This is a genomic window from Pseudomyxococcus flavus, assembly GCF_050038885.1.
Classification (GTDB): domain Bacteria; phylum Myxococcota; class Myxococcia; order Myxococcales; family Myxococcaceae; genus Myxococcus; species Myxococcus flavus.
Genome location: NZ_CP143624.1, coordinates 5,073,395 through 5,186,543 on the forward strand (window position 1 = coordinate 5,073,395; position 113,149 = coordinate 5,186,543).

Here is a 113,149-nt window from a genome sequence, read left to right on the forward strand (position 1 = left end):
GGCATCATCGCTCCCGTCCGCCAGGACGTCGTCACCTACGCGTACTGAGCCCCTCATCCCCGAAGCGACATGACTCCGACCGGTACCGTCTCCGCTCCCGCGTCCTCCGCGCGCCGTGCCCTGTGGGCCATCCCCCTCATCCCGCTGGTGCTGGGGGCCGTGGGGTGGTGGTGGATGGAGTCGGGGGCCGGCTCGGAGTCGGATGACGTGGTTGTCACGGCGTCCACGCCCACCGTCGCGGCGGGCGCGGCGCCCCGGAAGTCCGGAGGCGGCACGGGCGGGCCGTCTCGCGGACCGGTGCCGGGCGTCGCGGTGGCTGCGCCGGCGCTCAGCCCGGAGGCGGCCGAGCGCGAGGCCCAGCGCCAGCTGTGGGAGAAGCGGCTGGCGCGGGCGAAGCAGACGCTGGAGTCGTACATGAAGGCGACGCGCTATCCGCCCGAGTCGCGTCCCGCCAGCGAGCACCCGGACCAGATGGAGATGGCGGAGCCGGAGCGCACGCGCCCGTTGAACATGGACGGCTCGGACGTGCAGCTCCGGTTGAAGCAGGACCGCGTGTTCGTCGTCAGCGACGAGGTGGTGCACTTCTTCGTCGGCTGCGAGGACGCGCGCCGCATGCCCAGGTCCTGCGAGGTGGTCTCGGCCTCCGCGCAGGAGGCCGACCACATGCCCGGCGCGGGCGGCGTGGCGGCGGTGCCCCTCGCCTTCACGGATGACGGCGTGGGCGGTGACGCGCTCTCCGGCGATGGCACGTACACCGGCCGCTTCCAGCCGTCGAAGCAGCGCTTCCCCCTCTACTCGGGCACGCTGCGGGTGAACGTGAAGGTGCGCTCCGGCAGCTCGGAGGGGTCCGCCTTCTTCGACATCATGTACACGCCGTCGCCGCCGGCGGCGTTCACCGGCCGCGTGCGTGAGGTGCTGGACCACGAGCGCGGCTCGCTCCAGCTCTACCTCGGGATTCGGGTCCAGAAGGCGGGACGCTACGTGGTGGCGGGCCGCGTGGATGACGAGAGCGGCATGCCCTTCGCGCACGTGTCCTTCAATGAGGAGCTGCAGCAGGGCGACCAGGAGGTGAAGCTCACCATCGCCGGCAACCTCGTGCGGGACGAGGTGCCCACCTTCCCGCTGAAGCTGCGCGATGTGGAGGGCTTCCTCCTCAAGGAGATGGGAGACCCGGACCGCGAGCTGATGACCAGCCTGCGCGGCTACGTGCACACCACGAATGACTACCCGACGTCCGTCTTCTCCTCCGCCGAGTGGCAGAGTGAAGAGCGGCAGCGCTACCTGGACGAGCTGACCCGGGACGTCAACGAAGCCCTGATGGAGCTCGAGCGCTTCAACGACCAGGACGCGCCGGTTCCTCCGTGAGGCGCTCAGCGCTCGGGCGTGGGCTCGGAGGACGCGGTGCTCGCGCTCGCGTCGCCGGGCATGCCTTCGGGCCGAAGCTCGGGCTCGAGGGCCTCCGCGACCACCTCGACCCCCTGTGACGCGAGGGCCGCGGTCACCGGGGCGCTGGCCGCCGCGGGGTTGGCGGCCATGGAGCTCAGCACGCCCGCGACGGCGGCATCCTCGAGCGCGGGCTCATCCGGCACCATCGTGCCCAGGTCGAGCGGGTCCGCGAGGAAGGCATCCGGTCCCGCCGGGCTGACGGCCGGGTCCAGCGCCTGCCGCGCGGCGAACTGCTGTCCGTAGGTGGCCGCGTAGGCGCTGCCCAGCGCGAAGCCCGCGGGCGCGTCGTCGATACGGGCATCCCCGGCCGCGGCGGTCGCGAGGTCCGCCGGGACGGCGTCGATGCCCTCGGCGTGGGGCGTGCCGTTCACCGGGGCGCCGAGCACCGGGCCGTCGATTTCGTCCGCGAGGAAGCCATCCTCCGGGGTGGAGGGGAAGGCGCCAGGGGCTCGCGAGGGGAGGCTGCTGGCGGCTCCGGCGAGGCCCGCTTCGACCTCGGCGTTGCGGTGTCCGCCGGCCGCGGAGGTCGTGTGCGGCACCTCCTCGAAGATGTCTTCGAGCCCCAGCTCCAGGGCGGGCTCATGCGCCGCTGACGCTCCGGGAGCGTCCAGCATGAAGAGCACGTCCTCGGCTTCCATGGGCGTGGGCGCGGTGGAGGTGTCCAGGTGCTGCAGCTCCCAGGCAGCGGCCTCTGGCGAGAGCAGGTCGCTCCCCATGTCCTGGGCGCTGGGGCCGCGCGGCGTCGGCCGATGCGCCGCGCCAGCGACGGGCTCCCGCGGCGCGCCGAGCGTGGACGGGAGCTGCGCGCCCAACATCTGCGAGTAGCGTGGCGGAGCCGCTTCGAAGGAGCTCTCTCCGGCGAACACGCGCAGCTGCTCGGGCGCCTCGGCGTCCACCGCGTCCAGGCCCGCCAGCTTCGGCGCATGCGCCGCGAGCGACGTGTCCAGGTCGTCCACCTCCGCCTGGAACTCGCTCTCGTCGGCGTAGCCCCGCCGCACCGCGGGCACCGGCTGCAGCGGCTCGCGCGGGGCGAGCGGTGACACGGACTCCACGTCCGTGTCGAGCCGGGCCCGGGAGATGGCGCTGGAGATGCTCGCGGTGATGCGGCGGATGGACGTCATCAAGGGCTCCCTGCGGCGCACACGCCGGGCCGCATCGGCATTGTCGTCCCGCCCACGGAGAAGTTGCCAGGGACCCGCTCGAGGCCCGGCGAGTTCGCCGTTTCGTTGCAACGGAACCGTCCTGGTGGACAGGCGCCCCTGTCATGGCGCGGAGGGGTGGCGTTGGCACGAGGTGTGGGGTCGCGCCCCCACGTTGTGGGGGCTGTTGACGAATGGAGGGCACTTGCAGCGTCCGCAACTGGACGGGTGAGGAGCGGATGTCGAAGCGCCAGGGCACTCCCTCCCCAGAAAACGCTCGAACCGGGATATCCGTAGCTGGCGCCCGTTGGGGGAAGGGCGCTGGCCTCCCGCTTGCTGGTGGGAGGCCCGAGGAGGCAGTCATGAGAATGGACAGCGCGGGACAGACCCACATCGGCCGGCGGCCGCACAACGAGGATGCGTTCTGCGTCGCGCCGGAGCTGGGGCTGTTCGTCGTGGCGGATGGGCTGGGCGGACAAGAGGGGGGAGAAGTCGCCAGCCGGTGTGTCGTGGACACCTTCGTGGGCTTTGGCCTGCGGCTGGGGCAGGACCGGGACTCGACGTGGCCCACGGTGCCGGACCCCCGTCGCAGCCGTGAGGAGAATCTGCTGGCCGCGTGCTCGGCGCTGGCGCAGCGCAACCTCCAGGCGCAGCGCGTGGGCCGGCTGCGGGAGATGGCGTCCACCGTGGTGGCCCTGGCGGTGAGCGAGCACGGCGCGGCGGTGGCCCACGTGGGCGACAGCCGCCTGTACCGGCTGCGCGCCGGGAAGCTGGAGTCGCTGACGCGAGACCACTCGCTCATCGAGGAGCTGCGGGACGCTGGCATGGAGCCGCCGGGCGGCTCGGGCAACCTGCGGCACCTCATCACCCGCGCGCTCGGCACCGAAAACGCCGAGCCCACCGTGCAGCGGCTCCAGCCGGAGCCCGGGGATGTGTTCCTGCTGTGCTCGGACGGACTCTACGAGCCGCTGGGCCCCGAGGGACTGATGAAGCGCCTCACGCTGTCCACCGCGCGCGAGGCCTGCGACGCGCTCGTCTCGGACGCCTACGAGGCGGGTGGCAAGGACAACATCACCGCGGTGGTGCTGCGCGTCGCGGACGCGTGAGGCGTCTCAGAAGCCCACGCCGAAGGACAGGCTGGCGGAGGGCAGCCAGGTGTCTCCGGGCTGGATGAGCTGCGGCGCATACGGCAGCCATGCCAGGCTGAGGTTGAAGTCGCCCACCAGCTCGAAGCCCGAGGCCAGCGGGCGGAGGAAGCGCAGCCCGAGTCCCCCCTCGGGCCCTGTCGTCGCCACGCGGCGCCGGTCGGTGCCCCTGAACTGGAACCCCGCGTCGTCGCGACCCACCTGGGACTCCGCGAAGCCGGCGGCGAGGAAGGGCTGGAAGGTGCCCCAGCGCTCCACGTCGAAGGTCGCCAGCCGCAGCTTCGCGCGGAAGTGCGCCACCTCCGGCTCGGGGTCTCCGTGCAGGAAGCCGCTGCCGGTGCCACAGCCCTCCACCGCGAGGAAGGCCACGGGCGACAGCTCCAGGCAGAGCTCGGGCCGGCCATTGGCGTTCGCCGTGGAGCCGCCCACCCGCAGGTTGCCGAAGTTGCGAGGGGTGAAGCCGCGCTCGGCCCTGGCGCGTGCTTCGCCTGTCACTTCTTCCGCATGCAGCGCGGCAGGCGAGAATGCGAGCAGGGCCACGGCTGCTGGAATGAAGTGCGGGTGCATGGGGCGCACGCAAGCGCGCCGCTTCCACGCCGGTCAATGCAACGCCAGGGCAAGAGGTGTGGGTGACTGCGCGCGTGCACTGGGCGTGGACGTAGGTGCGAGGCCTCTGTGTAGGTCTCGCGATGTGTCAGGTAGCGCACAGCGCCGGGTCATTCCTGATACCTGTTGATCCTCGCTCATCGCGAAGCGTACTCGGATAGGCTGGAACTCTCCCCACTGGGTCCCCCCGCCCATCCCCTGGCTCAGCAGCGAATGACGCACAGCCTTGCCGCGCGCCTGTCCACCGCCCTCTCTCTCGTCATCCTCGGCCTCACCGTCGCGAGTGTCGCGCTGACGACCCTCTCGCTGCGCTCGTGGTCCCACGAGGTGCTCACCTCGCGGCTGGTCCAGGACGAAGCCGCATGGAGCCGCGCCGTGGCCCAGGAAGCGAGCGCGCTGACGTCCCTGGCGCGTGTCGCCGCGGCGGCGCCCACGTTGCAGGCCCTGCTGTCGAGCGACGCCGTGGACCTGGCGCCGCTGAAGGCCGAGCTGCGCTCACAACAATCGCTGCTGGGCGTGGAGCTGCTGCTCGCGCTGGACGCGACGGCGGGCGTGCGCGCGGGCAACGCTTCCGGAAGCGTGGTGGGACTGGAGGCCCTGGTGGAGCAGGGCGCGCCGGGCATCGTCCAGGTGGGCGAGGTGCCCTACCAGGCGGTGGCGCAGCCCGTGGCGGTGGGTGGCCGCACCGTGGGGCATCTGGTGCTGGGACGTCTGCTGGGCGCGCAGTCGCTCCAGGCGCTGCGTGACGAGCGCGGCGTGGAGGCGCTGCTGACGGTGGAGGCGAAGCCGGTGGCGCACGCGCTGGACGCCGCGTCACCCGAGGCGCTGCTCGCGGCGCTGGAGGGCAAGGGCCGGCCGGACGCGGTGGAGGTGGGCGACGTGTCGCTCCACCTGCGCCGGGTGGAGGTGGGGCCGGGCGTGGAGCTGCTGCTCGCGCGCGACAGCTGGAAGGAGGCGGCGCAGTACCGGCTGTCGCTGCTGATGGTGGTGCTGCTGGGCGTGGCCGTCACGGCGGCCGCGGGCACGGCCATCTTCCTGTTGGTGCGGCGGATGACGGAGCCGCTGCGCGAGCTGACCGCGGCCACCGCGCGCATGGTGTCGGAAGGGGACTTCCGGGCGCGGCTGGAGGTGCGCTCGAAGGATGAGATTGGCCAGCTGGCCGGCTCGTTCACGGAGCTGATGTCGCAGCTGCGCGAGCTGTTGATGGCGCTGCGGCATTCCGCCGAGCAGCTGGAGACGGCGTCCACCCAGCTCACGGAGTCCGCGGCCGTGCAGAACGAGGCCGTGTCGCAGCAGGCGGTGGCGCTCCACGAGACGCAGATGGCCGCGCAGCAGCTCCAGGAGGCCTCGCGCGCGGCGGCGCGGCGCGTGGAGGCTATCCTGCGCGAGGCGGACAAGGCCAGCAGCTTTGGCGAGGCGGGCGAGGCCGCGGTGACGGGCAGCGTGGGCGGGCTCACGCACATCCGCTCGCACGTGGAGCAGATTGGCCGCACCGTCGCGGAGCTGCACCAGCGCACGCGGCAGGTGGGTGACATCACCCGCACGGTGAAGGACCTGGCGGACCAGTCCAATGTGCTGGCGCTCAATGCCTCCATCGAGGCGGCGCGCAGCGGTGACGCGGGCCGCTCCTTCGCGGTGGTGGCGCGGCAGATGCGCTCGCTGGCGGACCAGTCCGCGGGCGCCACCACGCGTGTGCAGGCCATCCTGAGCGACATCGGCCGCGCCATCTCCCAGACGGTGAGCACCAGCGAGGGCGGCGCCCGCGAGGTGGAGGGCGGGCTGGAGCAGGTGCGCGCCGCGGGCGAGAGCCTCCGCTCGCTGGCGGGCATCATCCAGAACAACGGCAAGACGGTGCGCAGCATCGCCGAGGCCGTGAGCCAGCAGGACGCGGGCATCGCGGAGCTGTTCGCCGCGCTCAGCTCCATGGCGGACCTGGCAGACCAGATTGTGGACCGGATGGCCGCCAGCGAGCAGTCCGCCATCCAGCTGTCGGCGGCGTCCGCCGAGCTGAGCGCCATCGTCGGACGCTACCGGCTCTGACGCAGCGCCTGGGCGGGGGCGGCCTCGGGCTTCGCGCGGCCCGAGCGCGCGTTGTCGCCCCCCGCGCTCACCCAGCCGCGCGTCGCGGGCTCGGTGGCCGCCGCCAGGTCGAAGGCGCGGATGCTCATGCGCTGCGTCCAGTCGTTGCTCGCGTCCCAGTTCGTCCAGGCCCCCAGCACCACGCGGCCGCGGTGCAGCGCGGGCGGGGTGATGTACGGCGCCTGTCCTGGCAGCGCGCACGCGGACCGCTCGCGGCCGTCCAGGTCCAGCTCCCGCAGGAACGAGCCGAAGGCGGCGTCGTCTCCCGTGCAGGCGTACTCGCCGCAGCGCGCGTCCACCGGGCGGTCCACCAGCAGCAGGGAGTCGCGCTGGGTGAGCAGCGGCGCCATGGGCCAGCTTCCCACCGCCCGGTGCCAGCGCACCGTGCCGCTTTCGGGGTCCAGCCCGTAGAGGAAGGTGCCACCCGGGTGGGAGGTGGTCGGGCACCCCTCCGTGGCGCAGCCCAGCTCCGGCAGCACCAGCAGGCGCCCGGCCTGCAGCGTCGCGCGGCCGAAGGGAGAGCTGGAGCGCCCGAGCGAATAGGCGAAGGACTCGGCGGACGCGGTGGCCAGCGTGGCGCGCGGCGTGCCCGTGGCCGCGTCCACCAGCTCCGCGCGGCCCAGCATCAGCAGGCCGCTGTCCACCGCGGTGGGCTCCCGCACGCCCGGGCGCTGCGTCCGCCAGCGCAGCTGTCCGTCCGCCGCGTACGAGAAGAGCTCCGTGCGCTGCTCCAGGACGTTGGAGGCGCCGCCGTACACGTTGCCCTCCGCGTCCACGACGAGCGGAGCGTGGATGGGGGGCGTGCGCACCTGCCACGCCACGGTGCCCGTGTCCGCGTGCACCGCGACGAGCAGGTCCTCCGCGTCGGCGTCGCCGAAGGTGTCGTGCACCACCGCGACCAGGTAGGGCGGGCTGAGCACCAGGGATTCGATGCGGAGCCCGCGGTGCGCCTCCGGGGCGTCGTCCTTCACGGCGCCCAGCGAGAGGTTCCAGCGGACCTGGCCCGTTTGGCGGTCCACCGCGGAGAGCAGCGCGAGCCGGCCCGTGACGAAGAGTTGCTCGCCGTCCACGGTGTGCACGCTCCAGGCGCCGGGCGGCGGGAGCGCTCGCCGGTAGCGCACGTGTCCCTCCCACGTCACGGAGACGAGCTGGCACGCGAGCTGGCTCGGGTCCTTGTCCACCCAATAGCTGCTCTCGCACTCCGTCCAGTAGGTGTTCCCGTCCGCGTCCATGGTGCCGCGGAAGTCCACCGTGTGGTTCCACGCGGCGTCATGGCTCCACGCGAGGCGCGCCGTTCCGTCCGGGCCGGAGCATGCCGAGGACGCGTCAGGCAGCGGCATCTCGGGCCCAGGCGCGGGCGGCGTCTCGCCTTCCCCTTCGGCCGCGGGGGGCTGCGTCTCTCCGGAGGGGGGCTCGACGGGCTCCCGTCCGCTGTCCACCGGAGCGGAACAGCCCGCCCACAGCCACGCGCCCAGCACCACGCCTCGCAGTCCACTCACGCCCGCCTCCTGATGGCTGGCCACCCCGCCGCTTGCCGCCGGGGTGGTCGCGCACAGTGGGGATGGGATTCCCCGGGCGCAACACACCCCGCCATGGGCGGCGGCCGGGCAGGCAGTCAGGCGCAGTGGGCGTGAAGGCTCAGCCCAGCTCGCCGCCGTCGATGGCGTAGGCCGAGCCGGTGATGCCGCCCGCCGCGTCCGATGCGAGGAAGAGGCACAGGGCGGCGACCTCCTCCGGGGTGATGATGCGGCCCATGGCGTTCATGGACGCCAGCGCCTCGCGCGCCTGCTCCTCGCTGCGACCCGTCGACGCGCTGATGGCGGACGTGGCCCCGGCGAACATGTCCGTCTCCACCCAGCCCGGGTTGATGATGTTCACCGTCACCTGCTTCTTGGCGTACTCCGTCGCGAGCGCGCGCGTCAGCCCCAGCAGCGCGTGCTTGGACGCGCAGTACGCGGACGTGTACTTCACGCCTCGCACCGCGGCCATGGAGCCGATGTTGATGACGCGGCCGCCCCCGGCCTTGGCCATGGCGGGCATCAGCTCACGGCAGAGCAGGAAGGGGGCCGTCACGTTGACGGCCATGACCCGGGCCAGGTCCTCGGTGCGCGTCTTCGTCAGCGGCGCGGAGACGGTGATGCCCGCGTTGTTCACGAGCACCCGCGGGGGGCCCTCCGCGAGGATTCGCTGGCTCGCGGCGAGCAGCGCGGCCTCGTCGGCCACGTCCACCGCGTGCGTCCGGATGCGCTCGCCGCCTTCCTTCCGGAGCGACTCCAGCGCGTCCGCCGAGCGCGCCAGCGCCCAGACGTCGTGGCCCTCCTTCGCGAAGGCCAGCGCCACCGCACGGCCAATGCCCCGGCTCGCGCCCGTTACCACCACCGTCTTGTGGGTCGTCGTCATGAGGCCAGCCTAACGCCCGGGCCTCGGGCTGGCATCAAGGCGCGCCCACGCCGCTGACAGGGACGGTGGGCGTCAGGGTGGGGGTGCTCGCCTCCGGACGGATGCGCTCACCCATGCGCTCCAGGCCGTTCCCCGCACGGGCGCGGGCGTGCACCTGCGGGTAGTCGTCGAACGCCGTGCCCAGCCACCGGTCCAGCATCGGCGTGAAGAGGCCGTAGTGCCCCTGGTGGCGGGCGTGGTGCATGGCATGGAAGGTGGTGGTGAAGAAGAGCCGCCCTGCCCACGACTGCACGAAGCGCTCTGGGAACCACTCCGTGTTGCCGTGGGCCAGCACGTTCAGCGTGTAGTTGGTGAGGATGTAGAGAAGGACGCCCACCTGGGTGATGGGCATGAACGTCCCGGCCGCGGCGAGGAACAGGAAGGCGCCTCCCAGCAGGACGAAGCGCTCCACGAGGGAGAAGGACAGCGAGGTGAGCGGGTTCGTCACCTGGGCCACGTGGTGCTGGGCATGCATCCAGTACAGCGCCCGCGTGTGCATCAGCCGGTGGGTGACGTAGAACCACACCTCGAAGGTGACGAACATCCACGCGAACGTGAGCAGCGTCGCCGTCCAGGTGAAAGGCGCGAAGAGCTCGCGTTGGTACGCCCGGAAGACACTGATGAGCAGCGCATCCCCCACGATGACGACCAGGGCGGCGCGGGCTTCGCTGCGAAGCTGTCCGGGTGCCAGCGCGCGCCGATAGACGCGGAGCCGCTCGGCGGACTTCAGGTGAGACACCCCCCAGCCCAGCCCGAGCACCGACACCTTGATGGCGCCGGAGACCGCGAGGACGACGGGCAGCAGCTTCAGGAATCCCTGCACCATGGGCACCTCTCGCCACGGGATGGTCAGGGATGACAGCACATCCACCGGCCCTTGGGGTGCGCGCGGGCGGCGCCGCGACATCCCCCTCCCCGGCGTCATGACGGACGGGGAGGGGGCACGTCATCACTCAGGTCAGCCGTTCTGGGCTTCGTCGCTGCTCGCGGCCGGCTCGGCGGACTCGCCCTCGGCCTGCGCCTCGGGCGTTTCGGTGGCGTCGCCTTCGGGCTCGTCGGGCGTCTCCGTCGCGGTGCCCGCCGCCTCGGCGGCCTGCTGCGCCTTGAGCTCCTCGTCGTTCATGAAGCCGACGGGGTTCTCCTTGCGGTTGAGGAAGCGCACGGCCTTCTTCGACAGCGCGAACATCTGCTCGGCCGTCGCCGCGGGCACCAGCGAGTGCTCGATCTGCGCGGGCTCGGGCCGCTCCACCACGCCGAGCTCGCCCTCCTCGAGCTGCTTCGCCTGCGCCGGGCTGAGCTCCAGCCGCCGCAGCTTGCCCTTGCGGGTCATGAAGTAGAACGCCGTCTCACCCGGCTCGATGGGCACCTGCGCGCCGAGCACCAGCTCGCGCAGGGCGCGGTCCAGCTCCACCTGCCGCTTGGACTCCGCGCGCTGGTAGGCCTTGGAACCCGGCATGGGGGGCAGCTTGGGAATGGCCCGCTCCGGCGCCGCCGGGCGACCGTGCTGGGGGGCCCCTCCATGACGGGGCGCGCCAAAGCCGCCGCCCGGACGACCGCCGCCCTCGCGCCGGCCTCCGTCGCGGCCGCCAGCGGGACGGCCTCCGCCCTCGCCTCGGGGCGGGCCACCCTGTGTCCGGTTGTCGTCACGGCGGGGGGGAGGACGGTTCGCGCCTGAACGGCCGCCCTCCTGGGGACCGGGCCGCCGGGCTTCCGCCTGGCCGGCCTTCGTCTCCACCTTCTTGGCCTGTTCCTCGGTGACGAGGCCCGCCTTCAATAGCTTGTCGCGCAGGTTCTGCATGAGTTGGGCGTTCTATCCCTTGCACGGCCGCACGCAAGCGACTGCTTGCCGCTCGTGTATGCCCCACGTAACTTGCCGGCCCGGTCGTACCCTCCCGGAGGAGTCGTGAGCCGTCTGAAGAAGTCCGCCTTCACCCTCGCCGTGGCGCTGGCCGCCGCGGGCTGCTCGGACCCAGTCGACAAGGCGGCCAAGGCGCGCATCTTCTCGCCGGAGGATCCCCCCAAGGTGGTGGCATCCGCAAAGGAGAAGCTGCCCCCCGAGGACGTCGCGGACAACCCCCAGGTGGCGCGCCGCATCCTGGGCATGGACGCCGCCGAGGTGACCGAGCGTCTGGGCCCCCACCGCTACCAGGCGACGGTGGGGTACGAGTGGACCTCCGAGGCCTCCATCCCCGTGAAGCTCACCGAGACGCGCACCTTCCGCGCGGGCCCCGGCGGGGTGAGCGGGGACTTCCATGGCGTGCTGGAGAACTCCCGGGACCAGGGCCTGGAGGTGATGCGGGTGGGGGGGCAGGTGTTCGCCCGCAACCGCTACGGCCCCTACCGCCAGCGTCTGCGCGACCGCGGCATGGCCGAGCGCACCCGCGCGGAGCTGACGGGCGCCATCCGTGACTTCGACAGCCTCTTCCAGGGCCGCCTCAAGCTGACGCCCGAGGGCACCGTCACCCACGAGGGGCGCACCGCCTGGCGCTACATCGTGACGCTCGGGCCCGCCTCCCAGGCGAGTGCTTCCCGGCCCCTGCCGCCCATGCCCCAGCCCAAGAAGGGCGCGGACGAGTCGACCCTCCGCCGGGCCAACTTCTTCGCCCACCGCCTGCCGCGCTCGCTGGACGGCGAGGTGCTGGTGGACGCCGCCACCTCCGTGGTCCTCAAGGCCCGCTTGGACGGGCGCATTGGCGTGCCCGGGGACAAGACGCCCGAGGCCGCCGAGCTGCGCATGACGCTGGAGGCGGTCCTCACCGAGGTCGGTCAGGACCCCAAGCTCCAGCCGCCCGAGGACTTCCTCCCGGACGCGGACAAGCCCCAGGGCATCGCCGACGCGCTCGATACCTTCGGCATCCAGCGCAAGAAGGCCTCGGACGAGGCCAGCCCCGAGGCGCCCGCCGAGCCCGAGGACGAAGAGGGCTGAGGCCGCTCCGGGGGCCGCCCCCTGGCGGGACCCGTTCCCCGGTGAACGGCTGGCTGGGACTCTGGGGTCGCCCGGACCGGGTCGGAGGACACCGGCGCTACATCCTGGCAGCGGCCTGTTGGAAGAAAATTTGCGCTGACTCTTGCGTCCTCTACAATCCTCGACGGTTGCGGCCCGGACGCGTCCGACATGCTCGGATGTTCAGCGGGGCTTCACAGCAAGGGAGCGGTGATGGAGCGCAAGGTCGGAAGTAGCACGGTGACGGCCAAGGAGGTCAAAGCGGCGCTGGAGAAGACGCGTACGCTGTCGGCCGAAGAGGAGAAGGTTCTGCGCATGCGCCATGGTGCTGGCGCCTCCAGCACCCGTGCGCCTCTGCCCCGTGCCGCGGGCGACAACGCGGAGCTCGCGGACGAGCTGCTCGTCATCGAGATGCAGTTGATGAAGGCGATGCGCGCTCGCGCGGGTGGCAAGCCCGTGGCCAGCGCCAGCAGCACGCCCGTCGCCACGCGCGCACGGGATGCCGCCGCCAACCCCACCAAGGACAAGATTGTCCGGGCGCTCCGCAAGAAGAAGTAGTCGTCTGGCGGAGTCCTACTAGCGGTTGAGGATGGCCACGAGGCGCTCCCCGGCCTCGGGCAACGCCAGCGGCGTGCCTGACGTCTCCGTGGCCAGTCCTTCCGCATCGTCTGTCCCCCCACGCGCGTACAGTCCCTTCAGCCAGGCGGCTGCCGCGGGGTTCCTCCAATAGTCCTCGTTGAACCGCTCCGTGAGGCGCGCGGTGAGCTGGGTCTCCAGGGCCCAGGACCGCAGGTAGTGCGCCACGTACAGCTGCGGGTCCACGTCGTGGAGGAAGAAGCCGGGGTGGGGCTCGACGAAGAGCGCGTGCCGCTGGCCGTCCGCGTATTCGTCCGCGCGCTCCGCCGAGGCGCCTTTCCGCGTCAGGGACAGCTCGTAGGACAGCTTCGCGGCGTGACGCCGCAGCAGCGTGAGGGCCTGGAACGCGGCCAGCCGCACGGTGTCGCGCGCGGCCATGGTGGGCAGCCCCAGGTAGCGCTTGAGCCACTCGGGGGACAGGAGCAGCCGCTCGAAGACGGCGGCATGGGCCTCCGTCACGGACGCATCGCCCAGCCGGCGCAGCTCCATGGGCAGCGTGTCCGAGACATGGGCGCGGTGCTGCGCGTGGCCCATCTCGTGGAGGAGGCTGGCGAGCCCGTCCAGGCCGCCGCGCGGCTGGAGCACCAGGCGGATGTCGTCCGGCACGCGCACCACGGCGACGAAGGGGCGCGGCGACTTGCCGGGCCGGTCCTCGTCGTCGATACGGATGCGGCCCCCGGCGTTGGGCGTCAGGCCCCACTCGCCCAGCCAGCGCACCACGGCGGGGAAGGCGTCCTCGCGCCGGAAGAAGCCATCCATCCACGGCGCCTGGAGCGCGGCCTGGAGGTCATGCCGGCGCGCCTCGCCCGCGGGCAGCGGGCGCAGCAGCGGGTCCACCTTCTTGAGGACGTAGGCGAGCACGTCGCGGTAGGCGTCTTCCGTGCGCGCCAGCACCTGCTTCGCGGCCTCGGCCAGTTTGTCGTAGTCGATGCCGGTGACGTCCTGGCGAAGGGTGGGGTAGTCCTTGGCGCCCAGCTGCTCCGCCGCGTGCAGGGCGGCCTCGCGGCGGTCGCCGTAGCGGGTGCGGTGCTGCCAGAGGAACTCGCCGGTGGCGCGCTCCAGCAAGGCGCGGCGGCCCCGGCCGGGCTCGTGGGGAATCCGGGCCAGCGCCTCTCCGAAGGAGTAGGTCTGGTCGTCCACCGTCAGCCGGGCCTGGGCCTCCAGCGCGGCGATGGCGTCCACGTGCGGGGCGGCGAGCGCGTCCTCGACGTGCGAGGCCACCAGCTCGCGCACCAGCATGATGCGGCGGACGGTGAGGGGCTCGTCCTTCGAGCGCGCCCTGGCCAGCGCCTCGTTGGCGGCGGAGAAGGTGTCCGGCGAGGACAGCTCGGGGAAGGAGGCGAGGAGCTGCGCGGGGGACGACTCCCGCGGGAGCCCGGCGCCGTGCCGGTAGTTCAGCGTGGCGAGCTCGGCGAGGAAGTCGTCCAGCCGCGTGCGCACGGAAAGCAGGGGACGGTCCATGGGGGCGCGGAAGGTAACAGGAAGCGGGCGGCGCGGAAGGGCGATGCGCGCGTAGAGTGCCGCCGCATGACATCTGTGCCTGACACGGGGATGGGCGCTCGCACGGGCGCGCCGGGCGGGGAGCGGAGTGTCCGGGCAATGGCGGCTCGCCGGGCAGGCGGGGCGCCGAGCGGGGTGGAGGCATGAAGCGGCGGACGTTGCGGGTGGAAGGGGCGCTGGTGGGCAAGACGGTGGTGGCCGCGGTGGCCTCCGAGCTGGGGCTTCCGGAGCCGAGGGCGCGGGAGCTGGTGGACGTGGGGGCCGTCTACGTGGCGGGCAAGCGGAGCCGCGATGCGAAGGCGCGGCTCACCGCGGGGCAGGTGGTGACGGTGGTGCTGGAGGAGGGCGGCCAGAGCCCCCTGGCCGAGGCGCCCCCCGCGCCCGAGCTGCGCGTGCTGTACGAGGACGCGGACGTCATCGCCGTGGACAAGCCGGCGGGTGTGCCCGCCCAGCCCACCGAGGGCCGCGTGGGCGGCAGCCTGGTGGACCTGGTGGGCGCGAAGCTGGGGCGCGCGGCCGGGCTGGTGCATCGCCTGGACCGGGAGACGTCCGGGGTGACGGTGTTCGGGAAGACGGCGGACGCCACGTCGGCGCTGGCGGCCGAGTTCCGGGAGGGGCGGGCACGGAAGCGGTATGTCGCGGCCACTGGCCCGGGACTGCCGCCGTCGGGGACGGTGGACCTGCCCTTGTCGAAGGACCCCTCGCGCCCGGGGCGCTGGCGGGCGACCCGGGCGGCCAACGGGGTGCCCGCGCTCACGGACTTCCACACGCTGTTCGCCGGTCCGGCGTTCTGTGTCGTGGAGCTGCTGCCGCACACGGGGCGCACGCATCAGCTCCGCGCGCACCTGACGGCGCTGGGCGCGCCGATTCTCGGGGACTCGCGTTACGGCGGGTTGCCCCGGGCAGGGGGCGTGGACGCGGCGCGGTGCCTGCTGCACGCGCAGGCGCTGGAGCTGGGACACCCACGAACGGGCAAGGTGCTCCGCCTGGAGGCCCCGGTGCCGGAGGACCTGATGCGGTTCTTCGCCGCGGCGGGGATTGAAGCGCCGGCGGGGCCCATCCGGGCGGGAGGCTCGGGCGCGGGCTGACGCGCCTCAGGCCGCGCAGGTGAAGTCGCGCCCCTCCACCCAGCCCCAGCGCAGGAGGTCCTCGCGAATCTCCGCGCGCGCCCAACGGACGCCCACGCAGACCAGCAGGTGGCCCCGTCCGGGCGCACCGAGCGCCTGCGGCGCGACCACCGGGATGCCGTGGATGTGCGTGCCCACCTTGCGCGGGTGCACCTCCACGTAGCGCTCCACCCGCGCGCCGGCCTCGTGGAGGAAGTGCGTCAGCGTCTTGCCGCTGGGGCCCGCCCCCCACACCGTGCAGGGCCGGCCATCCGCGAGCGGCCCCCGGCCCCGGGTCAGGTAGCGCGCCTTCGTCCACATGAAGCGCTTGAGCGCGTAGCGCGGGTCCGTGCGCGTCATGCGCTCGTTGCTGTCACGCCAGCGCAGCAGCACCTCGGGCAGGTTCAGCAAGGCGTAGCCCCGGTCGAGCAGCTCGAGCCAGAGCGCGTAGTCCTCCGGGAAGTCGCCATCCTTCCAGCCTCCTGCCTCGACCAGGGCGTCCCGTCGCAGACACACGGAGGGGTGGCAGAGTGGACTCTCGATGAAGCGCTCGCGCTCCAACTGGTCCGCGGAGTTCAGCCCGTTGAGCCAGCTGGCGTAGGCCTGGAGCGAGGGGCTCACGGGCTGGTCATCGCGGAAGAGCTCCACGGCCGTGCCCACGCCCCCCAGGGTGGGGTCGGCTTCCAACGCGGAGAGGCTGGCCTCCAGCCGCCGGGGCAGGGACTCGTCGTCCGCGTCCATCCGGGCGACGTAGGGTGACGTGGCCTGGGCCAGCGCCAGGTTCAGCGCCGCCACCAGACCTCGGCCGCCGCCGTCAAGGACTTCCACGCGGGCATCTTCCACCGCGAGGTCCGTCAGTACCTCGCGTGTCCCGTCCGTGGAGCCATCGTCCACTGCGAGGACACGGATGTCGCGCAGCGTGCCGGTCAAGAGGCTCCGGACGGCGCGGGCCACGGTGGCTTCGGCGTTTCGAGCGGGGAGGAGGACAGTCACAGCCGGAACGGGCATCGTTGTGTAGACTGCCGCACCCATGGGTGGCGTGAGAAACGGCAAGAGCGCCGGCACGCCGGAGCCCGCAGCGGTCCGACAGGAGGCGCTGCAGCCCGGCGCATCTGGCGGCAAGGCCGCGGCGGAGACGCGCGATGTGGTGGACGGGCACTTCCGGGCCGCGGCCCGGTTGCTGAGCGAGGGCTCCGCTGCCCGTGCGTTCGGTGAGCTGGTGCGTGCCAGCCGCACCCTGCCGATGACGCCGCGCCTGGCCGCGGGGATTGTGCGGATGGCGCTGCGAGCCGGCACCGAGCCGGCCGCCATCATCTTGTTCGAAGCGGGGGCCACGACGGCTTCTGGCCGGCGCGCGGTCCTGCGCCAGCTCGCGAGAGTCCTGCGGCGCGTGGACCAGCTCCCCCGCGCCATCGCCGCCCTCGAGGCGCTCCTCGTGGAGTGGCCTGACGATCGGCGTGCTCAGCGGGTGCTCCAGGTGCTGCGCGCGCGAATGTCGAGCGACGGCGCGAAGGACGCGGAGGCGGGAGCACAGGGGGTGTTGGCGAAGCCCCCGGCTCGGAAGGACGGCGCGCCGGATGTGGCGTCGTGGGAGTACGACGACCGCGTCTATCTCATTGAGACGGTGGTGGGGCCCCCGCTGGCCGCGGGGACTCCGCCTGGGGCCGCCGGGGGGACGCCGGGGGCACAGCCGGTGGTGGAGACGCCGGTCCAGGGCGATGTGCGGCCGCTCACGACGGGCGGAGGCGACGATGGAAAGCCCTCCGCCGCGCCGGGACCCGGGCCACGCAAGAGCGCGCGCGAGCTGCCCGCCGTACAGATTGCGACCGCTTCTCCGGAGGCGCCTTCTGCCATGTCGGTGGGGGCTCCTCCGCCAGGGGATGCGCCTCAGGCGACACAGGGAGGCGGCGCGCCGCCGGCCATGTCGGTGACCACGCCGTCGGGGCGGACAGGCGAATCGCTGAGAGCAGTGACATCCGCGGCTGGGAGCCTCGTTGCGTCATCTCGAAAGAGCGCGACGGAAATGCCAGCGGTTGGCGCTTCCGCTGCTGACGTGGTCGCAGGGCCATCGCCCGCTTCGGATGCGCCCCGTTCCGCGCCATCTGCGGACTCTCACAAGACGGTTCTGGAGCTGCCGGCGGTCGTCGTGTCATCCGCGCCCGCTGATGACGACGCCGTGGTGTCCCAGGCGCAGGCTGGGGGCGCATCCAGCGGGACGGCGAACAGGGCCGGGGCTGAGCCATCCAGGGCCGACGCGAGTAGCCCCGGTGCTGGAGCTTTCCCCTGGGCTCCGGTCGATGCGCCGTCGGCGAAGGCGGCCGTGAGCGAACCTGCGGTGGGCGCACGGCCTGCGCCAGTCGTGGACGCCATGCTGAGCCCTGTCGTGCGTGAACCTGGCGCGGAAGCGCCGCTCGCCCCTGGAGCTGCCGAGTCGCCCAGGACGATGCTGGAACTGCCTGCGGTCACGATTCCACCTGCTGCGCCTGCTTCAGAGGCGCCCAGGACGATGCTGGAACTGCCAGCGGTTGCGATTCCACCTGCTGCGCCTGCTTCCGAGGCGCCCAGGACACAGGTGGAGATGCCTGCGGTTCCCGTGCCGTCCCGTGCCCCGGAGTTCGAGGCGCGCAGGACGGAGGTGGAGATGCCCGCGGTGGACATGGGCGTGCCGCCTCCACGTTCTGGCGCGGTTCGCGAATTCGCTCCCCAGAGGGAGTCGTTGTCCGTGCCCTGGGCGGAGAGCCCGGAACAGGCCGCACACGTCTCGTCATCCTCTGTCCGGCAGGCGGCGCATCGGCGCGGCGCGCCACTCCGCGACGATGCCGACGCGGATGAGGTCACCTCGGAGGCCCAGCCCTTCCTCGTTGGTGAGTTCGCATCGCCAGCATCGCCGCGAGCACCAGCCCCCGCGACGGTGGAGCGGCGGAAGACGCCTGTGCCCGCTGCGGCAGTGCCGCCTGCGAGTGCGCCCAAGGGGGGGCTTGTCCCCGATGCGCGCTCGGGAACCATGGAGGTGTCCCTGGCGGAGCTGGAGGCCGCGCTTTCCGCCAGCGCGTCGCCAGCCGAGGGCCGCCCTGGCGAGGCGCGCCCAGGTGCGCACGAAGAGGACGCCGAGGAGCTGACCCGCTCGCAGAAGCTGGAGGCCCAGCTCATTGCGCGGCGGGCGTGGGCCGAGCTGGCCCAGCTGTACCTCAAGCGCGCGGACCAGGCGAAGGATGCGACCCTTCGCGCCGATGCGTTGGCCCGGCTCGCGGAGGTGATGGAGAACGAGCTCCATGACCCCGCGGGCGCCGCACGCATGTACCGGGAAATCGTCGCGCTGACGGGCGACCGTGCCGCGCTTCGCGACCAGGTGCGGTTGCTCGCCGCGCGAGGTGATGCCTCGCTCGTGCGGCGCGCGCTCGATGAGGCCATTCGCCGTGCGCCCTCCAGCCGGGCTCGTGCGGGGGCGCTGCTCACCCGTGGCGAGCGTTGGCTCCACATGGGCGAGCTCAAGAAGGCGCGCGCCGACTTCGAGGCGGCGGAGGTGCTTGCGCCGGGGCTGCCTGCCGTGCTCGCGGGGCTCCTCCGCTGCGTCGAGGACGCGGAGCGGCCGGACATCGCGGAACGGCTCCGAGCGCTGCTGGCGGCGATGCCTCGCCGTGCGCTCGACCGGGTCGACGCGCTGCGCGTGCTGGCCCAGGTCGCGGAGGAATCGCTGGGCAACCCACGGCTCGCGCAGTGGGCCTGGAGCGAGGTGCTCGCGGAGAGTCCCGACAGTGACCCGGCTCGCATGCGGCTCACCGTGCTCGCGCGCCGGCTCGGGGACACGACGGTGCTCGGGCAGTTGCTGCGGGCGCAGCTCGCTCGGGAGTCTCGAGGACCGGCCGCGCGTGAGGCTCGGTTGGAGCTGGTGGCCACGCTGGAGGCGCAAGGCAACGCGGAGGCCGCGCTCGACGAGCTGCGACAGGCGGTGCGGTATGAGCCGGGCCACAAGGAGGCCTGGTTGATGCTCGTGGAGCGGCTGCTTCAGCGCGAGCAACTGGGCGAAGCGGCCTGGGCACTGGAGCACGCGGCCACCGCCACGGAGGACGAGGAGGAGCGGGAGCGGACGTGGGAGCGACTCGCGCGCCTGTGGCGTGAGGTGATGGGCAATCCCGAGCGCGCGCAAATCTATGCGCGCAGGGCGGAAGGAATCCGTCAGGCGCGAGCGGAGCGTGAGGTCTTGCCTCCTCCCGAGCCGCCACGTTCCGCGTCCCCGCGCCGGGAGCCGAGCGGCCCCCGGGCACCGCTCGTCCCGGCGCCCCCGGTGCTGTCCCACTCCCCGGCGAACATCGAGCAGTTGGCCAACGAGGTGACGTCGACCACGGATCCGGGGGCCGTGCTTGCCGCGGCGCGCTTGCCGCCACCCGCGAGCCCCCAGGGAGGTTCGGACAGGGAGGCTTCTGGGAACGCGTCCCCGGCAGGAGCTGAGCCTGCTCCATCGGCACGAAAGGGAAGGCGAGCGCGAGGCTCCGGCCGCGCGAGGTCTTCCAGCGTGGATGCGGAAGAGGGCGCGCCACGGCGAGGACGTTCCAGGGCATCGCGAGGCGATGAATCCAGCCCGGCCTCCGCGCCGGGGAACGCCGCTGCGCCCGTGCCACGCGAGCCGGCACCGGAGGCCGCGGCTACTCCACGGAACCCCGCTTCCGTGCCGGGAACGGCCACTGCGCCCGTTTCTCGAAACCCTGCCTTCGTGGAGGGGACTGCGGCTGCATCTCGAAGCCCCGCCTCCGTGCCCGGGACTGCGGCTGCATCTCGAAGCCCCGCCTCCGTGCCCGGGACTGCGGCTGCATCTCGAAACCCTGCCTCCGTGGCGGGGACTGCGGCTGCACCCGCACCTCGCAACCTCGCCTCGGTGCCGGGGACTGCGGCTGCACCCGCACCTCGTAACCCCGCCTCCGTGCCGGGAACGGCCGCGGCGCCCGCACCTCGTAACCCCGCCTCCGTGCCGGGAACGGCCGCGGTGCCCGCATCTCGTAACCCCGCCCCCGTGCAGGGAACGGCCGCGGCGCCTGCGCCTCGAGCCCCCGCGCCGAGCGGCGACGCCGCGGACGCAGCCGGATTCCCCAAGGTGCCGCAATCCCCCGCCCCCGGTCGGAAGGGCAGGGGCGTGGAGCGCGCGGCACCTGCAGCCCGGGACGCCGAGCCAGCTCCGGCCTCACAGGACGCGGCGGCTCGGGAGCGGCGTTCAGGGGCCACGGACCTCATCACGGGCGAGCTCATGGACCTCGGCGCCGCGCCGGTGCCCGAGACGCGTGTCATCTCCTGGGAGGCGCCGCCGGGCCGCATGGACCCGGTGCGCCGTGTCGTGCGCGCGCGCCCCGAAGGGACGGTGTCCGCCCCCGCCCCCGGGCGCACGTTCATCGCGAAGCCGCCCGCCACGCCCGAGCCGCCCCGGCCTGCCCCCGGTGCCTCGGAGACACGCGAGTCGCCCGCGCCCGCGTACCTGCCCTCCCAGGACACCGAGCCCGACGGCTTCCGGCACATCCGCGAGCGTCCGCTCGACGCGAAGCCGTACCGCTCGCTCGCGGAGTACTTCGACCAGCGGGGAGACCCCGCGCGCGCCTCGCTCATGCGGGAAATCGCCGACGCGCTGGAGGGGCTCGAAACCCCCGCGCCGCGCGGCCAGCGTCCACCGCTGACCTCCGATGAACGCGCCGGCCTGCGTCATCCCGGCCTGCGCACGCCCTCAGGCGAGCTGCTGGCCTGCACCGGAATCGCGCTCTGCCGCCTGTTCCCGGCGGAGGGCCGCGCCGCTGGCTCGTCGGAGCTCCTGCGCGCGACCGCGGGCCCGGCGGCACCGGCCGTGCTCGACGCGCTCCACTCGGCCGCGCGGATGCTGGACGTCCACCTGCCGGAGCTGGTGCTCGCGGAGGATGACGGCCCGCCCTTCACCGCCGTGCACGCGGGCCATGCGCGCCTCCTCGTGGGCCGGCTCCTGCTACGCGAGCCCATGCCCGCCGCGGAGCTGCGCTTCCACGCGGGGCGCGCGCTGCTGTCGCTCTCGCCGGACCTGCTCGCGCTCCGGGCCCTCAAGGGCGGCCAGCTCCTCCGGGCCCTGGCGCTGCTGTCGACCGTGCTGAAGGACCCGCGCGCCTCCGGAGAGGAAGCCCGCGTGGTGCGTGAGTCGCTCTCACCGAAGGCCCTGGAGCGGGCCATGGCCCTCCTGGAGCCGGGCACCCGCGACTTCAAGGCCTCCGCGCTCGCGGACGCCGCGCGAGACTCCGCCAACCGGGCGGGGCTCGTGGCCTGCGGCAGCGTGGGGCCCGCGCTGACGGTGCTGCGCGCGCGCAAGGGCAACGAGGCGGAGTTGGTGGAGTTGCTGCGCTTCGCCGCGTCCGAGCGCTACCTGCCGCTGCGCGCGCCGCGCTGACTCAGTTCATGTTCAGCTTGATGGTGAGCGCCAGCATCCGCCCCTTGGGGCCGCCGAGGTCATGGCGGTACGCGAAGTCCAGCCCGCCGCCACCCTCGGACATGAAGCCGAGCCCCGTGCTGATTTGCGACGTGCGGGTGAAGCCGTCGTACGAATAGCCCGCGCGCACCGGGAACACCTGCCCGAGGATGTACTCCAGGCCGCCGTGGTACGTGAGCGTCGTGGTGTCGTTCGTGGTGAAGTCCGCGCGCACGTCGCCGGCGAGCGTCAGCAGCCCCGTCATCACGCCCAGGTGCGCCGAGTAGTAGCGCGTCAGTTCCTCATTGTCGGTGTCGACGAGGTTGTGCGCGGAGAAGCCCGCCATCAGCGACTGCGACAGCCGGAGCATGATGCCTGCGTCGCCCGTGACGGAGTTGGCGAACCGCGACTGGCCGCTCATGCGCAGATAACGCACCGTGGCGCCAATCATGAGTGACTGGCTGATGGGCAGTCCCACGCCCAGCGAGCTGAGGTGGGCACTGGCGCGAGCGCCGCCGCGGCCCACGCTCACCCAGTGGTAGTCGATTCCCATCCCCATTCGGCTGGTGGCCGCGTCGATGATGGAGACGCCGAGGAGGCCTTCCTTGCGCTGGGTGTCCCACGCCCCGGTGCCTTCGATGCGGTAGGCCGGGAAGAGGACCATGGCAGCGGGGTTGCCCAGCATCGCGTCCGCGCCCAGGCCCAGGGCGCGGTACGCACCACCCATGCCATAAGCGCGCGCGCTCATGACATCCCGGAGGTCCTCGGCGGGCTGCGCCAGCGAGGTAGTGGACACACAAAGGGCCATCAACACCAGGGAGCGCAGCGACATGACAAGAGCATCCTATCCGGCTTGATGGGGTGGGATGCCATCAATAGATTCGCAGCCCTCATGGCCTCCAAAACCCCGAAGGTAGAGCCCCTCATCCGCAAGTGTGTCATCCCGGCAGCCGGCCTGGGCACGCGGTTCCTGCCGGCGACCAAGGCGGTTCCCAAGGAGATGCTGCCTATCGTCGATACGCCGACGCTCCAGTACATCGTGGAAGAGGCGGTATCCGCTGGCATCGAGGATGTCGTCGTCATCAACGGCCGTGGCAAGAGCGCCATCGAGGACCACTTCGACATCGGCTTCGAGCTGGAGACCACCCTGCGTGCGCGTGGCAAGGAGTCGGAGGCCGACAAGCTGCGCGCCATCGCCGACCTGGTCCGCGTCGTCAGCATCCGCCAGAAGGAGCCCAAGGGCCTGGGCCACGCGGTGCTGTGCGCCAGGAGCGTCATCGGCGACGAGCCCTTCGGCGTGCTGCTGGGCGACGACATGATTGACGCCGAGGAGCCGGGAATCCGTCAGCTCGCTCGCGTGTATCGCCAGTACAACCAGGCGGTCATCGCGCTCATGGAAGTGCCCGACGACGAGACGCACATGTATGGCATCGCCGCCGGCACGGACCTGGGCGACGGCGTCATGCGCATCGACCGCATCGTGGAGAAGCCGAAGAAGGGCACCGCGCCCTCCAACCTCGCCGTCATCGGCCGCTACGTGCTGCCGCCCGACATCTTCCCCATCCTGGAGAAGCAGACGCCGGGTGTGGGCGGCGAAATCCAGCTCACCGACGGCCTGGCCACCCTCCAGCAGCAGCAGGGGCTGCTGGGCTACCGCTTCAAGGGCCAGCGCTATGACGCGGGCGACAAGGTGGGGTACCTGAAGGCCAACATCGCCTACGCGCTCAAGCGCCCGGAGCTGCGTGCCGGGCTGCTCGAGTTCATGCGTGAAGTCGTGAAGACGGAGAAGCCGTGAAGCGCACCGTTGCACTCCTCGCAGTCCTGGTCTCCTTCGCCGCGGGCGCCTACGTGCTGCCCGGAAGCTCCATCATCCGCCGCATGTCGGCGGAGCGCGCCGAGCTGAGGCTGTCCACGCTGCGCGTGGAAGGCTCGCTCAGCTTCGGCGGGCCTGCCGTCAAGGAGGCCGGAGCCGCGCTCGGGACGCCCACGGACCGCCCGGAGGTGCAGGGCGATGGCGTGCTGTCCATCCGCGTGCCCGGCCGCTGCCGCTTCGAGGCCTCGGTGCCCGACGGCAACGCCCAGGCCGTGGTCGTCCAGTCCGGTGGCCGCCGCCGCGCGCAGGGCACCGAGATTCCCGCCATGTCGGTGCTCGTCGCGCAGGTGTGCCCGCTGCTCGCCACCGGCAGTGGCAACGTGCAGGACCTGAAGGAGGCGGTGCTCCGCCACCTCCAGAACCTGGGCGTCGACACGGGCCGCACCGGGCTGGCGCGCTTCGGCGGCGAGGTGGCCTACGTCCTCGGCGACATGGCCGAGGGCCGCCCGCAGTTCTGGGTGTACAAGGACTCCTTCCGCCCGGCGCGCCTGCGCTACTCGGATGCGTCCGGGACGGCGTGGGACGTGCGCTTCCTGGACTACAGCTCGCCGGCCACCGGTGAGTGGATGCCGCGCACCATCGAGGTCTGGCGTGGCGGCCAGCGCAACCTGCGCTTCACCGCCTTGAAGGGCGACAACCGGGCCAGCGTGCCCGACTCGCTCTTCACCCTGTAGGTCGCCTGGGGCCGCCGGGGATGACGCGCCCCGGCGGAAACGGCACTTTCCTGTATTCCTTGCGGCGCTCAGGGGGGCCATGAAGAGTGTGGCCCGCCTGGCCGGGATTCTCCCCGGCCCGCCGCGCAGAGGAATGTCACATGAAAGTGTACGGCCACCCCATGAGCACGGCCACGCGGATGGTCCTCACCACCCTGGCGGAGAAGGGCCACGAGGCGGAGCTCGTCCTCGTCGACCTCACGAAGGGTGAGCAGAAGCACCCCGCGCACCTGGAGCGCCACCCCTTCGGCGTCATCCCCGCGCTGGAGGACGACGGCTTCCGGCTCTACGAGTCGCGCGCCATCGTCCGCTATCTCGACCGCAAGCTGGCGGGGCCCTCGCTGACGCCGTCCGACGTGCAGGCCTTCGCGCGCATGGAGCAGTTCATCAGCGTGGAGCACTGTTACTTCACGCCCGCGGCGATGAAGGTCATCTGGGAGCGCCTCTTCAAGGGGCTCCTGGGCGGCGGCGCGCCGGACGAGGCCCGCATCGAAGAGGGCATGAAGGGCATCGAGCGCGTCTTCGGCATCGTCGACCCGGTGCTGGGCAAGCAGCCGTACCTCGCGGGGGACAGCTTCTCGCTCGCGGAGATTTGCTGGATGCCTTACATGGACTTCTTCGTCGCCGCGGGCGGCGGCGCACTCCTCGGCAACTACAAGGGCGTGAGCGCCTGGTGGGAGCGCGTCAGCGCCCGGCCCTCGTGGAAGAAGGTCACTGGCGGCTGAGCCCGCGCCAGGTGTCCTGGCGTCCCAGGGGCTTCGCCTCCCGGCGGAGCCCTCAGGGCATGTCAGACCCTCCCTGCACTGTGGACCCCGGGAGCAGGACGGATGGGGTCGGGGCGACGGTTGAAGGGAGCGTCATGGAACAGCGACCTTTGTGGAGCGGGGCGGACGCGGCGGCATCGAAGGTTCCTCCGACGCGGGGTTCCAGGTCGGTGCGCACCTCGGGTGCGAAAAGCCGCCGGGAACTGTCCGAGCCCGCCGCCGCCGCTACAGTGCGCGCCGAAGTGAGCGCTCCCGTTCTGGCCTCCATCGCCGTTGGCCGCCCCGTCCGGGGCGAATTCACCTACACCCTGCCGGACGAGCTGGCCGGCCGTCTGGAGCCGGGCCAGCGCGTGCTGGTGCCCTTCGGCCGCGGCACGGCGCTGGGCTTCTACCTGGGGCCCGCGTCCCCGCCGCCCGGGGAGAAGGTGAAGCTGAAGGCCGTCCAGCGCGTGCTGGAGGACTCGCCGTCCCTGCCCAAGGACCTCATCGCGCTGCTGCGCTTCGCGGCCGTGCACTACCGCTACCCGCTGGGTGAGGTGATTCGCGGCGCGCTGCCGCCGGGCCTGTCCAAGGCGGTGGACGAGAAGGAAGCCAAGCCGGACGTGCAGCAGTTCGCGGTGGCGCTGGTCAACGAGGTGCCTCCGGAGCTGTCGCGCGCGCCCGCGCAGTCCGCCGCGCTCGCCTACCTGCTGGCCGTGGGAGGCCGCGCCCCGCTGGAGGAGGTCGCCCACGCGATTCCCGGGGCGCGCGAGACGCTGAAGAAGCTGGCCACGCGCGGCTTCGCCCGCCTGGAGGAGAAGACGGTGGAGGCGGGGGTGAAGGAGGGCCTCATCCAGGGCCGCCCGGACCACCTCACACCGGAGCAGGCGGCCGCGGGCGTGGAGCTGCGCGCGGCGCTGGACGCGGGCACCTTCCAGCCCTTCCTCCTGCATGGCGTCACCGGCAGCGGGAAGACGGAGGTGTACCTGCGCGCGGCGGAGCATGCGCTGTCGCTGGGGAAGGGCAGCCTCATCCTGGTGCCCGAAATCGCGCTGACGCCTCAGCTCGTGGGCCGCTTCCGCAGCCGCTTCGGCGCGGAGGTGGCGGTGCTGCACTCGGCGCTGAAGGACCGGGAGCGGCTCTTCCACTGGCAGGCGCTGCGGCGGGGCGACGTGAAGATTGCCGTGGGCGTGCGCTCGGCGGTGTTCGCGCCGGTGGACAACCTGGGCCTCATCGTCGTGGACGAGGAGCACGACCCCTCCTTCAAGCAGGAGGAGAAGCTGCGCTACCAGGCGCGCGACCTCGCCGTGGTGCGAGGCAAGCAGGCCAGCGCGGTGGTGGTGCTGGGCTCGGCCACGCCCGCGCTGGAGACGCTGGAGAACGTCAACCGCGGGCGCTACCGGCTGCTGGAGCTGAAGCACCGCGTGGACGACCGGCCCATGCCCACCATCGAAATGGTGGACCTGCGCGTGGAGCGTCCCCGCGAGGGCGTGGTGACGGAGGAGGCGCCCATCCTCAGCCCGCCGCTGCTGGCGGCCATGGAGGAGACGATTGGCCGCGGCCAGCAGGTCATCCTCTTCCTCAACCGCCGCGGCCACAGCACCGTGCTCCTGTGCGAGGTGTGCGGCCTGTCGCTCAAGTGCAGCGAGTGTGACGTCTGCCTCACGCACCACCGTTCGCAGAACCGGGTGGTGTGTCACTACTGCGGCCTGGCCATGCCGGTGCCGGAGCAGTGCCTGGAGTGCACGGGCCCCATGCTCAAGCTGGGCATCGGCACCGAGCGCGTGGAGGCGGAAGTCCTCGAGCGCATCCCCACCGCGCGCGTCGCCCGGCTGGACCGGGACTCGGCCAGCAGCGCGGAGCGGCTGACGGAGATGCTGGCCTCGTTCGCGCGCCGGGAGCTGGATGTCCTGGTGGGCACGCAGATGGTGGCCAAGGGCCATGACTTCCCGGGCGTGACGCTGGTGTGCGTCGTCATGGCGGACACGTCCCTGTCCATCCCGGACTTCCGCGCCGCCGAGCGCACCTTCCACCTTCTCACCCAGGTCGCCGGCCGCGCCGGGCGGGGGAAGGACCCGGGGCGCGTGCTGGTCCAGACGTACAATCCGGACGCGGAGCCAGTCCAGCGCGTCCTGGCCCATGACTTCGGCGGTTTCGCGTCCCAGGAACTGGAGTGGCGCAAGGCGCTGGCGTACCCTCCATATTCGCGCATGGCCGCCATCCGTCTGGAGGGGGAGCACCCCGAGCAGACGGCCAGCGTGGCGCGCTCGCTGGGGAACCTCGTCTCCCGGAACATGCCCCCTGCGTCCGCCGGGGTCCGCCTGCTGGGGCCGGCGCTGGCCCCCATCTCCCGCATCCGGGGCAAGACGCGCTGGCAGCTCCTCCTGAAGGGGCCAACGCATACGGCGCTCGCCCCGCTGCTCGCCCGGGTGGAGGCGGCCCTGGCCGAAGTTCCTTCCGCCGTGAAGGTCGTGATCGACGTGGATCCGGGGGCCATGCTGTAGACTTGGTGCCCCCCCATGGGCGCACCGGTCCTTCTCGTCCACGACGACATCGCCATCATCGCCGCCGTGCGGCGCCTGCTCACGCGTGACGGATACGAGGTCATCCTCGCCACCTCCGTTGCCGATGCCCTCATCGCGTACGGGCACCACCTGCCCGTGCTGCTCGTGCTCGCTCCCGGCGTGGAGAGCGGCCGGGGCCACCTGGTGCTGGAGGAATTGCTCCAGCACCCGGATGGCAAGGCCGCTCGGGTGCTGCTGCTGGGCGAGTCCATCCCCGGCTTCAGCGCGCCCGTGGCGCAGTTGCCGCTGGAGGGCGCCGCCTTCATGGCGCTGGTGGAGTCGCTCGTCCGCGCCCCCGCGGATGCGGACGCCTGGCACGTGGTGGAGAACCGGGAGCTGCCCGCGTCGGGTGGTGCCTCGGCTCCGGGTGGGGCCGACCACGAGACATGGCACGCGACGCCTCCGCCCACGGTGGCGGGAGACCCCACGCTGGCCAACGCGCTCTTCGGCGACCTCGCTCCGCTGCACCAGACGGACTGGGAGCTGGCGGCCATGACGGACGCGGAGCGCATCGCCCACGAGGCGGAGCAGCAGCGTGAGCGTCAGGATGCGCCGGACACGAGCCCCGCCCTGGGGAATCCGCAACTGGAGGCGGAAGCCCAGGCGCTGGCCTCCGGTGACGCGGGGGCGACCCCTGAAGACGCTTCGGATGGGTGGGGTGAGCCCTCGCAAGACTCGGACTGGGGCTCGGAAGTCAGCGGCGCGGAGTCGGAGGACGGCGCGCGCGCGGCGTCGCCGGAAGGCATGGAGGCGCAGCTGCGCGCCGAGGCGGAGCGCCTGGCGGGGCTCGAAGAAGCACCTGCTCCGGCGGAAGCGGAGGGGGCCCAGGCGCCTCCGGTGGGACAGCTGGCCTGGACGGAGGAACCGGTCGCTCAACCCTCGCTGCGCACGGCGGCGCTGTCTCCTCGGCTGGGCGAGGAAGGTTTCTTCGACGTCGATACACCTGCACCCGCGCCGCGGGATGCCCTCTCCGAAGCGGAAGCGGAGCTGGCCGCCATGCGTGGCGAGCGCTCGTTCGAGCCCGCTGCCCCGGAGGGCTCGCCCTGGACGGAGCTGCCGCCCGACCCGGAGCTGGAGCTCGCTGGCCGCTCGCCGCAGCCCTGGGATGGGACTGGTGCAGCACCCGAGGAGGCTCCGCCTTCCGAGCCCGCGCAAGCGGATGGGGCGGAGTCGACCGTCCCTGAGTCGGGCGACTCGTGGGGGACGGGGTCCGCGCTCGATGAGTCCAAGGGCGTCGCGGAGCCGGAGGCGGCTGCTTCCGAGGCGCCAGACGCTGCCGCCATCTCCGCGTCCAACTGGGAGCTGCTGGAGGCGGAGCTGCAAGCCGCGGCAGCGGCACAGACCGAGGCCGACACGGAGGCCGAGCCGGCGGCTACCCCGGAGGCGCAGCCCCAGACGTCTTCCGTCGGGGAGGACTGGTTCGATTCGGAGCCGGAGCCCCCGGCGCCTGAGTCTCGCGTCGGCGCGGATTGGTTCGACTCGGAGCCGGAGGAGGCCCGCGCGGCCGAGCCGGTGTCCGAGCCGGCCGGGAGCGCTCCCGCCGTGCCCGCTTCGGGCGGCTTCGCGGTTCCGGCGCTGATGGCGCAGTGGCAGGCCCAGCAGGAGGAGGCCGAGCGCCAGCTCGAGGAAGCCCACGCGCGCGTTCACGCCGTCACCACGGCGCTGGAGCAGGAGACGGCGCGGCGGCGGGAGATGGAGGCGCAGCTCCAGGCGCTCCAGGAGCGGCTCGCTGCGGAGGAAGAAGAGCACTCGCGCGAGGCGGTGCTGCGCGCCGAGGCCGAGGCGGAGCTGGAGGCGCTGCGTCGGCGGGAGCCTCCTGCCTCCATGGATGCCGCGGCTCGTGCCGTCCTCAGTCGCGTGGAGCAGTCGACGGGCGACGTCGACGTGCTGGCGGCGTTGCGCGCGGAGCTGGAGGCGCAAATCAACCTCCGCGCGGAAGCGGAGATGTTCACGGCCGAGGTCGAGGCGCAGGCGCGACAGACCGAGGATGCACGCGCCGAGTTCGAGCTCCGGGCCATCGACGCGGAGGCCCGTGCGGAAGCCGAGGCGGCGGCGCGCGAAGCAGCGGAGACCGAGGCCGCGGCGAGCCTCCAGGCGCTGAAGGCGCTCGAAGCACGGCTGGCGGCCGAGGCGGCCGGGCGCGTCGTCTCGGAGGTCCGCGCCGAATCGGAGTCGAAGGCGCGAGAGGTGGCGGAGCGCCGGGTCGAGTCCGCCGAGGGACAGACCTCCGTGTCGGAAGCACGCATCGAGGCGGAGATGCGTGCCCGCGAGGCCGCGGAAGCCCGCGCCGATGTGGAGGCGGCCGCGCGGCTCGAGGCAGACACGCGAGCGCAGCAACTGGCGCGTGCCCAAGCGGAGGCGGCGGCGCAGGCGGAGCTGGCGGCGAGAGCGCTGGAGGAAGCCGAGGCCCGCGCGGAACTGGCGGCACGGGCACAGGCCGAGGCGGAAGCCCGGGCGCAGGCCGACGCGGACGCGCGCGTGGATGCGGAAGCGCGTCTGGAGGCCGTGGCAACGGCCATCGCCGAGGCGGAAGCCCGGGCACAGGCCGAAGCGGACGCGCGCGTGGAGGCGGACGCCAGGCTACAGTCCGCGGCGACGGAGCTGGCGGAGGCCCAGGCGCGGGCGGAGATTGAGTCCGCGGCGCGCGTCGATGCGGAAGCTCGGCTGGAGTCCTTGACGGCTGCACTGGCCGAGGCACAGGCCCAGGCGGATATTGAGTCCGCGGCGCGCGTTGATGCGGAAGCGCGGCTGGAGTCCCTGACGGCTGCACTGGCCGAGGCGCAGGCTCGGGCGGAGCTTGAGGCCGCGGCCCGCGCCGATGCCGAGGCCCGCGCCGAGGCCGAGGCCGCTGCCCGCTTGGAAGCAGAGGCTCGCGCCACCTCCGCGTCCGACGCGCGGACGGGACAGGAAGCGGAAGCTCGGGCGAACGCGGAGGCCCGGGCGAAGAAGGCGGAAGCGCACGCAAAGAAGGAAGCGGAGCAGCGCGCGAACGCCGAGGCCCGCGTCATCGCTGAGTCCAATGCGCGAGCGGAAGCGGAGGCCCGCGCAGAAGCCGAGGCCACGGCGCGTGCTGCGGCAGAGGCCCGCGCCGAAGCTGAGGCCACTGCACGTGCTGAAGCAGAGGTCCGCGCAGAAACCGAGACCACGGCTCGTGCTGAAGCAGAGGCTCGTGCCGAAGCCGAAACCACGGCCCGCGCTGAAGCAGAGGCTCGTGCTGAAGCCGAGGCCACTAAGCGCGCTGAAGCCGAGACTCGCGCCGAAGCCGAGGCCGCGGCCCGTGCCGCAGCCGAGGCTCGAGCTGAATCGGAGGCCTCCGCCCGGGCCGAAATTGAGGCCACGGCCCGAGCGGAGGCTGATGGTCGCGCGGCCGGTGAGTCCGCCGCCCGTGCCGCAGCCGAAGCACGTGCCGAGGCGGAGGCCACGGCTCGCGCCGCAGCCGAGGCCCGCGCTGAAGCGGAAGCCGCGTCCAGGATCGAAGCCGAGGCCCGTGCCGAGCGCGAGGCGAAGCTCCGCGCCGCCATCGAGGTCCGCGCGGAGAGTGAGGCGACGGCCCGGACGAACGCCGAGGCCCGCGCCGAACGCGAGGCCACCTTGCGCAGCGAGGCGGAATCGCTCGCCAGGACAGAGGCATCGGCGCGAGCCGAAGCCGAGGCCAGGGCCACCGCGGAGGCTACTGCCCGCTCCGAAGCCGAGGCCCGTGCCGAGCGCGAGGCGGAAGCGAGAGCCGCCGCCGAAGCCCGCGCCGAACAGGAAGCCCGGCAGCGCGCCGAAGCAGAAGCGCTCGCGGGCCAGGAAGCCGAACAGCGCGCGGCGGAAAAGGCCCGCGCGGAGATGGAAGAGGCGCAGCGCGCCAGCGCCGCGGCCCAGGCCGAAGCCGAGGCCCTGAAGCGTGCCGAGCTGGAGGCCCGTCTCGAAGCCGAAGCCCTCAAGCGCGCCGAAGCCGAGGCGCAAGCGGCGGAAGCTTCACGGCAGCGAGCCGAAGCCGAGGCGCAAGCGGCGGAAGCCTCGCGGCAACGAGCCGAAGCCGAGGCCCAGGCAGCGGAAGCCTCGCGGCAGCGAGCCGAAGCCGAGGCCCGCGCAGAAGCCGAGACCCAACGTCGCACCGAGGCGGAGAGCCGCGCACAACAGTCCGCCCAGGCCGAAGCCGAGGCGGCCACCCGCGCGAAGGCGGAAGGTCGCCATCGCACCGCGCTGGAGGTCCGGCTGGACGCCGAGGCGAAGCAGCGCACCGCGCTGGAGACGCGACTCGAGGAAGAGTCCCGGGCCCGCAACGAATCGGAATCCCGGCTCCTCGCGGAGAACGCGCGAGTCTCCGAGGAGCTCGCCGAGCTTCGCCTCGAGCACCAGCAACTGCGCGAGCAACTGGCGAAGGAGCGCGAGACGCGCGAGTCCGTCGAGCAGGCCCTGGAGGCCCTGCGACAGGAGAAGGCCCGCATCGAAACCGAGGCCGCCGAGCAGCGAGCCCACGCCGAGCGCGAGCGCCTGGAGTTGGAGGAACGCGCGCTCCGGGACGCGGAGGAAGCCGCCGCGCAGGCTCGGGCCGCCCTCCTGCCGCTGGAGGCGCCTCCGGGCCGGCCGGAGCTCGCCGTGGCCCGCAGCGGCAGCGTCACGCGGGACGGCCTGACGAAGCTGGTGCTCCGCCTGTGCGAAGCCCGCATGGAGATGCGCCTGGAGCTGAAGGTGATGAACGCCCTTCGCGTCCTCTGGCTGCGGGATGGTGCGCTGGTGGGCGCCGTCTCCTCCGCGCCGGGCGAGTCGCTCGTCGACCGGGCCCGTGCGGATGGGCTCATCGATGCGCGGCAGGAAGGGGAGCTGCGACTGGTGCGCAGCGCCACCACCGCCGCGTTGCTGGAGGCGCTGCGTGGCCGGGGCTACCTGCGGGAGTCCGAAGCCGTGCCCCTGGTCCAGCGCTACACCGAGCAGGTGTTCCTGGATGCCCTGGCGGAGCCCTCGACGCTGTACCGCCTGGTGCCGGAGCCAGCGCCGCATGAAGTGGCGCTCGCCGCCGCCACGCGCCCGCCGCTCCACCTGTTGGCCGAAGCCCTGCGCAACACGCTCACCTCCGAGTCCCTGCTGGAAGCCGCCGGGAGCCTGCGCGCGCGCGTCACCCGCGGGGACATCCACCTGGCCCCGGACGACTTCGGCCTGCCTCCGAGAGACCTCCAGCTCCTGTCCCAGGTCGACGGTGAGCACACGCTGGAGGCGCTGCTGCTGGGCGCGGGGCTGCCCCAGGACTCGGCGCTGAAGTCGCTCGCCGTGGCGCGGACGCTGGGGCTCATCGCCCTGGAGCCCGTGAGTGACGAGGACACGGGCGACCTGCCACCGGAGCTGGACGTGCGCCGCCTGGACGCCAAGTTCGAGGAGATCCAGGACGCGGACTACTTCACGGTGCTGGGGCTGGCCCGCTCGGCGGGGGGCGAGGAGGTCAAGCGCGCCTACGAGTTGCTGGCCGCCGAGTTCCATCCCCTGCGCTTCGCGGGGCATCCCGACCCGGCGCTCCAGCACCGCGCGCAGCAGATTCGCAGCGTGCTGGCCGAGGCCGCCCAGGCGCTGGGCGATGACCGACTGCGCGCGGAGTACGCCCGGAGCCTGCTCGACTGACGCCCGCTGGACGGACGGCCTCCCGGGCGCGTAGGAAAGCCCGCCCGGGGCGGTTGCCCGCCCGCGCCGGTGGGATTAAGACGGCGGCCATGGTCCGCGAGATCCTCATCTGGCCCGACCCTGTCCTGAAGCAGAAGGCCAAGCCGGTGGCGAAGGTGGATGACGCCATCCGCACGCTGGTGAAGGACATGTTCGAAACGATGTACTCCGCCGAAGGCGTGGGGCTGGCCGCTCCGCAGATTGGCGTGCTCCAGCGCGTCATCGTGCTGGACACGACGCACAGCCAGCCGGAGCTGAAGCCCGTGGCGATGATCAACCCGGAGATCATCGCCATGGAGGGCGACACCACCTACAACGAGGGCTGCCTCTCCATCCCCGGCGAGTCCGCGGACGTGGATCGTGCCGCCGTCGTCACGGTGAAGTTCCTCGACCCGGACGGCCAGGAGCAGACGATGCGCTGCGAGGGGCTGCTGTCCATCGCCGTGCAGCACGAGACGGACCACCTCAACGGGACCGTCTTCGTGGACCACATCTCCTCGCTGAAGCGGGAGTTCATCCGCAAGCGGATGAAGCGCCTCAAGACTTCGCGCGAGCGGGAGCTGGGCGCGCCGGCTTCTCCGTAGCGTCCGCGACGGCCCGGGCCTTCACGCCCTTCTTCGGGCACAGGTCCGCGACCACGCAGCGCTCACACGCGGGCGAGCGGGCAAAGCAGGTCCGCCGCCCGTGCCACACCAGGAGTTGGTGACCCAGCGTCCACCGCTCCGGGGGCAGCACTGCCTGCATGTCGGCCTCCACCTTGTCCGGGTCCTCCTTCGTGGTGAACCCGAGCCGGTACGCGAGCCGCTTCACGTGCGTGTCCACGGGAAAGGCCGCGTCGCCGCCCAGGTGGATGCACACCACGCCCGCCGTCTTGCGCCCCACGCCCGGGAGCTTCTCCAGGATGTCCCGCGTCAAGGGAACCTGTCCGGCGTGCTCCTCCACCAGGACCCTGGCTGCCGCGACCACATTCTTCGCCTTGGCGCGATACAGGCCGCAGGTGCGGATGAAGGGCTCCACGTCCGACGGTTCTGCCTCCGCATAGGCCTGGGCGGAGGGGAATCGCTGGAAGAGCGCGGGCGTCACCATGTTGACGCGCTTGTCCGTGCACTGCGCGGAGAGCATGACGGCCACCAGGAGTTCCAGGGGCGTCCGGTAGTCCAGCTCGATGCGGGCATCCGGCATGTCCGCGGCCAGCCGGTCCATCACCGTCAGCGCGCGCTTTCGCTTCTCCGCGACCGTCTCACGTCCAGGCACGGCGCCGTTGTATGTCACACCGGCCGACAGCCCAAGCACCGCTTGGGGGCGCGGCCATTCGGGGAGATTCATGAAGCGCATCGACTTCCGTTCTGACACCGTCACCCAGCCCACGGCCGCCATGCGGCGCGCCATCGCCGACGCGGAGGTGGGGGACGACGTCTACGGCGAGGACCCCACTGTGCTCCGTCTGGAAGCGCGGGTCTCCGAGCGGCTCGGCCTGGAGGCCGCCGTGTTCGTGCCCTCGGGGACCCAGGCCAACCAGCTCGCCATCGGCGCGCACTGCCGGCCGGGCGACGAGGTGCTCACCGAGGCCGGCAGCCATATCCTTCATTACGAAGGGGGCGCGGTTCCCGCCTTGTGGGGCGTGCAGCCGCAGCCGCTGCCAGGACAGCGCGGGCTGCTATCGCCCGAGGACGTGCGCGCGGCCGTGCGCGAGGACAACATCCACAACCCCCGTACGCGCCTGCTGTCGCTGGAGAACACGCACAACCGCGGCGGTGGCTCGGTGTGGCCGGTGGAGCGCTTCCGGGCCGTCGTCGAGGTGGCGCGCCAGGCCGGCCTGGCAGTCCACCTGGACGGGGCACGGCTCTTCAACGCCAGCGTCGCGCTCGGGGTGCCTGTCTCCGCCTGGGCGGCGCTCACGGACACGACGTCGGTGTGCTTCTCCAAGGGCCTGGGCGCGCCGGTGGGCTCGGTGCTCGCGGGCAAGGCGGAGCTCATCCGAGAGGCCCGGCGCCTGCGCAAGCGGCTGGGCGGTGGCATGCGGCAAGCGGGCGTGCTCGCCGCGGCGGCGTTGTATGCCTTGGAGCACCACGTCGAGCGGCTGGCGGACGATCATGCGAACGCCCGCCGTCTGGCCGCCGGGCTGGCCGAGCTGCCAGGCGTGAAGGTGGACACCTCGAGCGTGGAGACCAACATGGTCTTCGCCGAGTTCGCGCAGCCCGCGGGCGAGGTCGTGGCGCTGCTGGAGCGGCATGGGGTGCTGACCAACCCGGCGGGGGCGCCGCGCACGCTGCGGCTCGTCACGCACCTGGACGTCTCCGCGGGCGATATCGACGAGGCACTGGCCCGCATCCGCCGCGCGGTGGCCTGAGCGCACGCCCCGCCGGTGTCACGCTTTCGGATAGGCCGCTGGCGCTCACGTCGCCGAGGCACGGGCCCGCATCCGCCGCGCAGTGGCCTGAGCGCACGCCCCGCCGGTGTCACGCTTTCGGATAGGCCGCTGACGCTCACGTCGATGAGGCACGGGCCCGCATCCGCCGCGGAGTGGCCTGAGCGCCCGTGCCGCTGGTGTCACGTTTCCGGACAGGTCGCTGGTGCTCACGTCAACGAGGTACTGGCCCGCATCCGCCGCGCGGTGGTCTGAGCGCCCGCCCCACCGGTGTCACGCTTTCAGACAGGTCGCAGGCGCTCACGTCGGGTGAATGGCGTGTCGGAGAACACCCGGGCACCGACGCGCCGCGTGTGAGGAGCGCGTCGCGCGGGCCATGGTAAGCTCGCGCCGCCGTGCGTCGCTTGAGCCTCCTCACCTTCATCACCGCGTGTGCCTGCGCCGGCCGTGGCGCGGAGCCAAAGATGAGCTTCGAGGAGTTCTATGGCTCCTCGTCTGGGCGCGCTCGCGCGTCAGCAGCGGAGGCCGTGATGCCTCGGACGCGCCCGCCGGCGCCGGCGTCGGTCTCGGAGCTCCACGCCACGCTGACCGCCTTCGCCGCCCAGGCGCAGGCCCTTCGTCAGCAGGTGGTGCGGGGTGGGGCGATGCCCGCGGCGCAGGTGGAGAACTGGCAACAGGTGAACCACGCGCTGGATGGCTTCCTGCAGCGCCCGGTGCCGCTCCTGGGCTCCAGCGACCTGCTGCGCGCCCAGGGCCTCCTGGAGACCGAACTGGAGCGGGACGGGTCCACGTACGGCGACATCCCCGCCTCGCTGGCGGAGGCCGTGGTGTTGCGCGTGGGCCGGCTGGCCGTGCTCACCGCGGAGCTGCGCCGCCTGGAGCAGCCTCCCGAGGTGGCCGAGGACGCCGCTCCACGCTTCGCCTGGCCGCTGGAGCCCGTGTCCGTCACCAGCCTCTTCGGCTACCGCTGGCACCCCGTAACGGGCGTGCACCGGCGCCACCTGGGCATCGACCTGGCGGCCACGCATGGGCAGCCCATCTACACGGCGGACAAGGGCGTCGTCCTCCGCGCCGGTCGCAACGGCGACCATGGCTTGCAGGTAGAGGTCCAGCACGACGGGGGCTGGGTGACGCGCTACAGCCACCTGTCCCGCGTGCTGGTGGACCCGGGCGAAGTGCTGGAGCGGGGCAATGCGGTGGGGTTGGCCGGGGAGACAGGGCTGGCCACCGGCGTCCACCTCCACTTCGAGCTGTGGCGCGACGGCGAGCCCATGGACCCGCTGGAGGCCCTGGGCGACGTCGAGCGCCTCCCGGAACCCACCACACCCGTGGCCCGTGGCCCGGAGGGTGTCGTCTACCCCGCAAAGCATCAGGGGCGCCCCCTTGCGGGTGAGCGCCCCTGAGCGAGTCCCCATCGGGTGCGGCTCAGAGCGAGTTCTTCAGCTCCTTGGCGGGCCGGAAGCCGATGGTCTTCGAAGCCTTGAGCTTCATCATCTCGTTCGTCTGGGGGTTGCGAATCTTGCGCGCCTTGCGCGAGCGAACCGACCAGGTCCCAAAGCCGGGGTAGCTGAAGCGGGCGTCCTTCTTCACCGCCTTGCCGATGTTGGTGAAGACGATGTCGAGAATCTGCGCCGCTGACTTCTTGGTGAGACGTGTCTGCGCCGCCACCACCTCGACGAGTTCTGCCTTGGTCATTACGCCCCTCCGTCCGTTGTCTGGCCTTGAAGTGCTCTAACCCGGCCGGTGGTAACAAATCGCTCTTTTCCCTGTCAATGCTGACCGCGGTTTGGAGCCGGAAAATCGGCCTCCAGACGAAAAGTTGGCCCTCTGAAACACAAGGCGTAGGAAGAGCGTGGCGCGCCTCTTCCGATACATCGTCACAAGCCACTCACGGTGAATTGGAAAAAGCTGTGTGTGATCGCGCTTTCAAGAAAGTCTTTGAGAAATTGATCATTTGCGAAGGGGGGTCTGATCGCGCTTGGGGCCCGCGTGCGGAAAGCCGCTAGGATGCCTGCCTGCGTGCGTTTTCGAACCTTCCTGCCGTTGATCCTGCTGCTCTCCTGCACCTGCCGGGGTCCCTCACGTCGTGAGGGGGGGGCTCCAGAATCCGGCCGCGCCCTGATCTGGGTGGACGCAACCGGCGAAGGGGCGGGGGACGGCTCGCGCGCCCGGCCACTTCGCTCGCTCGCGGAGGCCCTGGCCCGGCGCGGGGCCGCGACGGTGCGGTTGCTACCGGGGCGATATGCGGGCCCCTTCGTGCTCCCACCGGAGGTCCGGTTGGAAGGTCAGGGCGAGGGGGTGGTGCTACATGCGGAGACACCGGACCGCCCAGTGCTGGAGGTCGGTGGAGATGTGTTGGTGTCGGGTGTTGTGGTTGAAGGCGGTGAATGGGGGCTGGAGGTGGCGGGCGGGGCCCAGGTGCACCTGGCGCGGGTGGGCTTCCGCGGTCAGCACACCGGCGCGGTTCGAGTAGAGGCCGGGCGCCTGGAGGTGGAGGACTGCCGGTTCGAGGCCGCCCCGGCGGCCGCGGCGGGCGTGCTGCTCGAAGGCGGACAAGCGCGGCAGGAGCGGGAGCCCGCGGCGCCCGGTGGGAGCGCGGCGCCGCCGGAGGCACCCGGCGCGTCAGACGGCGACCGCCTGCCCCTCGCGGTGGCGGAGGCTCGGATCCGCACGAGCGTCTTCACCGGTCCCTATCGCAGGGCCGTGCGGGCGCGGGGGACGGGCAGCCTCGCCGTCGTGGAGAAGACGCGCTTCACGGGGCCCGCGACGGCGGTGAGCGTGGATGGGGCTCACGCGGAGGTTCGCGACGCCACCGCGGAGGGCGGGCAGGCCGCGGGCTTCTCCGTGATGGAGGGCACGCTCATCCTGGAGGACGTGGAGGTGACGGGCCATGAGTATGGCGTGTCCGCCATGCAGGCGCGCCGACTCGACGTTCGTCGCTTCACCTCGACGCGAGCAGCCAGGGCGGGCATGGGGCTCTCCCTGTCGCGGGCCCTGCTCCGGGACATCGAGGTGCGCGACAGCGGCGCCTATGGAGGGCTCCAGTTCGTGGGCGGGGACCTGGACGTCGAGCGCATCCGGCTGGAGGGAACCGCCGAGTACGGGCTGATGGCGCTGCGCGGGAAGCTGCGGCTGCGCGACGCGACCATCTCCCGGGTGAGCACATCGGATGGCGTCGCGGGGGACGGCCTGCACCTGCGTCAGCTCGAAGCCGACGTGGAAGGCGTCGTGGTGCACGGCGCCCAGGGCGCGTGCGTGCTGGCGGCCCAGAATGCCCGGGTGTCCTTGCGTGACGCGGACCTGGAGGCCTGTGGATACGTGGGCATGCTGACGGACACGCTCGCGCGTATGAGCGCTTCCCACGTTTCGGTTCGCGGTGCGGCAACCGCGCTGGGCGCCCTGGGCGACGGCGAGCTCCGCGTCGATGGCCTCACCGCACGGGAACTGGTGCAGGGCCTCGTCCACGCCGAATGCGGAGGGGCCACGCAGGTCCACGTGCAGGACCTGCGCTCGGACGACACGCGAGGCCTCTCGGCGCCTTGCGTCCAGCGTGGCTCGCAGCGTCCCGCTTCGCCACCGTGAAGCCCGCCATCAGCGAACGGACCGCTCGGGCTCCCGCGGCTCCTCCTCGACCGGGTTCGGCGCGGGCTCGGTGATGACGGTGGGCAGGGCCGAGGCATGCCGCTCCAGCCACTCCCGGATGACGGGGTAGACCTCCGTGGGCGCGCCCTTGCCGAAGACGAGGTCGCCGTGCCCGTAGTTCATCTTGTCGCCATGGTCCGTGCCGAAGATGTGCAGCGTGCGGTCGGGGGCGGTGGCGAGCGCGAACTGGGCCTCCACGTTGGCCGCCGTGGCCAGCCGGTCCGAGCTTCCCCCCATGATGAGCAGCGGGAGCTGGAGCCGGGAGATGCCTGCGCGCCAGTCCTGTGTACGGTCGAAGGAACGGAACGCATCGTGCTCAATCCAATCCTGGAATTGGAGCAGCACGTTGCGGCTCATCGACGACATCATGTTCGCGTAGACCTGCCGCTGGATGCGTGGAGGGATGTGCTCCGGATTCACCAGCAGGTCGGACAAGGGCAGCGTGACGTACCCCAGGAAGGGCGCGAGGCTGGCGCTCATCCACTCCTGACGGAACCGTGCGGGCCAGGCGGCACGCACGCCCATGGAGATGAGGGTGCGCAGGAAGGGCTCGGACTTGAAGTGCACAGGCGCCCCGAGCGCGAGCAACCCCGCGAGCTTCTCGCCATGTGGCCCCTGGGCGACGGCATACCCCACCAGCCCGCCCAGCGAGTGACCGAGCCAGAAGGCCCGCTTCGCACCCGTCTCCTTCAAGGCCAGCTCCAGCAGCGCGGGCCCGTCCTGGCGGATGTGGTCGTCGATGGTGAAATCCGTGTACCGTCGCCCCCGGGGTGGCTGGCGCGAGTGCCCGGTGCCGCGCCACTCCACGCTGAAGCAGTCGAAGCCGGCCTCGGCGAGGTAGTGCGCGACGGAGTAGGGGGGCTCGAAGTCGAAGGTGAACCGGTTCGCCGCGAGCCCATGGCACAGCAGCACCGGCTCCTCGAAGCGCCGCACGGGCGCGCGCCGGGCATGAACCACCAGCTCCCATCCATCCTCACAGCGGGCCCGGAGGACCTGGGGCTGCTCCGTGCGGGGGCGGTACCATCGCCTCACGGCCGCAACCCATAGGACGTTCCACAGGACGAGTGCGACCCCTACGACGAGTACCCACACTGCCCACCGTGAAGCGTCCATGCAGCCTCCTTCTCCAAAATAAAACCCTGCTAAGGTCGGTTCACCCGCCGTCCTGCCGCCGGGAAGTCACGGCCATCAGAGGAAGTCGAGGGAATGATGAAGTTGCGGAAACTGATGTTCGTGCTCCCGAATCTCTTCACCGTCACGTCCATTTTCTGCGGCTTCTACGCCATCACGCTGTGCACGGGAGATGCTGACCCGGTGCAGCTGTATCAGGCAGCGCTGGCCATCTTCTTCGCCATGTTCTTCGACGGCTTCGATGGCCGGGTGGCCCGGCTGACGAAGACGCAGAGCGACTTCGGCGTGCAGCTCGACAGCCTGGCGGACGTCATCTCCTTCGGCGCCGCGCCTTCTCTGCTGGCCTACAAGTGGGCACTCGAGCCCCTGGGGTTCGTGGGGCTGTTCATCGCGTTCTCCTTCGCGGCCTGCGGCGCGTTGCGGCTGGCGCGCTTCAACGTGCTGGCGGCGCGCAACCCCCATGGGGGCGGTGGCAGCTTCTTCGTGGGCCTGCCCATTCCCGTGGCGGCCGGCATGCTGGTGTCCGTCATCATCTCCCACCATGCGGCGACGCAGGGCGAGCCCCTGGCCGAGAGCGCCGTGGTGCCCATGGCGGTGGCCGTGGCGGTCCTCTCGCTGCTGATGGTGTCGACGGTCCGCTACCGGACCTTCAAGGACACCCGGCCCAACCGCAAGAGCGCGCTGGCCTTCATGCTGGTGGTGCTCGGCGGTACCGTGATTGCCACCCAGTTCCACCCCGCCTGGGTGCTGGTGGCGTGCTGTGGGGCCTACCTCGCGCTGGGCCTGGTGGAGTCCGCGGTGCTGGTCCGCAGCCGGCTGGTCGCCCGCAAGGTCGCGGCCCCCTGCGCGGTGGCGGCGGTCGCGGTGGCCACCGTCATCGATGACGAGGGCGAGGACGAAGAGGACGCCGACGCTGGCCAGGGCTCCGACGGCCCCGCCTACCTCTGACGCAGGGGCCGCTGCGTCCTGGCCGGTCTCCATCCGGACCGGGAGGCGCCTGGGCACCTTTCCTCTTCGAGCCGTGCCGCCGCGTCCAGCTGTCGCTAGGATGCGCGGCCCATGCGCGTCGAGCTGCTGTGTACCGGTGACGAGCTCGTCACCGGCCTCATTACGGACACGAACAGCACGTACCTGGAGTCCCGCCTCTTCGACCTTGGCATCAAGGTGGAGCGCGTGGTGCTCGTCGGCGACGTGCGGCCGGACATCACCCAGGCGCTGAAGGACGCCGCATCGCGAGCGGACGTGGTGGTGGTGTCGGGCGGCCTGGGGCCCACGGCGGATGACTTCACGCTCGAGTGCGCCGCCGAGGCCGCTGGTGTCCCGCTGGAGGAAGACGCCCAGGTGCTGGGCTGGCTGCGCGAGCGCTACGCGGCGCGTGGCCTGCCGCTCAATCCAAGCGCCCTGCGCATGATCCGCGTTCCCCGGGGCGCCCAGCCCGTGAGGAACCCCGAGGGCTCGGCGCCCCTCGTCCTGATGCAGCTGGGGAAGGCCCAGCTCTTCTTCCTGCCGGGCGTCCCCCGCGAGTTCCGGGCACTCCTGGAGGGCGAGGTGTTCCCGCGCATCCGTGCCGTGCTGGAGGCCCGGCCTGGACGCACGTACCGCGCCTTCCGGCTGCTGCGCACGGTGGGCATGCCCGAATCGGAGCTCGACCTGGCGGTGGCGCCCGTGGCGCCGCGGCATCCGCGCGTCGTGTTCGGCTTCCGCACCCATGCCCCGGAGAATCACCTCAAGCTGATGGCCGAGGCGGCGTCGCAGTCGGAGGCGGACGCCGCGCTCGCCGCGGCGGAGGCGGAATGCCGCCAGGTACTGGGGACGCGGACGTTTGGCGCGGACGCCGACGAATACGCCGCGGTGCTGCTCGAGCTGCTCCGGCAGGCGGGCGCCACGCTGTCCGTGGCGGAGAGCTGCACGGGCGGCCTCATCGCCCAGCAGCTCACGGCCATCCCGGGCTCCAGCAGCGTCTTCATTGGTGGCGCGGTGGTGTACTCGGAGAAGATGAAGGCCGCCTGGGTAGGGGTGCCTGAGCAGGTCCTCGAGCAGCACACCGCCGTGTCGCGCGAGACGGCCACGGCCATGGCGGACGGGGTGCGCGCCGCCTGCGACACGACCTACGGACTGTCGGTGACGGGGTACGCGGGCCCGGGCGGCGGCACGCCGGAGGACCCGGTGGGCACCGTCTACTGCGCGCTGTCCGCGCCCGGTGTCCCCACTCGCTGTGAGCGCATCTCCGTGACGGGCGACCGCGACCGCGTGCGTCTGTTCGCCGCTTCCCACACGCTGGAAATGCTGCGGCAGCACCTGCTCGCCGCGACTCCCATCCCATGAGCCGTTCCAAGTCCAAGCGTCCCCGTTCGTCCTCCGAGCCTGCTGCCTCCAGCCAGGTCTCCACCGAAGGGGCCCACGCCGCGTCCGCCCCGTCTCAGCCGGAGGCGGCATCCCCCTCCTCCTCCCCCCAGCCCGCCGACGCCGTGCAGGAGGGCACGTCCTCTCCCGTGCCAGGGCCCGAGGCGGCTTCGTCACCGGCTCCCGTGGCATCTCCCGCCCCTGTCGCATCGGGAAGCGTGCCCCTCAGCGCCCTGCGCCTGTGGTTGTCGGCCTACCGGGTGGAGGTGGTGCTGTTCCTGGTCGCCTTCGTCGTGCTGGCCAGCTTCAGCTCCCAACGCTTCCTGCGGCAGAGCGCGGCGCCGCATTTCGTCTACCAGGCCCAGGCCTGGATGGAGGGGCGCCTGGACGTGGATCCACAGGTGCTGCCCAACATGGAGGACTGGGCCTGTGTCCGCGTGGTGAACGGCGAGAAGGTCCGCTGTTCGGGACGACCGCTTTCGACGGACCGCTGGTTCGTGAGCTTCCCGTCCTTCCCCGCCGTGGCGATGCTGCCCTTCGTCGCGCTGCACGGCTACCAGTTCAATGACACCTCGTTCGGCGTCATTGTCGGCGCGCTGGCGGTGGCGCTCTTCTACTCGCTGCTGCGCTTCCTGGCGAAGGAAGGAGAGACGGCGCGCAACCGCAACGAGAACGTCGCGCTGGCGCTCATCCTCGCCTTTGGCACCCTGTTCTTCTATTGCGCCATCCGAGGTGAAGTCTGGTTCAGCGCCGAGGTCATGGGTGTGGCGCTCACCTGCCTCTACGTGCGCAACGCGGTCCGCGCCCAGCGTCCGTTGCTCGCGGGCCTGTTCTTCTCCATGGCGACGCTCACCCGGACGCCGCTGCTCTTCACGGGCCTGTTCTTCGTCCTCGAGGCCCTGTGCCCCGGGCCGGAGCCTCGCCTCGCGCAGCTCAAGGCCCTTTCGCAGAACTGGCGGCCCGCGGCGAGGAAGCTGGGGCTGTTCACGCTCGGCGCCGCGCCCCTGGCGGCGCTCGCGGCCGCGTACAACGTCTATCGCTACGGTCGGCTGAGTGAGTTCGGGCACGCCTACCTCTTCAACAACCGCGTCAACGCGGACATCGACAGGGCGGGCCTCTTCAACTGGGAATATCTGCCGCGCAACCTGGAGGCGGCTTTCTTCAAGCTGCCCTCGGTGTCCTGGTCGCCGTTCAAGCTCGGCTATGATCCGCACGGCTTGACGTTGCTGCTGACGCTGCCGTTGCTCGTCTTCCTGTTGGTGCCGAAGGTTCGCCCGCGCCTGCACTGGCCCGTCTGGCTCACGGTGGCGGTATGCGCGCTGCCCGGGCTCTTCTACCAGAACACCGGCTACATGCAGTTCGGCTTCCGGTTCAGCCTCGACTACACGCCCTATCTGCTGATGCTCTTCGCGCTGGGGGGCTGGTCCTTGCGCCACCGCGCGGTGCTGGCCGCGGTGGCCCTGGGCGTTCTGGTGAACTTCTGGGGGGCCGTGGCCTTCCGCGGCTACACGGAGCTTGTCCGGAACTGGTAGTCGCTTCACCGTCACAGGCTTGAATCCCCCAGGCAACACGCGCAGATAAGAGACGTATGCAACCACCCACCGGACAGCCTCCAGCTGGCAAGCGCTGGCATACCCGCGAAGACAGCGGCATTCGCCTCGATGCCGCGATGCGCTGGTGGCACGACGACGAGCCCATCCTCCATCCCAAAATCATCGAGCTCTTCAACGCCTCCCTCGTCCTGGACGAAGCGGGCCGGTACCAGCTACGCATCGGCAACGACTGGTGCTTCGTCCAGGTGGAAGGGGCGGCGTACGAGGTGCGGACGGTGGACGTCACGCCTGACGAGCGGGTGTCGGTGCGGCTGAGTGACCGCACCGCCGAGGCCCTGGACCCCTCGAGCCTGCACCTGGACGCCGAGGGTGTCCTGTCCTGCCGCGTGAAGCAGGGACGGGCCCGGGCGCGCTTCTCACGCGACGCCCAGTACCAGCTGGGACAGCTCCTGGAAGATGGTGAGGGGGGCGGACTCGTCCTGTGCGCCGGCCAGCGCAGGGTCGCAGTTCCCGTCGCGCTGGAGGCCCTGGCGTCCTCCTAGGCCGCGGCTTCCACGGGCGCCGGCGAGCCTGCCAGGGCCGCCGGCTTCCCCGTGAGCTCCTTGGCGAGCGCCTCCAGCACGTCCGGATGCTCGCGCAGCCACTCGGCGGCACGCTCACGCCCCTGGCCGATGCGCTCGCCACGCAGGCTGAAGTGGCTCCCGGACTTCTCGATGAGGCCCATGGCTACGCCCAGGTCGAGCACCTCACCCACGCGGTGGATGCCGCTGCCGTACATCAGGTCGAACTCCGCCTCCTGGAAGGGGGGGGCCACCTTGTTCTTCACCACCTTCACGCGCGCCTTCGAGCCCACCACGGCGTCGCCTTCCTTGAGGTTCCCCGTCCGCCGAATCTCCATGCGCACGGAGGAGTAGAACTTCAGGGCGTTGCCACCCGTGGTTGTTTCGGGGTTCCCGAACATCACCCCAATCTTCATTCGAATCTGGTTGATGAAGATGATGCACGTCCCCGAGCGACTCACCGCGCCCGTGAGCTTGCGCAAGGCCTGACTCATCAGCCTCGCCTGCACGCCCATGTGCGCGTCCCCCATCTCGCCTTCGATTTCCGCCCGAGGCACCAGGGCCGCCACCGAGTCGACGACGATGAGGTCCACCGCCCCCGAGCGCACGAGCTGCTCGGTGATTTCCAGCGCCTGCTCTCCGGTATCGGGTTGCGACACCAGCAGCTCCTCCACGCGGACGCCCAGCTTTCGCGCGTAGGACACGTCCAGCGCATGCTCCGCGTCGATGAAGGCCGCCACGCCGCCGGCTGCCTGCACCTGCGCAATCGCGTGGAGGGTGAGCGTCGTCTTGCCCGAGGACTCATTGCCGAAAATCTCCACCACGCGTCCCCGGGGATACCCGCCCACGCCCAGCGCCCGGTCCACGCCCACCGAGCCCGAGGGGATGACCGCCACCTTCTGCTCGCGGGCATCCCCGCCCAACGTCATCACCGAGCCCCGGCCGAACTGCTTTTCGATGCTCGCCACCGCCGCCGCCACCGCCTTCAGCTTCTCCGTCAGCTTGCTCATTGCGTCTGCCGCTCCCTCGCCGCCCTGCCTGGGTTGAGTGCTGCGCCTCGCCATGCGTCCGTGTGACGGGCTGGCGCAGCGAGCGGGCAGGTGAGCAACGGCCATGCCGCAGGGCTCCTCCTCTTGGGAGGGCACCTGCTCGTGTGAACGGGCGTCCAGCTGCATGGCTGTACGTCCAGAGTGGCGGAGTGGGTGCGGGACGCTCCAACCGTCGCATGAGGAACAGACATGGGAGCGCATGGCCGGTCGCATAGCGCATGGCGCTTTGCGTTGAAGTTGAGCGGGACAGGCATGAGCTTCCTTGCGTGAGCCCGAAATCAAAGCGCGAAGACCTGCCCCATGTGGTCATCCTCGGCGGTGGTTTTGCCGGCCTCTATGCCGCGCGGCACCTCTACAAGGCGCCCGTGCGCGTCACGATGGTGGACCGGCACAACCACCACCTGTTCCAGCCGCTGCTCTACCAGGTGGCCACGGCGACGCTCAGCCCCAGCGAGATTGCCGCCCCGCTCCGGGCCTTGCTCGGCCGCCACCAGGTGGCGGTCGTCCTGGCGGAAGTGACGGGCGTGGATACCGCGGGCAAGCGCGTGCTGCTCTCGGATGGGGAGCTGAAGTACGACCACCTCATCATCGCTACGGGGGCGACGCACTCGTACTTCGGCAATGACGCATGGGCCCGATTTGCGCCCGGGCTGAAGTCCATCGAGGACGCGGTGGAGATTCGCCGCCGCATCCTGGTGGCCTTCGAGCTGGCGGAACGCGAGCCGGACCCGGAGATTCGCCGCGCGCTGCTCAACTTCGTCATCATCGGCGCGGGCCCCACGGGAGTGGAGCTCGCAGGCTCGTTGGCGGAAATCAGTTGTCACTCGCTCCTGGGCGACTTCCGCAACATCGACCCGCGTGAGGCGCGCATCATCCTCATCGAAGGGCTGAGCAGGGTGCTGCCCGTCTATCCCGAGGATTTGTCGCTCAAGGCCCGACGCACGCTGGAGAGGCTGGGCGTCGAGGTTCGCACGGGCGCGCGGGTGACCGACATCACCGAGCAGGGCGTCTTCATCGGAGCCGACTTCATCCCCGCGCGGACGGTGATATGGGCGGCGGGGGTCGCCGCGTCGCCCGTGGCGCGCTCCCTGGGCGTCGAGCTCGACCGGGCCGGCCGGGTACTCGTCACGCCTGAGCTGACCTTGCCAGGCCACGACGATGTCTTCGTCGTGGGAGACCTGGCGTTGCTCAAGGACGCCGAGGGGAAGCCCGTGCCAGGGCTGGCCCCGGCGGCGATGCAGATGGGCAAGCACGCCGCCCACAACATTCGCCGCCGCTTGCAGGGCAAGCCCATGGAGCGCTTCACCTACTGGGACCGTGGCTCGTATGCGGTGATTGGCCGTGGACACGCGGTGGGCATTGCCTTCCGCCGCTTCAAGCAGTCGGGTTACAGCGCCTGGTTGGCCTGGCTGCTCATCCACATCACCTTCCTCATCGGCTTCCGGAGCCGGCTGGTCGTGCTGCTCGACTGGGCCTTTTCGTACCTGACGTTTGGCAAGTCGGCGCGCATCATCACCGGGCCATCGCCCCGGCTGGACCGGCTGCAGCCGGCTCATGCCCTGCCTGAGGGCGGTGGGGCCTCGTCGGTACCGGAGACCCGCATTCATGCCACGGCGTCTCATCCGGAGCCTGCAACGCCCGTGACACACTGAAGCGGAAGTCGGGGACCTCAGCCTTCGAGGTCTCCCGGCGGGCCGGCTGTTTGGGAGGCCGTGAGGCTCCGCCATACAGCGTCATCCTGCTGGGCGCCGGGAAGGGCCGCCGGGCGCTTGTTCTGAATCCAGTCCCGGCGGTCCAGCATCCGGCAGCTGATGGCGAGCTGCATGTCCACGTCCTCGATGCGGCCATGCCCCTCGAGGTCCGCTCGCGTCAGCGCAAGCTTCATGATGCGGTCATGGGCCCGCGCAGACAGCCCGAACCGCTTCACCGCCCGTTGCAGCATGTCTTCGGCACGTGGGCTCATGACGCAGTGCCGGCGAAGCAGGTGAGCGGGGAGCTGCGCGTTGCAGTGCACTCCCGGCTCGTCCCGGTACCGTGCGCGCTGGCGCTCGCGCGCGGCCTGGGCGCGCTCGCGATAGTACTGGCTGGGCGGCTCAGTCGCCGTCGACCGGGCCAGGTGGTGGTACTCCACAGGGCGCGTCTGCAGGCTGATGTCGATGCGGTCCATCAGGGGGCCACTGACGCGGGTGAGATAGTCGAAGACGCGCTGCTCACCGCAGGTGCAGGGACGGTTCGGGACGTTGTGGTACCCGCAGGGGCAGGGATTCATGGCCGCCACCAGCATCACCCGGCAGGGATAGGTGATGTGCTGATTGGCGCGGGCCAGGTGGATGACGCCTTCCTCCATGGGTTGGCGCAGCACTTCGAGCACGTTGCGCCGGAACTCGGGAAGCTCGTCGAGGAACAGCACGCCGTTGTGCGCGAGGGAAAGCTCGCCGGGGCGCGCAGTGGGGCCGCCGCCCACGAGGCCCGCGTCGGAGAGGGTATGGTGGGGCGCTCGGAAGGGGCGCTCCCGCATCAGCGAGTGGCCTTCACCCAGCAACCCGAGCACCGAGTACACCTTCGTGACCTCCATGGCCTCGGTGAAGGTCATCTCCGGGAGGATTCCGGGCAGGCGCCGAGCCAGCATCGTCTTCCCTGAGCCGGGCGGCCCGGACATCAGGATGTTGTGGCCGCCCGCTGCCGCGATTTCCAAGGCAAGCTTCAAGTCCGCCTGTCCCCGGACGTCGGACATGTCTGGCGCTTGTCCCCGGGATTCCACGCGCCCCGGTGTCTCGTCGGGAGCGTAGGGAAGGATGGGGCGGGCCCCCGTCAGGTGGTCCACGGCCTCCCGCAGCGTATGGACGGGCAGGACGCGCAAGCCCTCCACCAGCGAGGCCTCCGCTGCGTTGGCCGCGGGCACCATGACGCCCTCGAAGCCGCCTTCATGCGCCGCCACGGCCAGGGGAAGCACCCCCTTGATGGGGCGGATGGCGCCGTCCAATGAAAGCTCACCGCCAAAGAGGAGCCGTCCCAGCGGGCCCTCGTCCATGAGCTTCGCCGCGGCCAGGACGCCCAGCGCGATCGGCAGCTCGAAGGCGGCGCCTTCCTTCTTCAGGTCGGCCGGCGCCAGGTTCACGGTGATGCGCTTCTGGGGCAGCTCGAAGCCCGTGTTCTTCAGTGCCGAGATGACGCGGACCTTCGACTCGCGGACCGCGCCCTCTGCCTGTCCGACGACGCTGAAGTAGGGCAGGCCGAGCGCCATGTCGACCTCGCACTCCACCACCACCACCTCGATGCCCATCAACGCCCCCGACCGCACTCTCGCCAGCATGTCCCGCCCTCCCCACCGTGTCGTGGGGCCGGCTTCAGCAATGGATGTACCGGGGCCCACCCGAGGCGTAGGCACGGACGCGCCAATCCCACGCGGCGGATGCCCATCCGGGGCTGCGGAAATCGGATTTCAGCGGCGACGCATTTCTGAACCTGGGGCTAGCCAGGCCCTGACGAGTCCGGTAGCGTTCCTCCCACCTTGGGGGACACGATGGGGGCAAAGGTCGCAGTGCAATCGGGGGTCGTTCATCCACGTCGGCAGCTCCGCATCCGCAGGGCGGACATCAAGCGCGGTCAGCGGATGAAGCTGGCATTCGGAGTCTTCCGCTTCTGCCTCTACGGCATGGTGGGACTGAGCTCCGAAATCTTCTTCTACAACCTGGTGCGGATTGCCCGACACGTGCCGTTCCTGGAGGCGCTCTTCCGCTTCCAGTGGCAGGTGGATGAGCGGCTGGGGCTCAACGGCATCTGGGATACACCCATCGTCACTGCGTATGGGCAGTGCTCGCTGTGGATGTTCCTCATCTACGGGGTGGCGTGCTTCTGCTTCATCGAGCCGCTGTATCGCCGGATGGTGTACCAGCACGTCGGCCTGCGCGCGGCCGTGTATGGCGTGGTCATCCTGCTCTTCGAGGGCTTCTCCGGTGTGGTGCTGGAGCGGCTCACCGGGTACCGCATCTGGTTCTACGCGGACGAAGGCGCCATCCTCTGGCAGATGACGTCGCTCTACATCCTGCCCATCTGGATGGTGACGGGCCTGCTGGCCGAGTTCATCTACAGGGAGCTGATGGACCCGGACCTCCTGGCGGCCTTGGAGTCCCCGCTGCCCGCGACGCCCGAGGAGACCGAGGCCTCGTTCCAGTTGATTCGGTAGACGCAGGCGTGGCCGTCGTAGCCGGACATCTCGATGAGGATGTCCTGGGCGCCGGCCACCCGCAGCCCGGCGTGGATGATGCCCGCGGTGAAGGCGGGGTAGGGGCCCACCTCGTTCATCCACAGCTCGAACTGGGTGGGGGCGAGCTCGCGCAGCTTCGACTCGGTGTAGTTGTTGCCAGCCCGGAAGTTCTGCGTGGCGCGCATCAGCGTGCGCCGGGGTCCTAGAACGCGCAGCAGCGACAGCACGGCGCGTCCCAGCATCGTCTCGCGGAAGCCTTCGATATAGGCCTCGCCCAGCTTCCACGTGCCCTGCTCGAGGGGGAGCTGGGGGTAGAGCTCCTCCGAGGTGATGCGGAGGAACGTCATCCACGCGTCGAACGCGTAGGCCGGCCGGAGCTTCTGGTCCACATCGAGCCCTGCCTGGCGCAGGCGCGCCTTGCACTCGGGCGTCAGGCGCCCGTGCAGCGCCCGCAGGAACAGGGCTTCGATGGTTTGCTCGAAAATGAGAAGCTCGTCGGCCATGAGGAGTGAACTCTAGCCGACGAGCTTCTCGATGTGAACCGCGGACCCACCTGGAGCGTAGGCCCCAGGGGAGATTTTCAGGGCGCCGGGGCGGGCGGCGGAGTCGGCGTGTCGACGGAGGTGCCCTGGATGATGGCGTTCTGCGGGAGCTCCGTGGCCATGCCGAGGACCTTCGCGCCCGCGGCCTTGGCGCCGTCCAGCGCGGTGATGAGCCGGCCGTAGTTGGTGGCGTCATCCGCCATGAAGAAGACGACCTTGTCGTCCGCCTTCTTCGCCGCCAGCATGCGCTTGAGCCGCGTCACGTAGTCGGCGGCCGCGATTTTCTCCGTGTTGATGGAGTAGCCGCCGTCCTTGTCGAGCTGCACCACCAACTGCTGGTCGTCCGGATCCGGAGGCGTTGGATCCTGCTCGACCTCGGTGTCCGGCACGCGCACCACGATGTCCTTCTCGAGGAGCGGGGTGACGACCATGAAGATGATGAGGAGCACCAGCACCACGTCGACCAGCGGCGTGACGTTGATCTCCGAGTTCGGCTGCGACTGGGGCTTGACCCACTGTCGTTGCTTGCGGCCGGCCATTACTTCTTCTCCTCGACGCCCAGGGAGATCTGCTTGGCCTTGGACTTGCGGGCCACGTCCAGCACCTTGCGCACATCGCCGACGCTGAGCGCGTTGTCACCCTTGAGCAGGATCTTCTTGCCCGGATTCTTCACCATCTCCTCGGTGAGCTTGTCCTGGAGTCCCTGCTCGTCCACCTGGTCGTTCTCCACGAACACCTTCTTGTCCGGGGTGATGGAAAGGATGAGCGGATCCGAATCCGATTTTCCTTCCTTCTCGATCTCGGTGGCCTTCGGGAGCTCCACGGACTTGCCACGCTGGAGCATCGGGGTGACGACCATGAAGATGATGAGGAGCACCAGCACCACGTCGACCAGCGGCGTGACGTTGATGTCGCTCTTGACGCCCCCTTTGGGGCCTGCTGACATTCCCATGTCTTTACCTGTTTCCTGGTAAGGAGGTGCCCGCCTTCATGGAGCGTCTCCAGCCCCCCGAAGAAGAGCTGGAGACGTACTCACAGAAGGGCATCGGGTCGTCCCCGGCCTCGCCCGTGACGGCTCAGGCCGCGTGCGAGGAGTGCGCGCCACCGCCCAGGTGACGGGCGACGACGTCCAGGAACTCGTTGGACGACTCGGAGATGTCCACCGAGCGCGCGTCCACCCAGCCCTGCAGGAAGTTGTACGCCATCACGGCGGGGATGGCCACGAGCAGACCGAAGGCCGTGGTGATGAGCGCCTCGGCGATACCGGCGGAGATGGTGCCCAGACCGCCGGAGCCGGCCGCGGCCATCAGCTGGAAGGCGTTGACGATACCCATCGTCGTGCCGAGCAGACCGACGAACGGGGCCGTGGAGCCAACCGTGGCCAGCAGGCCCAGGCCGCGCTTCATGCTCTGGACCTCGCGCTGGGCCTGGCGCTCGAGGGCGCGCGCCACCGACTCCACCGCCACGTCCTTGTTGTTCGGGCTGATCCGGTACGCCGTCAGGCCGGAGTTGATCACGCGGCCCAGGTGGCCCACGTCCTTGCCCAGGTTGGTGTTGGCGGCCGTGTTCAGGTCGCCCTTGGCCAGGATGGCACCCATCTTCGCTGCGAAGTTGCGGCTGTCGGACCGCGTCTTGCGGAAGACGATCATGCGCTCCGCCATCACGACCAGCGAGGCGATGGACATGATGCCCAGGGTGAAGATGATCATCCGGGCGAAGAGGCCCGTGTGCTCCCAGATTTCAGCAAGAGTGAATTGCATGGTTGGGTTGAGCGCTCCTCCTCACGAGCGCGGGTTTGTCGGCAGTACGGCTCTAAACGACGCGCCCGGAGTCAGCGCGGCAGCTTGAAGTTCAGGGTGAAGGTGTAGTCCACCTGGACGGGACGGCCCTGGAACGTGACCGGCTTGTAGCGCGACGACGACAGCGCGTCCAGGACCGCCCGGTCCATGTGGGGCAGGGGCTTGATGATCCGGCAGTTCTCCACTCGACCTTCCACGGTGACGATGCACTTCACGATCATCGTTCCCTGGACGCGAGCCTCGAGTGCCTCACGAGAATACTCAGGGGTCGGACCCGACAGCTTCTCCGGGCGCGTCATTCCCGCGCCGAAGGGAAGCACCTCGGTTCCCGTCCCGCCAAGCTGGCCGCCGACCACGCCGCCAATCACACCACCGACAACGCCACCCACGACGCCGCCGACCACGCCACCTTCCACGCCGCCTTCGACGGCTTCCTCGCTGGCCTCTTCTTCAGCGGGAGGCTCCTCGGAGGGCTCCACCTCCTTCGGGACCTCCTTCGGAATCTCCTTCGGCTGGACGATGGCGTCCGGCTTCTTGGGCTTCTTCGGCTGCGTCTTCGGCTTGCTCGAAGACGCGGGAGGAGGGGGCGGAGGCGGGGGCGGCGGAGGCGGTGCCATGGTCGCCTTCAGCGTGACCTCAATCTCCTTCTCCTCCACTGGGGGCGGCCGCGTCGACAGCCACACGGCGAGGCCGAACAGCGCCACGTGGAGGATAACCGAGACAGTAGCCCCGACGCCGAACCGCGACTTGGGCCCCTGACCACGGTCAAGGACTGAATCGAACATGCACTAGACTCCTCTTCACCAGTGGTCACCCATCGACGCCGCCCAGCCCCGATGAAAGGGCGCGCTACCATACAGAAACGCGTTCCGGGTTCAAGCAAGCACGGTCGACGGGAGTGGCGTGATCGGGCAATTGCCCCACTGGTCACCAAAAAGCAACGGTCTATTGACAACTGCTAGACCTCGGCTATTTTCCCGGGTCATTTTCACTTGCAGCCCACCTTGGAGGGGTCTGGTATGCACTTGAACCGAGTGCTCCGGGAAACCGGAGTTGTTGTCGCCGCAGGTCTGCTTTACGGATCGGCGGCTTTCGCACAGTCGAGCACGATCATCGGTACGGTGATCGACGCTCAAAGCCGGCAGCCTGCCGCTGACGTCGTGGTGACCGCGACCTCGCCCAACCTTCAGGGCGAGCAGGTGGTCGTCACCGACGCGCAGGGTAACTACCGCATCCCCCAGCTGCCGCCCGGCGATTATACGCTGCGGTTCGAGAAGGAGCAGTTCAAGCCGTACGCTCGCTCCGCTATCCAGCTGCGCCTGAACCGGACGATCCGCGTCAACGTCGAGCTGCTCCCCGAGGCGCTCGGTGAGGTGGTGGAGATCGTCGGTGCGCCCCCGACCATCGACGTGGGCTCCACGCAGATGGGCGTGAACGTCGACCAGGAGTTCATCAAGCGCATCGCCGTTGCGCGTCCGGGTGGTAAGAGCGGCGGAACCCGCTCCTTCGAGTCCCTGGCCGAGCTCGCGCCTGGCGCCCAGAACGACGAGTACGGCGTGTCCATCAACGGCTCGACCTCGCCCGAGAACGGCTACGTGGTGGACGGCCTGTCCACGAACGACCCGGCCTTCGGCGTGAATGCCAGCCCGCTGAGCATCGAGTTCGTGCAGGACGTGAACATCATCACCGGCGGTTACATGCCGGAGTTCGGTCGCTCCACGGGTGGTGTCGTCAACGCGGTGACCCGGTCCGGCTCCAACGAGTTCCACGGCTCCGTGTTCGCCAACTGGACGCCGGGCTCGCTCGAGGGAACCCGTAAGGAGATCCGCTCGGAAGGAACGGTCATCACGGGTCAGAACCAGCTGAGCAACCTGGGCGACTTCGGTGCCACGCTCGGTGGTCCGATCCTCAAGGACAAGCTGTGGTTCTTCGCCGGCTTCGCGCCGTCGTTCACCCGTTACCAGCACACCCGCACGCTGAACGCGCTGCGCGTGGACGCCGAGGGCAACCCGGTCGTCGACGAGGAGACGGGCTTCTCGCTTGCCGATCCGATCCCTGGCTCCGCCCGGAACTACTACGCCGACTCCCGTACCATTCAGTACATGGGTAAGTTGACGTACCTCATCAACCAGGACCACAACGTCTCGCTCGCCCTGAACGGCACCCCGACCACGTCCGGTGGCCTGGGCAAGCTGTCCATCGATCCCCGCTCGGGCGGCCTGCCCGGCGTGCTGGCGTCGCGTCCGGGTGACTTCGGTCTGACGGAGACGAACGCGAACACCACGTCGCTGGCCCTGAAGTACGCCGGTGCCTTCGCGGACAAGAAGGTCCTCGTCGACGCGAACCTCGGCTGGTTCCACCAGACGGCGTCCACGCTGCCGGGTGACGGCAGCAAGCTGGGCAGCACCACGGGGCTGGCCGGCTACTCGCGAATGGCGTACATGAACCCGCGCCCGCTGACCTTCTTCGAGGCGCTGCCCGCTGGACAGGAAAACGCCTGCGGCACCACCGATGAAGAGCGGATGCTCCGCTGCCCGGTCCAGAGTTACACGGTGGGCGGCCCCGGCTTCATGAGCGAGCAGACGCTGGACCGCTACCAGATCAACGCGAAGGCCACGTACCTCCTGAACGCCCTCGGCACGCACGTGCTGAAGGCCGGCTTCGACACCGAGTTCCTGGTGTTCGATCAGGTCAAGGCCTACGGCGGTGGCGTCTACTACCAGGAGGCTGATGGTGGTTGGACGGGCGAGCAGGGGCCCGCGGTTCAGGACTATCGCCGCTACGGCTACCAGACGGGGCCGGACTCTCACGTCAGCCAGTTGACCCAGATCGCGAAGACCACCAGCACCACGGTCGGTGGCTTCCTCCAGGACTCCTGGTCCATCGCGAACCGGGTGACCCTGAACCTGGGTGTCCGGTACGACGTGCAGGCGCTCTACGGTGGCAACGGCGACCTCTCACTGATCCTCGGCAACCAGTGGTCGCCGCGTATCGGCGCCGTCGTCGATCCGTTCGCCAATGGCCGTGCCAAGGTGTTCGTGAACTTCGCCCGCTACTACGAGCAGGTTCCGCTCAACCTGATGGACCGTGCGTTCCCGGGTGAGAACCGCATCACGTCGGTTCAGCGCATGGCCGAGCCGGGCCAGGGCTCCGCGACGGCTTGCGACCCGTCCAGCTACGAGAGCCAGCGCGCCACGTGCGGCACCGGGACCAACCTGCTCGCGATTCCAGAGTCCCAGCGCAACGTGAACCGCTTCTACACGGGCGGCACGACGGGTGGCACGCCGGTCGACCCGGACCTGAAGCCGCAGTCCTCCGACGAAATCGTGGTGGGCGGTGAGTACGAAGTGCTGGCGAACACCCGCCTGGGTGCGAGCTACACGCACAAGGACATGAACTCGGTCATCGAGGACATGAGCCGTGACGCCGGCAACACGTACTTCCTCGGTAACCCTGGCAGCGGCTTCGCTCAGGAGTTCCCGAAGCCGACCCGCAACTACGACAACGTCACGGTCTACCTGAACCGTACGTTCTCTGACGGCTGGCTCGCCCAGGCCAACTACACCTGGTCGCGTCTGCACGGTAACTACCCCGGTCTCTTCCGTCCTGAGACGGGCCAGCTCGACCCGAACATCCTCTCGGACTTCGACCTCATCGAGCTGCTCGAGAACCGCACCGGTCTGCTGCCGTTCGACCGCACGCACCAGATCAAGATCTTCGGTGCGAAGGAGTTCAACATCACGAACGCCCTGTCGGCGAGCCTGGGTGTCTCCTACCGCGGTAACTCTGGTACGCCGATCAACTACTACGGTTCGCACTGGGGTTACGGCCCGGACGAGTCGTTCGTCCTGCCCCGTGGCGCTGGTGGTCGTACGCCCTGGATCAACACCATCGACTCCAACATCGGCGTGAACTACCGCGTCGGCAAGGACAGCGTGGTGTCCTTCACCCTGGACGTGTTCAACCTGTTCAACTTCCAGGGCGTCACGGGCGTGGACCAGACGTACACCCTTCGCAACATCAAGCCGATCCCCAACGGAACGCCTGCCGATCTGGAGAACCTCCCGGGCCGCGTGGAGTTCCAGGATGAGCGTCCCCGTCCGGGGGCCCCGTTCGGCAGCGTCGAAGGTGACGTGAACCCGAACTTCAAGAACCCGACCGCTTACCAGGCGCCGCGCCAGATCCGTTTCGGTGTCCGGTATACGTTCTAGTCCCTGGCCCCATCACTGAATCGGAACTTCAGTCACATGACCAAGAACATCATCAACACTGCGTTGGTTATCCTGGGCTCGGGCGCCTTGCTGACCGGCTGCGACTTCGATCAGCCAGAGACCGAGTGCTTCGTGCAGGGGTCGCAGAACTGGGCCGTGAAGTACGAGCAGGTCACAGCGCCGACGAACCAGGCCGGAGAGTCCTGCGAGCTCGACGTGCCTCGGGCCGAGCTGCTTGGTGTCTACAAGTACGTGGACCCAGAGACCGGCATCTCGCAGCTTGCGCTGCGTCCTGACACGCTCGCTGCCTACGCTGAAGAAGACGAAGCGAGTGAGTCGACTGACCAGACGGCACTGGGGCAGTTGGGTGAGCAGGACGAGCAGGACTTCTGCACTGCAACCAACTTCAACGAGGCCTTCGTCAACGATGTTGAGACCGGTAACGTCATCCGGTACGCGTTCTCCAACGTGAGCGTGTATTCGGCGGCTGTGGCTCCCGGTACGCAGATCACGGGTGAGTTCACGTACACCAGCAATGGCTGCACCGGGACGTACGTGATGAGCGGCCTGTGGCCGGCGACTGAATGCCACACGAACGCCCAAGACCCCGCGGACGCTTGCGGTGAGGGGTCGGGCATGAACCCGGAGCTCGCCGTCGAGTGCCACGCGCTCAATCCGGACGACGAGGAAGACCCGACGTACGGCTTCTGCGTGCCGGCGAAGACCGTCCCGTCGTTCAAGTAGTCAGAAAAGTCGTCTGCTGAACCGCGCCACCCAGCCTGGGTGGCGCTCCTCGGCCCCGGCGGTCTCTCCCCACATGGGAGTGGCTGACCGGGGCCGCGGTGTTTAGAAGGCTGGACCTGTCTGGAGGAACATGGAGGGCCGTTACTCACTCATCGAGCGCGTTCGCACCCTGCTGGCGGACGAAGAGGGCACGCTGCGCAAGGCGGCGCCCTACCGGGTGGCCCTCTGCTACCCGAGCCCCTACCACGTGGGCATGAGCTCGCTCGGCTACCAGGCCATCTACCGCGAAATCCACGAGCACCCTGGCGCCACCGCCGAGCGTGTCTTCCTTCCGGATGATGTCGAGGCGTTCAAACGTACCCGGACGCCGCTCTTCACCTGGGAGTCACAGGCCGCGGTCGCCGACTTCGACATGCTGGCCTTCTCGGTGGCGTACGAGCTGGAGCTGACCGGGTTGTTCTCCATGCTGGAGCTGGCGGGCCTGCCCTTGCTGGCGGAGGAGCGCCGTGATGGCCGCTATCCGCTCGTGGTGGGGGGCGGACCCCTGACCTTTTCCAACCCCGACCCGCTGGAACCCTTCGTGGACGTGCTCGTCCAGGGCGAGGCCGAGGACCTCATCCATGTCCTGATGGATGCAGCGGCCTCCATGGAGCGCGAGGCGCTCCTGGACCATCTGGCGCGCATCCCGGGGTTCCGCGTTCCTGGCCGGGGCGGAGCGCGTTATCACGTGGCCAAGGCAACGGACTCCCGGTTGCCTGCCCGCTCGCAAATCGTCACCCCCCACACCGAGCTGCGTTCGATGTTCCTCATCGAGCCGGAGCGGGGGTGCTCACGTGGCTGTCACTACTGCGTCATGCGCCGCACCACGAATGGCGGCATGCGCACGGTGCCCCCCGAGCGGGTGTTGTCCCTGATTCCAGCACATGCCCGGCGGGTGGGATTGGTGGGCGCGGCGGTGACGGACCACCCTCGCATCGTCGAGCTGCTCCGGACGATTGTCGAGTCGGGGCGCGAGGTGGGCGTGTCCTCGCTGCGTGCGGACCGATTGACCCAGGCGTTGGTGGATCAGCTCCGGCGGGGCGGAGCCACGAACCTCACGGTGGCGGCGGATGGGCCCTCGCAGCGGCTGCGGGACATGGTCGACCGGAAGCACTCGGAGGAGCAGATCGTCCGGGCCGCGACGTTCGCCCGGACCGCGGGGATGAAGCAGCTCAAGGTCTACAACGTCGTGGGGCTGCCGACGGAAGAGGACGCGGACATCGACGAGCTGATTCGCTTCACCACCGAGCTGTCGCGCATCCTCCCGGTGGCGCTGGGCGTGGCGCCCTTCGTGGCCAAGCGGAACACCCCGCTGGATGGCGCGCCCTTCACGGGCATCCGCGAGGTGGAAGGGCGGCTGGAGCGGCTGCGCAAGGGGCTCCGGGGCCGGGCCGAGGTCCGGCCCACGTCCGCGCGCTGGGCGTGGGTGGAGTACATGCTGGCCCAGTGCGGCCCGGAGGCGGGTCTGGCCGCCATGGACGCCTGGAAGGCCGGCGGCAGCTTCTCGGCGTGGAAGCGGGCCTTCGAGGCCCGGGGCTGTGAGCCGTACCTGGCTCGGCGAGTGGAGGACGGGCGCCGCAACCCCGTCCTGTGGCCCACCGTGCCCCGGGTTGCGCCTCCGGCGTCCGCCGCCTGACGTGTGGTTGCACGTGGAGGTGCACCTCCGGCCCGGCTTCCGCTAGAAGGCCGCTGGCGCGCCGATGGCCGGCGTCCAGGGCAGCGGAGAACCAGGTGAGCACGCAGCGAGTGGACAAGTCGTGGCAGCAGAAGGGCCTGAAGGAGTACTCGACGGAGGCCCTGCTCGGGACGCTCGGCCACTATGGCATTGCCGTCGGCGAGGACGACTTCCGCAAGCTGGCGGAGACGTCCTTCCCGCTCGGGATTGCCCAGCAGTGGCGGACGAATTGGAAGGGCACCGGGCCCTTCAAGGACTTCGCCGTCGCGGCGGCGGTGGAGCTGTGGAGCCGGTGGCTTCCGGACCGCGTGGCCCCCATGGAGATGGCCGACACCCTGGCGAACCTGATGCAGCAGCTGGCGCTGCTGCTGGACGGCAAGCAGGACGCGCAGGTGGATGCGGCCTTCGAGAAGATGAACGCCGTGCGCGCGAAGATGCCGCTCGACGAGAAGGGCGCGCCGCAGGAGCGCTTCATGCGTGAGGCGCTGGCGCCCTTCACGGAGAAGCAGGCGGAGGTCTTCGACAGCCTCGCCGAGGCGCTGGCGTCCTCGGGCCACGTGGCCCACGCGGACGCCTTCGCGGACCTGGAGGAGTTCCTCCTCCCCGAGCGCCGTGGCATCTCCCGCGCCATCGTCCGCGCCGCGCGCGGCGAGCTGGAGCCCGCCACCACGGACCTGGTGAAGCTCACCGAGGACACCGAGCGTTCGCCCATCGCCCGCCTGCTGGCGGTGGATGGCCTCATCCACATCAAGGCGCACGGCCAGGCGGCCGCCGCGGCCCGCACCCTGCTCGCGTCGGCGGAGCAGGGCGGTGACCTGCACCTCGCGTTGGACCTCGTCCCCCGCCTCGAGCACATCTACAAGGCGCAGAACGACCGCGCCTCGTTGCTGGAGCTGATGGGCATTGCCGAGCGGCTGGAGGCGGCCCACGACAAGATTCACCCGGGCCACCGCCGTCACCGCCACGGGCGCTGATTCGCTTCCGTGAGGGGCTTGTTCTCCGGCCCCTCATGGAGCCCTTGTCGCAAAGCGGCGGCTCGGAATGGAGCCGCCCGACGTTGGGAGCGCCCCTCGGGGCCATGCCGGGGCGCTCCGAGTCCGCCGAGGGCCCGCGCTCCGTACCGCCCCATTGGGCTCAGGAGGCGGGCCTCGCGGTCGCACGCATTCCTCCGGCACTCCATTGCATGGGGCTTCAAGGGGGCTGCGCGGCGCTTGCGTTACAGCCCCTCCGTTCATTCCATGAATAGCGGTTCGCCCGGGAGTGCCCCCAGGGGGCCTCGCGTGGCGCATGCGCCGCGCCCGCTCAGTCCCGAGCGTGTGGCGTATGCACCCCGGCGTCCTTCGGTAGGGCCGTTCGAGGCCCATGCATCGCGCCCGTCAATCCCGAGCGCGGGTCTCCTGCGCCTGGGGTGCCTCGGGGCCAGGCGCCTCGTCTTCCGCCACGGCTTCCTTCGCGCCGCCCCTGCGCTTCAGGGGCACGCGAATCACGCCCGGGACGCCTTCGGCCACGTCTCGCACGGGCACCACGGCGCCCACGGTGGTGTAGCGGATGGCGCCCGTCTGCGTGAAGGCGTGCTTGAGCGAGTACGCCTTCGCGCGAGGGAGGAACCACTCGCGCGCGGCCTTCATGGGCACCACGTGCAGCTCGCCCTGCGACAGGAAGACGTAGATGAGCAGGTCCGCGCCGCTGTAGAGGAAGCAGCCGGGGGTGTCCTTCTCCAGGTTGGACACCAGCTCGAAGAAGTAGCGGCGGCGGGTGGCGTTGCGGTCACCCTTCACCTCGATGCCGCGCACCTCTCCCGAGGGGAGCTCCCAGAGCAGGTCCACGCCGCGGTGCTGGAAGCGTGGGTCCAACTGCACGTCGTGCACGCGCGAGCCCGGCTCCGTCTCCAACATCCACGCGCGGGCGTGCTGGACGGCGCGGTCCGCCGCGCTCTGCACGCCCCGCATGCTGAAGCTTCGTGCCATGTCGTCCTAGCGGCGCAGCTCGACGCCCGTGGCCACCAGCTGCACCTCGCGCGGCTTGCCGTCGGTGCCGCGGGGGACGATGGCGCCTTCGGACTCGTAGTGCTTGGCGTGGCCCTCGCTCAGCTCGGCCACCTTCACCACGCCCTCCACGCGCGCCTGCGCGCCGGCGGAGTCCAGCGGGACGAAGAAGCCGTAGTCCTTGAACGTCACGCGCACGCCGGGGCCCTTGTCCTGGCCCGCGACGGCCAGCTCCATCCAGCAGCCCTTGCGCTCACACGCCTTGCGGACCTGCCCCTCGACCAGCACCGTCTTCCCTTCGTGAGCCTGCGGCTTGGCCAGCACGTCCGCGAGCTTCACCGCCTTGGCGCCCTTGAGGGGCTCGCCGCGGGTGAGCTTCCAGCCATCGTTCGCGGGGGCCGACGCGGACGCCTCGCCGGCCTTGGCCGCCGTGGCCTTCGCGTCAGCCGGGTGGTGGCAGTCGGCCTCGGCGGCCTTGCCCGTCTTGGCGGCGGACTTGTCACCCGCGAGGGCGACCAGGGGAACGGCAACCAGCAGCATCAGGGACGTGCGGAGCGTGTTCATACCTCGCTCGCTTAGCCAAAAGTCTTTGCTCCGGCAAGGCGACGCCCGTACTAAAGTCCGTCCGTCCGCACACGCCCACGAGGTGCGCTTGAAGGTCATCATCCCGCCCCGCAACCGCCGTTTCAGCACCGTGGACGTGCTGGGCCTCGCCGGCATCGTGGGGCTGCTCGTGGCCCGCTACGTCCCGGTGGCCCGCATCATCCCCTTCTGGGGCTGCGTGCTTCGCGAGCAGACAGGCTGGCCCTGCCTCGGTTGCGGCCTGACGCGCGTGGCCGACCGGGTGTCGCACTTCAACTTCGTCGGTGCGTGGGAAGCGAATCCCCTGGGGACGGTGGCCGCCATCCTGTTCGCCCTGGCGGGCGTGGTCACGGTGCTGCACCTGGTGTTCGCGATGCCCATCCCCCAGGTCGAGCTGTCTCCCCGCGAGTGGCGCGTCCTGGGCGTCCTGGCGCCCGTCGTCATCCTCGTCAATTACGCCTACGTCGTGGTGAAGACGCGCTTTCCCCACCTGCTGCTGTAGCCTCCCGCTTCGTGACCTCCGCGCTCGTCCTGCTGGGCTATCTCGCCGGCTCCATCCCCTTCGGTGTGCTGCTGACGCGATGGCTGCGCGGCGTGGACGTGCGCAAGGGGGGCAGCGGGAACATCGGCGCCACCAACGTCACGCGCGTGGCGGGCAAGAAGCTGGGCGCGGTGGTGCTGCTGCTGGATGCGCTCAAGGGCGCGCTGCCGGTGCTGCTGGCGGTGCGATGGGTGCCGGAGGCGCCCGTCGTGCACGTGTCGGTGGGCCTGGCCGCGGTGCTGGGGCACATCTACCCGGTGTGGCTGAAGCTCCAGGGCGGCAAGGGCGTGGCCACCGCGCTGGGCGTGCTGCTGGTGCTGGTGCCGCAGGCGGCGCTGGCGGGCGCGGTGATGTTCATCGCCGTGTTCGTCCTCTGGCGGGTGAGCTCGCTGGGCTCGCTGGCGGCGGGCGCCACGGCGGTGGGCACCTCCGCGCTCACCGCCCGGGCCGTGGAGTACGCCGGCCTCTCAGCCCTCCTCTTCGCCCTCATGCTGTGGACGCACCGGAGCAACATCGGCCGGCTCGCGCGACGCACCGAGCGGCGCTTCTGAGCCGTCCCCGGTGACACCCCGGGCGCTGCCACCATCCACGGGCCGGTAGCCCAGCAGCGTGCAGGGGATGGGGCCGTTCCAGAGGTCCCGCTTCGCGGAGGGGCGGGCGTGGAAGGCGCTCTCGAAGGCGGGGTTGCCGCAGAGCACCCACACGCGCCAGCCCGGCGGGCGCAGCGAGTCACCCAGCTTGAAGTAGAAGCTCTTCATGCCCTTCTGGCCGCCCGTGCCGAGCCGGTCTCCATAGGGCGGATTGGTGATGAGCAGACCGCCGGATTCCGGGAGGGGCGGGAGCCGGGTCGCGTCGCCCTCGGCGAGCTGGATTTCCTCCGACAGCCGCGCTGCCCGGACATTGCGGCTGGCGGCCTCCAGCGCCTCCGGGTCCTTGTCGAAGCCGAGCAGGGGAACCTCCACCTTGCGCTCGTTGCGGCGGGCATCCGCGCGCATGTCCGCGAGCAGCTCCCGGGCCCGTGCGCCCAGCTCTGGCCAGCGTTCCACCGCGAAGTCCCGGTTCAGGCCAGGCGCCCGGCGCCGGGCGATGAGGCCCGCCTCGATGAGCAGCGTGCCGGAGCCGCACATCGGGTCCACCAGCGCCTCCGTGCCGGTGTAGTTCGCGGCGCGCAGCAGGGCCGCGGCGAGCGTCTCCTTCAGCGGCGCGGGCGTGGGGCGCACGCGGTAGCCCCGCCGGTGCAGCGGCTCGCCGCACAGGTCGAGGGACAGCGACAGCGTGTCGCGCGAGAGGTGGGCCACCACGCGGACGTCCGGGTTGCGCGTGTCCACGTCAGGCCGGGCGCCTTGCGTGTCACGGAGGCGGTCGACGATGGCGTCCTTCACCTTGAGCGCCACGAAGCCCGAGTGGCTGTGCTCGCTGTCCTTCAGCGTGGCATCCACCGCGAAGGTGTGCTCGGGCGTGAGGTGCTCCTCCCAGGGAATGCTGGCGGCGGCTTCATACAGGCCCTCCGCGCCGCGGGCCTCGAAGGCGCCCAGCGGGTAGAGCACGCGCATGGCGATGCGGGACCAGAGCGCCACGCTGAGCGCCTCGTCGAGCGTGGCCATGAAGCGCACGCCGCCACGGTCCTGGCGGATGCGGCGGGCACCGAGCTCCTTCAGCTCGTCGGCCAGGAGGTCCTCGGTACCGCGGGCGGTGGTGGCGAAGAGGGCAATGCGTTCAGCCATGGGACACCGCCCATAGACGACGCGGGGCCACTTGGGAACCGGCATCGCGTTTCATGTGCCCACCACCTCGTAGAGGGCGAAGGTGGCGTCCTCCTGTCCGGCGCTGGCCTCGCGGGCCCGCTGGAAGTCCTCCGATTGAAAATAGGCCCGCATCGACGCCTTGTCCTGCCAGCGCGTCACCAGCATCAGCTCCGGCGGGCGTTCGAAGGAGCGCAGCACCTCCAGCCCCAGGAAGCCCGGGTACCCGTCCACCGCCCGGGTGCGCGCCTGGAAGCGGGCGACCAGGCGGTCCGCCTCCTCGGCGGCGGGGCGGAAGCGGGAGATGGCGACAAGCATGGGTGGGCCTCGCTGGAAAAGCAGCGAGGGCGTCCGGGCCGAGCCAGGACGCCCCCGTGAAGTGGAACCGCCAGGGCCTCCGCCTCCCATCCAACGTGGGGGAGCCGGCGGCGCGCGGGCCTTACATCGCCCCGGCGCCGGGCATGTCGCCCAGGCCCCGGATGAGCACTTCGCGGGGCTTGGCGCCGTCCGCGGGGCCCACCACGCCGTCGCGCTCCATCCGCTCAATCATGCGCGCCGCGCGGTTGTAGCCGATGCGCATCTTGCGCTGGAGCATGGAGATGGACACCGCCCGCATCTCGCTGACCGTGGCGAGCGCCTGGTCGTACAGCTCGTCGGACAGCTCGTCCTCCTCGCCGCCACTCTCCACGTCCTCGTCGCGAGGCTTGAGGATGGACTCGTCGTAGACGGGCTTGCCCTGCGCCTTGAGGTGGTCCACGGCCTGCTTGATTTCGTTCTCCGACACGAAGGCGCCGTGCACGCGCTGCAGGTGCGCGCTGGTGGGCGGCATGATGAGCATGTCGCCCATGCCGAGCAGGGCCTCGGCGCCCACCGTGCCCAGAATCGTCATCGAGTCCGGCTTGGAGCGCAGCATGAAGCTGACGCGCGTGGGGAAGTTCGCCTTGATGACGCCGGTGACGACGTCCGTGGACGGACGCTGGGTGGCGACCATCAGGTGGATGCCGGCGGCGCGGGCCATCTGCGCCAGGCGGGCCACGTAGGTCTCCACCTCGCGGCTGGCCACCATCATCAGGTCGGCGAGCTCGTCGATGATGACCACGATGTAGGGCAGCTTCTGGAGCTGCTTCTTCTCCGGCGCGGTCGCTTCGCTGGCCTCCAACTCCTCGGTGTCCTCGGGCTCCGCCTCCACCTCGGGCGTCTCGGGGGCCGCCTCGGACGCCTGCGCGTCGAGCACGTCGTCCTCGTCGTCCCGGGGCGCGGCGACGCCCAGGCTCTCGCTGCCGGCGGGCATGGCGGGCTTGGGGCTCTCCCCGTCGAGCACCAGCACGTTCTTCGGCTTGGCCTTCTTCTTGGGCGGCTGGGAGACGTTCTTCACCTCCACCGCGGTGCTCTCCACCAGCTTGTTGAAGCCGGCGATGTTGCGCACGCCCGCCTCGGACAGCATCTGGTAGCGGCGCTCCATCTCCTCCACGGCCCAGCGCAGCGCGAGCGCGGCCTTCTTCGGGTCCGTCACCACCGGCAGCAGCAGGTGGGGGATGCCCTCGTAGACGGATAGCTCCAGCATCTTCGGGTCCACCATGATGAAGCGGACCTCCTCGGGCGTGGCCTTGAGGAGGATGCTCATGATCATGGAGTTCACCGCCACCGACTTGCCGGAGCCGGTGGTACCGGCGATGAGCAGGTGGGGCGCCTTGGCCAGGTCGAGGACGTACGGCATGCCCTCGATGTCCTTGCCCACGCACATGGTCAGCTTGCTGGCGCCCTTCTGGAAGGCGTCCTGCTCGGCAATCTCCTTGAGATAGACGGTCTCCCGGTCCTTGTTCGGCACCTCGATGCCCACCACACCCTTGCCGGGGATGGGGGCGACGATGCGCACGCGCATGGCTTCCATGGCCATGGCGAGGTCGTCCGCGAGCGCGGCAATCTTGCTCACCTTGATGCCGGGCCCCGGGAGGAACTCGTACATGGTGACGACGGGGCCGGGGCGAATCTCCACCACCTCGCCGACGATGCCGAAGTCCGCCAGCTTCGCGCGCAGCTTCTCCGCCGTGGACAGGTACACGTCCTTGTCCAGCGCGGAGCGCTCCTTCTTGTCGCACTCGAGCACGTCGAGCGGCGGCAGCGAGAAGCTCTTGCGGTCGCCCACGAACTCGAACTGGTCCTGGCTCTTCTTGACGGTGGGCTTGGGCGGGGCCTTGGGCTCCACGATGAGCGGCATGCGCGCCAGCGCGGCCTGCGGCGCCGGGACGATGTCGGCCGGGCTCGCGGCGGCAGGCGCGGGGGCCACCGGCGCGGCGATGGCGGGCGCCACGGGCTCTGCTTCCGCCGCGTCGGCCACGGACGGGGCCGGGCCGGTGACGATGTTCGGCTTGCGGCGCGAGCGCGGCGGCTCGGACGCCTCCGCCTCCTCGGTGGCCACGGGGTGGGGCGAGGGCGGCAGGAAGGACGCGGCCCAGGCCGGGTCCGCGCCCGGGGCAGGGCGCTTCTCCACCTTCGTGGGCGCCTTCTCCGGAAGGGCCAGCACGGGCGCGGGGGCGGGCGGGAGCGACTCGGCGCTGCGGCCCAGCAGCTTCTTCTCCAGCTTCTCGGCCTTCTCGCGCTCGCGGGACTCCTTGACCGCCAGCTTCGCGGCGGCGGCCTGCTCCTTCTCCTGCTGCTTCGCCAGCCGGAAGGCCTCCTCGGCCATGGCCTCGGCCTCGGCGGCCTCCGCCTCTTCGGCCAGGCGCTCGGCCTCGGCGAGCTCCTCCTCGTCCGCCTCGAGCTGGGCGAGGAACGCGGCCTCCTCCAGCTTCTCCTGGGCCGCGCGCTCCTGGCGCTCCTTGTAGGCGACCTTCTGCGCCTCCCAGAAGGCATGGGCGGCCTCCTGGAAGCGGCGGCCCAGCACGCACAGCCCGGCCCAGGCCAGCGAGCACAGCTTGAGGAAGGTGTACTGGGTGCCCACGATGAGGGCGGCGGCGCTGATGGCGGTCACCAGGATGACGGTGCCCACGGTGGAGAACATGCCGGACAGGATGCCGCCCAGGCTGGCGCCCAGCGCGCCCCCGGGAGGATGGGCCCAGCCCTTGTCTCCGGCGAACATCAGCTGCGCCAGCACGGACACGCTGACGGTCAGCAGTGCGAGGCTGATGATTTGCGGCCCACGCTTCCGGTCACGGCTGCCCACGAAGAGCACCATGGCCGTGTAGAGGCCACCCACGGGGATGAGGTAGGCACACACGCCCAGCAGGCCGCGCAGCGACTCGGCGATGAGGTGCCCCATGGGGCCCACCGCGTTGTTGAAGCCCGGGCCCACCCGGTCCTTCGCATCGAAGGTGGCGACCGCCAGCAGCGCAATCAACGACGCGGCCAGGAGGAACACGCCGGTGATGGCGCGGGTGGCCACATCGCCGCCCTTGCCAGCCTTCATCCGTTTGTCCGCCAGCGCCCTGCGGCGCGTCGCGATTTCCTGCCGGGACAGGACCGCCTTCTCTGCCCGACCCTTCTTCGCCGTCATGTCCGTCTTCCCTCTGCGCGTCTCAGCCGCGTAGCGGGCTGTAGCAATGCCCGCAGCGAGTGTAGGGAGGGAGGGGGACCGGTCAATTTTCCAGCCCCGGACGGGGTACCTACATTTCGGCTGCACCACTCCCCGGAGGGGGTATGGTGCCGACCAGCATCGCCGCCCGGACGCGCAGGCCGCGCGGCGGCGGGACTTCGTGGAGGAACATCACAATGGCCGACGCCCGTACCGACAAGCCGTCATCCACCGAGGAGGAGTACTTCGCCCGGGAGGAGATTGAGAAGAAGCGCAAGCTGGCCCTGGAGCAGGCCGCGGCGAGCGCGGCGCAGCAGCGCGAGGAGCTCAAGAAGCTCCACTGGATGAAGTGCCCCAAGTGCGGCATGGACCTGCAGACGCTGAAGCAGGGCAATGTCGAAATCGAGACGTGCTTCAACTGCCACGGCATCTTCCTGGACGCGGGGGAGCTGGACCAGCTCGTCGCCCAGCACGGCCACGAGGGTAGCGGCAAGGTGATGGGCGCCATCCTCAACCTCTTCAAGAAGAAGTAGGTCCTTCATGGCCCTCACGCTCGAGCAGGTGCGCCACGTGGCCACGCTGGCACGGCTGTCGCTGACTCCGGAGGAGGAGCAGCGATTCACCACCCAGCTGTCCGCGGTGCTGGACGCGGTGGAGCAGCTCCAGGCGCTCGACGTGGAGGCCGTGGAGCCGACCTCGCATGCCACGCTCACGTCCTCACGGCTCCGCGAGGACGTGACGCGGCCCTCCCTGCCGCCAGAGAAGTCCCTGGCCAACGCGCCGGCGAAGTCGGGCACTTCGTTCGCCGTGCCGAAAATCATCGAGTAGCCCCGGAGGCCCCCGCCATGCAGCTCACGGACCTCACGATGCTGGAGCTGGCGGCGAAGCTGTCCGCCAGAGAGGTCTCCTCCGAGGAGGCCACCCGCGCGAGCCTGGCGCGCATCCAACAGGTGGACCCGCAGGTGCGCGCCTTCCTGCGCGTGGACGAGGCCGGCGCCCTGGCCGCCGCCCGCGCCAGCGACGCGCGCCGCGCCGCGGGCAGTCCCGCCAGCGCCCTGGACGGCGTGCCGCTGGGGCTCAAGGACATCTTCCTCACCGAGGGCGTGGAGACCACGGCCGGTTCGCGCATCCTGGAGGGCTTCGTCCCGCCCTATGACGCCACGGTGGTGCGCCTGCTGAAGGAGGCGGGCCTGCCGCTGGTGGGCAAGCTGAACATGGACGAGTTCGCGATGGGCTCGTCCAACGAGTCCAGCGCCTTCTTCCCCAGCCACAACCCGTGGGACGTGACGCGCACGCCGGGCGGCTCGTCGGGTGGCTCGGCCGCGGCGGTGGCGGCGCGCGAGGTGTTCGGCGCGTTGGGCACCGACACCGGTGGCTCCATCCGTCAGCCCGCGGCCCTCACCAACACCGTGGGGCTGAAGCCCACCTACGGCCGGGTGTCGCGCTTCGGCGTCATCGCCTTCGCATCGTCGCTGGACCAGCCGGGGCCCATGACGCGCACGGTGGCGGACGCGGCGGCGCTGCTCCAGGTGATTGCCCGGCCGGACGCGCAGGACGCCACGTCTTCCGACGCGCCGGTGCCGGACTACTCGGCGGACCTGGAAGCGGGCGTGCGGGGCCTGAAGCTGGGCGTGCCGCGTGAGTACTTCACCGAGGGCATGGACCCGGAGGTCGAAGCCTCGGTACGTGAGGCCCTGCGCGAGTACGAGCGGCTGGGCGCGACGCTGGTGGACGTGTCGCTGCCCCACACGAAGTACGCGCTGGCCACGTACTACCTCATCGCGCCGGCGGAGGCGTCCAGCAACCTGGCCCGCTACGACGGCGTGCGCTTCGGCCAGCGGGCGAAGGACGCGCGCAGCCTGCGTGACGTGTACACGCTGACGCGCGAGCAGGGCTTCGGCGCCGAGGTGAAGCGCCGCATCATGCTGGGCACCTACGCGCTGTCCTCCGGCTACTACGACGCCTACTACCTGCGCGCGCAGAAGGTCCGCACCCTCATCCGCGAGGACTTCACGCGGGCCTTCCAGCAGGTGGACGCGCTGCTGTCACCCACCTCGCCGGTGCCGGCCTTCAAGCTGGGCGAGAAGGTGGAGGACCCGCTGTCCATGTACCTCATGGACATCTACACCCTGCCTTGCAACCTGGCGGGCCTGCCCGGCCTGTCGGTGCCCTGCGGCTTCACGAAGGCGGGCCTGCCGGTGGGCCTGCAGATTCTGGGGCGGCCCTTCGATGAGGCTGGCCTGCTGCGCATCGCCCGCGCCTTCGAGCGCGAGCACGACTACTTCCGCCGCGCCGCGCCCCTGTAGGGCGCGCCGAGCGTACGCACTGGTGACACCGCCATGCCCGTGAGCGATTTCCAGCCCGTCATCGGCCTCGAGGTCCACGCGCAGCTCCTCACGCAGTCCAAGATTTTCTGTGGCTGCTCCACCGCGTTCGGCGCCGAGCCCAACCGCAACACCTGCCCGGTGTGCCTGGGCATGCCCGGTGTGCTGCCGGTGCTGAACCAGCGCGTGGTGGAGTTCGCCGTGCGCACGGGCCTGGCGCTGGAGTGCACCATCCGCCCCACGAGCGTGTGGAGCCGGAAGAACTACTTCTATCCGGACCTGCCCAAGGGCTACCAGATTACGCAGTACGACCAGCCCATCTGCGAGCACGGGCGGCTCGTCATCGACACGCCGCAGGGCGAGAAGGTCATCCGCATCCTCCGCATCCACATGGAGGAGGACGCGGGCAAGAGCGTGCATGACGCGGGCGGTGGCCAGAGCCTGGTGGACCTCAACCGCGCGGGCGTGCCGCTGCTGGAAATCGTCAGCCAGCCGGACCTGCGCGACGCGGACGAGGCAGTGGAGTACCTCAAGGCGATGCGGGACGTGCTCGTCTACCTGGGGGTCAACGACGGCAACCTGGAGGAGGGGAGCTTCCGCTGCGACGCCAACGTGTCGGTGATGCCCAAGGGCTCCACGACGTTCGGCCAGCGCTGCGAGCTGAAGAACCTCAACTCGTTCCGCTTCCTCAAGCAGGCCATCGAGTACGAGATTGCCCGGCAGGTGGACGTCATCGAGTCCGGCGGGAAGGTGGAGCAGGAGACGCGCCTGTGGGACGTGAACAAGGGCGTCACCCGCTCCATGCGCAGCAAGGAGGAGGCGCACGACTACCGGTACTTCCCGGAGCCGGACCTGCCGCCGCTGCACGTGAGCGCGGAGGCCATCGACGCCGCGGCCAAGGCGCTGCCGGAGCTGCCGCGCGCGAAGCTCCAGCGCTTCACCAGTCAGTACGGGCTGCCCGCGTATGACGCCCGCATCCTCACCGCCGAGCGCCCGCTGGCGGACTACTTCGAGGCCTGCGCGGGGCATTACAAGGACTACAAGAAGCTCTCCAACTGGTTCCTGGGCGAGCTGATGCGCCTCTTGAAGGAGGAGGGCACGCCGCTGTCCGCGCTGCGCTTCACGCCGGCGCAGCTCGGCGAGCTCTTGAGCGCCGTGGACCAGGGCACGGTGTCCGCCAACGCGGGCAAGGACGTGCTCGGGGAGATGTTCCGCACCGGCAAGGCGCCCGCGGACATCATCGCGGAGAAGGGCCTGGCGCAGGTGAGCGACGCCGGCGCCATCGAGGCGGTGGTGGACGACATCCTCGCGAAGAACGCGGGGGAGGCGGAGAAGTACCGCGCAGGCAAGAAGCAGGTGTTCGGCTTCTTCGTGGGGCAAGTGATGCGCGCCATGAAGGGCAAGGGCAACCCCGCCCTGGTGAACGAGCTGCTGAAGAAGAAGCTCGGTGACTAGCGTGAGGTGGGCGTCACCGCCGGGACGGTGACGTGCATCACCGCGTCCTCGTGCATCGTCTGCGACTGGGCGAGCACCCGCACCTCGCCCGACGCCGTGCGCTCCAGGATGTGTGAGGGCGCTTCGAAGGCGGTGCCGAGCATGCTGCCCACCAGCTGCGCGCTCACCACGTAGCGCACGTGCTCGAACGCGCCGAGCTGCGCCTGGAGGCCCTCGTTGCGCCACTGCTCGCCGCGGCGCTGCGACGCACCGGCCTCGGCGAAGGGCCAGGGGGCGTCCCAGGGCCAGGGGTTGGCGGAGGGCTGCGCGAGGATGTCCACGCCCAGCGCGTCGAGGTACTGCGCGCACGGGACGAACCAGGGCTCCTGGCGCGTGTGCGGCTTCAGGAAGCCGTCATAGCCGATGAGCGTCCCCAGCCTTCCGAAGGGCGTCGGGAGGACGGTCAGGTCTTCCGGTCGGCCGGGGCTGAGGTGCAGCACGTCCTCCTGCGTGGGCACCAGGTTGACCTTGCGCGCCACCGCCACGCACCGCCCTTCGGGCGAGAAGGTGTAGCTGGTGTTGTAGGTGCGCGCGCCCGCGGGCTCGAAGTCGGGCACGTCATGGCCCCGGCGGCCAGCGGGCAGCAGCGCGCTGCCGGCCACCACCCACAGGCCGAAGTCGCGTGCGATGCCGGAGAAGGTGTCCCGCAGGGCCCGGTGCACGCGTGGCGAGCGCGCGGCGTAGAGGCACTCCTGGAGCGACGGCGGGTGGAAGGCGCGCCACGCCCCCCAGACGTCCCAGGCTTCGTGGAGGGCCACGCGCTTCAGCGCGGCCGTGGCCGTCTTGCTGTGGCGCACGTGGGACACGTGGCCCGTAAAGAGCAGGGCCGCGCCCACCCACTCTGGCCAGACGGCGAGCGCCGGGTAGCGCGGCTGGCCCGACGCGTCGCGCGCACGCAAGGCATCCACCCGCGCCGCCAGGGCCCGGTGCCGGGCCGCAAAGGCGCTCGGAGAAGCGTAGTCCTCCAGCGAGACGCGGGGCTGGAGGGCGAACAACTCGACGTGGTCGGTGGCGGTCGTCACGCGGCGCTACTTCAACAGGCCATTCTCGCGCAGGCGCTGCTTGAGGAAGGCGTCCGCGGTGATGGGGGCGTGGCGCGCAGGGGTGTCGGGCGTCTGGGTACAGGGCAGGGCCTGGAGCACGCAGTCCGCGTAGGGGTGGACGAAGAAGGGCATCGAGTAGCGCACCGTGTCCTCGCCCTTGCTGCGCGGATTCACCACGCGGTGCGTGGTGGCGGGGATGATTTCGTTCGTCACCCGGCTGAGCATGTCGCCCGAGTCGACGACAATCTGCCCGCGCAGGGTGTCCACCGGCAGCCACTCGCCGTCGCGGGTGAGCAGCTCCAGGCCGGACGCGGTGCCCTCGCAGAGCAGGGTGAGGAGGTTGATGTCCTCGTGCTCGGCGGCGCGGACGCCTCCGGGGATGAAGCGCTCCTTCAGCGGTGGGTAGTGGATGAGCCGCAGCACCGAGTTGCCGTCGGTGGCCATGCCGCTGAAGGTGCCACGTGCCACGCCGAAGTACTCGGCAATGGCCTCGAGCATCACCGCCACCGCGCCGTCCAGCGCGTTGAAGAGCGAGAGGGTGTGCTCGCGGAAGCTGGGGACTTCGGTGGGCCACACATTGGGGCCGTAGTGCTGGTGGTACTTGTGGCTGGGCGGCAGCTCGCGGCCGACGTGCCAGAACTCCTTGAGGTCGCCCACCGTGCGGTTCTTCGCGTGCTCCTGGCCATAGCCGATGTAGCCACGCTGGCCGCCGTGCGCCGCCTGGGCGTACCGGGCCTTGGTGTCCTCCGGCAGCGCGAAGAAGCGCTCCACGTCGCTGTACGTGCGGCGGATGAGCCCGTCGTCGATTCCGTGGCCCTCCACCGTGACGAAGCCGAACTCCTTCAGGCCATCGCCGAAGGCCTGGACGAAGCGGGCGCGTTCCCGAGGCGTGCCGGTACGGTAGTGGGACAGGTTGACGACGGGGATGCGGCGGGGGGCTGGCGACATGGCGCCGCACTCTATCCACCCTGATGGATTGTCGGCACGCACAGCGTCCGCCAGAGGACCCTCGCCTGCGACCCTGGCGTCGGGGGTGCGGCACCAGATGACATCCGCCCTCATCACCTGTGGAAGGCCGGGCTCCCGGGCTCCATGTTGGGCGAGCAGGTTGGGGGGAGGCGGATGCCCGAGGTGAGCAGCGGTGGAGTGTGTGGGGCGTGTGGCCGGCGGCATGGGGCGGAGGCCACATGCTCGACGCTGGTGCGTGGGGACGTGGGGAGCGGGGGAGCGCCTCGCCCCAGGTGCGGCCCGGCGGTGGAGGCCGAGGACCCCTTGGTGGGTACCCGCTGTGGCAGCTTCCGCCTGGTGCGCCGCCTGGGTCGGGGCGGCATGGGCTCCGTCTACCTGGGCGAGCACGTGTCGATTGGCAGCCGGGTCGCGGTGAAGGTGCTGCACGCGCACCTGACGATGTACCCGGAGTTGGTGCAGCGCTTCCACGCGGAGGCGCGGGCGGTGAACCTCATCGGCCACGAGAACATCGTCAGCATCTTCGACATGGACGCCGCGCCGCCGCGGCCCTACCTCATCATGGAGCTGCTGGACGGAGCGCCGCTGTCGGCGTGGGTGGGAACGCCCCTGGCCGCTGGCGCGGTCGTCTCCGTGCTGTCCCAGGTATGTGACGCGCTCCAGGCCGCGCACGCGCGAGGCATCGTCCACCGCGACCTCAAGCCGGACAACATCTTCGTGGTGCGGCGGAAGCGAGGGACGCCCTCCGTCAAGGTGCTGGACTTCGGCATTGCCAAGCTGGGGGACGCGCAGATGCCCCAGACGCACGCGGGCATCATCGTGGGGACGCCCGAGTACATGGCGCCGGAGCAGTCCCTGGGGCGTGGCGTGGATGGCCGCGCGGACCTGTACGCGCTTGGCGTCATTGCCTACCAGCTGCTCACGGGGCGACTACCCTTCACCGATGAAGGGATGACCGCGCAGCTCGTGGCCCACCAGCTGCGGGCGCCCCCGCCGCTCAGCTCGGTGCACCCGTCCGTGCCCGCCGCGTTGGAGCGCGTCATCCTGCGGGCGTTGGCCAAGAAGCCCGAGGACCGCTACCCGTCCATCGAGGCCTTCCGGCATGCCTTGCAGCTGGCCGTCGCCGGGGACGGGCGCGGCCCGGTGCGGAAGGTGAACCCGCCATCGCGCGCACTCCCTGGCAGGCTCTCCGCGTCAGCCGGCGCGGCCACCGTGGCGGCGGAGCGGGCGCGCGCTCCGGCAAGCCCCGGCGCGGGGCAGTCCGCGTCCTCACTGGGGAGCCTGCCGCAGCGTCGCCCGGCCCATGTCGTGACGTCGCGCTCATCCGGCGTGGAGTTGCCAGTGCAGGTCGTGCTGCGCCCTGGGGACAGTCCGGTGCGGCTCAGGGGCAGCGGTCTGTCGCGCGGCGGCCTGTTCCTCCATGGCGGGCACGTCCTCCCGCCGTTGTGCTCGAGGCTGCCGGTGGTGTTGGAGCTGGAGTCGGGGCCGCTGTCGGTCCTGTGTGAGGTGGTCCGGCTCGTTCCGCCCGCGCAGGCGCGCGTCTGGGGCATGCCCACGGGCTTTGGCGTCCAGTTCGTGGAGGCCACCGCCGTGCTCAAGGCGGCGGTGGATGCGCTCCTCGAGAAAGGCACGCCGGTCCACCCCGCGCCCACGCGTCCCTCGGTGGAGGACCCCGCCGTGACGCGTGTGCTGGAAGCATGGCGCCGGCGCTCAGCGGGAGATGCGTATGCCGTGCTGTCGCTGGCGCCGGACTCGGACATGGGGACGGTGCGCATGCGCACGCGGGAGGCCTGGCGCTCGCTGGAGTCGCTGGAGCGCAAGCCCCTGACGCCGCCGCAACGTGCCCAGGTGGATGCGCTGCGCATCCGCGTCCGGGAGGCGGCGGAGGCGCTGGGGGCCACGGTGCAGCGCGCCCTCTATGACGCCTGGCGTGGCAACCACCGAGGGGTCGCCAAGTGCCTGGAGGCAGGGCTCACGGCCGAGCAACTGGAGTCGCTGCGGCGCGAATTCCTGGCGCGCAGGCCCCAGGCCATGGGCACGGCGCGAGTCCATTTCCAGTCCGGCGGCGCGCTGGAGCGCGACGGTCACCTCTCACAGGCCCTGGAGCAGTACGAGCGCGGGTTGAAGCTCGCGCCGCTGGAGGTGGACATGCTCCAGCGCTACCGGCGGCTCCGGCGGGCGCTGGGCGGGAGGCCCGCTCTGGCGGCCGGATATGACAGGACCCGGTCCTCTTGAGAGAGGAGCCGGGCCCCGGATGCCACACGTGCGCGAGGCTCGCTCGCGCCGCTTCAACTACTCGACGCCGCCGCAGGCGTCGCTGATGCCCTGGGACTTTTCGTCGCAAGCCTCGAACTCGGCCGCCCAGGCCTCGAGGTTCGAGCTCTGGCACCGGGGCACGTCGTTCAGGCAGTCCAGGAAGGCGCGAATCTTGTCCTTGTCGGAGTCCGTGCAGCTGTCCATCGACTCCCGGCACACGTTGATGTCTTCCTCGCTCAGCTCGAACAGAGAGAAGAAATCAGCGATTTCCGGACAGCCTTCCGCCTTGTCCGCGAGGGAGTTATATGTGTTCGCGGTCTCCTGGCAGAGATCCTCGTCACCATCGTCGTCACCACCGCAGCCCGCGCCGAAGACAAGAGAGCTGGTGGCGACGAGGCTGATCAGAAGCTTCTTCATTTGTAGGTTCCCCCTCGAGACGAGGTTGTCGGGCCAGCATGCCAAAGGGTGGCCGAAAGCCCGCTTTCCCAGTTAGCATTGCCCAGGGGGGGGAGTAAACGGCCTCGGAGTGGAGGTCTGATCCTTCAACCACCTTGACTCCCCAAGGTATCTCCCGTAAATCCCGCCGCCTTTGGCGCGATTGGATGGTCCACCCGTCCGAAATGCGCGGTCGATTCCACGGGTTGACCCAACCCGACAGATGACAGGGGTTTGACGATGTACGCAGTGATTCGCACGGGCGGGAAGCAGTACCGCGTCGCCGAGGGCGACGTGGTCCGGATCGAGAAGATCGCGGGCGACGTCGGCGCCGAGGTGACCTTCACGGAGGTCCTGATGCTCGGTGGTTCGGACAGCCCGAAGGTGGGCCAGCCGACCGTCGCGGGCGCCAAGGTCGTCGGCAAGGTCCTCGCACAGGACAAGCACCGTCGCGTCCTCCACTTCCGGAAGGAGAAGGAGGGCTGGACCCGTCGCCGTGGTCACCGTCAGCCGTACACTGAGGTGAAGGTCACCTCTATCGCCGGCTAGGCCGGACGGTTTCACCTCAAACTTTCAGGAGCAAGGTGTCATGGCCCATAAAAAGGGACAGGGTTCTTCGCGGAACGGTCGCGATTCCAACCCGCAGTATCGTGGCGTGAAGGTGTACGGCGGTGAGACGGTGTCGGCGGGCAGCATCCTCGTTCGCCAGCTGGGCACGGTCATCCACGCCGGCACGAACGTGAAGCTCGGCCGCGACTACACCCTCTACTCGGTGGTGGATGGCGTGGTGAAGTACGAGCGCCTGGGCCGCGACCGCAAGAAGGTCTCGGTCTACCCGGCCGCCGCTGAGCAGGCGAGCGCCTGACGGCTGGCCGGCCCCTGAGGTCGGCGACCGTGCGGCACCCACGAGCGGGTCGCTTCTCCAGTCCACGCGCCCTTCCGGCAGCGGGATGCGAGGGCGGCCCGCTCTTCGTTTATCCAGGAGTTCCAGATGAAGTTCGTCGACGAGGTCCGCATCTTCGTGAAGGCGGGGGACGGCGGTAATGGCGCTGTCTCGTTCCGGCGGGAGAAGTACATCGAGCGCGGTGGCCCCAGCGGTGGGGACGGCGGCAACGGTGGCTCCGTCGTCTTCGTGGCGGATCCTCAGCTCACCACGCTGCTCGACTACCGCTACCAGCAGCACCACCGCGCCAGGAATGGCGAGCACGGCATGGGCAGCGACTGCAACGGTCGCGCCGCCGAGGACCTGGTGCTCAAGGTGCCCGTGGGCACCCTGGTGAAGGACGCCAACACCGGGGAGCTGCTGGTGGACCTGAGCGAGGCCGGCCAGCGCTGGGTGGCGGCGAAGGGCGGGCGCGGCGGCCTGGGCAACATGAACTTCGCGACGTCCACCCGGCAGACGCCGCGCTTCGCCCAGGATGGGACGAAGGGCGAGGAGCTGACGCTCCGGCTGGAGCTGAAGCTGCTGGCGGACGTGGGCCTGCTGGGCTTCCCCAACGCGGGCAAGAGCACCTTCATCTCCCGCGTGAGCCGGGCGCGGCCGAAGATTGCCGACTACCCCTTCACCACGCTGGTGCCCAACCTGGGCATGGTCCAGTACAAGGACGGCCTATCCTTCGTGATGGCGGACATCCCCGGCATCATCGAGGGCGCCAGCGAGGGCGTGGGCCTGGGGCACCAGTTCCTGCGTCACGTGGAGCGGTGCAAGGTGCTGATCCACCTCATCGACATGGGGGCGGAGGGCGAGGGCCGCTCGCCGCTGCACGACTTCGACGTGCTCAACGCGGAGCTGGGCAAGTACAGCCCGGAGCTGGCGTCCAAGCCGCAGGTGGTGGCGGCCAACAAGCTGGATCTGCCGGATGCGCAGGCCCGGCTCGAAGCCTTCACCCAGGCCCTGCGTGAGCGCGGCATCCGCGTCTACCCTGTGTCCTGCGCCACTGGCGAGGGCATGCAGCCGCTGATGGACTCCGTGGCGGAGGTGCTGTTCACGGGACGCACGGACAAGCTCTGCGTGGAGCCCCCCGCAAAGGCCGCCCGTGCTCGGACGGAAGAGGGCGCGACCTCCACGAAGAAGACCGCGGCTGCGAAGAAGGCACCGGCGCGTAAGTCCGGGGCTGCCGCTGCGGAGAAGGCACCGGCGCGCAAGTCCGGAGCCGCCGCTGCGAAGAGGGCCTCTGCTCGCAAGTCGGGCACTGCCGCTGCGAAGAAGGCTTCTGCTCGCAAGTCGGGCACTGCTGCTGCGAAGAAGGCCCCTGCACGCAAGTCGGGCGCCGCCACTTCGAAGAAAGCCCCTGCACGCAAGCCGGGCGCCGCCACTTCGAAGAGGGCCCCTGCGCGCAAGCCGGGTTCTGCCGCTGGCAAGAAGGCCCCTGCGCGCAAATCGAGTGCAGTGACGAAGAAGACACCGGCGCGTCCGTCGAGCGCGACCTCCGCGAAGAAGGCCCCTGCGCGCAAGTCCGGCGCCGTGGCGAAGAAGACGTCCACGCGCAAGGCTGCGTCGAAGAAGGCCCCGGCTCGCCGGCCGGCGGGCGGGAGGAGCTGAGTCCATGTCGGGTGGTGGTGCGCGCTACGAGCGCTACGAGCGGGAGCAGTTCGAGCCGGAGCAGTTCCTGCTCGACGTGCGCAAGGAGAAGATTGATCGCGTCGTCAGTCACCGCACGCGCAACTTCACGGTGGTCCTGGACCGGCTGGAGGACAGCTTCAACATGGCCGCGGTGCTGCGCACCTGCGAGTCCATGGGCGTGCAGGAGGTCCACATCGTCATCAACCCGGAGGCCCCCTTCGTTCCCAACTCGAGGGTGGCCCAGGGCTGTGACAAGTGGCTGGACGTCAAGCTGTACAAGACGTTCGCCGAGTGCCGCGAGCACCTGAAGTCGCGCGGCTTCTCCCTGTACGCGTCCGCCATCCAGGACGGAGCCACCAGCCTCTACACACTGCGCTTCGACACGAAGATGGCGCTCGTGTTTGGCAACGAGCGGCACGGCGTGAGCGAGGAGGTGCTGGCCGGGGTGGACGGGACGTTCTGGGTCCCCATGAAGGGCTTCAGCCAGAGCCTCAACATCTCCGCCGCGGCCTCGGCCTGCATCAGCCGGGCGATTGCCTGGCGGGACGAGCACCTCGGCCAGTCGGGAGATTTGACGCCCGAGGATGCCCAGGCCCTGCGGGAGCGCTTCTACGTGCTGGCCATCAAACAGAGGAAGCGCCTGTTCAAGAAGGCTCCGTGAATGTCGGGGCTCAGGCCCCGTCGGGATGGTTTAGATTGGAGGCCTCGCCATGTTCTTCGAAGCCCTGCTCGCCACGCTCCTGTCCGCTCCCGCCACGCCCGCCGCCGAGCCGGTGAAGGCCGCTCCTGTGGCCCAGGCCGCCCAGGCTCCCGCTGCCTCGAAGGCGCCCCAGGCCAGCGCACCCGCCGCGGCTGCGGCCACCAAGCCCGCGATGACGCCGGAAGTGAAGTCCCTGGTGGACCGGATGCAGGCCTTCTACGAGAAGACCAGCGACTTCCGGGCGGGCTTCCGGCAGGACTACAAGTACAAGACCTTCCGCCGCACGCAAACGTCCGAGGGCACCGTCACGTACAAGAAGCCCGGCCTGATGCGCTGGGAGTACGAGAAGCCCTCACCCCGCACCTTCGTGCTGGCGGGCAACAAGGTGTACGCGTACGACCCGGCCGCGCAGAGCCTCACCGTGGGCAGCGTGGACACCAGCCAGCTCTCCGCGTCGGTGACGTTCCTCTTCGGCCAGGGAAAGCTGGCGGACGAGTTCGCCATCACCAAGGGCGCCTGCAAGGACTGCAAGGGCACGTTGCTGGTGTTGGACCCGCTGAAGAACGAGCCGCGCTTCCGCCAGGTGCGCCTGGAGGTGGACCCCGCCACGGCCCAGGTGTTGAAGAGCACGGTGGTGGACCCGGACGGCAGCGAGAACACCATCTCCTTCCTCAACCTGAAGACGAACGTGGGCATCGACGCGGACAGCTTCAAGCTGGACGTGCCGGACGACACCCGCGTGGATGACTTCACCAAGGCGAAGAAGCAGTAACCTGGGGCGCGTGCGTCGCGCGTTCCTGCTGGTGGGGTTGATGGGGCTGGCCGGGACCGGTTGTCACCGGGAACCGGCCGCGGGTGCTTCACGTCCTCGGGGCTTCCAGGGGCAGACCTTGCCGCTGCTGGCCTCACCCGCCTTGCGGCTCACCGTGGCGGGCCGCCTGGGGACGCGGCCGGTGCCGGTGGTGCTCGACGTCGCGAGGCCGCTCTCGCTCGTGGCCCGGGGGTGCTTCGAGGGCGAGCCGCCCGCGCCCGAGGGGACCATCCGCGCACCGGAGCCCGCGGGAGGCTTCCGCTCGTGGCCCGTGGTGCCGCTGCCCGCCTTCTCCGTCGGTCCCGTCCAATCCCCCATGCGGACGGCAGGGCTGTCTGGCGAGAAGGTCTGCGCGGTGACGCTGGGCGCGGACATCCTGGAGTCCTACGCCCTCACCGTGGACCCGCTGCGGCGGGAGGTCACCTTCACGGCCTCGCGTCCCCGCGCGGACTATGCCGCGGAGGCCGCCACGACGGAGGCGACGCGGGAGGTCCATGTCCTGGAGCTCAGCCGCGAGCCGCTGGGCGACTGGCCCCTGCTGGCCGCGCGGATGACGCAGGGGAGCGCGGAGCTCACCGGTCCCTTCGTCCTCGGCTCGCGAGAGCCCTTCTCGCGGGTGTCCGTGCGCCTCGCGGAGATGCAGGGCCTGCAACCGGTGGAGACCGCCGCCAACCTGCCACCGCGAACCTTCGCGCTGGACGTGGTGGAGGTGGCCGAGGGCGTGGGCGCCCGCCCGCTGGTGGTGGAGGCAGCCGGGCGTTGGGACGCTCCGAGCAGCCTGGGCCGGCTGGGGCCGGACGTCTGGGGCCGCTTCACCGCGACGCTCGACGCGAAGGGCGGAGCGCTCGTGCTGCGCCGTCCCCGGCTGGGGCCCGCGGAGCGCTCCTCGGTGCGGCACTGCGCCGCGCCCGACGGGGCCTTCCGGGAAGAGGCGTGCTATGGGCTGCACGTGCGGCGGGAGCCTGACGGCAGCCTGTCCGTCAGCGGCGCGGTGTACCGGGATTTGCCGGAGGGCGGGCGGCTCCACCTCGAGCCCTTGGGGCCGGATGGACAGAAGCTCGCCTCGGGCTGCGGCGTGGGGTTGAGCTTCCCCGCTACCAGCCGAGGGCTGACGACGCAGCACCGCGTGCCCTGGCGCTCGCTGGCGCAGTCGCTGCCTGCCTGCCATGCGGCGCTGGCCACGGCCCGTGACTTCACCCTGGCCTTGTTCGAGGAGGGCCGCCAGCCCGAGTGCCCGACGGCCTGCGCCTTCGTCACCGAAGCGGCGTCACGCCGCACCGTCTGTGAGTGCCAGCCCACGCCGCTGGGTGAGGGCGTGGCGGCGCCGTCGCGTGGCGCTTCCTCGCGCGAGCCCCCGCCCGAGGAGCGGGAGCTGGAGCCCGAGGACCCGCGCTAGCGTTGCCTGGACAGGGGCCGGGGTGCTGCGTTCTCCTCAGCCGCACATGCGACCGTCTCCCACCGAGTTCGACCATCAATACACCGAACAGCGCCGCTCCATCGAGCTGGCCCGCCGCTATCTGGAGAAGGAGGGCGTCACGCGGATGTACGACGCCCTCACGAAGGAAGTGGAGCGGGGCCGGCTGTCGGTGCAGGACGCGAGTGGCGCCATCCGCTTCGGCCTGCTGGCCATCATCGAGCGGGTGGCGGAGCGGGTGGGCTACACGCGCTACGTCGACATGCTGAAGGACCCGGAGATGCTGGACGCGCTCCGCTTCATGCTGGACGACATCTGCCGCCGCAAGGGCGTGGACACCTTCGAGTTCCGCCAGCAGTGGGCTCACACCAACCTCCAGGCCGTGCTGCGCGACTGGCACCTGGTGGTGCACGAGGAGCGGGGCCGCCACCGCTACGAGGTGGCCGCGGACCTCGCGCGGCGCCTGGTGAGCGAGACGCCCGGGAGCCTCGTGGCGGAGTCGTTGAAGCTGCCCATGGATTCCTTCGTGCTGCTGGTGTCACCCGAAGCCGGGCTCGTGGGCCAGGGACCGGATGGCACGCCCACGCCCATCACCGAAATCTACGCGGTGGAGTCCCCCGCGCCCGAAGGGAAGGCCTGGTACCTGTGGCTCAGCATGCGGGACGCGGCGAATCGCGCGGCCCGGGCGCTCGTCAACGTGTACCTGCAGGACTCGCGGACGCTGGACGACGCCATCGCCTTCACCCGGGAGCAGGGTGGCCCTCAGCAGGACCCGGGCTGGGAGGACTGCTGCCGCCTGCTCGCGGGCGTCGCGCGGTACGTGGCCGAAGGCGGCCCGGTGCGCGAGGTCTGGTACGACGCCACCGCGCGCGAGCTGCACGAGAAGCTGGCGGCGACGCCCAAGTCGGCGAAGCCGGAGCGGGAGAAGCTGCGAGAGCGCCTGCGCGCCGTCAGCCCGGGGCGCACCCTGGTGCTGGAGGAGCCCTCGCGCTGAGGGCTCCCGCGGCGTCCGGGGCCTTCGCGCCTACTCCGCGCGGGGCGCCGGGCGCTGCATCGCCGACAACGGCAGCGGGGCCGGGTGCGCGTCGCGCGCGGTGTGCTCGCGCTGCTTCGGGTCCGGGCGCTCCACCACGCGGGCGACCAGGTCGTAGTCGTGGGCCTCCGTCACCTCCACGGTGACGATTTCGCCCGGGTACGCCAGGCCGTCGTTGATGTAGACCATGCCGTCGATGTCCGGCGCCTGGCCCTGGTGACGGCCCACCAGCAGGTGCTCCGTCTCCGGCGCGGGGCCCTCCACCAGCACCTCCAGCCGCTTGCCCACGAGCTTCTTGTTCTGCTCGCGGTTGATGCGCTTCTGGATGGCCATGATTTCGCGCCAGCGGCGCTCGATGATTTTCTGCGGCACCTTGTCCGGCAGGTTGTAGGCCGCGGTGCCCTCTTCGTCGGAGTACTGGAAGACGCCCAGGCGCTCGAAGCGCTGCGTCTTCACGAACTCCTTCAGCATCTCGAAGTCCTCTTCCGTCTCCCCCGGCAGGCCGACGATGAGCGAGGTGCGCATCACCAGACCGGGCACGCGCTCGCGCAGCTTGGCCAGCAGGCCCTTGAGGAACTCCGAGTTGCGGCCGCGCTTCATGGACAGCAGCAGCTTGTCGCTGACGTGCTGCACGGGCATGTCCAGGTAGCGGGCAATCTTCGGCTCCGAGGCCATCACGTCGATGAGCTCGTCCGGGAAGATGCGCGGGTAGGCGTAGTGGAGGCGGATCCACTTCACGTCCACCTGCACCAGCGCCTTGAGCAAGTCATGCAGCTTCGGCTTGCCCGGCAGGTCATGGCCGTAGGCCGTCAGGTCCTGCGCGACGAGGTTCAGCTCCTGCACGCCGCTGTCCGCCAGCTGCTTCGCCTCGGCGACGATGTCGTCGATGGTCCGCGAGCGCTGCCCGCCGCGCAGGGTGGGGATGATGCAGAAGGCGCAGGCGTTGTCGCAGCCCTCGGAAATCTTGAGGTACGCCGTGTACTTCGGCATCGAGTTGATGCGCGGCGTGTTGGCGTCATGGATGTAGTCCGGGTCCGGAATCACCTGACGCGGCGAGGCCTCGGCGGCCAGCAGGTCACCAATCTGGGCGTAGGCGCTGGTGCCCAGGAAGTGGTCGACCTCCGGCATCTCCTTGGCCAGCTCCTCGCCGTAGCGCTGGGACAGGCAGCCCGTCACCACCAGCGTCTGGCAGGCGCCGGACTTCTTCAGCTCGGCCATCTCCAGGATGGAGTCCACCGACTCCTGCTTGGCGGGGCCGATGAAGGCGCACGTGTTGACGACGATGACCTGGGCGTCCGCCGGCTCCTGGACCAGGGTGTAGCCGCGGTGGCGCAACGTGCCCAGCATCACCTCGGAGTCCACCCGGTTCTTCGGGCAGCCGAGGGTCATCATGTACAGGCTCTTGGTGGTTTCCACTGCGTCTACCGCTTTCCGAGTTCGGTTCGCGAGAAGTGGGTCCCACTCCAGGCGAAGTTCATGGACGTGCCGTTCGAGTAACGGATGGACAGCACGCCCTCTTCATCCAGTTCCACCGACGACGTGCGTCCCAGCGCGCAGGTGGCGGCCGGCCACTCGAGCACCCGCAGCGCCGTCTTCCCGGTGAGCAGGTAGAAGCCCAGCCGCAGCTCGACGCCGGCGTCACATTGACCGGCGACGGCATAGGGATTCTTCCCGGTCACCACCGTCACGATGCGCCCGCCGTCCGGCAGGCTGAGCGTGTCCGGCACGTTCAGGTCGGCGCTCGACGGGATGATGGCCTCGGGGGCCACCAGGCTGCGCAGCGAGACAGGCGTCAGCTCGTCGTCTCCCTGGGCCCACGCCGGATAGCTCATGTAGTCCCAGCCCAGCCAGCCGTCCTGGCGGGGCTCGAGCGAGGTCACGCTCTCCGGCGGCTTCAGCTTGAGGCCCTTGCGCGGCTCGTCCGGCAGCCGCAGCGCCTCCCCCGTCATGTTGCCGCTCTGGCAGTTGGAGATGGAGGCCGCCTTGCTGTCGGCGCTGTCCTGGTCCTCGTAGGTGAGGCACAGGTCGAACACCATCGGGTCCACCGAGGGGAAGCGGGGGAAGGCGCGCACCGGCACCGAGGCCATGAGCAGCAGCCGGTTGCCCTGCCGCTGCACCGCCGCCGTCACCAGGTCCTGGGCGAACTGCGGCGTGCCGCTGTCCGCGCCCGAGGCGCGCTTGCCGTCGAACGCGAAGCGCCACGTGTAGCCGGTGGCGGTGGGGCCGGTGCCTGGGAAGTAGAGGGACAGCGTGAGCAGGTCACCGGCCTGGAGCTGGTCGTCGGTGGCCTCCACGCCCACGTAGAGCGTGTCCTTGCGGGCGCCCACCTTGGCGGAGAAGGCCGCGGTGGCGCCTTCGGGGACGGCGGGCTTGAGCACCAGCGACGAGCCGAAGGCCTTGAGCCCACCCTGGATGCGCGGGGGCCTGGAGAGGGAGGGAACCGGCTTGGAAGGACGGTCCGCCTGGGCGGACGCCACGCCCGGGGCGCAGAGCAGGAGGCAGAAGGACAGGGCGGCAGCGCGCATGGGCCTCTTCAATCGCGGAAGTTGGTGAACTGCATGTCCAGCTTCAGCCGGTCCTGCTCCTTGCGGAACAGGGCGATGGCCGCCTGGAGGTCATCCCGGTTCTTGCCCGTGACGCGAAGCTGGTCGGCCTGGATGGAGCCCTGGACCTTCAGCTTCGACTCCTTCAGCAGCTTCACCAGCTCCTTGGACTTCTCCACGGGGATGCCCTGCTGGAGCTTGATGGACTGCTTCACGTTGTGAAGGCCCGTCTTCTCGATGTCGCCATACTCCAGCGCGAACAGGCTGATGTTCCGCTTGGCCAGCTTCGCCAGGAGGACTTCCTTGGCGGCCTGGACGCGGTCCTCGCTGTTGGCCTTCACGGTGATGGCGGTATGGTCCGGAGCCAGCACCACGTCGGCGTGGGCGCCCTGGAAGTCGTAGCGGGTGCTGATCTCCTTCTTGGTCTGGTTGACCGCGTTGTCGAGCTCAGCGAGGTCGATTTTCGAGACGACGTCGAAGGATGGCATGGGCAGCGGCCCTTACCATACCTACACCCGGACGACCAAGGGCACCACCAGGGGGCGCTTGGCGGTGTACGCCTTGAAGGCCCGGCGCACGGCCCGGGTGAGTTCCTCTCTCACCAGGGCGTCATCGCCCCGCAGGGTGGGGGACAGTTCCTCGAAGAGCACTCGCGCGTCCTGGGCCACCCGGGAGAGCAGCACCTGCTCGTCCAGGGACAGGCCCTGGCCGGACAGCTGGGGCCCCGCCACCACCTTCTGGGAGTCCCGCTGGAGCACCACCACCGCGGCCACCACGCCCGTCTCCGACAGCCGGACGCGCTCCTGGAGCGTGTCGTTCGTCACCAGCCCGCTGCCGAAGCGGTCCTTGAAGACGCGGCCCGAAGGCACGCTGCCGGTGAAGCGGCCCCGGCCCTCCTCGAAGGTCACCACGTCGCCGTCCTGCGCGAGCAGGCACTGGGCGGGCTCCAGGCCGGCCTCGCGCGCGGTGAGCAGGTGCTTGTGCAGGTGGCGGCCCTCGCCGTGCACGGGGATGAAGTGGGCCGGACGCACCAGGTCCAGCACGCGCCGCTGCTGGGGCTGGCTGGCGTGGCCGGAGACGTGGATGCCCGGCTCCACCTGGGCGTAGGCCACGCGCGCGCCGCGCCACTGGAGGGCGTCGATGAGCGCGCCCACGGAGCGCTCGTTGCCGGGGATGGGGCGCGAGCTGAGCACCACCAGGTCCCCGGGATTCAGGCGCACCGGCCCTTCGCCCGAGGCGAGCTGAGACAGCCCGGCGCGGGGCTCGCCCTGGGCGCCGGTGGTCAGCACCAGCACGCGCTGCGCGGGCAGCACCGGCACCGTGTCCAGGTGGACGAAGAGCGAGTCGGGCACGTCGAGGTAGCCCATCTCTCGCGCCATCTCCACGTTGCGCGTCATGCTCCGGCCCTGGAGGGCCACCTTGCGGCCCAGCCGCTCGGCCAGCGAGAGCAGGTGCCGCACGCGGTGCAGGTTGGAGGAGAAGAGGGCGACGACGATGCGCCCGGTGGCGCCCTGGAAGAGGCGCTCGAAGGTCTGCTCCACCACGCGCTCGCTGCCCGTCTCCTCCGTCACTTCGGAGTTGGTGGAGTCGGAGAGGAGGCACAGCACGCCTTCCTCGCCGGCCTCGCCCCAGCGCTCCAGGTCCGTGCGCAACCCGTCGATGGGGTCCGGGTCCAGCTTGAAGTCCCCGGTGTGGATGAGGGTGCCCTCGGGCGTGCGCAGGATGTAGCCCACCGCGTCCGGCACCGTGTGCGTGACGCGGCTGGCCTCCACGCGAAAGGCCGTGCCCACGGCGAAGGGCTCGCGCGGCTCGATTTCGCGCAGGTCCGCCTCGATGCCCAGCTCCTCCAGCCGGTGGCGCGCCATGGCCAGCGTGAAGCGCGTGCCGTAGACGGGGACGGGGACCTCGTTGAGCAGGTAGGGCAGCGCGCCCACGTGGTCTTCATGGCCGTGCGTCAGCAGCACGCCCTGGAGCTGCGCGGCGTTCTGCTTCAGGTGGCTGAAGTCCGGAATGATGATGTCCACGCCGGGCATCCCCGAGGCGGGGAACATCAGCCCGGCGTCGATGAGCAGCATCTCCCCACGGCAGGCGACGACCATGGAGTTGAGGCCGATTTCGCCCAGGCCGCCCAGGGGTATGACTTGAAGCATCGGGTGAAGTCTAAGGACTCACTCTGCCGGCTGCGTCGGAAAGTGAAGCCCGCCCGCCTGACTGGAGCCCTCGGTCACACGCGGATGGGAACGCCGCGTCCGGACTCCGTCTGGAAGGTGCTGTCCACGCAGGGGCGGCGGTCGCCGTCGCGGGCCGGCGGGGCGGGCGTTCGCGGCGTGTCCCGTCCTGGCGCGGTGGGGCCTTGACGCGGCGGGGCAGGGCTGGCGGACCGAAGGCTGGCGGACAGGAGGCGCATGACAATCTCCGGCAGAGGCGGGCGAGCCCGCGGCGAACCACTCCCGGGGATTATCGAGCGGCCTTGCGAAAATGTGCGCGCGGAGGCGTGATTTCCGGAGATGTAGGCGGTGGACACGCCGGGCGCTCAGTGCCTCCGGCGCCGGAGGCCCTCGAGCCAGCCGCGGACGTCGCTGGCCTCGGCGGCGTAGTTGGCTTCCTCGGACGTGTAGAAGTGCAGGGCCTGGGTGGCCAGGCCGCGAGCCCTGGGCCCGTCCTGCTTCACCAGGGTGCGGGCGAGGGCGAAGCGCGTGCTCGCGAGGTCTTCGGCGGGCCCGGGGTGCGTGGTGCGCAGCGCGAGCGCGCGCTCCAGTGTGGCGCGGGCCTCGTGGGTCTTCCCCAGTGCGTGCAGGGCCTGGCCGAGCGTGGTGAGGGGGGCCGCCACGTCCGGGTGGTTCTTCTGGAAGGCCTCGTAGGCCGCGATGCTCCGGCGCGCGAAGTCCACCGCGTCGCGCGGCTTGCCCTCGCGCAGGGCCAACGCGCCGAGCAGCGCCAGGTCGGTGGCGGTCTCCGGGTGCTCGGGGCCATAGGCCTTCAGGTCCACCGCCAGCGCACGCTCGCGCAGCGGCCGGGCTTCGGCGGGCCGGTCCAGCGCCTCCAGCGCCTCGGCGAGGTTGTTGAGTGGATAGCTCAGTGTGGCGCTGTCCGGGCCCAGCGACTGCTCCTCGAGCTGGATGGCGCGCTGGAGGTAGGGGATGGCCTCCTCGAAGCGCCGGACGATGACCAGGTGATAGCCCATGGCGTTGGCGGCCATGGCCGTCTGTGGGTGGTCCGGGCCGAGCACGCGCTCGGTGGTCTCCAGCACGCGGCGCAGCAGCGCCATGGCGCGCTCCGTCTCGGGGGTGCGTGACAGCGCGGCGGCTTGATTGCGGAGGGACTCCAGGGTGAGCAGGTGTTCGGCACCCAGCTCCTGCTCTCGCAGCGCCGCGGAGCGCCCGAAGGCCTCCGCCGCCTGGGCGTACTGGCCCTTGAGGAAGGCGTTGCGGCCCAGGCTCGTCTGGAGCAGGGCCTCCAGCTCCGAGGCGCCTCCCGCGCGGATGATGGACGAGCGCGCCTGCTCCACGCTCCACGCCTCCAGCGTGGGGTCGGAGGCAACGGTCGTCACCAGTCGCGCGGCGGCACGGGCCGCGAGCTGGTCATGGCGGTGGGCCTGCGCGGTGAAGAGGGACTCGCGCAGGGCGGCGGCGGCGCGAGCATCGTCCCCCGCGACGAGGCCGAGCCGGCCTTCCAGCTCCAGCGCCTCGGCGAGCACCGGCCCATAGCCGAGCTCGCGCGCCTCGGCGAGCACCGCCTTGGCCTCTTCCTGGGCCTGGGGATAGCGACCGGCGTCCACCAGCGCCGTGGCACGGTCCACCCGGGCACGCAGGGCTTCCACCTGCTGCCGCTGTCCAGCGGGCTCCGACAGGCCTCGCCAGAGGGCGTCCACGTCCGCGCACGCGGAGACGGGAGGCAGGCGCTGGGCTGCGTCGGGCGCGGCGTCGAGCGCCTCCGCGTCCGTCTGCGCGAGCACGCCCGTGAGGGCCACCAGGGCGGAGTGGCGGCGGTCCAGACACGCCATGCGCAGCGCGAGCACATGGTCGGATTGAAGGCCCTGGACGTGGGTGGCCTCGCAGGCCTCGCGGTGCATGCGGGTCCACTCGTTCGAGAAGCCGTCCAGGGTCGCCGCCACGCGCTCGTAGGCGGCGGAGGCGTGGGGCTTGCCCGTGGCGGCGAAGGCCTGCTGGATTTCCGTCCGGCGCGCCGCGTCCCAGATGCCGTCGAGACGGGCCTCGGGGTCCGGACACGGGCCGTCTCGCTGCGAGAACACCAGCAGCCAGGTGACGGCGACGACGCTGTTGAGCAGCAGTGATGCGGCGGCCACCGCGCCACGGCGGCGCCACGCCGCGGACGGGTCCAGGCCCAGCGCATCCAGCAGCACGCCCATGGAGGGGAAGCGCGCGTCGGGCGACGGAGACAGGCCGCGGGTGACGGCGCGCAGCACCCATGCGGGCACGCGGCTGCCTCGAGGCGGTGGGCGCACGCGGCCCGCGCGGGCTTCTTCCAGGTATTCGTCGGGACGCTTGCCATTGAAAGGCAGCTGTCCGTAGAGGGCTTCGTAGAGGGACGCGCAGAAGCTGAACTGGTCTCCGCGCGCGTCGATGCGCCCGTCCTCGTGCTGCTCGGGCGGCATGTACGCGGGCGTGCCCATGACGAGCCCCGCCTCGGTGAGCGCGGTCTGCAGCAGGTCGTCCTGCACGAGGCGCGACAGCGCGGGCGCGGTGCCCCGGCCCGCCTCGGCCGCTTCCTGGTCCGCGGTGGTGCGGGCCAGGCCGAAGTCGGTCACCTGCGCGCGCCCGTCCTTGCTGACCAGCACATTGGCGGGCTTGAAGTCCCGGTGGACCAGCCCGGCCGCGTGCGCGGCGGCGAGCCCCCGGCCCGCCTGGCGGAAGATCTCCAGCACCTCGCGCCAGGTGCGGTGCTCGGCGCGGAGCCAGTGGCGCAGGGACAGGCCATCCACCCGCTCCATGGCGATGAAGACGCGCCCCGCGAAGGTGCCCGCGTCGTAGACGGAGACGACGTTCGGGTGGGACAGCCGCGCCATGGCCTGGGCTTCCCGGAGCAGCCGCGACGAACCGTCCGAGCGCGCCGCCGGGCTGGCATCCGGGTGCAGCAGCTTGATGGCGACGCGCCGGTGCAGCTCCGGGTCGTAAGCGCTGTAGACGGCGCCCATGCCGCCCGCGCCCAGGGCGTCGAGGATGTGATACCGGCCCACCCGGACCTGCGAAGTGTCCCGGGGCTCCGTGTCCTCGGCGTCCTTCTTCACGCTGGAGCGAGCGGACCTCCCCGGGCTTGCGACAGGCGCCTTCACGGGCGAGGCCGCCAAGGGCATGGACAGGGTGACGCGTGAGCCGCGCCCTTCCGCGACGGAAGCCCCGGCATGCGCGGCGGGCATCAGCTTCGCGCTCGCGCTGGGAGAGAGCACCTGCGCGCCGGCGAAGGCCTTGGCACCAGCCCCGGCCGAGGGGAGCGCGGCGAAGTCCTTGCCGCCCGTGTTGGGAGCAGAGGCGGGGAGCGCGGCGAAGTCCTTGCCGCCAGCGCCGGCCCCGGGAGATGGGACCATGGCCATGTCCCTGCCACCAGCGCTGGCCCCGGGCGTTGGGACCATGGCCATGTCCCTGTTGCCAGCGCTGGCCCCGGCCGTTGGGACCATGGCCATGTCCCTGTTGCCAGCGCCGGCCCCGGGTGTTGGGACCATGGCCATGTCCCTGGCGCCAGCGCTGGGAGCAGAGGCGGGGAGCACGGCAAAGTCCCTGCCGCCCCCGCTCGGGCCCGCCTCGGCGTGAGGAGGCAGGGGGCGTCCGCCGACGTCCCGAGGAGACTCTGGAGGTGGAGGGGAGACGGAGCTTGAAGAGGGCTCGGGCGTCGCGGCTGGGGCGCCCGGCGCGGGCGGCACCGTGTGGGCGGCCGCGGAAGGCATTTCCGGCTCCGTGGCATGCGCCGACCGACGAACGACGGCTGGCCGATTTCCCACGCGGATGGGCTCGGTGGGGAGCGCATTGTCATCTTCGCTGCCCATCGCGGGCTGGGCCCTGTCCGTCGCGATGGAGTGTCCCTGAGCGGAGCGCAGCGCCGCGGCACCGGGGGGCGTCACCCGAGCCAGCAGCCGGGCGCATTTGCGACATCCCTCCGCGTGTCGGCGCAAGGGACTGGATTCCGATGCACGAAGCTGTCCAGCGGCGAGCGCGCGCGCGGTGATTTCGTCGAAGCAGGACACGGAGGGAATGTTCTCCCACGCTCCGTGTCCCCGAAAAAGGGGGGCGTTTGTCCCCGGGCCCATCCCTTCCTGGACTCTCTACTTCCCGACAAGGCTCTCGCGTGCTGCCATGGGGCTCGGCTGACTGCGTCATTCCGGAGCTCCAACGTGTCCCACACTGCGCCCTCGCTCGAGCTGTCCAAGCCCCCTCTGCTCGCCAGGGAGTTGCTGCGCGCCGCCGTGGCACGCAGGCCGTCGCGCCCGGGGGAGGTCCCCCGGGTGGACGTTCGCGTGCGAGGCTTCACCCCCGGCCCCAGACAGCTCGCGCGCTACCGGGAGGTGTGTGGGTTTCCGGAAGACGGTGCGCTGCCGCTGACCTTTCCGCAGGTGCTGGCAATGCCGCTGCACCTGACCCTGCTCAACCACCCGGCCTTTCCCTACAAGCTGTTGGGCATGGTGCATGTGCGCAATCACATTCATCAGCGTCGGCGCTTGTTCGAGGGGGCCCGCCTCTCCGTTCACGTCTGGGTCGAGGGCCAGCGTGAAGCGCGGCAAGGGCGCGAGCTGGACCTGCACACCGAGGTAGAGGAGGAGGGGACGCTGGTGTGGAGCGCCGTCACCACGATGCTCCGCCGGCTCCCTGGCATGGGGGAGCGGCCTCGGGATGCGGGGCGCCCGCCTTCCACCGATGAGGCGCAGCTCTTCGAGCGCAGCCGCCCCGCGAGCTGGTCCGTTCCGGAGAACGCCGGCCGCCGCTATGCCCGGGCCTCGGGGGACTACAATCCCATCCACCTGTATGGCTTTACGGCGCGGCCCTTTGGCTTCCCTCGTGCCATCGTTCACGGAATGTGGACGGTGGGCCGTTGCGTGGCGGAGATGGGGGAGGCCGCGGAGGCCCCCGCGCTCACCCTTTCATCGGAGTTCCGCCGTCCGCTCCTCCTGCCTTCGCGGGTCATCTTCCAGACCGCGCCGCAGCCCGGTGGCGGCGTGGCCTACCGGGTGATGGCGGAGGACGGGCAGCCCCACCTCATCGGCCGCCTGTCGCCCGTTGAAGCGTCGGTCTCGCGGTGACGGGCGCCTGCGGCACGGAGTCCGGCGCGCCCCGAGGCGGACGCGCCGTGCTCAGTTCGGCAAGAGCACCACGTCATCCAGATACATCACCGGCTGGTCCGTACCGGAGTCGTCCTGGAAGTAGATGTCTTGCAGTGTGCCGGTGCTCGCGCCCATGTTGGCGAGAGGAATGGTCACCTGCTGCCACGTCCCCGGGGCAATGGCGCCGCCGAGCGCGGTATCCAGGCGGATGGAGCCCAGCACTTGGGCGCCATCGTGGAGGACCAGCCGTACGGCCTGCCCACCGACGGTGCCGCCGTGAACCCAGAGGCGGATGGACTCATACTGCGACAGGTCCAGCCCGGGGTGGTGGAACATCAACCCGTTCCAGGTGTCTGGCTCGAAGCGGATGGCGGACGTGCCCGCGTGCACCACGTTCGTCTCATCAAGCGAGTGGTCCGCCCAGCTCCAGTTGGCGAAGCCGTTCTGCAACCCGTCGGTATAGACGAAGAACCCAGCCGTCAGGTCGGGATGGGTGCGCCGCTCCGTCAGGGCCAGTCCCTCGGACAATGTGACGGTGCGCACGCCGCTTGTCTGCACATGGTCGAGGATGGCCTCGAAGTCGGACGTGACGTACTCGGTGTCGCGGGTCGGCGTCCCGTTCGTGAACTCATGGAACACGAGGATGAGCCAGCTCTTCTCCGCGATGGCCTGGTCCACCCAGCCTTGCACGGTGCTGACGGGAACGGAGCGGGCCACATCATTGGCGCGCAGCTCGTAGATGACGGTGTCGCGGAAGTTGCGGCCTGCGTTCACCGTGCGGCTGCTGGCGTAGTACTGGCGGATGACATCGAGGACCGGGGCGTTCTGGAGGCCGTAGGGCACCACGAGGTTCGGGACGGCGGGCAGTCCCAGGGCGCTCTCCAGCCAGGCGCGGGAGCCCTGGAGCTCGGCGACGAGCTGCGTCGGAGAGAGTGTCGTCAGGTCCGGGTGGGTCAGCGTATGGCTGGCAATGTCATTGCCTTCAGCGACGAGTGTCTGGGCCTGCGCCAGCGTCATGTATCCGCCCCAGCCCTCGGCGATGGCCAGGGTGACGAGCCCGTAGGTGGCTGGGATGTTCCTCGCGTTGAGCTCGGGGCGCGCCAGTGAGAACTGGGTAGCCCAGCCGTCATCCAGGGTGATGGTGACCAGCCCCTCGGTGAAGGGCTTCGCCGCGGACGCGGGCAACGCCAGTGTCATGAGCAGCAGCGTGACAATGCTTCGACAAACCCTGTGCGATATGGACATGGACGTCCCCCGCCGCATCGAGGCAGCTCCCGAGCGGTCTGGGAATTCCGATAGCAGACGCGCAGGACGACGGGCAACCGGCCGGGCCCGCCCAGCGGGCGTGGTTCAGCGACCAGCAGGGGGAGGGCAGGGCTGACACCGGGGCAGGGACAGGGATTCGAATACGGGGCCCCCGTGTTCGTTCGAGCCACTGTAGGCCCTTGGAAAAGGAACCCGCTTCATGAAGAAAGTCGCCGCGCTCGCATGTCTGTTGAGCTTGCTGGGAGCGATTCCCGCCCAGGCCGCCGAGTTGAAGGACGTATTCGGCCGAGAAGTCCCCGTTGGAAAGGGCCGGCCCACGTTGGTGCTGTACGCCAACAAGAGCTCGCGGGAGGAGCTGCGCCAGCATGCCTATTCGTTCATCTACGACCTGCGCGCGGAGAAGCCCATCGTCCTGATTCACGTGGACCTGCGGGACGTCCCGGGCCTCTTCAAGGGCATGGCCCGTGGGGAAATCAAGAAGAGCCACCGCGAGTCCATCGAGCACATGCGCAACGTCTTCCGCCAGCATGGAGAGACGCCGCCGCCCGAGCTGGAGTCGTCGCTCTACATGGTGGCGGATTCCAAGGGCGAGCCGCACAAGGCGCTGGGGCTGAAGAAGGGGTTCGACCGGGTCGTCGCCCGGGTGCTGGGCCCTTCCGGGCAGGAGCTGGCGCGAGGCCCCTTCCCGGAGAGCGCCCGGCGGCTGGAGCAGTCCATGGTCTCCGACTCGGAAGTCCTGCCGACGCTCCGGGTCGTGGACATGTCGCGCTGAAGCCGCGCCCTCAGTTGCCAGCCGTCGATGACTCCGATGGTGGCCGTGAAATCCACGCGGCGATGAAGACGTCCAGTTCGCCGCGCAGCACGTCCTTCACGCGCGGGGTGCCCGCGCCGGTGCGCGGGTCCTCCACCCGGGGGCTGCGTCCCAGGTAGTAGCGCCGTGCCTCGTCCGTGCTGCTCTCCTGGCCGGAGACGACGCGCGCGGCGATGTCCTTGAGCTCCTCGACCTCGGCCGCGCCGGCCAGGGTGAGCACGCGTCCGGAGGACTCGTCCTTCACCGTCACCTCGGTGCGCACGCGCTGCAGATAGGCGCCCTCATGGCTCTTCATCGGGCGGCCCTGGACCTCGAGCAGCTCCAGCTCCTCCTGGGACATCGAGCCGCCGCGGTGCACGCGTACGTAGGCGCGCTGGCGCTTCTCGTCTTCCAGGCGCCGGTGCAGGCCCGCCTCGCCCGCGAGGAAGCCATATGCACCGGGACCGGCGATGCGCACGACGACGCGCGCGGGCTCCTCGGCCTCGGCGACCGCGACGGCCTCGTAGCCTCGCCGCTGTGCCCAGCCCAGGTACATGGTGGCCAGCTCCTGCACCCAGGTGTCCTGGGCCTCGGCCGAGTCACTGGCGCAGATGTCCACCAGCGCCTCGGTGTCCTGGGTGGTGGCGCCCGAGGCGTGGAGGGCCTCGGCCATCTGCACCTCGCGCGCCACGTCCTCCACCTGCCGCGCGGCGGAGGCGAGCTGCACCTCGTTCTTCGCCTCGCGCACCAGCCGGCGTCCGAAGAGGCAGGCGGCTTCCAGTCGCTCCAGTTCGTTGATTTGCGCCTCTACGGTGCGGAAGGCCCGGATGACTTCGGCCGCGCGCGTGGGGTCGTCCCAGAGGTTGGGCGCCTGCGTCTCCGCCAGCAGCGCCGCGCGCCGGTTCTCCAGCTCGGGCCGGCCCGCCGATTCCGCCAGGGCCCGCGCCTTGCCCACCAGCCGGTCCATCTCGAACAGGAGGGACTTCCTGTCGAGCCGCCGCTTCACCGGTGCCGCGCGGGCCGACGGCAGCAGGAGCTGCGCGGTGGGGGACGGCGGCGGCGCCGCGGGCTCGGCCACGGCGGTGACGCGGCCACCCGCCCGGGCCTCGACGCGGACGGGGGTGCCCGGCGGCAGGGGCTTGCGGGCAATCTCCACCGCGAGCGCTGCGGTGAGCGTCTTCTCGATTTCACGCTGCAGGTAGCGCGCGCCGAACTGCGGCGAGTAGCCGCGCTCCACCAGCAGGTCCACCACGGCGGGTGTCACCTCCACGTCCAGGGCGCGCGCGCGGATGCCCTCGCGCTGCAGGACGCGGCCGACCTCGCGCTGGGCAATCTTGCGGATGTCCACCTTGGACAGCGGGCGGAAGTGGCAGATGGCGTCGAAGCGATTGAGGAACTCCGGGCGGAACGCCTCGCTGATGCGCCGGTCCACCTCGGGCACCATCTCCTCCGCGCGCCGTGTGCCCGTGAAGCCCATGCCGGACTCGCGGTACACCTCGGCGCCCACGTTGGACGTGGCGACGATGAGCGTGTTGTTGCACGACACCGTCTCTCCGGCGCCGTTGACGAAGGTGCCTTCGTCGAAGAGCTGGAGGAAGCGGTCGTGCACGCTGCGCGCCGCCTTCTCGAATTCATCGAGCAGCAGCACGGTGAACACCTTGCCGTCCAGCAGCGCGCTCAGCTCGCCCCGGCGCGTCTCCAGGGCCGGGGCCCAGGCCGCGCCAAACGGGACGCTCTCATCCCCGTCGTTGGGGTAGTCCGCCATGTTGAGGCGCACCAGCCTGTCCGCCGAGCCGAAGAGGTACTCCGCCAGCAGCTTGGCCAGCTGCGTCTTGCCCACGCCCGTGGGGCCCGCGAAGAGGAACACGCCCAGGGGCCGTCGCGGGTCGTTCAGGCCCGCTTTGAGCAGCGCCACCGAGCGCAGCACCGCGCCCACCGCGTCCGTCTGGCCCAGGAGGCGCTCGCCGAAGAAGCGCTCCGTCTCGTCCAGGTCCAGGGGCATCGCGTCGTCCACGACGAAGCGAGGCAAGCGTGTGGCCGCGCAGAAGCGGCTGAGCACGTCCTCGGGGCCCACGTGGTCCTTGGCAGCGCTCGCCGCCTCGGCCGCCGTCTCCTTGAGCAGCTCGATGGCCTTGCGAGGCATGCGCTGCGCGAGCAGGAACTTGGACGACAGCCGTAGCGCCAGGTCACATGCCGCCGGGTCGATGGGCAGGCGCAGCTCGCGCTCCATCTCCTCCGCGACGCGGCCCAGCACCCACCGCGCCTTCTCCGCGGGCGGCTCGTGCAGGGGCAGCAGGTGAAGCCGCTCGGCGAGCGCCTCGTCGGAGCGGAGCAACTCCTGCACGCGCTTGGGTTCTGTCTCGAAGATGAAGCGCAGGCCGCCGGTGCGCAGTCCGCGCACGGCGACGGGCGCCAGGGGCCCGCCGAGCGCGGCGGGCAGGTCCCGGATGTAGACGATGGGGCGGGGGTGGCGGGCCAGGTAGGCCAGCAGCTCCTCGAAGCTCTCCGCGGCCTGACGCTGGGTGCTGCGCGCCAGGATGTTGGCGACGGACACCTCCACCAGCCGGGCGTTCGCCAGCTCGGCGTCCACACGGCCTCCGGCGATGCGCCGCGCCACCTCCTGCACCAGGGCGCTTTTGCCCACACCGGGCTCACCCGCCAGCAGCGGATGCTTGCCACCACGCGTCAGCAGGCCAAGCACCTCCGTCACCGCGGCATCCACGCCGTGTGCGGCCGGTAGCTTGTCCTCCCGCGCCAGCGCGGTGAGGTCGCGGTCGATGAGCCGCTCCTGGTCCTCGCTTTTCCTCGTCGCCATGTCTCTTCAGCGGCCCCCTCGCCGGAGCGCACTCTAACCCCGCCGAACCGCCGAGGTGAGCGCACAATCCCGGTCAAATGCATGCCACGAGGGGAGGAGCGGCTACGAGCGCTTCGCTCAGGGGGCTGGCGGTGGGGCCATTCCCGGCTGGGCCGGAGGAATGGCTCGGAGGTATTCGTAGACGGCGCGCAGGTCCTGGTCGCGCATCTTGGCGTAGATGGGCCAGGGCATCACCGGGATGATGCTGCCGTCCTCTTCACGGCCCGTCCGCATCACCGCCAGGAAATGCTCGTAGGTCATCCCGCCCGGGAGGCCCTGTGCGTCCGGAGTGATGTTGGAGGAGACGATTCCAGGACCGAAGGGCCTTCCTCCCGCGAGGAAGTGCTCGGTGTTGATTTTTTCGGGCTGTCCCTGGAACGGGTCGCCACCCGGAGCGTAGCCCGGCTGCGTGTGGCAGTCGTTGCAGCCGCCCTGGGCATTGACGATGTAGCTCCCCAGCCCCACGAGGTTCCGGTCCAGGCCCTCCAGCTTCAAGGGGACGGGGGAGATTCTCAGCCCGATGTCGATGCGCTCCTGTTCCACGGCGCCCACGGGAACCTGGGCCAGCTCTCCCTTGGGAGGCTTCTCCGCGGCCGGGTCATCGGAGCTGCATCCGATGCCCATGCCACCCGAGGCACCGAGGAGGGCCCAGCCCGCCGTCACCCAACGTCCCACCCGCGCATGCTTCATGTGTGCGTCCCTTCGCCTGGCCGGGCTGCCCCGGTCGCGAGAGCGTAGGGAGGGCTGGTGGCGGCGCCATGCTGCGTGCCGGTGTCGCGCCACGTCACGTCACGCACAGTCCCGCGGCCCGACGGGGTGTGCACAGCGGAAGCCGGAGGACTCGAACCTCAGGCCGGAGGACCGGCTCGCACCCGGTAGCAGCGGGGCCTGGCGCCATCGCCAGTTCAGCTTCCAGAAAAACGCCAGCAGCAACATCCCGCCTGCTGGCGCGCGGGGAGCCGTCCGGGGTGGGAGCCGCCTCTGGCGGACTCCCGGACCTCCGAATGCGCCGCCACCCGGGCGGAACACTCAGGAGGCGGGAGCCACCTCGGGTGGCTCCCCTTTCCCCTTGGGCCCTACTCCTCCAACTCCACGTGCCAGTAGGCGACGTCCCTGAGGAACTTCGCCCAGGACATGGGCATGCCCTTCTCGAACATGAACGTCAGCTGCATCGCTTCGGGAAGCTTCCGGGGCTTCACGGGCGCGGTGCGCAACGTCATGCGCGCCTGCTCCGGCGTGCGGTTGCCCTTCTTCTGATTGCAGGGCACACACGCGATGACGATGTTCTCCCAGGTCGTCTTGCCGCCCTGTGCGCGCGGCAGGACATGGTCATACGTGGCCTCCGGGCGCTTCACCTTGAGGCCGCAGTACTGGCAGCGGCAGTTGTCGCGGAGGTAGACGTTCTCCCGGCTGAACTTCACGCCCTTGGGTCGCCGGCGCAGACCGCGGATGAAGCGGATGACGGAGGGCATGCGAATCTCCACCGTCACCGAGCGCACGACACGGTCCTCGTACTCCTCGACGACCTCGACCTTGCCTTGGAAGATGAGCATGACGGCGCGTTGCCAGGGGACACGCGCGACGGGTTCGAACGACTGACTCAGGACCAGCGTCTCCATGACATGGAGCCTCTTGGGGTTGTGCCGGAGGCGGGAGTCGAACCCGCAACGTCCAGGCTCTCGACCTGGTGCCTCTACCGATTGGGCTACCCCGGCGGGGTGAAGTGGAACCGCCGGGATTCGAACCCGGATCCCTCGGGTGCAAGCCGAGTGCTCTCCCATTGAGCTACGGACCCATGTGCGACGCGAACAGGCCGCCAGGGAATCGAACCCTGCGTGCGCGGATTTGGAGTCCATGCTGCTCCCAAAGCGCGGCCTATGACGAACTGCCAACGATGTGCTGCCAGAGTGCCGGCCCCCGGAGTCGAACCGGGGCCTCCTGTGCTTCAAACAGGCGCGCGGACCGCCTACGCCAGACCGGCATGTTTCAGTTGAGCTACCGGGGAATGAGAAACCTCCGGAGGGATTCGAACCCTCGCCACCCGCTTCAGAGGCGGGAGCTCTACCCATGAGCTACGGAGGAGTGATGTCTGGGTGGCAGGATTTGAACCTGCGGCCTCACGGATCCGAACCGTGCGCTCTGGCCAGGCTGAGCTACACCCAGGGAATGAAGTTGGCTGCGATTGGGGACGCTGGGAGTCGAACCCAGCGGGCCCTGACGGGCTCCTGCTCTACAGGCAGACGCGTCTTCCGTAACGCTCTACGTCCCCGGAAGGGAGGGAGCCCGGAAAGACAAAAGGCCGGGTCCCCTGGTGGGAGCCCGGCCTCCGTGAAGCGTGGCGCGTCCGTGTCTGGGACGCGTGCGTCAGCGGGAGTCGGGCGGACTCTTCGAATTCGCGCGGAGACCGCCGGAAAGGGCCGGGGCCGCGTCGATGTTGAACCAGGGGTTGCTCGGATACTGGCCGCTCTTCTGGAACTTCAGCGAGTTCATCGTCATGGCATCACGCTCCTTTCTTGGGGGAAATGACGCGGCGGAAAAACAATCCTGACAGCCCGTCATGGAACCGAGCGGCCGGTGCATCAGGACTGGACCGAGCTCAGGTTCACAATCGAATCACGGCGGGTGCCGTGCTTCACGAAGTCCTGAATGGCGCGGGCCAGGGTGGCGGCGAGCAGGCCCAGCAGGGGAAGGTGGGCGCCCCCTTCGCAGGTGGCCTGCCCCGGTGCATCCTCTGCGTCCGGGATGAAGCGCTCGTCCCAGCGCACCAGGCCGAAGGTGCCATCCGCGCTCACGGCACCGTGAACAATCGGCTTTCCCAGGTGGCGTGCGTGGTCGGTGAGCACCTGGCGGCTGTGCTGGTTGTCCATGCAGTCCACCAGCAGGTCGGCGCCTTCGCAGAGGGCCTCCGCGTTGTCCCGGGTGAGCCGCACGCCGTAGGCCTCTGTCTTCACGCCGTGGAGGTTGAGGAACTGGAGCTTGAGGGCCTCTGCCTTGTTCTTCCCGACGGAGGGCTTCACATAGGCCTGGGAGAGCAGGTTCTTGGACTCGACCCGGTCGAAGTCGACGAAGACGAGGGTGGCCTCCAGGTTGCGGCAGAGCATCGCCGCGGTGGACCCGATGGCGCCCACGCCGCAGAAGAGGATGCGCATGGTGCCTCCTCAGTGGGCGCCGAAGGGGACCTTGGGGCGCAGGTAGATGCGCTCCTCGCCCCGGGCGCCGCGGAAGCGGTCCACGACGAAGTGGGCGAATGCGTCATCCCGGAGCTGGCTCAGGTGCAGGCCTGGAACGCCACCGGAGCGGACCAGCTCCGTGGCGATGCGGCGGATGTCTGCGTCGAGCACGAGCCCGTCCAGCTCCACCGTTACGTCCGCGGACATTCCGTCGTAGGTGATGTTGAGCGTCGCCATGGTTGTATGCGCCTCCTCGCGCGTCCGGCCGGCGCGCGAGGGGGCGCCCGGCGGAGCTTCACGCCGGGACGGAGCAAGGATGGCGGCCTGACGACGCTCGAGCGCGGAGCAAGACCGGGAAGTCGACCGGCACGGGCTCCGAGACGCTGGCGAGTGCTACCGCGGCTCGTTGCTGCTGACGACGGCGGGCTTGGGCAGGAAGTCCTTGAGCTGCACGACGGGCAGGCCCGGAATCGCGGTGATGAACCCCGAATAGGCCATCAGGCTCGGCGAGCACCACCCCGGATTGGACACCGCGTTGGGCGTGGCGTTGGCGAACACCGCGCTGGCCACCGCCTCGGGCGTCGCCGAGGGGTTCACCTCGAGGAACAACGCAGCCAGGCCCGTCACATGCGGGGCGGCCATGGACGTGCCGCTCAGCTCTCGGGTCTCCTTGTCACCGTAGTGCCAGGACGACTTGATCTTGTTCCCGGGCGCGAAGACGTCCACGCAATCACCCCAGTTGGAGAAGGTGGCGCGCTTGTCCCTGCTGTCGGTGGCGCCCACGGTGATGGCCTCCGGCGTGCGGGCCGGGGAGTGCTTGCACGCGTCGTTGTCCTCGTTGCCCGCGGCGACGACGTAGGTGACACCCGCGGCGATGGAGCGGCGGACCGCGTCGTCGAGCGCTGGGTCCACGTCGCTGCCCAGGCTCATGTTGGCGACGGCGGGGGCCACGTGGTTCTTCGTCACCCAGTCGACGCCCGCGATGACGCCGGAGGTGGAGCCCGAGCCGTCGCAACCCAGCACGCGAACGGAGTGGACAATGGCGTTGCGGGCAAGGCCATAGCTGGAGCCCGCCGCCGTACCCGCGACGTGCGTGCCGTGGCCGTTGCAGTCGTTGCCCCGCATGCTGTCGCCAATGGCGTCATAGCCGACGGAGGCACGGCCACCGAACTCCCGGTGCGAGAAGCGGACACCCGTGTCCAGGATGTAGATGTGCACGCCCTGGCCAGTGGCGGTGAAGGTGTAGAGCCGGTCCAGCGGGAGCTTGCGCTGGTCCATCCGGTCGATGCCCCAGGTGGGGCGCTGCTGGCTCTCCGCGATGGTGACCACGCCGTTCTCCTGCACGTAGTCCACCGCGGGGTCATTGGCCATGGCGCGCGCCTGCTCTTCGGTCATCCGGCTTGCGAAACCGCGCAACGCATTCTCATACATCGCGAATGCGGTGCCGCCATATGCCGTGGTGAGGCTCTGCGTGGCTTGCTGGACTTCGACCTGGGCCAGGCTTTGCGCTGGTGACTTCAGGACGACAATGTATTCGCCCGGAATCTTCTTGCGCACCTTGATGAACTTGCCGGTCCGTTTCTGCCCGATGGTGGGCCTGCTGACCGTGCGGTCCTTGCAGGGGACTTGCTGCGACGCGCATGCCCCCATCAGCAACATCATGCTCACGGAGACGAACATCTTCAGTGTGTGTCGATTCATGTTTTACCCAGAGGAATTGATTGTGATGGGTAAAACGGGTGTACTTCAAAATCGGCTTTTCCTTGAATAAGGCCGGAGGGATGAGACAGCGGTCCGTGATTGAACACGCCATCGCGCTACGAGGCGCGATGTCTGGCCATCGCACTACCAGGGACGGATGGTGGCGCCCCACCAGTAAAGACTGGCTTCCAGTGGACGATTCCCGGGCTGCGACAGGATGTCTCCCAGGCCCATTTCCCGAGCGGCGTTCAGGAGGTGGGCGTGCCACGTGCGGTGGGGGGCGGACAACCGCGTGGCGGCAATGGCGAGTGCGCTCGCGCCAACGGAGTATCCGCCGAAGACGAGCGGACCGCCGGCCGAGTCCTCACGGCCTTGAACGCCGCGAGGCCATTCCCGGCAGGCGGCGAGGGGCAGGAGCTCCCCCGCGGGCCGGTCGCAGTAGTCCTTCACCAGGGTGTTGGTGAACGTGCTCGCGGCCGGGTGTGAGGCCATGGCGAGGAAGGCTCCGGTCCAGGCGAGCGTGGTCGCTCGCTGCGTGGGCTCCACGAGGCGGCCCTTGGCATCGACGCGGGTGGGAAAGCCCGTGGGGCGCGCGGCGAGCTCCACCAGCCGGGCGATGAGCCGTTCTCCCGCGGCGGTTGATGCCTCGCTGCCACGCAGTCGCCCATGGAGGAGCAGCGCCGCGGCGGCAGGCGCGCTGTCGCAGGGCCAGATGGAGGTGCCGAAGCTGGGAAGCAGCAGCTGCGCTTCGAGCGCCTCCACGAGCTGTCCGGCCATGGAGTCGAAGAGGGCGGTGGATGCCGCGTCCGCCATGCCCACGCGCTCCAGGGCCGCGAGCATCAACAGCACGTAGCCGCGGTACAGGACGCTTCGTGGCAGGGACCTGCCGTTGACGTGGGTTGTTCCTCCTCGCATGAAGGGCGCCCGCGCACGTCCGAGGGCATCCTCCAGGAGTGCATGGAGCCGTTGTTTCGTGTCTGGCAGCGGGTGACCATCTAGCGCGGCCTGGACGAGAATGAAGGACAGGTGACCGTCGCAGAGGAGCTGGGACTCGCTGAAGCTGCGCTTCGCGTCGCCGAGCAGCTTGGGCTCGCATCCCTTGCCGAGGATTCGTCGCGCCAGTGCATCCAGGGCGTGAGGGGAGACCTCCCAGGCTGCGTCCGAGCGCGAGGAGCGCGGCGGCTGGTCCACGCCGGGCTCCGCGGCCTCCGCGCTGGCGAGATTCGTGCTCAGCGCAACGAGGGCAATAGCCGTGCGACCGATTCGAGGGATGGTGATGCCTTCGGGCATGCGCGGAAGCTGAGCACGCGCGGGCTCAGGAGCGGGCCTCCATGCCTTCCTCCGGTCGCTTCATCACGGTCAGTGGTCCTCCGGGTGGGATGACCGGCTCCGGGAGGCTCCGTGAGCCCGGGATGGGGGGCGCGGGCTGCGAGGTACATCCTCGCGTTCACCAGTCCACGGTGGGACGGCATCCGTGGGATGTGATGGGTTGCCCCTCCGGCCAGGCCCTTCAGATTGGTCGTGGAGGTGCGCTCGCATGGAGCTACAGACGGAGGTGAATCGATGGGACGTGACGCCCTCGGAGGCGGTGGCGCTGCAACGCCAGCTGCGTGAGCAGATCGTGCTCCGTCCGCCTCCCGGCTTGCGCGTCGAGCGCATCGCCGGCGCTGACATCTCCACGGAGAAGGGGAAGGACACCGGCTTTGGGGGCTTCGTCGTGCTGGATGTGGCGACGCTCGCGCCGGTGGCGCAGTCCGGCGCCGCGGTGACGCTGCACTTCCCCTACGTGCCGGGCCTGTTGTCCTTCCGCGAGCTGCCCATCCTCGCCGCTGCTTGGGAGCGGCTCACGGTACGCCCCGACGTGGTCATCTTCGATGGCCAGGGCACGGCGCATCCCCGGCGCATAGGGATTGCGTGTCACGGCGGGCTGTTGTTCGGCATTCCCTCCATTGGCTGTGCCAAGTCCCTGCTGGTCGGGACGCATGGCCCGCTCGGGGAGGCGCGAGGCTCCACCTCGCCCATCATGCACCGAGGCGAGGTGGTGGGCATGGCGGTGCGCACACGCAAGGGCGTGCAGCCCGTGTACGTGTCCCCGGGCCATCTGATGGACCTGCCCACGGCGGTGGAGCTGGTGCTCCGCGTGAGCCCGAAGTTTCGTGAGCCGGAGACCACCCGGCACGCGCACCGGCTGGTCAACGCGCTCCGCCGTGCGGACGGAGAGGCCGCCGAAGTGGAGTAGGGCGCCCACCCCTCCATGGTCCGGTGGGCTCCAGGGCTGGGGCCTCGCGGTGCCCGCCCGCTTCGGGCGCTGCTGCCTTGGGGCGCGCTTCGATGTAGCTATGCGCAGCATGGCCGCGTAGCGGGCAGGGAGGCGGCAGCCTGGCTTCCGTGCCGCTGCGTCGTGCTCCTTCCGGACGCCGTGGGCACCGTGAGGCACACGACTTTCTTCAGGGAAGGACAGCCCATGCCCAATGACCGTGAGCAGGGAAAGGGCGCTCCACAGGGCGGGGAGCGCCAGCTCAGCCGCCGGGATACGCCCATCGAGGTCCGCAGGAGGTTGCGACACGAGTCGCGCACGAGCCAGACGTACACGGCCTTCCTCCAGCACCTGTGTGAGCGGGGCGGTATGTCACCCGCCGTGGCGGAGAAGGCCGCGGTGTCCGTCCTCTGCGCGCTGGAGCAACGCATCCTCAGCGAGGAAGCAAGCGACCTGGAGGACCAGCTGCCCCGCAAGCTGACCCTCCTCTTGCACCGCTGCGAGAAGCACGAGGAGGAGCTGCCGCCCAAGTTCCATCGCGAGCACCTCCTGCGCAGGGTGGGGGAGGACCTGAGCCTCCAGCCGGATGCGGTGGAGCCCGTGGTGAGAGCGGTGATGGACGCGGTCCGTGGCCAGATTTCCGAGGGCGAGGCCGAGGACGTCATGGGGCAGCTCCCCCAGGACATCCGCGACCTCTGGACGCGGACCGTCTGAGCGGCTCATGCAAGGCCACTGGGTGTATGCCGGATGCCGGAGGCGCTGCGCAGGGCCTCTGCCCACCAGGGCTCGTCCGCTATCAGCACGTCCCTGCCATTCCGCCGCGACACCATGCCCTCGGGCGCGACAACGGAGAACCGCAGGGGCTTGCCCAGCGCCGAGGTGAGCGCGGCCATGGTGCTCTCGTCCTCGGCGGAGAAGCCGAGCGGACCGTCCGGATGGCTGTGCGCCACCTCTTCGAGGACGTCGCGCAGACGCCAGATGGCCTCCCAGCGGGCGCGCGAGTCTGGCATCCGAAGCGGGCTGTCGGACTCATCGCACCACAGCACCTCGTCGCCGTGGCCGATGAGCAGACACACTTCTCGGGGAGACATGGACCCCTCCTCAGGCATGCCGGGTCACCACCAGCACGTCGGTCTCGATGGCTTCACGGATGACGGACGGCAGACTGTCCAGTGTCACCTCGCGGTCCGCTCCGGCCAGGCAGATGCCCGCGTCCAGGACCTGGAGCGAGTCGCCGGCGACCATGGAAATGAAGCGCTCACCCATGAAGGCGTACGTCACCTCCAGCCGGTTTCCCTCGAGCCGCCGCAGGTCCAGCGGACGTGCGCCCGCGTTCACCAGCGCCTCCCTGGCGCGGTGTTCGCTGTCTGCCTGCTGCCCCACCCTGCGCAGGTGCTGTGCCGTCAGGTCGACCGCCCGTTGCCGGGCCTCCGCGACCCGGGCCGCTGACACGGCACGTTCGTGGGCAAGGCGAGCCCTTGTCGCTTGAACGTCGCGCTCCTGCCTCAGGTGGCGCAGGCACTCCTCCGCCGACGCGCGGCCTCCTTCCGCCACGGCGAGTATCCGGCCGCGGACCTCGGCGGGGACGAAACGGATGCCCAGCTCCTGGGACGCCTGTCCCAGCAGGGCGTAGCCGAACGCCGCACGGAGGGGAGCGCTCACACCTCGAATGCCGGAGAGGGCATGGCCCTCCTCCAGCGCGCGGCGTGCCGCGTCCTCGGCTTCCGTTTCGAACTCCACGCCCTCGAAGAGCAGTGAGCCGTCATGCCACCGCCGGGCGCTCACCGGCGCGAGCCGTGGCGGCTCCTCCTCTGGCGTCAGCTCCAGGGGCTCGGCCACTGCTCCCTCGTGAACCAGCCGGCCGGCCCAGACGTGGCCGCGCACCCTTGGCAGCGCCTCCAGGCCCTCCGGCCCGGCCGGTTCGCGCGGCGTGGCATCGCGCCCCTTCACGTCGAAGCGCCACCACCCCGGGGATACCGAGGTGGTGACGCGGAGGCGCCGTGAGGCGGAGTCCACGGTACCGCCGCCCAGATACGGCAGCACCATCGACTCCATCCTTCCGAGAAACTTCCGGTAGTCCACGGCGCCTCCTCCTTCCTCACCGCATCGACGTCACGCCACCTTCAGCAGCGGCGTGCGCATCACCCGCTCCACCCAGCCGGACTGGCTGGTTCCAGGCATCGTCGGCGCGTCCAGCAGCGCCTTCAGCACCCGGGGGACCTGGTACGGGTCCTCGAACTGGTCCACGTTCACTTCGCTGAACGGCACCCGCAACTGCGCCGCACAGGTGCGCACCGTCGAGCCCCGTGCATGCGCCACCGACACCAGCATCGCCAGCGCCGACACCGCGTACCCGAGGTCGCGGAACGCCCGGGCGAGCTGGTCACCTGGCTCTCCCGCCTCGTCGCCGACCACGATGACCACCAGCTTCGCCTCCCCCGGGATGCGGACGCCGTCGCGGTGCAGGGCGTGCAGCGCGGCCGCATGCGTCGTTCCACCCGACGCCTTCAACCCCACCAGCATGTGCTGGACGGCGACACGGTTGGCGGCCTTCGGACGGAGGACCGTGCCCATCGTGTCGAACGCCGCGACGTGCAGCTTGTCCATCGGGAAGCCCGCGAGGATGCGCGCCAGCGCCTCCTTCGAGCTCTCGATGGCCCCCTCCATGGAGCCCGACTTGTCGATGAGGAACATCACCCGCACGTCGGTCTCCGCCGTCGCCTCCTCCACCGCCTTCCGTGCCGCGTTGTCGCTGGCCTCCTCCAGCTTGCGCCGCAGGGACTCGTTGCGGACGTTCTTCGCGATGTTCAGCGCACGCTGGTCCGTGGCCGTCTGCACGGCCTTCTCCCAGCGCGCGCGGATGGCCGCGTCCTCCATCAGCCCCAGCTCCTCGAGCGTGGGCGTCATCAGCCGGAGGTCACGGTCCGACAGCGAAGGGAGCAGCGCCGCCATGATGGCCGGCGTGAGGCCCACGTCCTTCGGGAGCCGTCCCACGACCTCCTTGTAGGAGAGGCGCTCCAGGTCGATCCACTCGCAGATCTCCGCCTCCGACAGGCCGTCGAAGCGCTCGCGCTTGACCAGCGTCAGCCCGTTCAGGCCCACCTCGCGGTGACCCTGCGCGCACTGCTTCTGCTTCCAGCCGAGCACCTCGAAGAACCCCTGCGTGCGCGGCTTGTAGCCCGCCTTGCGCGCCAGCTTCTTCAGCGTCTCCTTGTAGCCCGCCTTCACCAGTCCCTGGAGCATGGGCAGGTTGGCCTCGCGCGCCGCCAGCCACTTCGACGCCACGCGCTTCCAGCGGCCCAGCGGCGCCTTCCGGGACGCCGGGTCACCAAAGCCTGCCTCGCGGTTGAGCCGCGCGATGTCCGGGTGCTCCAGCAGCTCCGCCACGCGCAGCACCGCCTTGGGCGTGAGCATGCGCGTCGACTTGCGCTCGTAGTGGAGCACCATCGCCTCGCCAATGGCCCGCCAGTCGTCGTCGTGGAAGGCGATGCCGCCGTGCTCGTCACGCACGGGCTGGCCCGCGTGCTCCTGCACCAGCATGAGCGCGCACGTCGCGACCTTCAGGTCGCGCCAGTCCGTCTGCGTCAGCGCGTAGGACGCGAAGTGCGCCATCAGCTCCGCGTTGAGCTTGTAGATGTCCAGGAGCTGCCCGTAGAGCTTCACCGCGGCGGGCACGAAGAGGCCCGGCCTCACCGGCCGCCCTCGCTCGCGCTGGAACGGCGTGGCGTGCGCCGCCGCGTACCAGGTGCCATTCACGTCCAGGCCGGGCCGGTTGTGCCACAGGTGGGCGGAGCCTCCGAGCACCAGGTCCAGCAGGCGCTCGGCGGGACCGTGCTGCGCCTCGGGCAGCAGCGCGTTCGGATTCTGCGTCTGGGTCGTCATGGTGTCCCCCTTGGGACGTGCCGCGGGTCAGGCGCGGGGCGGACCACTCGCGGCGAGGCGAGCGGAGTGCACCGCGCGTGGACGCACGGAGGCCTTGCGCCTCAGCGAAGGCGGCCCGTGCGAAGTGAGGATGGGGAGGAAAAGGTGCGCCCGAGTGACGAGGCCGGTTCTCTGGATTAAGGTCCCAGTGCTCTACCGCTGAGCCACGGAGCCCCGAAGGGCTCCGGCGGGATTCGAACCCGCGTAGCTGTATGGCGTGTTGGGCCCCGTCGGCCGGGCGCGAAAGTCGATTACGAGAAGACGGACACGTCGCCGTGGACCGGAATCCGGGCCACGCTCTTTCCGCCCCGGTACGTACTCCGGGCCGGCACCGAGACGAGCTCCCAGGTGGGGAGCACCACCGCCGTCAGGGTGCGCCCGTAGACGCACCCGGTGTCGATACCCACCGCGTGCTCGGTGACGAGCGGCGCGTCGAAGACGGTGTGACCGAAGATGATCCGCTCCGGGCCCTTCCAGTGGTGTGTCCAGAAGGTCCAGCCCTCGGGCGCCTTGGACGGCCAGTAGCTCCTGGTCGCCGGGGGCCGGATGCATTGGGCATGGAGCAGGTGGTACGGGTCCTGTTTCTCGATGGGGAGGTCCGGAAGCATGCCGGCGTGCACGACGATGGCGTTGTGCTCTGGCAGCCGCACGTAGTGGGGCAGCCCGGCCATCCACTCGTAGTGCTCGGGCTCGAGCACCCGACGCGTCTCCAGGTGGTCGGGGTGCAACCGCTCGTCCGCCCGGCGGCGCTGCTGGAGGTGCGTCTCCTCGTGGTTGCCGAGGATGGCCTCGTGCCGCATGGCCAGCTCCACGCACTCGCGCCGCTTCGGGCCGCGGTCCACCAGGTCACCCGCGAAGATGATCCGGTCGCTGGAGGTCGCGCCCACCTTGTCGAGCAGCTCCACGGCTTCGTCGTAGCAGCCGTGAAGGTCTCCGATGACGATGGTGCGGCGGGACATGACGCGAATCCTCGAAGGGGAAAGGTTGAGCGCCCGAGTGAAGAAGCCAGTTCGCTGATTTGAAGATCAGTGACGGACCACCCGTCGCCATACGCCCATGGGGCATACGTGGAATCGAACCACGGCTTGTAGGGCCGCTTCGGCCGGGCGCTCGAAAGCGATGGGGGCGAAGACGCGAGCCCCCGCTGTTCCTGACAGGTGTTTTTCCGGATCCGCCTTTCGCGGGGCTGCTCTATAAAATTCGTCAGGAATGCCGCGCGGGCTTCGTCCAACGCCGTGGGTGCCAATAGTCCGGTGATTTCGCTGGGTTGGCGCCCCCTGCTTGTCTCGGAGGCTGCCTGCGGATGCCAACGTGGTACCTTGCCGCGCCACATCCCCGAAACCCAACATCCCGGGGCGACTCCCCCGGCGCAGCCCCCAGGTTCTTCCGGTGTACGAGCAGCTCACGGATGACGAATTGTTCGCGGAGGTGGTCCGCCGCCGCGCCACTGGCGAGCCCGTTGGAGGCCCGCTCGGGGCGTTGGTGCAGCGGTGGGCCCGTCCCTCTCGCTACGTCATCAGCAAGATTCAGGCGAGCTACGGCCGTGGTTCCCCAGCGGACGCGGACGAGCTCTTCCAGGACGCGGTGGGGAAGTTCATCGACCGTGGTCTGGACCAGTTCCGCGGCGTGTCGGAGCAGGTGCCCGGGCGGAGCGCGTCTCCCAAGACGTTCTTCCTGCGCATCGTCAAGCACGTGGCCATCGACTTCTACCGGAAGCACCGCGAGGAGCTCGCGGCGCCTCCGTCGGACCCCGATGACGCCATGGAAGAGCCGCCCTCCGAGGTGGCTCGCGCCGTCGAACTTGGGAAGCGGCGTGAGGAGCGCGCCGAGGCCCAGGAACTGTATTGGGCTGCATTTGCCCGGCTTCAGCAGGAGCACCCGAAGGAAGCCTCGGCCTGGGACCTGTACCACCACGAAGACGTCGAGGATCACGAAGAATGTGCCCGGCGCCTGAACATCACCGTGGTGAACAGCTACAAGCGCGTCAGCCGTGCCCAGGCCTACCTCAAGCTCTACCTGCTGGACCTTCAGCGCGAGTCGCATGGGGAGGAAGCATGAGCCGCCTCCTTCCCCGCTACACCCGGGGTACCGAGGAGGATTGACCCATGATTGTTGGAGATACGCTGTCCCGCTATGCCGCCCGTCGCTCACTGCTGCTGTCGGGCACGGCTTTACCCGGTGAAGTACTCGAGGCTGCCGGCGACCTGCTGCGCCGCCGCTCCCGGCTGGAGACCGAAGGTGTGGAGGGTGCCCTGCGGGGCTTGGGTCGACCCCAGGTAGAAGCCTGGTTGAAGGCGCAGAAGCCACAATCCCTCCAGCCCTTGCTCCTGAGGGCCGCGGAGGAAGCGGTGGAGGTGGCGCTGGATGGGGGCGAAGAGGCGGACATGTGGCGGGCCTCCGCGCTGGAGGGACTTGCCGCTCGCGACAGGGCCGCCTCCGCCGCGCACGCCCTGGCCGTCTGGGAGGGCTTTCACGGTGCCCTCGACGGCGAGGCCGCTCAGCTTCGCGACCGCTTTCTCTCCGCGCTCCAGAGCCTGGACGCGTCACTGCGTCCCCGAGCACGCTGGTTCATCCCCCTCAATCCGCAGCGCCGGCAGGAGCGCGACCTCCTCGAGCCCGCCGAGCAGGACGCCGCCTGGTGGTTTTCCGCGCGCGCCGGCTGCGACGACGTGGTGGCCACCTGGACGGCCGCCTCCCAGACACTGACTTCCCACATCCAGGGGTGCGACGAGTGCCGCGCGGACATGGCGGATGCCGCGCCCGTGGACATGCCTCCACGCCGGCACCTCACCGCGGATGAGCTCTGGCGCCTCGACATGGGGCTGCTGTCCGAGGACGAGCGGGCCCGCCTGGATGCACACACGGCGCGCTGTGGTGAGTGCGCCCAGGCCGTGCTGGCGTTGGACGAGGGCGAGGACGCCATCGACGAGGCGCTCGACATGGAGGAGGAGGGCGGTACGGTGGCCCGCTCCGCGTGGACGTCCCGCGCACCCGTGGCTCACCGCGCTCAGGCCGCGCGCCTTCCGGAGCAGCGCGAGGTACTGGAGGAGCGCCGGGACTTCCGTGTGGTGCTGGTGCGTGAGCGTCAGCGCGTGCGCCTGCTGGTGCAGCCTCTCTCTGGACGGACGGTGACGGCGGCGGTGTTCCTCAGTCCCGGCCGTCCCTCGCTCAAACCGGCCCAGGGGCCGGAGGGCCTTTCCTTCGACTTGACGACCGCGTCCTCCACGGGCGCGCGCTCTGCCCACCTGACAGTGCAGGCGGGGAGCGAAACGCTGGAGCGCGACTTCGCCTTCTGACGGAGGGCGCCGCGTCCAGAACCGGGCCCGTCGTCACGGGCCCGTCCGGGCTTACTGCCCCCGCATGCCGCCAGGGGCGGCCCGCTCGGTGTCGAGCGCCTGGCGGCTGCGTACCGGTGGCTGCGGAATGGGCAGGCTCCGGGCTGGCAGCGTGGGGCTGAAGCCGTTCACCAGGAAGGACATCACGAGCTGCGCGCTGGGCGGCCGCGTCCCAAGCGCCGCGCCACAGACGTCCAACTGGTCCGTCACCCGTGGCCCCTCGGTGCGCTGGTAGCGGTTGCAGGTGGAGTCCACCTGGGCGTCCATGTCCCGCGCCAGCTCGCGCGTGAGGCGGCCCCAGCGCATGGTGAGCTTCTCCGGCGTGAGCTGGATGTTGACGGGCTCGTCGCCCCAGGTGCCCTCGATGAGGGTGCGCCGCCCCCCGGCCTTCAGCTTCAGGTCCAGCGCGCGCTGTCCCAGGGTGCCCGTCACCGCGATGCCGTGCTCGTAGACCTCCTCGCCGAGGATGCTCACCCAGACGCCGTCCTTGCGGCGGGTGTACGGCTTGTCCGCGGCGATGCGGCCGTGGTTGAACCAGACGTCACCGACGCGGCCCAGCGGGAGTTGCTCGTTCTTCGTGACGGGCTCTTCATCCAGCCCCGCGGGGCCGTTGGACGCCACCACCGGCCTCGACGCCAGCAGGTCCGTCACGGGGACGGAGGTGTCCACGACGTCGAAGCGCACGCCGTCCAGCCAGGCCTGGCCAGTGCCACTCATGATGAGGCCGGCCATGATGGTGGTGGCCTCCTTCGGGACGTCCAGCACCACCTCGTAGCGCTTGCATTCCGTCGTGCCGACGAGCGCGCGCGACTGCATGTTGTCGAAGGCCAGGGGCTGCTTGGGGTCGGGGCCCTCCACGCGCATCCAGAGCCCCGCCCAGCCTTCCACGTCCTTGATGCGGAGCGAGGCGGAGAACCGCAGGCGCTTGCCCCGGAAGTCATGCGCGCCGAAGGCCTGCATGAAGGTGCCGTAGCCGTTGGTGTCCGGCGTCAGCGAGCGGAGGAAGGCGCTGCGGGAGCCCTCGCACGTGGCCGTGTTGTCCACGCCGGCCTCGTAGCGCTTGGGGGCACTCTCCGTCACGTACCAGCCGACAGGCAGCTTCTGGTTGCCTCCCGACGGCTGCGCCCCGGCCCCGGTGGAGGCCAGCGCGAGCAGCAGGGCGGCGAGTTTCTTCCGGAAGTCCATGACGGGAATCCTCACAGCGACACGGGGCGGCGCGCGCTGAGCGCACCCTCGGGGAGGCCGGTGCGGGCCTCATAACGCGGTACTTCACCCGTGCCCCAGGGATACTGGACGAGCAGCCCTCGCTCCTCGGCCGCTTGGGTACAGGACGCCTGCGTGGCCAGGTCCGGGCAGGCCACGACGATGGCCTGCGGCTCCGCGACCTCCATCTCCAGGCCCACCGTGGGTGGTGTCACGTCCAGGGTCAGCGGCTCGGACGAGGACGGACGCTGCTCGCCAGAGAGCAGGACAAAGGCCAGCGAGGCGGCGGTGGCCAGGGCCGCGCCGACCGTGCCCGCCGCCATGCGCCGTGCGTCCCAGCGGGCCGGACGGAGGACGCGGGGGGCCTGGGGGAAGGTGCTGGCCACTTCGTGAAGCTGCTCCGACAGCAGGGCTTCTTCCTGGAGCAGCCGGGCGCACGGCTCACATTCCAGCGTGTGCGCTTCCAGGCTCGCGGCCTTCTCCGGTGCCAGCGCCCCCAGGATGTACTGCTCCGCGGCGTCGCGGGTGAGGTGGGGCTTAAGCATGGGTTTCCTCCTCGAGCGCGGTGCGCAGCTTCTTGCGGACCTCGCACAG

Annotated in this window: 95 protein-coding genes and 6 tRNA genes (2 of these 101 cut by a window edge); 47 read left to right on the forward strand and 54 right to left on the reverse strand. The window is 70.4% G+C overall.

All coding sequences use genetic code 11. The features are described 5' to 3' along the window. A protein-coding gene (locus VZL07_RS21225; protein ID WP_426749426.1) for a hypothetical protein crosses the window boundary here: on the forward strand, window positions 1-48 show its end. Its footprint begins 840 nt before the window's first position; the window shows 48 of its 888 coding nt (coding positions 841-888); its start codon lies off the left edge, out of view; its stop codon occupies window positions 46-48. Window positions 49-69: 21 nt separating this feature from the next. Continuing rightward, window positions 70-1,365, forward strand: coding sequence for a choice-of-anchor X domain-containing protein (locus VZL07_RS21230; RefSeq protein ID WP_426749427.1), 1,296 nt, complete (start codon window positions 70-72; stop codon window positions 1,363-1,365). A 5-nt stretch (window positions 1,366-1,370) separates the two neighbouring features. On the opposite strand, the gene VZL07_RS21235 is transcribed toward VZL07_RS21230, so the two are convergent. Continuing rightward, window positions 1,371-2,567 carry a hypothetical protein gene (locus VZL07_RS21235; protein ID WP_426749428.1) on the reverse strand — a complete coding sequence of 399 codons (1,197 nt, stop codon included), beginning with the start codon at window positions 2,565-2,567 and terminating at the stop codon, window positions 1,371-1,373. A 380-nt stretch (window positions 2,568-2,947) separates the two neighbouring features. On the opposite strand from VZL07_RS21235, the gene VZL07_RS21240 reads away from it, so the two are divergent. Beyond that, window positions 2,948-3,691, forward strand: a complete 744-nt coding sequence (locus VZL07_RS21240) for a PP2C family protein-serine/threonine phosphatase (protein ID WP_426749429.1) — start codon at window positions 2,948-2,950, stop codon at window positions 3,689-3,691. A gap of 6 nt (window positions 3,692-3,697) precedes the next feature. Here the strand turns inward: VZL07_RS21240 and VZL07_RS21245 are convergent, their stop codons facing one another. After that, entirely contained in the window at window positions 3,698-4,297 is a 600-nt protein-coding gene (locus tag VZL07_RS21245) for a hypothetical protein (protein WP_426749430.1), read from the reverse strand. Window positions 4,298-4,549: 252 nt separating this feature from the next. On the opposite strand from VZL07_RS21245, the gene VZL07_RS21250 reads away from it, so the two are divergent. After that, a complete protein-coding gene (locus VZL07_RS21250) occupies window positions 4,550-6,376 on the forward strand; it encodes a methyl-accepting chemotaxis protein (protein WP_426749431.1) in 1,827 nt (608 codons plus the stop codon). Here the strand turns inward: VZL07_RS21250 and VZL07_RS21255 are convergent. The 4 genes from VZL07_RS21255 to VZL07_RS21270 form a co-directional block, all read right to left on the reverse strand. Beyond that, complete coding sequence (locus VZL07_RS21255) at window positions 6,364-7,914, reverse strand: PQQ-binding-like beta-propeller repeat protein (RefSeq protein ID WP_426749432.1); 1,551 nt, start codon at window positions 7,912-7,914, stop codon at window positions 6,364-6,366. The two genes, VZL07_RS21250 and VZL07_RS21255, sit on opposite strands and share 13 nt — an antisense overlap. A gap of 139 nt (window positions 7,915-8,053) precedes the next feature. After that, window positions 8,054-8,815, reverse strand: a complete 762-nt coding sequence (locus VZL07_RS21260) for an SDR family NAD(P)-dependent oxidoreductase (protein ID WP_426749433.1) — start codon at window positions 8,813-8,815, stop codon at window positions 8,054-8,056. A 34-nt stretch (window positions 8,816-8,849) separates the two neighbouring features. Further along, window positions 8,850-9,680, reverse strand: a complete 831-nt coding sequence (locus tag VZL07_RS21265) for a sterol desaturase family protein (protein ID WP_426749434.1) — start codon at window positions 9,678-9,680, stop codon at window positions 8,850-8,852. 132 nt (window positions 9,681-9,812) lie between these two features. Further along, complete coding sequence (locus tag VZL07_RS21270; RefSeq protein WP_426749435.1) at window positions 9,813-10,652, reverse strand: DUF2058 family protein; 840 nt, start codon at window positions 10,650-10,652, stop codon at window positions 9,813-9,815. 105 nt (window positions 10,653-10,757) lie between these two features. Between VZL07_RS21270 and VZL07_RS21275 the strand changes: the two genes are divergently transcribed. Beyond that, complete coding sequence (locus tag VZL07_RS21275) at window positions 10,758-11,780, forward strand: hypothetical protein (protein WP_426749436.1); 1,023 nt, start codon at window positions 10,758-10,760, stop codon at window positions 11,778-11,780. 231 nt (window positions 11,781-12,011) lie between these two features. Beyond that, on the forward strand, window positions 12,012-12,356 hold the full coding sequence (locus tag VZL07_RS21280) for a hypothetical protein (RefSeq protein ID WP_426749437.1): 345 nt from the start codon (window positions 12,012-12,014) through the stop codon (window positions 12,354-12,356). 18 nt (window positions 12,357-12,374) lie between these two features. On the opposite strand, the gene VZL07_RS21285 is transcribed toward VZL07_RS21280, so the two are convergent. Next, window positions 12,375-13,895: a peptidase M3 gene (locus tag VZL07_RS21285; protein ID WP_426749438.1), complete on the reverse strand. Its 1,521-nt coding sequence runs from the start codon at window positions 13,893-13,895 to the stop codon at window positions 12,375-12,377. 182 nt (window positions 13,896-14,077) lie between these two features. Here VZL07_RS21285 and VZL07_RS21290 point away from each other — a divergent pair, with 182 nt between their 5' ends. Beyond that, window positions 14,078-15,022: an RluA family pseudouridine synthase gene (locus VZL07_RS21290; protein ID WP_426749439.1), complete on the forward strand. Its 945-nt coding sequence runs from the start codon at window positions 14,078-14,080 to the stop codon at window positions 15,020-15,022. A gap of 6 nt (window positions 15,023-15,028) precedes the next feature. On the opposite strand, the gene VZL07_RS21295 is transcribed toward VZL07_RS21290, so the two are convergent. Further along, entirely contained in the window at window positions 15,029-16,072 is a 1,044-nt protein-coding gene (locus VZL07_RS21295; RefSeq protein ID WP_426749440.1) for a glycosyltransferase, read from the reverse strand. A gap of 1,561 nt (window positions 16,073-17,633) precedes the next feature. Between VZL07_RS21295 and VZL07_RS21300 the strand changes: the two genes are divergently transcribed. Further along, window positions 17,634-21,431 (forward strand): tetratricopeptide repeat protein, encoded by a 3,798-nt coding sequence (locus tag VZL07_RS21300; RefSeq protein ID WP_426749441.1) that lies wholly within the window; start codon window positions 17,634-17,636, stop codon window positions 21,429-21,431. 1 nt (window position 21,432) lies between these two features. Here the strand turns inward: VZL07_RS21300 and VZL07_RS21305 are convergent, their stop codons facing one another. Beyond that, the gene (locus VZL07_RS21305) at window positions 21,433-22,281 is read right to left on the reverse strand and encodes a hypothetical protein (RefSeq protein WP_426749442.1); all 849 of its coding nucleotides are present in this window, start codon (window positions 22,279-22,281) and stop codon (window positions 21,433-21,435) included. Window positions 22,282-22,341: 60 nt separating this feature from the next. Between VZL07_RS21305 and galU the strand changes: the two genes are divergently transcribed. From galU to def, 6 genes are all read left to right on the forward strand, one after another. Next, a complete protein-coding gene (gene galU, locus VZL07_RS21310) occupies window positions 22,342-23,244 on the forward strand; it encodes a UTP--glucose-1-phosphate uridylyltransferase GalU (protein ID WP_426749443.1) in 903 nt (300 codons plus the stop codon). Beyond that, on the forward strand, window positions 23,241-23,996 hold the full coding sequence (locus tag VZL07_RS21315) for a hypothetical protein (RefSeq protein WP_426749444.1): 756 nt from the start codon (window positions 23,241-23,243) through the stop codon (window positions 23,994-23,996). Before galU ends, VZL07_RS21315 begins: the two co-directional genes overlap by 4 nt. A 140-nt stretch (window positions 23,997-24,136) precedes the next feature. Then, the gene (locus tag VZL07_RS21320) at window positions 24,137-24,760 is read left to right on the forward strand and encodes a glutathione S-transferase family protein (protein WP_426749445.1); all 624 of its coding nucleotides are present in this window, start codon (window positions 24,137-24,139) and stop codon (window positions 24,758-24,760) included. A 134-nt stretch (window positions 24,761-24,894) separates the two neighbouring features. Beyond that, window positions 24,895-27,282, forward strand: a complete 2,388-nt coding sequence (priA, locus tag VZL07_RS21325; RefSeq protein WP_426749446.1) for a replication restart helicase PriA — start codon at window positions 24,895-24,897, stop codon at window positions 27,280-27,282. Window positions 27,283-27,297: 15 nt separating this feature from the next. After that, window positions 27,298-32,943 (forward strand): response regulator receiver protein, encoded by a 5,646-nt coding sequence (locus VZL07_RS21330; RefSeq protein WP_426749447.1) that lies wholly within the window; start codon window positions 27,298-27,300, stop codon window positions 32,941-32,943. An 89-nt stretch (window positions 32,944-33,032) separates the two neighbouring features. Beyond that, window positions 33,033-33,566 (forward strand): peptide deformylase, encoded by a 534-nt coding sequence (def, locus tag VZL07_RS21335; RefSeq protein WP_426749448.1) that lies wholly within the window; start codon window positions 33,033-33,035, stop codon window positions 33,564-33,566. Here the strand turns inward: def and nth are convergent. Continuing rightward, complete coding sequence (nth, locus tag VZL07_RS21340; protein WP_426749449.1) at window positions 33,520-34,308, reverse strand: endonuclease III; 789 nt, start codon at window positions 34,306-34,308, stop codon at window positions 33,520-33,522. The two genes, def and nth, sit on opposite strands and share 47 nt — an antisense overlap. On the opposite strand from nth, the gene ltaE reads away from it, so the two are divergent. Together ltaE and VZL07_RS21350 are read left to right on the forward strand one after the other, a co-directional pair. After that, entirely contained in the window at window positions 34,307-35,332 is a 1,026-nt protein-coding gene (gene ltaE, locus VZL07_RS21345) for a low-specificity L-threonine aldolase (RefSeq protein WP_426749450.1), read from the forward strand. The genes nth and ltaE overlap by 2 nt on opposite strands. 413 nt (window positions 35,333-35,745) lie before the next feature. After that, a complete protein-coding gene (locus tag VZL07_RS21350; protein ID WP_426749451.1) occupies window positions 35,746-36,753 on the forward strand; it encodes a M23 family metallopeptidase in 1,008 nt (335 codons plus the stop codon). Window positions 36,754-36,775: 22 nt separating this feature from the next. On the opposite strand, the gene VZL07_RS21355 is transcribed toward VZL07_RS21350, so the two are convergent. Next, window positions 36,776-37,045 (reverse strand): HU family DNA-binding protein, encoded by a 270-nt coding sequence (locus VZL07_RS21355; RefSeq protein ID WP_002635502.1) that lies wholly within the window; start codon window positions 37,043-37,045, stop codon window positions 36,776-36,778. A 432-nt stretch (window positions 37,046-37,477) separates the two neighbouring features. Between VZL07_RS21355 and VZL07_RS21360 the strand changes: the two genes are divergently transcribed. Beyond that, the gene (locus VZL07_RS21360) at window positions 37,478-38,932 is read left to right on the forward strand and encodes a hypothetical protein (RefSeq protein WP_426749452.1); all 1,455 of its coding nucleotides are present in this window, start codon (window positions 37,478-37,480) and stop codon (window positions 38,930-38,932) included. Window positions 38,933-38,941: 9 nt separating this feature from the next. On the opposite strand, the gene VZL07_RS21365 is transcribed toward VZL07_RS21360, so the two are convergent. Further along, complete coding sequence (locus tag VZL07_RS21365) at window positions 38,942-40,105, reverse strand: alpha/beta fold hydrolase (protein WP_426749453.1); 1,164 nt, start codon at window positions 40,103-40,105, stop codon at window positions 38,942-38,944. Between the two features lie 93 nt (window positions 40,106-40,198). On the opposite strand from VZL07_RS21365, the gene pssA reads away from it, so the two are divergent. The 4 genes from pssA to VZL07_RS21385 all read left to right on the forward strand — a co-directional run bounded on the left by pssA (window position 40,199) and on the right by VZL07_RS21385 (window position 44,561). After that, window positions 40,199-41,071, forward strand: coding sequence for a CDP-diacylglycerol--serine O-phosphatidyltransferase (gene pssA, locus VZL07_RS21370; RefSeq protein ID WP_426749454.1), 873 nt, complete (start codon window positions 40,199-40,201; stop codon window positions 41,069-41,071). Window positions 41,072-41,182: 111 nt separating this feature from the next. Further along, window positions 41,183-42,448: a CinA family nicotinamide mononucleotide deamidase-related protein gene (locus VZL07_RS21375; RefSeq protein ID WP_426749455.1), complete on the forward strand. Its 1,266-nt coding sequence runs from the start codon at window positions 41,183-41,185 to the stop codon at window positions 42,446-42,448. Next, window positions 42,445-43,998: a hypothetical protein gene (locus VZL07_RS21380; protein ID WP_426749456.1), complete on the forward strand. Its 1,554-nt coding sequence runs from the start codon at window positions 42,445-42,447 to the stop codon at window positions 43,996-43,998. Before VZL07_RS21375 ends, VZL07_RS21380 begins: the two co-directional genes overlap by 4 nt. A gap of 56 nt (window positions 43,999-44,054) precedes the next feature. Continuing rightward, complete coding sequence (locus VZL07_RS21385) at window positions 44,055-44,561, forward strand: DUF1285 domain-containing protein (protein WP_426749457.1); 507 nt, start codon at window positions 44,055-44,057, stop codon at window positions 44,559-44,561. On the opposite strand, the gene recA is transcribed toward VZL07_RS21385, so the two are convergent. After that, a complete protein-coding gene (gene recA, locus VZL07_RS21390) occupies window positions 44,558-45,589 on the reverse strand; it encodes a recombinase RecA (protein WP_426749458.1) in 1,032 nt (343 codons plus the stop codon). The genes VZL07_RS21385 and recA overlap by 4 nt on opposite strands. 305 nt (window positions 45,590-45,894) lie before the next feature. Here recA and VZL07_RS21395 point away from each other — a divergent pair, with 305 nt between their 5' ends. Next, on the forward strand, window positions 45,895-47,280 hold the full coding sequence (locus VZL07_RS21395) for an NAD(P)/FAD-dependent oxidoreductase (protein ID WP_426749459.1): 1,386 nt from the start codon (window positions 45,895-45,897) through the stop codon (window positions 47,278-47,280). 17 nt (window positions 47,281-47,297) lie between these two features. Here VZL07_RS21395 and VZL07_RS21400 read toward each other — a convergent pair whose 3' ends face one another. Further along, a complete protein-coding gene (locus VZL07_RS21400; RefSeq protein ID WP_426749460.1) occupies window positions 47,298-48,941 on the reverse strand; it encodes a YifB family Mg chelatase-like AAA ATPase in 1,644 nt (547 codons plus the stop codon). A 198-nt stretch (window positions 48,942-49,139) separates the two neighbouring features. On the opposite strand from VZL07_RS21400, the gene VZL07_RS21405 reads away from it, so the two are divergent. After that, the gene (locus tag VZL07_RS21405) at window positions 49,140-49,814 is read left to right on the forward strand and encodes a hypothetical protein (protein ID WP_426749461.1); all 675 of its coding nucleotides are present in this window, start codon (window positions 49,140-49,142) and stop codon (window positions 49,812-49,814) included. On the opposite strand, the gene VZL07_RS21410 is transcribed toward VZL07_RS21405, so the two are convergent. The 5 genes from VZL07_RS21410 to VZL07_RS21430 all read right to left on the reverse strand — a co-directional run bounded on the left by VZL07_RS21410 (window position 49,715) and on the right by VZL07_RS21430 (window position 52,961). Further along, window positions 49,715-50,338, reverse strand: a complete 624-nt coding sequence (locus tag VZL07_RS21410) for a DUF2378 family protein (RefSeq protein WP_426749462.1) — start codon at window positions 50,336-50,338, stop codon at window positions 49,715-49,717. The genes VZL07_RS21405 and VZL07_RS21410 overlap by 100 nt on opposite strands. 77 nt (window positions 50,339-50,415) lie before the next feature. Then, entirely contained in the window at window positions 50,416-50,916 is a 501-nt protein-coding gene (locus tag VZL07_RS21415; RefSeq protein ID WP_426749463.1) for an ExbD/TolR family protein, read from the reverse strand. Continuing rightward, on the reverse strand, window positions 50,916-51,329 hold the full coding sequence (locus tag VZL07_RS21420) for an ExbD/TolR family protein (protein WP_426749464.1): 414 nt from the start codon (window positions 51,327-51,329) through the stop codon (window positions 50,916-50,918). The genes VZL07_RS21415 and VZL07_RS21420 overlap by 1 nt, the downstream gene beginning before the upstream one ends. 124 nt (window positions 51,330-51,453) lie before the next feature. Continuing rightward, window positions 51,454-52,137, reverse strand: coding sequence for a MotA/TolQ/ExbB proton channel family protein (locus VZL07_RS21425; protein WP_426749465.1), 684 nt, complete (start codon window positions 52,135-52,137; stop codon window positions 51,454-51,456). 71 nt (window positions 52,138-52,208) lie between these two features. After that, entirely contained in the window at window positions 52,209-52,961 is a 753-nt protein-coding gene (locus VZL07_RS21430) for an energy transducer TonB (protein WP_426749466.1), read from the reverse strand. A 234-nt stretch (window positions 52,962-53,195) separates the two neighbouring features. On the opposite strand from VZL07_RS21430, the gene VZL07_RS21435 reads away from it, so the two are divergent. The 4 genes from VZL07_RS21435 (at window position 53,196) to VZL07_RS21450 (ending at window position 59,819) form a co-directional block, all read left to right on the forward strand. Next, on the forward strand, window positions 53,196-56,387 hold the full coding sequence (locus VZL07_RS21435; protein WP_426749467.1) for a TonB-dependent receptor: 3,192 nt from the start codon (window positions 53,196-53,198) through the stop codon (window positions 56,385-56,387). Between the two features lie 36 nt (window positions 56,388-56,423). Then, on the forward strand, window positions 56,424-57,131 hold the full coding sequence (locus VZL07_RS21440; protein ID WP_426749468.1) for a hypothetical protein: 708 nt from the start codon (window positions 56,424-56,426) through the stop codon (window positions 57,129-57,131). Between the two features lie 130 nt (window positions 57,132-57,261). Further along, window positions 57,262-58,806 carry a radical SAM protein gene (locus tag VZL07_RS21445; RefSeq protein WP_426749469.1) on the forward strand — a complete coding sequence of 515 codons (1,545 nt, stop codon included), beginning with the start codon at window positions 57,262-57,264 and terminating at the stop codon, window positions 58,804-58,806. A gap of 95 nt (window positions 58,807-58,901) precedes the next feature. Further along, window positions 58,902-59,819, forward strand: a complete 918-nt coding sequence (locus VZL07_RS21450) for a hypothetical protein (RefSeq protein WP_426749470.1) — start codon at window positions 58,902-58,904, stop codon at window positions 59,817-59,819. A 402-nt stretch (window positions 59,820-60,221) separates the two neighbouring features. Here VZL07_RS21450 and VZL07_RS21455 read toward each other — a convergent pair whose 3' ends face one another. Both VZL07_RS21455 and VZL07_RS21460 read right to left on the reverse strand, forming a co-directional pair. Then, entirely contained in the window at window positions 60,222-60,812 is a 591-nt protein-coding gene (locus tag VZL07_RS21455) for a hypothetical protein (RefSeq protein WP_426749471.1), read from the reverse strand. 6 nt (window positions 60,813-60,818) lie between these two features. Further along, on the reverse strand, window positions 60,819-61,394 hold the full coding sequence (locus tag VZL07_RS21460) for a DUF4920 domain-containing protein (protein WP_426749472.1): 576 nt from the start codon (window positions 61,392-61,394) through the stop codon (window positions 60,819-60,821). Window positions 61,395-61,482: 88 nt separating this feature from the next. On the opposite strand from VZL07_RS21460, the gene VZL07_RS21465 reads away from it, so the two are divergent. Both VZL07_RS21465 and plsY read left to right on the forward strand, forming a co-directional pair. After that, window positions 61,483-61,914, forward strand: coding sequence for a DUF2752 domain-containing protein (locus tag VZL07_RS21465; RefSeq protein WP_426749473.1), 432 nt, complete (start codon window positions 61,483-61,485; stop codon window positions 61,912-61,914). Window positions 61,915-61,925: 11 nt separating this feature from the next. After that, window positions 61,926-62,504, forward strand: coding sequence for a glycerol-3-phosphate 1-O-acyltransferase PlsY (plsY, locus tag VZL07_RS21470; protein WP_426749474.1), 579 nt, complete (start codon window positions 61,926-61,928; stop codon window positions 62,502-62,504). Here the strand turns inward: plsY and VZL07_RS21475 are convergent. The 3 genes from VZL07_RS21475 to VZL07_RS21485 form a co-directional block, all read right to left on the reverse strand. Beyond that, window positions 62,421-63,677, reverse strand: coding sequence for a THUMP domain-containing class I SAM-dependent RNA methyltransferase (locus VZL07_RS21475; protein ID WP_426749475.1), 1,257 nt, complete (start codon window positions 63,675-63,677; stop codon window positions 62,421-62,423). The genes plsY and VZL07_RS21475 overlap by 84 nt on opposite strands. 51 nt (window positions 63,678-63,728) lie before the next feature. Beyond that, entirely contained in the window at window positions 63,729-64,013 is a 285-nt protein-coding gene (locus tag VZL07_RS21480) for an antibiotic biosynthesis monooxygenase family protein (RefSeq protein WP_426749476.1), read from the reverse strand. A gap of 121 nt (window positions 64,014-64,134) precedes the next feature. Continuing rightward, window positions 64,135-67,188 (reverse strand): DNA translocase FtsK 4TM domain-containing protein, encoded by a 3,054-nt coding sequence (locus tag VZL07_RS21485; protein WP_426749477.1) that lies wholly within the window; start codon window positions 67,186-67,188, stop codon window positions 64,135-64,137. A gap of 215 nt (window positions 67,189-67,403) precedes the next feature. Between VZL07_RS21485 and VZL07_RS21490 the strand changes: the two genes are divergently transcribed. Genes VZL07_RS21490 through gatB form a run of 4 tightly spaced genes read left to right on the forward strand, consistent with a single transcriptional unit; the run spans window position 67,404 to window position 70,985 of the window. Beyond that, window positions 67,404-67,739 (forward strand): zf-TFIIB domain-containing protein, encoded by a 336-nt coding sequence (locus tag VZL07_RS21490; protein WP_026113821.1) that lies wholly within the window; start codon window positions 67,404-67,406, stop codon window positions 67,737-67,739. A 7-nt stretch (window positions 67,740-67,746) separates the two neighbouring features. Beyond that, window positions 67,747-68,034, forward strand: a complete 288-nt coding sequence (gene gatC / locus VZL07_RS21495) for an Asp-tRNA(Asn)/Glu-tRNA(Gln) amidotransferase subunit GatC (RefSeq protein WP_426749478.1) — start codon at window positions 67,747-67,749, stop codon at window positions 68,032-68,034. A gap of 17 nt (window positions 68,035-68,051) precedes the next feature. Continuing rightward, window positions 68,052-69,512, forward strand: a complete 1,461-nt coding sequence (gatA, locus tag VZL07_RS21500; RefSeq protein ID WP_426749479.1) for an Asp-tRNA(Asn)/Glu-tRNA(Gln) amidotransferase subunit GatA — start codon at window positions 68,052-68,054, stop codon at window positions 69,510-69,512. A gap of 33 nt (window positions 69,513-69,545) precedes the next feature. Continuing rightward, complete coding sequence (gene gatB, locus VZL07_RS21505; protein WP_426749480.1) at window positions 69,546-70,985, forward strand: Asp-tRNA(Asn)/Glu-tRNA(Gln) amidotransferase subunit GatB; 1,440 nt, start codon at window positions 69,546-69,548, stop codon at window positions 70,983-70,985. Here the strand turns inward: gatB and VZL07_RS21510 are convergent. Together VZL07_RS21510 and VZL07_RS21515 are read right to left on the reverse strand one after the other, a co-directional pair. Continuing rightward, window positions 70,982-72,046: a carbon-nitrogen hydrolase family protein gene (locus VZL07_RS21510; protein WP_426749481.1), complete on the reverse strand. Its 1,065-nt coding sequence runs from the start codon at window positions 72,044-72,046 to the stop codon at window positions 70,982-70,984. The two genes, gatB and VZL07_RS21510, sit on opposite strands and share 4 nt — an antisense overlap. Window positions 72,047-72,052: 6 nt before the next feature. Continuing rightward, window positions 72,053-73,015 carry an isopenicillin N synthase family dioxygenase gene (locus VZL07_RS21515; protein ID WP_426749482.1) on the reverse strand — a complete coding sequence of 321 codons (963 nt, stop codon included), beginning with the start codon at window positions 73,013-73,015 and terminating at the stop codon, window positions 72,053-72,055. Window positions 73,016-73,189: 174 nt separating this feature from the next. Between VZL07_RS21515 and VZL07_RS21520 the strand changes: the two genes are divergently transcribed. Then, entirely contained in the window at window positions 73,190-75,268 is a 2,079-nt protein-coding gene (locus VZL07_RS21520) for a protein kinase domain-containing protein (protein WP_426749483.1), read from the forward strand. Window positions 75,269-75,325: 57 nt separating this feature from the next. On the opposite strand, the gene VZL07_RS21525 is transcribed toward VZL07_RS21520, so the two are convergent. Next, window positions 75,326-75,706: a hypothetical protein gene (locus tag VZL07_RS21525; protein WP_426749484.1), complete on the reverse strand. Its 381-nt coding sequence runs from the start codon at window positions 75,704-75,706 to the stop codon at window positions 75,326-75,328. 258 nt (window positions 75,707-75,964) lie between these two features. Here VZL07_RS21525 and rplU point away from each other — a divergent pair, with 258 nt between their 5' ends. The 7 genes from rplU (at window position 75,965) to VZL07_RS21560 (ending at window position 82,206) form a co-directional block, all read left to right on the forward strand. Beyond that, window positions 75,965-76,273: a 50S ribosomal protein L21 gene (gene rplU, locus VZL07_RS21530; protein ID WP_426749485.1), complete on the forward strand. Its 309-nt coding sequence runs from the start codon at window positions 75,965-75,967 to the stop codon at window positions 76,271-76,273. A gap of 40 nt (window positions 76,274-76,313) precedes the next feature. Beyond that, a complete protein-coding gene (gene rpmA / locus VZL07_RS21535; RefSeq protein ID WP_426749486.1) occupies window positions 76,314-76,589 on the forward strand; it encodes a 50S ribosomal protein L27 in 276 nt (91 codons plus the stop codon). 126 nt (window positions 76,590-76,715) lie between these two features. Continuing rightward, window positions 76,716-78,266, forward strand: coding sequence for a GTPase ObgE (gene obgE / locus VZL07_RS21540; protein WP_426749487.1), 1,551 nt, complete (start codon window positions 76,716-76,718; stop codon window positions 78,264-78,266). 4 nt (window positions 78,267-78,270) lie between these two features. Continuing rightward, window positions 78,271-78,948: a TrmH family RNA methyltransferase gene (locus VZL07_RS21545; RefSeq protein WP_426749488.1), complete on the forward strand. Its 678-nt coding sequence runs from the start codon at window positions 78,271-78,273 to the stop codon at window positions 78,946-78,948. A gap of 49 nt (window positions 78,949-78,997) precedes the next feature. Beyond that, complete coding sequence (locus VZL07_RS21550; protein ID WP_426749489.1) at window positions 78,998-79,759, forward strand: LolA family protein; 762 nt, start codon at window positions 78,998-79,000, stop codon at window positions 79,757-79,759. 10 nt (window positions 79,760-79,769) lie between these two features. Next, the gene (locus tag VZL07_RS21555) at window positions 79,770-81,194 is read left to right on the forward strand and encodes a hypothetical protein (protein WP_426749490.1); all 1,425 of its coding nucleotides are present in this window, start codon (window positions 79,770-79,772) and stop codon (window positions 81,192-81,194) included. Between the two features lie 46 nt (window positions 81,195-81,240). Beyond that, entirely contained in the window at window positions 81,241-82,206 is a 966-nt protein-coding gene (locus VZL07_RS21560; protein WP_426749491.1) for a hypothetical protein, read from the forward strand. Window positions 82,207-82,236: 30 nt separating this feature from the next. Here VZL07_RS21560 and rimO read toward each other — a convergent pair whose 3' ends face one another. From rimO to VZL07_RS21585, 5 genes are all read right to left on the reverse strand, one after another. Next, window positions 82,237-83,634 (reverse strand): 30S ribosomal protein S12 methylthiotransferase RimO, encoded by a 1,398-nt coding sequence (rimO, locus tag VZL07_RS21565; RefSeq protein WP_426757344.1) that lies wholly within the window; start codon window positions 83,632-83,634, stop codon window positions 82,237-82,239. A 32-nt stretch (window positions 83,635-83,666) separates the two neighbouring features. Continuing rightward, window positions 83,667-84,770, reverse strand: a complete 1,104-nt coding sequence (locus VZL07_RS21570; protein WP_426749492.1) for a hypothetical protein — start codon at window positions 84,768-84,770, stop codon at window positions 83,667-83,669. Between the two features lie 8 nt (window positions 84,771-84,778). Then, window positions 84,779-85,276, reverse strand: coding sequence for a YajQ family cyclic di-GMP-binding protein (locus VZL07_RS21575; RefSeq protein WP_426749493.1), 498 nt, complete (start codon window positions 85,274-85,276; stop codon window positions 84,779-84,781). Window positions 85,277-85,297: 21 nt separating this feature from the next. Beyond that, the gene (locus VZL07_RS21580; RefSeq protein WP_426749494.1) at window positions 85,298-86,938 is read right to left on the reverse strand and encodes a ribonuclease J; all 1,641 of its coding nucleotides are present in this window, start codon (window positions 86,936-86,938) and stop codon (window positions 85,298-85,300) included. A 383-nt stretch (window positions 86,939-87,321) separates the two neighbouring features. Continuing rightward, a complete protein-coding gene (locus VZL07_RS21585) occupies window positions 87,322-90,339 on the reverse strand; it encodes a tetratricopeptide repeat protein (RefSeq protein WP_426749495.1) in 3,018 nt (1,005 codons plus the stop codon). A 795-nt stretch (window positions 90,340-91,134) separates the two neighbouring features. Between VZL07_RS21585 and VZL07_RS21590 the strand changes: the two genes are divergently transcribed. Beyond that, window positions 91,135-92,037, forward strand: coding sequence for a MaoC/PaaZ C-terminal domain-containing protein (locus tag VZL07_RS21590; RefSeq protein WP_426749496.1), 903 nt, complete (start codon window positions 91,135-91,137; stop codon window positions 92,035-92,037). Between the two features lie 51 nt (window positions 92,038-92,088). Here VZL07_RS21590 and VZL07_RS21595 read toward each other — a convergent pair whose 3' ends face one another. Next, window positions 92,089-93,255, reverse strand: coding sequence for a polysaccharide deacetylase family protein (locus tag VZL07_RS21595; RefSeq protein ID WP_426749497.1), 1,167 nt, complete (start codon window positions 93,253-93,255; stop codon window positions 92,089-92,091). 268 nt (window positions 93,256-93,523) lie between these two features. On the opposite strand from VZL07_RS21595, the gene VZL07_RS21600 reads away from it, so the two are divergent. Beyond that, a complete protein-coding gene (locus VZL07_RS21600) occupies window positions 93,524-94,096 on the forward strand; it encodes a hypothetical protein (protein ID WP_426749498.1) in 573 nt (190 codons plus the stop codon). Between the two features lie 10 nt (window positions 94,097-94,106). Here the strand turns inward: VZL07_RS21600 and VZL07_RS21605 are convergent, their stop codons facing one another. The 14 genes from VZL07_RS21605 to VZL07_RS21670 all read right to left on the reverse strand — a co-directional run bounded on the left by VZL07_RS21605 (window position 94,107) and on the right by VZL07_RS21670 (window position 103,129). After that, complete coding sequence (locus VZL07_RS21605; RefSeq protein WP_426749499.1) at window positions 94,107-96,929, reverse strand: AAA family ATPase; 2,823 nt, start codon at window positions 96,927-96,929, stop codon at window positions 94,107-94,109. Window positions 96,930-97,046: 117 nt separating this feature from the next. Beyond that, on the reverse strand, window positions 97,047-97,658 hold the full coding sequence (locus VZL07_RS21610; protein WP_426749500.1) for a cytochrome C: 612 nt from the start codon (window positions 97,656-97,658) through the stop codon (window positions 97,047-97,049). A 386-nt stretch (window positions 97,659-98,044) separates the two neighbouring features. Continuing rightward, window positions 98,045-98,587, reverse strand: coding sequence for an HNH endonuclease (locus VZL07_RS21615; protein ID WP_426749501.1), 543 nt, complete (start codon window positions 98,585-98,587; stop codon window positions 98,045-98,047). Window positions 98,588-98,609: 22 nt separating this feature from the next. Further along, window positions 98,610-98,683 (reverse strand) — tRNA-Leu (locus tag VZL07_RS21620). A gap of 9 nt (window positions 98,684-98,692) precedes the next feature. Next, window positions 98,693-98,763, reverse strand: a tRNA-Ala gene (locus tag VZL07_RS21625). Window positions 98,764-98,876: 113 nt separating this feature from the next. Next, window positions 98,877-98,949: transfer RNA gene (locus tag VZL07_RS21630), tRNA-Phe, on the reverse strand. Between the two features lie 30 nt (window positions 98,950-98,979). Next, window positions 98,980-99,049: transfer RNA gene (locus VZL07_RS21635), tRNA-Gln, on the reverse strand. A 7-nt stretch (window positions 99,050-99,056) separates the two neighbouring features. Continuing rightward, window positions 99,057-99,131: transfer RNA gene (locus VZL07_RS21640), tRNA-Pro, on the reverse strand. Window positions 99,132-99,151: 20 nt separating this feature from the next. Continuing rightward, window positions 99,152-99,237 (reverse strand) — tRNA-Tyr (locus VZL07_RS21645). A 95-nt stretch (window positions 99,238-99,332) separates the two neighbouring features. Continuing rightward, window positions 99,333-99,464, reverse strand: a complete 132-nt coding sequence (locus VZL07_RS21650) for a hypothetical protein (protein WP_426749502.1) — start codon at window positions 99,462-99,464, stop codon at window positions 99,333-99,335. Window positions 99,465-99,547: 83 nt separating this feature from the next. After that, window positions 99,548-100,117 carry a HesA/MoeB/ThiF family protein gene (locus VZL07_RS21655; RefSeq protein ID WP_426749503.1) on the reverse strand — a complete coding sequence of 190 codons (570 nt, stop codon included), beginning with the start codon at window positions 100,115-100,117 and terminating at the stop codon, window positions 99,548-99,550. 9 nt (window positions 100,118-100,126) lie between these two features. Further along, complete coding sequence (locus VZL07_RS21660) at window positions 100,127-100,375, reverse strand: hypothetical protein (protein ID WP_426749504.1); 249 nt, start codon at window positions 100,373-100,375, stop codon at window positions 100,127-100,129. Between the two features lie 156 nt (window positions 100,376-100,531). Continuing rightward, window positions 100,532-101,839, reverse strand: coding sequence for a S8 family peptidase (locus VZL07_RS21665; protein WP_426749505.1), 1,308 nt, complete (start codon window positions 101,837-101,839; stop codon window positions 100,532-100,534). Window positions 101,840-101,983: 144 nt separating this feature from the next. Then, window positions 101,984-103,129: a hypothetical protein gene (locus VZL07_RS21670; RefSeq protein ID WP_426749506.1), complete on the reverse strand. Its 1,146-nt coding sequence runs from the start codon at window positions 103,127-103,129 to the stop codon at window positions 101,984-101,986. A 247-nt stretch (window positions 103,130-103,376) separates the two neighbouring features. Between VZL07_RS21670 and nfi the strand changes: the two genes are divergently transcribed. Together nfi and VZL07_RS21680 are read left to right on the forward strand one after the other, a co-directional pair. After that, window positions 103,377-104,078: a deoxyribonuclease V gene (nfi, locus tag VZL07_RS21675; protein WP_426749507.1), complete on the forward strand. Its 702-nt coding sequence runs from the start codon at window positions 103,377-103,379 to the stop codon at window positions 104,076-104,078. Between the two features lie 225 nt (window positions 104,079-104,303). Then, complete coding sequence (locus VZL07_RS21680) at window positions 104,304-104,810, forward strand: DUF2267 domain-containing protein (RefSeq protein ID WP_426749508.1); 507 nt, start codon at window positions 104,304-104,306, stop codon at window positions 104,808-104,810. Between the two features lie 5 nt (window positions 104,811-104,815). Here the strand turns inward: VZL07_RS21680 and VZL07_RS21685 are convergent, their stop codons facing one another. From VZL07_RS21685 to VZL07_RS21700, 4 genes are all read right to left on the reverse strand, one after another. Beyond that, complete coding sequence (locus VZL07_RS21685) at window positions 104,816-105,187, reverse strand: hypothetical protein (RefSeq protein WP_426749509.1); 372 nt, start codon at window positions 105,185-105,187, stop codon at window positions 104,816-104,818. 10 nt (window positions 105,188-105,197) lie between these two features. Next, on the reverse strand, window positions 105,198-106,178 hold the full coding sequence (locus tag VZL07_RS21690; RefSeq protein WP_426749510.1) for a hypothetical protein: 981 nt from the start codon (window positions 106,176-106,178) through the stop codon (window positions 105,198-105,200). A 30-nt stretch (window positions 106,179-106,208) separates the two neighbouring features. Beyond that, window positions 106,209-107,978, reverse strand: coding sequence for a vWA domain-containing protein (locus VZL07_RS21695; RefSeq protein ID WP_426749511.1), 1,770 nt, complete (start codon window positions 107,976-107,978; stop codon window positions 106,209-106,211). A gap of 290 nt (window positions 107,979-108,268) precedes the next feature. Continuing rightward, the gene (locus VZL07_RS21700) at window positions 108,269-108,976 is read right to left on the reverse strand and encodes a metallophosphoesterase (protein WP_426749512.1); all 708 of its coding nucleotides are present in this window, start codon (window positions 108,974-108,976) and stop codon (window positions 108,269-108,271) included. A 430-nt stretch (window positions 108,977-109,406) separates the two neighbouring features. Here VZL07_RS21700 and VZL07_RS21705 point away from each other — a divergent pair, with 430 nt between their 5' ends. Both VZL07_RS21705 and VZL07_RS21710 read left to right on the forward strand, forming a co-directional pair. After that, a complete protein-coding gene (locus VZL07_RS21705) occupies window positions 109,407-110,075 on the forward strand; it encodes an RNA polymerase sigma factor (protein ID WP_426749513.1) in 669 nt (222 codons plus the stop codon). Between the two features lie 47 nt (window positions 110,076-110,122). After that, window positions 110,123-111,313 carry a hypothetical protein gene (locus VZL07_RS21710; protein WP_426749514.1) on the forward strand — a complete coding sequence of 397 codons (1,191 nt, stop codon included), beginning with the start codon at window positions 110,123-110,125 and terminating at the stop codon, window positions 111,311-111,313. A gap of 51 nt (window positions 111,314-111,364) precedes the next feature. Here VZL07_RS21710 and VZL07_RS21715 read toward each other — a convergent pair whose 3' ends face one another. The 3 genes in view from VZL07_RS21715 to VZL07_RS21725 are tightly spaced (at most 11 nt apart) and all read right to left on the reverse strand, a layout consistent with a single transcriptional unit that may run on beyond the window. After that, entirely contained in the window at window positions 111,365-112,537 is a 1,173-nt protein-coding gene (locus tag VZL07_RS21715) for an AraC family transcriptional regulator (protein ID WP_426749515.1), read from the reverse strand. A gap of 11 nt (window positions 112,538-112,548) precedes the next feature. Further along, on the reverse strand, window positions 112,549-113,100 hold the full coding sequence (locus VZL07_RS21720) for an anti-sigma factor family protein (RefSeq protein WP_426749516.1): 552 nt from the start codon (window positions 113,098-113,100) through the stop codon (window positions 112,549-112,551). Then, on the reverse strand, window positions 113,093-113,149 hold the end of the coding sequence (locus tag VZL07_RS21725; RefSeq protein ID WP_426757346.1) for an RNA polymerase sigma factor. It continues 579 nt past the right edge of the window; only the last 57 of its 636 coding nucleotides appear in the window; the start codon falls outside the window, past its right edge — the gene reads right to left on this strand; its stop codon occupies window positions 113,093-113,095. Before VZL07_RS21725 ends, VZL07_RS21720 begins: the two co-directional genes overlap by 8 nt.

Excerpts from the sequence above, each read along its gene's own strand:
- VZL07_RS21230 (WP_426749427.1), top strand. The coding sequence starts at position 70 with ATGACTCCGACCGGTACCGTCTCCGCTCCCGCGTCCTCCGCGCGCCGT.
- VZL07_RS21235 (WP_426749428.1), bottom strand. The coding sequence starts at position 2,567 with ATGACGTCCATCCGCCGCATCACCGCGAGCATCTCCAGCGCCATCTCC.
- VZL07_RS21240 (WP_426749429.1), top strand. The coding sequence starts at position 2,948 with ATGAGAATGGACAGCGCGGGACAGACCCACATCGGCCGGCGGCCGCAC.
- VZL07_RS21245 (WP_426749430.1), bottom strand. The coding sequence starts at position 4,297 with ATGCACCCGCACTTCATTCCAGCAGCCGTGGCCCTGCTCGCATTCTCG.
- VZL07_RS21250 (WP_426749431.1), top strand. The coding sequence starts at position 4,550 with ATGACGCACAGCCTTGCCGCGCGCCTGTCCACCGCCCTCTCTCTCGTC.
- VZL07_RS21260 (WP_426749433.1), bottom strand. The coding sequence starts at position 8,815 with ATGACGACGACCCACAAGACGGTGGTGGTAACGGGCGCGAGCCGGGGC.
- VZL07_RS21265 (WP_426749434.1), bottom strand. The coding sequence starts at position 9,680 with ATGGTGCAGGGATTCCTGAAGCTGCTGCCCGTCGTCCTCGCGGTCTCC.
- VZL07_RS21270 (WP_426749435.1), bottom strand. The coding sequence starts at position 10,652 with ATGCAGAACCTGCGCGACAAGCTATTGAAGGCGGGCCTCGTCACCGAG.
- VZL07_RS21280 (WP_426749437.1), top strand. The coding sequence starts at position 12,012 with ATGGAGCGCAAGGTCGGAAGTAGCACGGTGACGGCCAAGGAGGTCAAA.
- VZL07_RS21285 (WP_426749438.1), bottom strand. The coding sequence starts at position 13,895 with ATGGACCGTCCCCTGCTTTCCGTGCGCACGCGGCTGGACGACTTCCTC.
- VZL07_RS21290 (WP_426749439.1), top strand. The coding sequence starts at position 14,078 with ATGAAGCGGCGGACGTTGCGGGTGGAAGGGGCGCTGGTGGGCAAGACG.
- VZL07_RS21295 (WP_426749440.1), bottom strand. The coding sequence starts at position 16,072 with ATGGGTGCGGCAGTCTACACAACGATGCCCGTTCCGGCTGTGACTGTC.
- VZL07_RS21305 (WP_426749442.1), bottom strand. The coding sequence starts at position 22,281 with ATGTCGCTGCGCTCCCTGGTGTTGATGGCCCTTTGTGTGTCCACTACC.
- galU (WP_426749443.1), top strand. The coding sequence starts at position 22,342 with ATGGCCTCCAAAACCCCGAAGGTAGAGCCCCTCATCCGCAAGTGTGTC.
- VZL07_RS21320 (WP_426749445.1), top strand. The coding sequence starts at position 24,137 with ATGAAAGTGTACGGCCACCCCATGAGCACGGCCACGCGGATGGTCCTC.
- priA (WP_426749446.1), top strand. The coding sequence starts at position 24,895 with ATGGAACAGCGACCTTTGTGGAGCGGGGCGGACGCGGCGGCATCGAAG.
- VZL07_RS21330 (WP_426749447.1), top strand. The coding sequence starts at position 27,298 with ATGGGCGCACCGGTCCTTCTCGTCCACGACGACATCGCCATCATCGCC.
- def (WP_426749448.1), top strand. The coding sequence starts at position 33,033 with ATGGTCCGCGAGATCCTCATCTGGCCCGACCCTGTCCTGAAGCAGAAG.
- ltaE (WP_426749450.1), top strand. The coding sequence starts at position 34,307 with ATGAAGCGCATCGACTTCCGTTCTGACACCGTCACCCAGCCCACGGCC.
- nth (WP_426749449.1), bottom strand. The coding sequence starts at position 34,308 with ATGAATCTCCCCGAATGGCCGCGCCCCCAAGCGGTGCTTGGGCTGTCG.
- VZL07_RS21355 (WP_002635502.1), bottom strand. The coding sequence starts at position 37,045 with ATGACCAAGGCAGAACTCGTCGAGGTGGTGGCGGCGCAGACACGTCTC.
- VZL07_RS21365 (WP_426749453.1), bottom strand. The coding sequence starts at position 40,105 with ATGGACGCTTCACGGTGGGCAGTGTGGGTACTCGTCGTAGGGGTCGCA.
- pssA (WP_426749454.1), top strand. The coding sequence starts at position 40,199 with ATGATGAAGTTGCGGAAACTGATGTTCGTGCTCCCGAATCTCTTCACC.
- VZL07_RS21375 (WP_426749455.1), top strand. The coding sequence starts at position 41,183 with ATGCGCGTCGAGCTGCTGTGTACCGGTGACGAGCTCGTCACCGGCCTC.
- VZL07_RS21380 (WP_426749456.1), top strand. The coding sequence starts at position 42,445 with ATGAGCCGTTCCAAGTCCAAGCGTCCCCGTTCGTCCTCCGAGCCTGCT.
- VZL07_RS21385 (WP_426749457.1), top strand. The coding sequence starts at position 44,055 with ATGCAACCACCCACCGGACAGCCTCCAGCTGGCAAGCGCTGGCATACC.
- recA (WP_426749458.1), bottom strand. The coding sequence starts at position 45,589 with ATGAGCAAGCTGACGGAGAAGCTGAAGGCGGTGGCGGCGGCGGTGGCG.
- VZL07_RS21400 (WP_426749460.1), bottom strand. The coding sequence starts at position 48,941 with ATGCTGGCGAGAGTGCGGTCGGGGGCGTTGATGGGCATCGAGGTGGTG.
- VZL07_RS21410 (WP_426749462.1), bottom strand. The coding sequence starts at position 50,338 with ATGGCCGACGAGCTTCTCATTTTCGAGCAAACCATCGAAGCCCTGTTC.
- VZL07_RS21415 (WP_426749463.1), bottom strand. The coding sequence starts at position 50,916 with ATGGCCGGCCGCAAGCAACGACAGTGGGTCAAGCCCCAGTCGCAGCCG.
- VZL07_RS21420 (WP_426749464.1), bottom strand. The coding sequence starts at position 51,329 with ATGGGAATGTCAGCAGGCCCCAAAGGGGGCGTCAAGAGCGACATCAAC.
- VZL07_RS21425 (WP_426749465.1), bottom strand. The coding sequence starts at position 52,137 with ATGCAATTCACTCTTGCTGAAATCTGGGAGCACACGGGCCTCTTCGCC.
- VZL07_RS21430 (WP_426749466.1), bottom strand. The coding sequence starts at position 52,961 with ATGTTCGATTCAGTCCTTGACCGTGGTCAGGGGCCCAAGTCGCGGTTC.
- VZL07_RS21435 (WP_426749467.1), top strand. The coding sequence starts at position 53,196 with ATGCACTTGAACCGAGTGCTCCGGGAAACCGGAGTTGTTGTCGCCGCA.
- VZL07_RS21440 (WP_426749468.1), top strand. The coding sequence starts at position 56,424 with ATGACCAAGAACATCATCAACACTGCGTTGGTTATCCTGGGCTCGGGC.
- VZL07_RS21445 (WP_426749469.1), top strand. The coding sequence starts at position 57,262 with ATGGAGGGCCGTTACTCACTCATCGAGCGCGTTCGCACCCTGCTGGCG.
- VZL07_RS21455 (WP_426749471.1), bottom strand. The coding sequence starts at position 60,812 with ATGGCACGAAGCTTCAGCATGCGGGGCGTGCAGAGCGCGGCGGACCGC.
- VZL07_RS21460 (WP_426749472.1), bottom strand. The coding sequence starts at position 61,394 with ATGAACACGCTCCGCACGTCCCTGATGCTGCTGGTTGCCGTTCCCCTG.
- VZL07_RS21475 (WP_426749475.1), bottom strand. The coding sequence starts at position 63,677 with ATGGCTGAACGCATTGCCCTCTTCGCCACCACCGCCCGCGGTACCGAG.
- VZL07_RS21480 (WP_426749476.1), bottom strand. The coding sequence starts at position 64,013 with ATGCTTGTCGCCATCTCCCGCTTCCGCCCCGCCGCCGAGGAGGCGGAC.
- VZL07_RS21485 (WP_426749477.1), bottom strand. The coding sequence starts at position 67,188 with ATGACGGCGAAGAAGGGTCGGGCAGAGAAGGCGGTCCTGTCCCGGCAG.
- VZL07_RS21490 (WP_026113821.1), top strand. The coding sequence starts at position 67,404 with ATGGCCGACGCCCGTACCGACAAGCCGTCATCCACCGAGGAGGAGTAC.
- gatC (WP_426749478.1), top strand. The coding sequence starts at position 67,747 with ATGGCCCTCACGCTCGAGCAGGTGCGCCACGTGGCCACGCTGGCACGG.
- gatA (WP_426749479.1), top strand. The coding sequence starts at position 68,052 with ATGCAGCTCACGGACCTCACGATGCTGGAGCTGGCGGCGAAGCTGTCC.
- gatB (WP_426749480.1), top strand. The coding sequence starts at position 69,546 with ATGCCCGTGAGCGATTTCCAGCCCGTCATCGGCCTCGAGGTCCACGCG.
- VZL07_RS21515 (WP_426749482.1), bottom strand. The coding sequence starts at position 73,015 with ATGTCGCCAGCCCCCCGCCGCATCCCCGTCGTCAACCTGTCCCACTAC.
- VZL07_RS21520 (WP_426749483.1), top strand. The coding sequence starts at position 73,190 with ATGCCCGAGGTGAGCAGCGGTGGAGTGTGTGGGGCGTGTGGCCGGCGG.
- VZL07_RS21525 (WP_426749484.1), bottom strand. The coding sequence starts at position 75,706 with ATGAAGAAGCTTCTGATCAGCCTCGTCGCCACCAGCTCTCTTGTCTTC.
- rplU (WP_426749485.1), top strand. The coding sequence starts at position 75,965 with ATGTACGCAGTGATTCGCACGGGCGGGAAGCAGTACCGCGTCGCCGAG.
- rpmA (WP_426749486.1), top strand. The coding sequence starts at position 76,314 with ATGGCCCATAAAAAGGGACAGGGTTCTTCGCGGAACGGTCGCGATTCC.
- obgE (WP_426749487.1), top strand. The coding sequence starts at position 76,716 with ATGAAGTTCGTCGACGAGGTCCGCATCTTCGTGAAGGCGGGGGACGGC.
- VZL07_RS21545 (WP_426749488.1), top strand. The coding sequence starts at position 78,271 with ATGTCGGGTGGTGGTGCGCGCTACGAGCGCTACGAGCGGGAGCAGTTC.
- VZL07_RS21550 (WP_426749489.1), top strand. The coding sequence starts at position 78,998 with ATGTTCTTCGAAGCCCTGCTCGCCACGCTCCTGTCCGCTCCCGCCACG.
- VZL07_RS21560 (WP_426749491.1), top strand. The coding sequence starts at position 81,241 with ATGCGACCGTCTCCCACCGAGTTCGACCATCAATACACCGAACAGCGC.
- rimO (WP_426757344.1), bottom strand. The coding sequence starts at position 83,634 with ATGACCCTCGGCTGCCCGAAGAACCGGGTGGACTCCGAGGTGATGCTG.
- VZL07_RS21570 (WP_426749492.1), bottom strand. The coding sequence starts at position 84,770 with ATGCGCGCTGCCGCCCTGTCCTTCTGCCTCCTGCTCTGCGCCCCGGGC.
- VZL07_RS21575 (WP_426749493.1), bottom strand. The coding sequence starts at position 85,276 with ATGCCATCCTTCGACGTCGTCTCGAAAATCGACCTCGCTGAGCTCGAC.
- VZL07_RS21580 (WP_426749494.1), bottom strand. The coding sequence starts at position 86,938 with ATGCTTCAAGTCATACCCCTGGGCGGCCTGGGCGAAATCGGCCTCAAC.
- VZL07_RS21585 (WP_426749495.1), bottom strand. The coding sequence starts at position 90,339 with ATGGCCATGGTCCCATCTCCCGGGGCCGGCGCTGGCGGCAAGGACTTC.
- VZL07_RS21595 (WP_426749497.1), bottom strand. The coding sequence starts at position 93,255 with ATGACACTGGCGTTGCCCGCGTCCGCGGCGAAGCCCTTCACCGAGGGG.
- VZL07_RS21600 (WP_426749498.1), top strand. The coding sequence starts at position 93,524 with ATGAAGAAAGTCGCCGCGCTCGCATGTCTGTTGAGCTTGCTGGGAGCG.
- VZL07_RS21605 (WP_426749499.1), bottom strand. The coding sequence starts at position 96,929 with ATGGCGACGAGGAAAAGCGAGGACCAGGAGCGGCTCATCGACCGCGAC.
- VZL07_RS21610 (WP_426749500.1), bottom strand. The coding sequence starts at position 97,658 with ATGAAGCATGCGCGGGTGGGACGTTGGGTGACGGCGGGCTGGGCCCTC.
- VZL07_RS21615 (WP_426749501.1), bottom strand. The coding sequence starts at position 98,587 with ATGGAGACGCTGGTCCTGAGTCAGTCGTTCGAACCCGTCGCGCGTGTC.
- VZL07_RS21650 (WP_426749502.1), bottom strand. The coding sequence starts at position 99,464 with ATGACGATGAACTCGCTGAAGTTCCAGAAGAGCGGCCAGTATCCGAGC.
- VZL07_RS21655 (WP_426749503.1), bottom strand. The coding sequence starts at position 100,117 with ATGCGCATCCTCTTCTGCGGCGTGGGCGCCATCGGGTCCACCGCGGCG.
- VZL07_RS21660 (WP_426749504.1), bottom strand. The coding sequence starts at position 100,375 with ATGGCGACGCTCAACATCACCTACGACGGAATGTCCGCGGACGTAACG.
- VZL07_RS21665 (WP_426749505.1), bottom strand. The coding sequence starts at position 101,839 with ATGAATCGACACACACTGAAGATGTTCGTCTCCGTGAGCATGATGTTG.
- VZL07_RS21670 (WP_426749506.1), bottom strand. The coding sequence starts at position 103,129 with ATGCCCGAAGGCATCACCATCCCTCGAATCGGTCGCACGGCTATTGCC.
- nfi (WP_426749507.1), top strand. The coding sequence starts at position 103,377 with ATGGAGCTACAGACGGAGGTGAATCGATGGGACGTGACGCCCTCGGAG.
- VZL07_RS21680 (WP_426749508.1), top strand. The coding sequence starts at position 104,304 with ATGCCCAATGACCGTGAGCAGGGAAAGGGCGCTCCACAGGGCGGGGAG.
- VZL07_RS21685 (WP_426749509.1), bottom strand. The coding sequence starts at position 105,187 with ATGTCTCCCCGAGAAGTGTGTCTGCTCATCGGCCACGGCGACGAGGTG.
- VZL07_RS21695 (WP_426749511.1), bottom strand. The coding sequence starts at position 107,978 with ATGACGACCCAGACGCAGAATCCGAACGCGCTGCTGCCCGAGGCGCAG.
- VZL07_RS21700 (WP_426749512.1), bottom strand. The coding sequence starts at position 108,976 with ATGTCCCGCCGCACCATCGTCATCGGAGACCTTCACGGCTGCTACGAC.
- VZL07_RS21710 (WP_426749514.1), top strand. The coding sequence starts at position 110,123 with ATGATTGTTGGAGATACGCTGTCCCGCTATGCCGCCCGTCGCTCACTG.
- VZL07_RS21715 (WP_426749515.1), bottom strand. The coding sequence starts at position 112,537 with ATGGACTTCCGGAAGAAACTCGCCGCCCTGCTGCTCGCGCTGGCCTCC.
- VZL07_RS21720 (WP_426749516.1), bottom strand. The coding sequence starts at position 113,100 with ATGCTTAAGCCCCACCTCACCCGCGACGCCGCGGAGCAGTACATCCTG.